The sequence below is a fragment of the Rhizocola hellebori genome, assembly GCF_016862955.1.
Taxonomy (GTDB): domain Bacteria; phylum Actinomycetota; class Actinomycetes; order Mycobacteriales; family Micromonosporaceae; genus Rhizocola; species Rhizocola hellebori.
On record NZ_BONY01000009.1, the window covers coordinates 111,928 to 207,097 of the forward strand.

General features: G+C 67.5%; 80 protein-coding genes and 1 pseudogene (1 of these 81 cut by a window edge). 39 read left to right on the plus strand and 42 right to left on the minus strand.

The genetic code is table 11. From position 1 onward, the window contains the following. Positions 1–817: the 5' portion of a hypothetical protein gene (locus Rhe02_RS09255; protein ID WP_203907693.1), read on the minus strand. Its footprint begins 77 nt before the window's first position; only the first 817 of its 894 coding nucleotides appear in the window; it begins with the start codon at positions 815–817; its stop codon lies beyond the left edge, outside the window. A gap of 156 nt (positions 818–973) precedes the next feature. Here Rhe02_RS09255 and Rhe02_RS09260 point away from each other — a divergent pair, with 156 nt between their 5' ends. The 3 genes from Rhe02_RS09260 to Rhe02_RS09270 all read left to right on the plus strand — a co-directional run bounded on the left by Rhe02_RS09260 (position 974) and on the right by Rhe02_RS09270 (position 4,761). Further along, positions 974–1,777, plus strand: a complete 804-nt coding sequence (locus Rhe02_RS09260) for a maleylpyruvate isomerase family mycothiol-dependent enzyme (protein ID WP_203907694.1) — start codon at positions 974–976, stop codon at positions 1,775–1,777. An 87-nt stretch (positions 1,778–1,864) separates the two neighbouring features. Further along, a complete protein-coding gene (locus Rhe02_RS09265; RefSeq protein ID WP_203907695.1) occupies positions 1,865–3,979 on the plus strand; it encodes an eCIS core domain-containing protein in 2,115 nt (704 codons plus the stop codon). A 95-nt stretch (positions 3,980–4,074) separates the two neighbouring features. Continuing rightward, positions 4,075–4,761 carry a hypothetical protein gene (locus tag Rhe02_RS09270; RefSeq protein WP_203907696.1) on the plus strand — a complete coding sequence of 229 codons (687 nt, stop codon included), beginning with the start codon at positions 4,075–4,077 and terminating at the stop codon, positions 4,759–4,761. Positions 4,762–4,943: 182 nt separating this feature from the next. Here the strand turns inward: Rhe02_RS09270 and Rhe02_RS09275 are convergent, their stop codons facing one another. Continuing rightward, a complete protein-coding gene (locus tag Rhe02_RS09275; RefSeq protein ID WP_203907697.1) occupies positions 4,944–5,759 on the minus strand; it encodes an MBL fold metallo-hydrolase in 816 nt (271 codons plus the stop codon). Beyond that, positions 5,759–6,328 carry a dihydrofolate reductase family protein gene (locus Rhe02_RS09280; protein ID WP_239123591.1) on the minus strand — a complete coding sequence of 190 codons (570 nt, stop codon included), beginning with the start codon at positions 6,326–6,328 and terminating at the stop codon, positions 5,759–5,761. Before Rhe02_RS09280 ends, Rhe02_RS09275 begins: the two co-directional genes overlap by 1 nt. A 91-nt stretch (positions 6,329–6,419) precedes the next feature. On the opposite strand from Rhe02_RS09280, the gene Rhe02_RS09285 reads away from it, so the two are divergent. Further along, a complete protein-coding gene (locus Rhe02_RS09285) occupies positions 6,420–6,908 on the plus strand; it encodes a winged helix-turn-helix transcriptional regulator (RefSeq protein ID WP_203907699.1) in 489 nt (162 codons plus the stop codon). Between the two features lie 3 nt (positions 6,909–6,911). On the opposite strand, the gene Rhe02_RS09290 is transcribed toward Rhe02_RS09285, so the two are convergent. Continuing rightward, the gene (locus Rhe02_RS09290) at positions 6,912–8,381 is read right to left on the minus strand and encodes a phenylacetate--CoA ligase family protein (protein ID WP_203907700.1); all 1,470 of its coding nucleotides are present in this window, start codon (positions 8,379–8,381) and stop codon (positions 6,912–6,914) included. Beyond that, entirely contained in the window at positions 8,378–9,553 is a 1,176-nt protein-coding gene (locus Rhe02_RS09295) for a RodZ family helix-turn-helix domain-containing protein (protein ID WP_308441988.1), read from the minus strand. The genes Rhe02_RS09290 and Rhe02_RS09295 overlap by 4 nt, the downstream gene beginning before the upstream one ends. Positions 9,554–9,618: 65 nt before the next feature. On the opposite strand from Rhe02_RS09295, the gene Rhe02_RS09300 reads away from it, so the two are divergent. Then, on the plus strand, positions 9,619–9,843 hold the full coding sequence (locus Rhe02_RS09300; RefSeq protein ID WP_203907701.1) for a hypothetical protein: 225 nt from the start codon (positions 9,619–9,621) through the stop codon (positions 9,841–9,843). On the opposite strand, the gene Rhe02_RS09305 is transcribed toward Rhe02_RS09300, so the two are convergent. Next, on the minus strand, positions 9,840–10,820 hold the full coding sequence (locus Rhe02_RS09305; RefSeq protein WP_203907702.1) for a 2OG-Fe(II) oxygenase: 981 nt from the start codon (positions 10,818–10,820) through the stop codon (positions 9,840–9,842). The genes Rhe02_RS09300 and Rhe02_RS09305 overlap by 4 nt on opposite strands. Positions 10,821–10,911: 91 nt before the next feature. Here Rhe02_RS09305 and Rhe02_RS09310 point away from each other — a divergent pair, with 91 nt between their 5' ends. Then, positions 10,912–13,923, plus strand: coding sequence for a hypothetical protein (locus Rhe02_RS09310; RefSeq protein ID WP_203907703.1), 3,012 nt, complete (start codon positions 10,912–10,914; stop codon positions 13,921–13,923). Here Rhe02_RS09310 and Rhe02_RS09315 read toward each other — a convergent pair. Then, the gene (locus Rhe02_RS09315) at positions 13,910–14,518 is read right to left on the minus strand and encodes a TetR/AcrR family transcriptional regulator (protein WP_203907704.1); all 609 of its coding nucleotides are present in this window, start codon (positions 14,516–14,518) and stop codon (positions 13,910–13,912) included. The two genes, Rhe02_RS09310 and Rhe02_RS09315, sit on opposite strands and share 14 nt — an antisense overlap. 57 nt (positions 14,519–14,575) lie before the next feature. Between Rhe02_RS09315 and Rhe02_RS09320 the strand changes: the two genes are divergently transcribed. Further along, positions 14,576–15,700 (plus strand): FAD-dependent oxidoreductase, encoded by a 1,125-nt coding sequence (locus Rhe02_RS09320; protein WP_203907705.1) that lies wholly within the window; start codon positions 14,576–14,578, stop codon positions 15,698–15,700. On the opposite strand, the gene Rhe02_RS09325 is transcribed toward Rhe02_RS09320, so the two are convergent. Then, positions 15,593–18,421 carry an AfsR/SARP family transcriptional regulator gene (locus Rhe02_RS09325; RefSeq protein WP_203907706.1) on the minus strand — a complete coding sequence of 943 codons (2,829 nt, stop codon included), beginning with the start codon at positions 18,419–18,421 and terminating at the stop codon, positions 15,593–15,595. The genes Rhe02_RS09320 and Rhe02_RS09325 overlap by 108 nt on opposite strands. Positions 18,422–18,607: 186 nt before the next feature. Here Rhe02_RS09325 and Rhe02_RS09330 point away from each other — a divergent pair, with 186 nt between their 5' ends. After that, positions 18,608–18,964: a hypothetical protein gene (locus Rhe02_RS09330; RefSeq protein WP_203907707.1), complete on the plus strand. Its 357-nt coding sequence runs from the start codon at positions 18,608–18,610 to the stop codon at positions 18,962–18,964. A 69-nt stretch (positions 18,965–19,033) separates the two neighbouring features. On the opposite strand, the gene Rhe02_RS09335 is transcribed toward Rhe02_RS09330, so the two are convergent. Further along, a complete protein-coding gene (locus tag Rhe02_RS09335; RefSeq protein ID WP_203907708.1) occupies positions 19,034–20,233 on the minus strand; it encodes an epoxide hydrolase family protein in 1,200 nt (399 codons plus the stop codon). 338 nt (positions 20,234–20,571) lie between these two features. On the opposite strand from Rhe02_RS09335, the gene Rhe02_RS09340 reads away from it, so the two are divergent. The 4 genes from Rhe02_RS09340 (at position 20,572) to Rhe02_RS09355 (ending at position 25,437) form a co-directional block, all read left to right on the plus strand. Beyond that, positions 20,572–21,720 carry a hypothetical protein gene (locus Rhe02_RS09340; RefSeq protein ID WP_203907709.1) on the plus strand — a complete coding sequence of 383 codons (1,149 nt, stop codon included), beginning with the start codon at positions 20,572–20,574 and terminating at the stop codon, positions 21,718–21,720. A gap of 130 nt (positions 21,721–21,850) precedes the next feature. After that, positions 21,851–22,333 carry a pyridoxamine 5'-phosphate oxidase family protein gene (locus Rhe02_RS09345; RefSeq protein WP_203907710.1) on the plus strand — a complete coding sequence of 161 codons (483 nt, stop codon included), beginning with the start codon at positions 21,851–21,853 and terminating at the stop codon, positions 22,331–22,333. Between the two features lie 148 nt (positions 22,334–22,481). After that, on the plus strand, positions 22,482–24,746 hold the full coding sequence (locus Rhe02_RS09350; protein WP_203907711.1) for an ATP-binding protein: 2,265 nt from the start codon (positions 22,482–22,484) through the stop codon (positions 24,744–24,746). 103 nt (positions 24,747–24,849) lie between these two features. Further along, positions 24,850–25,437 (plus strand): peptidoglycan-binding domain-containing protein, encoded by a 588-nt coding sequence (locus tag Rhe02_RS09355; protein ID WP_203907712.1) that lies wholly within the window; start codon positions 24,850–24,852, stop codon positions 25,435–25,437. A gap of 54 nt (positions 25,438–25,491) precedes the next feature. Here Rhe02_RS09355 and Rhe02_RS09360 read toward each other — a convergent pair whose 3' ends face one another. Beyond that, complete coding sequence (locus tag Rhe02_RS09360; RefSeq protein ID WP_203907713.1) at positions 25,492–26,796, minus strand: serine hydrolase domain-containing protein; 1,305 nt, start codon at positions 26,794–26,796, stop codon at positions 25,492–25,494. 71 nt (positions 26,797–26,867) lie between these two features. Between Rhe02_RS09360 and Rhe02_RS09365 the strand changes: the two genes are divergently transcribed. Further along, positions 26,868–28,046 carry a cytochrome P450 gene (locus tag Rhe02_RS09365; protein ID WP_203907714.1) on the plus strand — a complete coding sequence of 393 codons (1,179 nt, stop codon included), beginning with the start codon at positions 26,868–26,870 and terminating at the stop codon, positions 28,044–28,046. Between the two features lie 67 nt (positions 28,047–28,113). Further along, the gene (locus Rhe02_RS09370; RefSeq protein WP_203907715.1) at positions 28,114–28,800 is read left to right on the plus strand and encodes a TVP38/TMEM64 family protein; all 687 of its coding nucleotides are present in this window, start codon (positions 28,114–28,116) and stop codon (positions 28,798–28,800) included. Between the two features lie 79 nt (positions 28,801–28,879). Here the strand turns inward: Rhe02_RS09370 and Rhe02_RS09375 are convergent, their stop codons facing one another. After that, positions 28,880–30,631 carry a hypothetical protein gene (locus tag Rhe02_RS09375; RefSeq protein WP_203907716.1) on the minus strand — a complete coding sequence of 584 codons (1,752 nt, stop codon included), beginning with the start codon at positions 30,629–30,631 and terminating at the stop codon, positions 28,880–28,882. Between the two features lie 13 nt (positions 30,632–30,644). After that, entirely contained in the window at positions 30,645–33,938 is a 3,294-nt protein-coding gene (locus Rhe02_RS09380; RefSeq protein ID WP_203907717.1) for a hypothetical protein, read from the minus strand. A gap of 417 nt (positions 33,939–34,355) precedes the next feature. On the opposite strand from Rhe02_RS09380, the gene Rhe02_RS09385 reads away from it, so the two are divergent. Together Rhe02_RS09385 and Rhe02_RS09390 are read left to right on the plus strand one after the other, a co-directional pair. Then, positions 34,356–34,865, plus strand: coding sequence for a SigE family RNA polymerase sigma factor (locus Rhe02_RS09385; RefSeq protein WP_203907718.1), 510 nt, complete (start codon positions 34,356–34,358; stop codon positions 34,863–34,865). Beyond that, positions 34,862–35,701, plus strand: coding sequence for a hypothetical protein (locus Rhe02_RS09390; RefSeq protein WP_203907719.1), 840 nt, complete (start codon positions 34,862–34,864; stop codon positions 35,699–35,701). The genes Rhe02_RS09385 and Rhe02_RS09390 overlap by 4 nt, the downstream gene beginning before the upstream one ends. Before the next feature lie 7 nt (positions 35,702–35,708). Here Rhe02_RS09390 and Rhe02_RS09395 read toward each other — a convergent pair whose 3' ends face one another. Next, positions 35,709–36,566, minus strand: a complete 858-nt coding sequence (locus tag Rhe02_RS09395; RefSeq protein ID WP_203907720.1) for a S1 family peptidase — start codon at positions 36,564–36,566, stop codon at positions 35,709–35,711. 92 nt (positions 36,567–36,658) lie between these two features. Between Rhe02_RS09395 and Rhe02_RS09400 the strand changes: the two genes are divergently transcribed. Further along, complete coding sequence (locus Rhe02_RS09400) at positions 36,659–37,165, plus strand: hypothetical protein (RefSeq protein ID WP_203907721.1); 507 nt, start codon at positions 36,659–36,661, stop codon at positions 37,163–37,165. 14 nt (positions 37,166–37,179) lie between these two features. Here the strand turns inward: Rhe02_RS09400 and Rhe02_RS09405 are convergent, their stop codons facing one another. The 4 genes from Rhe02_RS09405 to Rhe02_RS09420 all read right to left on the minus strand — a co-directional run bounded on the left by Rhe02_RS09405 (position 37,180) and on the right by Rhe02_RS09420 (position 42,466). Further along, a complete protein-coding gene (locus tag Rhe02_RS09405; RefSeq protein WP_203907722.1) occupies positions 37,180–38,262 on the minus strand; it encodes a hypothetical protein in 1,083 nt (360 codons plus the stop codon). A gap of 89 nt (positions 38,263–38,351) precedes the next feature. Further along, positions 38,352–39,218: an oxygenase MpaB family protein gene (locus tag Rhe02_RS09410; RefSeq protein WP_203907723.1), complete on the minus strand. Its 867-nt coding sequence runs from the start codon at positions 39,216–39,218 to the stop codon at positions 38,352–38,354. 132 nt (positions 39,219–39,350) lie between these two features. Beyond that, the gene (locus Rhe02_RS09415; RefSeq protein ID WP_203907724.1) at positions 39,351–40,535 is read right to left on the minus strand and encodes an oxygenase MpaB family protein; all 1,185 of its coding nucleotides are present in this window, start codon (positions 40,533–40,535) and stop codon (positions 39,351–39,353) included. Between the two features lie 404 nt (positions 40,536–40,939). Beyond that, positions 40,940–42,466 (minus strand): MDR family MFS transporter, encoded by a 1,527-nt coding sequence (locus Rhe02_RS09420; RefSeq protein ID WP_203907725.1) that lies wholly within the window; start codon positions 42,464–42,466, stop codon positions 40,940–40,942. Between the two features lie 199 nt (positions 42,467–42,665). Between Rhe02_RS09420 and Rhe02_RS09425 the strand changes: the two genes are divergently transcribed. From Rhe02_RS09425 to Rhe02_RS09435, 3 genes are all read left to right on the plus strand, one after another. Further along, a complete protein-coding gene (locus tag Rhe02_RS09425) occupies positions 42,666–43,208 on the plus strand; it encodes a YciI family protein (RefSeq protein WP_203907726.1) in 543 nt (180 codons plus the stop codon). 83 nt (positions 43,209–43,291) lie between these two features. Next, on the plus strand, positions 43,292–43,930 hold the full coding sequence (locus tag Rhe02_RS09430; protein ID WP_203907727.1) for a hypothetical protein: 639 nt from the start codon (positions 43,292–43,294) through the stop codon (positions 43,928–43,930). A gap of 90 nt (positions 43,931–44,020) precedes the next feature. Continuing rightward, positions 44,021–44,797: a hypothetical protein gene (locus tag Rhe02_RS09435; RefSeq protein ID WP_203907728.1), complete on the plus strand. Its 777-nt coding sequence runs from the start codon at positions 44,021–44,023 to the stop codon at positions 44,795–44,797. Between the two features lie 12 nt (positions 44,798–44,809). Here Rhe02_RS09435 and Rhe02_RS09440 read toward each other — a convergent pair whose 3' ends face one another. After that, a complete protein-coding gene (locus tag Rhe02_RS09440) occupies positions 44,810–45,340 on the minus strand; it encodes a hypothetical protein (protein ID WP_203907729.1) in 531 nt (176 codons plus the stop codon). A 141-nt stretch (positions 45,341–45,481) separates the two neighbouring features. Between Rhe02_RS09440 and Rhe02_RS09445 the strand changes: the two genes are divergently transcribed. Continuing rightward, positions 45,482–46,990 carry a hypothetical protein gene (locus Rhe02_RS09445; RefSeq protein WP_203907730.1) on the plus strand — a complete coding sequence of 503 codons (1,509 nt, stop codon included), beginning with the start codon at positions 45,482–45,484 and terminating at the stop codon, positions 46,988–46,990. 101 nt (positions 46,991–47,091) lie between these two features. On the opposite strand, the gene Rhe02_RS09450 is transcribed toward Rhe02_RS09445, so the two are convergent. From Rhe02_RS09450 to Rhe02_RS09480, 7 genes are all read right to left on the minus strand, one after another. Beyond that, positions 47,092–47,472, minus strand: a complete 381-nt coding sequence (locus Rhe02_RS09450; protein ID WP_203907731.1) for a DoxX family protein — start codon at positions 47,470–47,472, stop codon at positions 47,092–47,094. Positions 47,473–47,588: 116 nt separating this feature from the next. Beyond that, positions 47,589–48,476, minus strand: coding sequence for a hypothetical protein (locus tag Rhe02_RS09455; RefSeq protein WP_203907732.1), 888 nt, complete (start codon positions 48,474–48,476; stop codon positions 47,589–47,591). 133 nt (positions 48,477–48,609) lie between these two features. Further along, on the minus strand, positions 48,610–49,239 hold the full coding sequence (locus Rhe02_RS09460; RefSeq protein WP_203907733.1) for a nucleotidyltransferase domain-containing protein: 630 nt from the start codon (positions 49,237–49,239) through the stop codon (positions 48,610–48,612). Positions 49,240–49,390: 151 nt separating this feature from the next. Continuing rightward, on the minus strand, positions 49,391–50,788 hold the full coding sequence (locus tag Rhe02_RS09465) for a DUF1906 domain-containing protein (RefSeq protein ID WP_203907734.1): 1,398 nt from the start codon (positions 50,786–50,788) through the stop codon (positions 49,391–49,393). A 9-nt stretch (positions 50,789–50,797) separates the two neighbouring features. Next, a complete protein-coding gene (locus tag Rhe02_RS09470) occupies positions 50,798–52,102 on the minus strand; it encodes a C40 family peptidase (protein WP_203907735.1) in 1,305 nt (434 codons plus the stop codon). A gap of 11 nt (positions 52,103–52,113) precedes the next feature. Further along, complete coding sequence (locus Rhe02_RS09475; RefSeq protein WP_239123592.1) at positions 52,114–55,158, minus strand: AfsR/SARP family transcriptional regulator; 3,045 nt, start codon at positions 55,156–55,158, stop codon at positions 52,114–52,116. A gap of 41 nt (positions 55,159–55,199) precedes the next feature. Next, a complete protein-coding gene (locus tag Rhe02_RS09480) occupies positions 55,200–55,838 on the minus strand; it encodes a M15 family metallopeptidase (protein ID WP_239123593.1) in 639 nt (212 codons plus the stop codon). A 125-nt stretch (positions 55,839–55,963) separates the two neighbouring features. Between Rhe02_RS09480 and Rhe02_RS09485 the strand changes: the two genes are divergently transcribed. Further along, positions 55,964–57,829: a family 20 glycosylhydrolase gene (locus Rhe02_RS09485; protein WP_203907736.1), complete on the plus strand. Its 1,866-nt coding sequence runs from the start codon at positions 55,964–55,966 to the stop codon at positions 57,827–57,829. Here Rhe02_RS09485 and Rhe02_RS50870 read toward each other — a convergent pair. Both Rhe02_RS50870 and Rhe02_RS09495 read right to left on the minus strand, forming a co-directional pair. Further along, a complete protein-coding gene (locus Rhe02_RS50870) occupies positions 57,765–57,950 on the minus strand; it encodes a helix-turn-helix domain-containing protein (protein WP_373320614.1) in 186 nt (61 codons plus the stop codon). The genes Rhe02_RS09485 and Rhe02_RS50870 overlap by 65 nt on opposite strands. Before the next feature lie 449 nt (positions 57,951–58,399). Further along, positions 58,400–59,050 carry a hypothetical protein gene (locus Rhe02_RS09495; RefSeq protein WP_203907738.1) on the minus strand — a complete coding sequence of 217 codons (651 nt, stop codon included), beginning with the start codon at positions 59,048–59,050 and terminating at the stop codon, positions 58,400–58,402. 682 nt (positions 59,051–59,732) lie between these two features. Between Rhe02_RS09495 and Rhe02_RS09500 the strand changes: the two are divergent. After that, positions 59,733–59,816 (plus strand): annotated as a pseudogene (locus Rhe02_RS09500) (transposase); the annotation flags it as partial. 114 nt (positions 59,817–59,930) lie between these two features. On the opposite strand, the gene Rhe02_RS09505 reads toward Rhe02_RS09500, so the two are convergent. Further along, positions 59,931–60,368, minus strand: coding sequence for a hypothetical protein (locus Rhe02_RS09505; protein ID WP_203907782.1), 438 nt, complete (start codon positions 60,366–60,368; stop codon positions 59,931–59,933). Between the two features lie 126 nt (positions 60,369–60,494). Here Rhe02_RS09505 and Rhe02_RS09510 point away from each other — a divergent pair, with 126 nt between their 5' ends. Genes Rhe02_RS09510 through Rhe02_RS09530 form a run of 5 tightly spaced genes read left to right on the plus strand, consistent with a single transcriptional unit; the run spans position 60,495 to position 64,248 of the window. Further along, a complete protein-coding gene (locus tag Rhe02_RS09510; protein ID WP_239123594.1) occupies positions 60,495–61,112 on the plus strand; it encodes an RNA polymerase sigma factor in 618 nt (205 codons plus the stop codon). A 13-nt stretch (positions 61,113–61,125) separates the two neighbouring features. Then, positions 61,126–61,947 carry a hypothetical protein gene (locus Rhe02_RS09515; RefSeq protein ID WP_203907739.1) on the plus strand — a complete coding sequence of 274 codons (822 nt, stop codon included), beginning with the start codon at positions 61,126–61,128 and terminating at the stop codon, positions 61,945–61,947. Next, positions 61,944–62,804 carry an ATP-binding cassette domain-containing protein gene (locus Rhe02_RS09520; protein ID WP_203907740.1) on the plus strand — a complete coding sequence of 287 codons (861 nt, stop codon included), beginning with the start codon at positions 61,944–61,946 and terminating at the stop codon, positions 62,802–62,804. Before Rhe02_RS09515 ends, Rhe02_RS09520 begins: the two co-directional genes overlap by 4 nt. Continuing rightward, entirely contained in the window at positions 62,801–63,592 is a 792-nt protein-coding gene (locus Rhe02_RS09525) for a hypothetical protein (RefSeq protein WP_203907741.1), read from the plus strand. The genes Rhe02_RS09520 and Rhe02_RS09525 overlap by 4 nt, the downstream gene beginning before the upstream one ends. An 8-nt stretch (positions 63,593–63,600) precedes the next feature. Next, positions 63,601–64,248 carry a hypothetical protein gene (locus Rhe02_RS09530; protein ID WP_203907742.1) on the plus strand — a complete coding sequence of 216 codons (648 nt, stop codon included), beginning with the start codon at positions 63,601–63,603 and terminating at the stop codon, positions 64,246–64,248. A 48-nt stretch (positions 64,249–64,296) separates the two neighbouring features. On the opposite strand, the gene Rhe02_RS09535 is transcribed toward Rhe02_RS09530, so the two are convergent. Together Rhe02_RS09535 and Rhe02_RS09540 are read right to left on the minus strand one after the other, a co-directional pair. Further along, entirely contained in the window at positions 64,297–64,710 is a 414-nt protein-coding gene (locus Rhe02_RS09535) for a hypothetical protein (RefSeq protein WP_203907743.1), read from the minus strand. A gap of 156 nt (positions 64,711–64,866) precedes the next feature. Next, entirely contained in the window at positions 64,867–66,111 is a 1,245-nt protein-coding gene (locus tag Rhe02_RS09540; RefSeq protein WP_203907744.1) for a NucA/NucB deoxyribonuclease domain-containing protein, read from the minus strand. A 195-nt stretch (positions 66,112–66,306) separates the two neighbouring features. On the opposite strand from Rhe02_RS09540, the gene Rhe02_RS09545 reads away from it, so the two are divergent. Further along, entirely contained in the window at positions 66,307–69,342 is a 3,036-nt protein-coding gene (locus tag Rhe02_RS09545; protein WP_203907745.1) for an AfsR/SARP family transcriptional regulator, read from the plus strand. 36 nt (positions 69,343–69,378) lie between these two features. Here Rhe02_RS09545 and Rhe02_RS09550 read toward each other — a convergent pair whose 3' ends face one another. Further along, the gene (locus Rhe02_RS09550; RefSeq protein WP_203907746.1) at positions 69,379–70,359 is read right to left on the minus strand and encodes an ArsR/SmtB family transcription factor; all 981 of its coding nucleotides are present in this window, start codon (positions 70,357–70,359) and stop codon (positions 69,379–69,381) included. Positions 70,360–70,634: 275 nt separating this feature from the next. On the opposite strand from Rhe02_RS09550, the gene Rhe02_RS09555 reads away from it, so the two are divergent. After that, entirely contained in the window at positions 70,635–71,012 is a 378-nt protein-coding gene (locus Rhe02_RS09555) for a hypothetical protein (protein ID WP_203907747.1), read from the plus strand. Positions 71,013–71,065: 53 nt separating this feature from the next. On the opposite strand, the gene Rhe02_RS09560 is transcribed toward Rhe02_RS09555, so the two are convergent. The 3 genes from Rhe02_RS09560 to Rhe02_RS09570 form a co-directional block, all read right to left on the minus strand. Continuing rightward, entirely contained in the window at positions 71,066–71,707 is a 642-nt protein-coding gene (locus Rhe02_RS09560) for an NAD(P)-dependent oxidoreductase (protein WP_203907748.1), read from the minus strand. A gap of 154 nt (positions 71,708–71,861) precedes the next feature. Beyond that, a complete protein-coding gene (locus Rhe02_RS09565) occupies positions 71,862–72,377 on the minus strand; it encodes a hypothetical protein (RefSeq protein WP_203907749.1) in 516 nt (171 codons plus the stop codon). Between the two features lie 218 nt (positions 72,378–72,595). Further along, entirely contained in the window at positions 72,596–75,337 is a 2,742-nt protein-coding gene (locus Rhe02_RS09570) for an ATP-binding protein (RefSeq protein WP_203907750.1), read from the minus strand. 187 nt (positions 75,338–75,524) lie between these two features. On the opposite strand from Rhe02_RS09570, the gene Rhe02_RS09575 reads away from it, so the two are divergent. Next, entirely contained in the window at positions 75,525–77,642 is a 2,118-nt protein-coding gene (locus Rhe02_RS09575) for a S8 family serine peptidase (protein ID WP_203907751.1), read from the plus strand. 75 nt (positions 77,643–77,717) lie between these two features. On the opposite strand, the gene Rhe02_RS09580 is transcribed toward Rhe02_RS09575, so the two are convergent. From Rhe02_RS09580 to Rhe02_RS09595, 4 genes are all read right to left on the minus strand, one after another. After that, a complete protein-coding gene (locus Rhe02_RS09580; protein WP_203907752.1) occupies positions 77,718–78,254 on the minus strand; it encodes a hypothetical protein in 537 nt (178 codons plus the stop codon). A gap of 19 nt (positions 78,255–78,273) precedes the next feature. Beyond that, entirely contained in the window at positions 78,274–78,687 is a 414-nt protein-coding gene (locus tag Rhe02_RS09585) for a class I SAM-dependent methyltransferase (protein ID WP_239123596.1), read from the minus strand. A gap of 175 nt (positions 78,688–78,862) precedes the next feature. Next, positions 78,863–79,990, minus strand: coding sequence for a serine hydrolase domain-containing protein (locus Rhe02_RS09590; RefSeq protein WP_203907753.1), 1,128 nt, complete (start codon positions 79,988–79,990; stop codon positions 78,863–78,865). Between the two features lie 175 nt (positions 79,991–80,165). After that, on the minus strand, positions 80,166–82,817 hold the full coding sequence (locus Rhe02_RS09595; RefSeq protein WP_203907754.1) for a LuxR C-terminal-related transcriptional regulator: 2,652 nt from the start codon (positions 82,815–82,817) through the stop codon (positions 80,166–80,168). 130 nt (positions 82,818–82,947) lie between these two features. Between Rhe02_RS09595 and Rhe02_RS09600 the strand changes: the two genes are divergently transcribed. Genes Rhe02_RS09600 through Rhe02_RS09620 form a run of 5 tightly spaced genes read left to right on the plus strand, consistent with a single transcriptional unit; the run spans position 82,948 to position 91,712 of the window. After that, on the plus strand, positions 82,948–85,071 hold the full coding sequence (locus Rhe02_RS09600; RefSeq protein WP_203907755.1) for a hypothetical protein: 2,124 nt from the start codon (positions 82,948–82,950) through the stop codon (positions 85,069–85,071). An 11-nt stretch (positions 85,072–85,082) separates the two neighbouring features. Beyond that, positions 85,083–85,580, plus strand: a complete 498-nt coding sequence (locus tag Rhe02_RS09605) for a hypothetical protein (RefSeq protein WP_203907756.1) — start codon at positions 85,083–85,085, stop codon at positions 85,578–85,580. Between the two features lie 8 nt (positions 85,581–85,588). After that, on the plus strand, positions 85,589–86,002 hold the full coding sequence (locus Rhe02_RS09610) for a hypothetical protein (RefSeq protein WP_203907757.1): 414 nt from the start codon (positions 85,589–85,591) through the stop codon (positions 86,000–86,002). Continuing rightward, positions 85,999–90,243: an FtsK/SpoIIIE domain-containing protein gene (locus Rhe02_RS09615; RefSeq protein WP_203907758.1), complete on the plus strand. Its 4,245-nt coding sequence runs from the start codon at positions 85,999–86,001 to the stop codon at positions 90,241–90,243. Before Rhe02_RS09610 ends, Rhe02_RS09615 begins: the two co-directional genes overlap by 4 nt. Then, complete coding sequence (locus Rhe02_RS09620) at positions 90,240–91,712, plus strand: hypothetical protein (protein WP_203907759.1); 1,473 nt, start codon at positions 90,240–90,242, stop codon at positions 91,710–91,712. The genes Rhe02_RS09615 and Rhe02_RS09620 overlap by 4 nt, the downstream gene beginning before the upstream one ends. A 6-nt stretch (positions 91,713–91,718) precedes the next feature. Here the strand turns inward: Rhe02_RS09620 and Rhe02_RS09625 are convergent, their stop codons facing one another. Continuing rightward, entirely contained in the window at positions 91,719–91,880 is a 162-nt protein-coding gene (locus Rhe02_RS09625; protein WP_203907760.1) for a hypothetical protein, read from the minus strand. Between the two features lie 89 nt (positions 91,881–91,969). On the opposite strand from Rhe02_RS09625, the gene Rhe02_RS09630 reads away from it, so the two are divergent. Then, entirely contained in the window at positions 91,970–92,698 is a 729-nt protein-coding gene (locus Rhe02_RS09630; RefSeq protein WP_203907761.1) for a dienelactone hydrolase family protein, read from the plus strand. 4 nt (positions 92,699–92,702) lie between these two features. On the opposite strand, the gene Rhe02_RS09635 is transcribed toward Rhe02_RS09630, so the two are convergent. Then, positions 92,703–92,891: a hypothetical protein gene (locus Rhe02_RS09635; RefSeq protein WP_203907762.1), complete on the minus strand. Its 189-nt coding sequence runs from the start codon at positions 92,889–92,891 to the stop codon at positions 92,703–92,705. Positions 92,892–92,965: 74 nt separating this feature from the next. On the opposite strand from Rhe02_RS09635, the gene Rhe02_RS09640 reads away from it, so the two are divergent. After that, positions 92,966–93,319, plus strand: a complete 354-nt coding sequence (locus Rhe02_RS09640; protein ID WP_203907763.1) for a hypothetical protein — start codon at positions 92,966–92,968, stop codon at positions 93,317–93,319. Between the two features lie 32 nt (positions 93,320–93,351). Here Rhe02_RS09640 and Rhe02_RS09645 read toward each other — a convergent pair whose 3' ends face one another. Then, positions 93,352–93,729: a VOC family protein gene (locus Rhe02_RS09645; protein ID WP_203907764.1), complete on the minus strand. Its 378-nt coding sequence runs from the start codon at positions 93,727–93,729 to the stop codon at positions 93,352–93,354. 94 nt (positions 93,730–93,823) lie between these two features. On the opposite strand from Rhe02_RS09645, the gene Rhe02_RS09650 reads away from it, so the two are divergent. Then, on the plus strand, positions 93,824–94,744 hold the full coding sequence (locus Rhe02_RS09650; protein WP_203907765.1) for a hypothetical protein: 921 nt from the start codon (positions 93,824–93,826) through the stop codon (positions 94,742–94,744). Here Rhe02_RS09650 and Rhe02_RS09655 read toward each other — a convergent pair. After that, positions 94,728–95,111 (minus strand): hypothetical protein, encoded by a 384-nt coding sequence (locus Rhe02_RS09655; protein ID WP_203907766.1) that lies wholly within the window; start codon positions 95,109–95,111, stop codon positions 94,728–94,730. The two genes, Rhe02_RS09650 and Rhe02_RS09655, sit on opposite strands and share 17 nt — an antisense overlap. Positions 95,112–95,170: the final 59 nt, after the last annotated feature.

Below are 95,170 nucleotides of genomic sequence, written 5' to 3' on the forward strand. Positions count from 1 at the left end.
CCCACGAGTGCACCAGAAGCGGCTGATCGGGTGCCACCTGCGCCCACATCGCGTTCAGGGCGCGCACCCGCGCCGCTGTCGCCTGATCGAACGAGGCGACGGCGGACAGTACCTCAAAAAAACCATGCATCGCCTCGGTGACGGCACAGCGCAGATCCAGATACTCAGGCCTGGAAGGCAATTCCCGCTTCAGGACGGCCGGGCACTTGTCCAGGGACAGCAGGTACTCACGGGGCAGCTCGACGACAAGCTCGGGATTGACCCGATGCTCCTCGGCGCACCTGTCGCAGATGACCACGTCGTAGGTCACCCGCTGGCGCAAGGCCGGGATGGAGTGGTGAAGGTGCGCATTGCGCAACGCCTCCACCAGCCTGTACCCGAAATAGGTGTCATAGGCCCGGTGCGTCGCCGCTCGATAGGCGTGCGCCTGCGCGGAGGTGCGACCGAACTGTGTCGTGACAGCGCCCTTGAGAAAATCCAGGGCCATCCGCCAGACCGGCAGCAACGCCTCCAGAGCCTGCGGCACGATCTGCTCGTTGAGCGGACCCAGATATGGAGTTTGCGCGGCGTTCCCGAGCGCGGCCGTCCAAGAACGACGGCGGGCAAGCAGCGACTCGACGCCGGGCCGCGCCAGCAGATCGTGAAAGTATCGGCGCGCCTCCACCAGCTCGTCGACCTCGACGGCCGCGATCGGGCGCACGTAGACAAGGCCGGTCGAGGTGAACCGGCCCTGGGCCTCGCGAGCCAGCCACCACCCGTATTCCGGCGGCAGAATCGGCGTCGACGGCGGCATGGGCACATCGGCATCCTTATCCACGCATCGACCCTAGCCGCTCGCACCAAAACCGACTGCCCGGTCGGCTTTGGACAGGCGATCAGCAAACCGTCTGACACGATGTCCACAAATCACCGATGAGTTTGACCGGCGCGCCGAGTCTTACCAAGCACAACGAACCTCGGAAAGGACAATCCGATGACCGAGCTGAACGCGCACCATGTCCGGCGAGCGATCGTCGAACACACCCAGCGTCTGGCGGAATCGGCCGCCGCCGCCGGACCCGACGCCGCCGTGCCGACCACCCCCGGGTGGACCATCACTGACCTGGTCGAACACTTGGGCCAGACCCAGTACTGGGTCGCGGAGATCGTCGAGCGGCGCATCACCGACCCTTCGCAGCTGCCCACCCAGATGGCCGTCCTGCCCACCGACCCCGGCGAGTGGCAGGCGTGGCTGTCGGAGTCCGCGCAGCGGGTCACGAACGCGTTATCCGATGACGCGCTCGACGCGCCGGTGTTCAACCCCGCGGCCGACGGGCGGTCCGGGACCCGATTCTGGATGCCCACCGTCCTCAACGAGACGGTCGTCCACGGCTTCGACGCGGCCATCGCGGCGGATCGGCCGGCCGACATCGACCCCGACATCGCAGCCGCGCTCATCAGCAACCACCTCGCGATGCTCACCTCCCCCACCTGGCAGATGCAGCGGCCCGAGTCCGCCCACGCCATCCGGGGCACCGGGCAGAGGCTGCAGTGGCTGGCCACCGACACCACCCACGACGCGGGCGCGTGGTTCGTGCAGCGGCAGCCCGACGGGGTGACGTGGCAGCCCGCAACCGACCAGGCCGACGTGACGGTGTCCGGCCCGGCCCAGTCGCTGTTGCTGATCCTGACCCGACGGCTGCCTCTCACCGACCACGAAGCCGTCAACGTCAGCATCGACGGCGACATCGGCCTCGCCCAGCACTGGCTCGACAACACCGCCCACGTCAGCGACTGACCAGCCTAGATCACCTGGAATCTGCTGGTCTGACGAGGTTCCGACAGTTCGCGCCTGATTGGCCGAGTCTTGGCGGAACCTTCAAAAGTGGCTGACCACGCAGAACCGGTACGGCGGTCCGCACCGGCCGCCGCCGTGACACTGTCCACACGCGACACTGGACCGCCCGCCCACGACGAAGGTGAGCCACTTCGCCACGGCTTCGACTTCGCCTCGATCCCTGTGCACGCCCCGCGGGGCGACGGCTGCGACGTCGAGCTCGACGATCGCCACGCCGCCGCGGTCGGCGAGGCGATCAGCGGCCCGGGCCGGCCGTTGGAGCCGGCTGTGCGCCGCGAGATGGAACCCATGCTGGGACACGATCTTTCCCGGTTGCGGGTGCATCAAACCGCGCCCGCCCAGCGATCCGCCAATGATTTGGGTGCCCGCGCCTATTCGGTCGGCAAGCACATCGTGTTCGGTGCGGGCGAATATGCGCCGCACACGTTGGCCGGACGCCGTCTGCTGGCACACGAGCTGTGGCACATCCATGACGGCCGGGCCGCCGGGCCGGCGCGGGTGCGGCGCCAACCTCTTGGCGGGCAGGTGCAGGCCCCCACCCCGCTTGACCAGAAGGAGATGGTGCGCGAGTCCATCACCTTCCTGCGCGGTGCCGCCGACTATTACACGTTCCGCTCCCCGCCGATGAAGCCCGGCCAGGAGCCTGCTGGCGCGCGGGTGTATCTGGAACGGCTCGGCACCCAGCTCGACGGGTACCTCAAGACCCGCGACACCGCCGCCAACCTCATCGACACCGCCCTGGCCGGCGATGCCGCACTCACCGCGCAGCTGCAGGCCGCCTACCGTGATGCCGTGACGGCGCTGCTCAACGCCGCGTCGCTGGAGAGCCGCCGCCGCAACGCGGCCACCGCCGCCGGCACCCCCACCGGCGACAGCCCGTTCGAGCTGTTCACGAAGCACCAGAAGGTGATCCACGAGTGGGCCTGGCCCCGGGCCACCCCGGACCCGCGCGCCAACGAGCTGCTGGACAAGGTCTCCCAGAACGATCGCGGCCAGATCAAGGTTGGCGACACTGTCTACACGCTGACCAATGTCGACGGCTTCTTCCACCCCAACGCCGTCGCGGTGCCACCTCCGGCCAACACCACCGTCTCGGTCGCGCCGGGCGGCACCGACCGGATCCGCGCCGGTCTGGCCCGCGTCGGCGCAATGCTCGCCACTACCGCCAACCCGCCCATGCCGATCAACACGACCACCACGGTTCGTCTTGACCTCGGCCGGTACGGCGGAGGCGATCGGGCGCTCTACCGCTTCACCTATGTCCGGCAAGGCCCCCCGCGCGGCAACGAGATCCTGGTCGAGCGCCTCGGCTCGATCGGGCCGGACCAACGCCCACCCTCGGAGCAGGCCACGCCGGAGCAGGTGTTCACCCGCGCCGGTTTTGTCCGCGCCGCAGGTGTGCCCGCCAAGAGCATGGATTGGCCCGACGCCCAGTTCGCCTTGCTGCAGTCAGCGGTGGCTCAGATCCCAGAGTCGATCCTTGGCCCACAGCGGGGCCTGATGTTCATCCGCGTGGCCGGCGTCAACCCCGGCGACCCGACGAAGGCCGCCAACTACGACCAGGAGGAGCACGCGATCAGGGTGTACGACAACGCCTTCGGCAATCTCGGCCAGACGAAGGCCACCCCGGGCGGGCGGGCATCGTCTGACTTCGATCGCCTGATCGCCCATGAGATCGGGCACGCCCTGGACTTCGAATCACAACGCCCGCTGAACAACAAGTTCAAAGCCAGCATCCGCGAACAAGACAGGTTTCACCCCACGCCCATCCCCAACCAACCGGGACGGGTCACGCTGCCGCCCGGTGAGATCGCCGCCTGGCGGGCCCTGCATGCGAAGATCGCCCGGGACGAGGCGGCGTTGTCGGCCAGCCGAAGTCTCTCCGGCAGGCGCTATGAACGCGACTCCAACAAGAAACTGGTCGAGACCAACCAGGTACCCGCCGGTGAGGTCAACGAATTCCAGGCCGCTGTGGCCGCCGACGGCCCGACCCCGATCACCAACTACGCGGGAACAACAGTCGTGGAGCATTTCGCCGAGGCGTTCGCGCTCTACATCAGCGAGCCGCAAACCTTGGCCCGGCTCCGGCCGCACGTCTACGCCTATTTTTCCAAAAAGTTCCCCGACCCGGCCCGGCCGTAGCCGGTTTGCCAGCCACCCATCGATATCGTTGATAGAGTCGTGCCAGAGAGAAGGCCGGTGGATTCTGACCGGCCCATCGGCTCAGGAGGTGCCTCGTGCCCGTCGGCGATATTCAGCCACCCGTCCTGCTGCCGCTGCTGTCGCGCGGCAAGCATCGCAATCCGCGTAAAGGCGCGTGCTTCATGGAGCTGGCCTCATTTCTGGCCGGCCAGCGCTGGAGCGATCATCCCGCCTGCACCCATCCGCTGCTGGCCGCCCTTGCCCGGCTTGTCAACGACTGCACCACCGACGCGAACAGGCAGCGACTTGCCGCGCTGATCCCGTCGGTGATCGGCCTGACCAGCGAAGACCTGCAGATGGACGCCCAGATCGCGCTGCGCTGCGGTAGTGTCGCCCTGCCCGTGGTGGCGGCCGATCGCCAGCCCGCCATGGCCGTGGCCATCCTCACCGCCCAGCGGGTGCTGGCCGACCTGGGAGCCGCACCCAGTCCAGCGCTTGCGCAGCGCAGTGCGCAGGCGCTTGCCGATGTGCCCGCTGCCGCGCATTGGGCCAAGCGGTTCATCGCCGGGCGCCTGACCACCCCGAAGGCGTTCCGGCGCAACGCCGCCCCGAGCGTCGCCAGCTGCGCGGTCATCGGCATCGCCCAGGCGTGCATACCTGACCCTGACACGATTCTTCACGATCTGCTCGCCGACGCCATCGACGACTGCCGATTGTATATCGAGCGCCACGCCGCACCGGTCAGTGCGCCACCGCATGCTTTACTTCATGACCGCAGCTGATCAGTGGTTGCGCGCCGTAGCTCCCGGCGAGTGCGGGCCCGTGCTTCCAGACCACCCACGGGCTCACGCCGCCGGGTGTGCGCAGCGTCTTGGCTTCCTGTCGCACTTCGATCGCTAACGGGGCGGCCCGTCGCGCTGGCTTCTGGGCTTGCCCAAAGTGCACATCGCGGCGGCCCGCCGCGCTAGCTTCTTTGGGCGAGGCCTTGGGCTTGCCCAGAGTGCACATCGCCTACCCATTCCCAGCCGGGCTTGGCCGATGGGCCGACCCGCGGGTCGCTGGGGTCGTGGCCGTCGCGCAAGGCGATGACGTAAGCCCGATCCAACTCGATCCGGGCGCGCACCTGATCAGCGCCGCCGACTGACCCGTGGCCGGGCACGACGACATCGACGTCGCCTGCCACGCCCTCCAGCAGCCGCAGCGCGGCGAGGTAGTCCTCGATCGGGTCGGCGGGGCCGTACAGGTCGAGCATCGGAATCAAGACATCGGAGAGCATGTCGCCGGCGACGAGCACCCGGCGTTCCTCGATGATCAGCGCCGCATGGCCCGGCGCATGCGCCTGATGCTCGAGGATGCGGACTTTCGGGCCGTCCCAAGGGATCTGCGCCGTCTCGGCGGGCAGGGCGGTGATGAGGCCGTACAGGTCCAGCGGGACCTTCTCGGCGATTTCCGTCTCGGCCAGATGTTCGGTGATGCGGGCCTTCGCCTCCGGGTCGGACAGCTCTTCGCGGACAATGGCCGCGCAGCGGGCAGTCCCATAACGGGGTGCCTCCCCGAACCTCGGGTGCCAGAGCAGGTGATCCCAATGTGGATGCGTCGAGAAGCCCGCCACCACGGTCTGCCCCAAGTCGGCCAGATCGTTGGCGAGGCAGGCCATTTCGTCTTCCTGCAACCCGGCGTCGATGAGCAACACGCCAGCCCGGCCTTGCACGACCATGGCGTTGCTCTGCAAGAACTCGCTCTCGTGGACCAGCACACCTTCTGCGACCTGCTTCAGCATTAGCCCGCCTCCTTCGTATCCCGGATGGTGTAACGGTGCATCGTGACGCCCGACGCGAACGTTCGCTGCGCGATCAGGTTGAGCTCGATCGGCCGGTCGTAGTCGTCGAACAGCGGCCTGCCGAAGCCGAGGATGGCCGGGTGGGTCCAGAGCCGCACCTCGTCAAGCAGCCCGGCCCGCAGCAGCTGCGTCGCCAGTGCCGCGCCGCCCACGCTGATGATGCCGTCGGTCCCGGCCCGCAGCGCGGCGAGCTGCTCGATCGCGTCGTCTCCGCCGATGATCCGGGTGTGGTGATCGGCGCTGAGGCGGGTACGTGAGACGAGCACCTTGGGCTTGGCGGTCCACAGCTCGCCGTACTCGCGCATGTAGTCCGGCAGCGACGCGTCTTCGCGTGCCCGTGGCCAGTACTCCTCCATGATCTCGTAGAAGACGCGGCCATGGACCATGAGCGCGAGCTCCACGGTCTGTGCGTTGGCTTCGCGATGCAGCTCCTCGTCGATGCGCAGCCATTCGCCGGCGCCGTTGTCCCCAGGAACTTGCTCGATCCGCAGGTCGAGGGACACATTCATCGAATATACGAAGCGGCCCATCCTCTTCCCATCCCCTAGTGGTTGCGTTCTGCAATCACTATAGTGAGGGCGAAGTACCTGTCAAGGAGGAATGGTGGAACCACGATCCGGGTGTCCGATCAACGCCGCCGTCGAGGTGCTCGGAGATCGCTGGTCGCTGCTGGTGCTGCGCGACGTCATCTTCGGCGACCGCCGCTATTTTCGCGTCCTGCTCACGGGGTCGATGGAAGGCATCGCTTCGAACATCCTCGCCGACCGCCTGGTGCGGCTCGTCGAAGCGGGGATCCTCACCCGCGGCACCGCAGCGCGGGGGCAGCGCGCCCGCTACAGCCTCACCGAAGCCGGCATCCAGACCCTGCCGATCATCTACGCCCTCGGCGACTGGGGCCTGCACTGGCGCTCGGGCAGCGGCGAGCTGCGAAGCCGGCAGCAGCTCATGCGCGACGAGGGTCCTGCTTTCCTCGCACAGCTCATGGACGAGCTTCGCGTCAGCCACCTCGGCGCCACACCGAAACCGCACGACGGCCCGGGCGCGTTCGAGCGCCTCAACGCCGCCTACGCCGCCGAGCGGGGGAGCTAGCCTTTACGACACCGGCCGGGTGTAGCGGTGTTTGACACCGACCGGGAAATACTGCGGATCTCCGGCCGCGCGCAGCTCGACCAGAGGCAGTTGCCGCTCCGCCGGGACATAGTGCGCGAACTCGCTGTTGAGCCGCACCAGCTCACGGCGGACCGCCTCGGCGATCAGCACCGCCCTGTCCTCGCCGGCGTCCTGGCCGGGGGCCGCCTCCACCACGATGTGCAGATAGGTGTTGCGGTCGGCGTCTTCGGGGGTCTGCAGCACAAACTTTCCCGTCACCCAGTCGCTGATCGGTGACTGCTCCAACGCGACCGTTACGTTCTCCGGGTAGATGTTCGCGCCGAAAAGCGAAACCGTGAACAGCGAACGCCCGAACACGTACACGAACGGCAGATCCGGCGTGCTGAACTGCGGCTGGAATCCGTTGCGGCCACAGAATTCCAGCATCTCGCCGCAACCGATCACCCCGCCCTCGTCGGCGATGTGGTAGCGGATGAGCGGGATTCCGTTGTCGCCCGAGAACAACAGCGTCCCGTCGAGCTGCTCGAAGAACCGGCTCGCCGGATCGTATTGAACCAGCGTCGGAAGGCGCGCGTCGCCGAACAGCTCCCGGGACAGATCTGGCCGCCCGGCAAGGAATCGGCGGATCGACACCGACAGCGGCGTCTCGTTTCCCAGTACACCGGCATCGGCAGTTCCGTAGAGAGATGCGGTGTGCCTTACCGGATCGTCAATTCCGGCCCGCTGCGCGACAAGGTCACGCCATTGTTCGCTGAAGACCTCGCCCGCGAACACCATCCGCATCGAGTATTGCGACCAGGCAAGGCCTTGGCTGATCCCGGAATCGATGACGTCCTTGACGAACGGCGGATATCCCAGCAGCACGGTCTGATCGAAATGAGGCGCCAGCTCCGGCAGCACCCGAAGGATTTCGGCCTTGTTGTTGCCAGGCGCGACAACGGTTATCGGATAACCCTTGGCCGCCAGATGGCGCACACACGCGGCGGTGAACAGGCCACCGACCCACGTGCCCAAAGGGAAACACACCACGGCGAGCGTGGAGCGGGTCGCTGCGCCGAACCCTTGGTCAAACACCTGCTCGAAACGCCGGGCGATGTCGAGCTCGTCGAGCACGGTGCGCGGCCAGATCGTCGGCGCGCCACTGGAACCCGACGACACCGCCACCATGTCGCAGCCGTCGAGCCGACCGCCGCGGCACAGCTCGGGCAGCCGATAGCGCCGGTAGTACGAGTCTTTGTCCGTCAACGGCAGCCGCCGGAAATCCTGCTCGGTCACGACCGACGCCGGGTCGATCCCGTGCTCACGCAGAAACTGGGCGTAAGCCGGAACTGTGGCAGCCGTTTGCGCGAACAGGCTCGCGGGCCATTGCGGCGCGGGCTCCGGCTCACCTGTCGCGAAACCGGTGAACTTGCGGGCGAAATCGGCCGCCCGGCCGGTATCCATCCCGCTCATTTGACCGTGCTCGACGTGACTTTGGGTTTGCCCAAGCCGAGGAAGAAGATCCCCGGGCTGTTCTGGAACCCGTCGCTGGGGTTGCGTTGCAGCGTCGACAGATCGATGGTCAGAGTGCCGGTGCGGTTGTTGCTCACCATGAAGATCGCGCCGCCGCCCTCCTTGGCCCGGTTGTCGCTCACGATGCTGCCGTAGATGCCGACGGTGAACGTGTTGCCGTCGGTGTAGATCGCGCCGCCGCTGCCCCCGCCCGGGGTGCCCGCGCGGGCCGGGTTCGCGCCGTTGCCGATGGCGGTGTTGAAGCTCATCACGCTGTTGTAGACGGCAAGCGAGGCGTGCAGTCCGCTGACCGCGCCGCCGTTGGCGCACGTGCCGCCTTGCCCCTGCGCCCCGCCGAAGGTGCTGTCCACGATGTAGTTGGGCTTGCTGTGGTATTGGATGGTGATCCGCACGGCGGCACCGCCCAGGTCCGGGCCGGTCGGGTCGCACCGGTTGCGCTGGAAACGAGAGTTGATCACCTTGAGCCGCCCGCCGCGTACCAGGATCGCTCCCCCACCGCCGCCCTCGGTCTTGTCACCTGTCGAGTTGCCGTCGACGAACGCCAGGTTCTGGACCACCAGCTGGGTGTCGGTCTGGTACAGGCAGTCGGACTTGCTGCGGCCCAGCGAGTTGTCGCAGGTGTTCATGTAGATGATGCGCCGCACCCCGCCGCCGCTGAGCGTCACCTTGCCGCCGCCGTCGAGCACGGTGCGCCCGGTGTTGTTGTGCACCTTGGCGGTGCCCGCCATGACGATCGTGACCGGGTCAGCGCCGCAGTTGAACGTGGTGATCCCGCCGGCCGCGACCGCACTGACCACGGCTGCTGAGGTGCAGCTGGCCGCCGACCCGGTGCCGATCACCCGATCTGGGCGGGAAGTGTCGACCGCCTGCCCCTCGGCCGGGACGACCGCGCGTTTGTCGGGATTGCCGTTGCGTGGCATCGCCGCAGCCACCGTGGCCGGCGACGGTGTCGCAGCCAGGCTCGTCGGGGCGGCGCTGGGCTGGCCCGGTGTCGCCGAGCCCGCCGCCGACGGGCTGCCCCGCCAGCTGGCGCTGCCCGGTTGGGCGCAACCCATCATGGCCAGGACGCCGGCAAGCGCGACAGCGATCGTCGACACGCGTATGACGGACACCCCGGCATGGTAGTCGACCCCACGCTCGCCGCACGCCACCACGCACCCCAACATGAACCAGCGACATGTTGCGCGGTTGTCTTGGCAGCTATCGCGGCGGTGGCCGCAATCATGTGGACTTCGTCGCCGAGCTGACCTTGGCCGCGACCGGCGGCGACGCCGGGATCCTGCTGACCTTCAGCGCGATCGCGGCACCGGGGCCTGGCGAGGTGGGTTACACCTTCGCGTGGGGCCATCCCGGCGACCCGTTCGGCCCGCACTCCTCGGCCCGGCTGGTGGCCGCGCCCTAGGTTGAGGGCTCGCCGTAGAGGAACGACAGCAGCACGAAGCGCCGCCCGGCGCTCATGTCGCGTACCTCGTGCAGGTGCGCGCAGGAGAAGACGAGGGCAGCGCCGGCCTGCGGCCGGTAGAGCTGGTTGGTGTACTCCGGGAACCGCAGCTGCCCGCCTTCGTAGCCGTCGTTGAGGTTGAGCGTGAGCGCGAAGACCCGGTGCGCGGTGGACGGTGTCAGGTTGTCGCGATGCGGCCGAAAAAACCCGCCGGTGGCCGCGTCATAGCAGGCGATCTTGAATCCTTCGAAGCGGGTCGCGCGGAACGCGAATGCCTTGTGCACCTCGGGCAGCACGCGACGCCCGATCACCGAGGTCAGCTCGCGCAGCAGCTGCGGGTCGCCCACCGTGTGATCACGTCGCCGTTTGTACTCGGCGTCGAGCACATCGCCGCCCGACGATCGGGCCACCCCGGTGGCGACCGCGCCGTCGTCTTCCCACACCTGGATCAACCGCTGGCAGTAGGCCTCGTCCAGGACGTGGGGAATCAACAGCACCGGCGCCTGCGCCACCACCTGCCGGGCCGCGTCGGCGTGCCCGGCCGCGTCGAGCAGGGCGACCACCTGCTGCGCGAAGTGCTCGCCACGCACGACGCCGACTATGCGCAGGTTCGGGTCGAGCACGATCGCGGTCAGCTCAGCGTCGGTCACCCCGTAGGCGGCGGTGACTGTTCCCGCGGGATCCGACCACACCGGAAAGCCGAAATCACCGGCCGGCTCGTGCGCCATGACGCACAGGCACGCCACGTCGGAGCGGCCGGTGAGCTGACCGGCGAGGTCTGCTAGTCGTGGATCGTCGCCATCCGCGTGGAACACCACCGCAGTGGGCCTGCCGCCCGCGTGGGCGTAGAAGCGGGCGGGCCCCCCGGCCGGGCCGCGCGCGACGAAGTCGGCGGCGCGTTCTCCGACGCCGAGCCGAACTTGACGGCTGACCTGCATGTGATCACCTCGGATGGGGGAACCCTACCCCGCGACCGTCCACTGTATGTAGTGCGGCCGTTATGGCGCATTTGTCGATTACAGTGCGCCTGTGAAGACTAGGTGGGCCTGGTGGGCTAGGTGGGTTGGGTGGCTGACCGTGGCCGGCGCTGGCCTGGCGGCACTGCTGGTGATGGGCGAGGCCGACTCGCTACTGATGATGCTCGGCACCGGCAACGTGTCGTACGGCATGTCGGCGCTACAGGGAATCCACGTCGGTGGCAGCACCGCCGTGGCCGCCTTCGACCTGTGGATGACTCGGCAGGGCGAGGGAACGCAGCCTGCGAGCTGGGTCGTCGCCTATCTGGTGGCCGACATCGTTTTTGCTCTGGTGTACGGACTCGCGCTTGCCGCTGTGCTGCGCCGGTTGTACAAGGGCTTCGGCGGGGTGAGGATCATCGCGGCGCTTCCTTGGGCAGCCGCCGGCCTGGACATCGCGGAGGATGTGGCCATCGGGGTAGCGATAAGGAACCCGCAACTCCGGCCGTTCATCTTCGGCTTGAGCCTGCTCAAATGGCTCGCCGTGCTGGCGGTCGTGGTGTCGCTCGCCTTCGCGCTCATCGCACGGTTCCCGAACGCGTGGTCGTGGAAAGGTTCGTGGCCCGAGGCGATCTGGCGTTTCCGTATCCAGGTGATCGTGGTGACCCTGCTCTTCGTGATCATTGCGATTCCGAGCCGCGACCGGGTCGGCACGCTGGCCCAGTTGCCGGATGTGTTGCGCGGCTTCCTGAACGACGGCCCCGATCCCTGGCCGTGGCCGGACGCCCTGGCCGGACCCTCCTGGATCGTCTACTCCGGTCTGTCGCTGCTGGCCTTGGCGGGAGCGGTGTGGGTTTCCGGGCACTGGCTGCCCTTCAAGACGCAGGCGGTGCCCGTGCCTCGCGACCCCCGCCGGTGGAGCTGGATGTGGCTCGCCATCGGCGCTCTGGCCTCAGCCATGGCAATGGGCGGGATACTGATCGCCATCAAGGCGATTCACCTCAAGCTGCCTTACGGTATGGACCCGTGGAAGGCAGCGCTACCGCTGTTCGCCGGCTGCGGGCTGCTCGTCGTGGTGCTGTTGGCGCACCTGCGGCGGGGAGCGCAACGGCCACCGGTCGATGCTCCTGATTGGACAGACAAGCATGCGGCCATTCTAAACACCTTGACCGTCGCCGTGGTCATGGCGGGCGGTCTGGGACTGGTGCGGGCGTTCATCGGGCCGTTCCTGCTGCCCGGAGAGGAGGCGGCCGAGTGGGCGATACTGCCCGACACGGCGACGCTGGCCGAAACGGCGATGCTGGCTGTAGGCGTGGCCGCGATCGCCGCAGGCCCTGTGCTGTTTGCCGTGCTTGTGGTGACGGGCCAGACCAAGCCCCGGCATATCGCCTGGCCGGCCACCGTGGCCGTGCTTGGCCTGGCTGCGGCGATCGCCGTCACCATGGGGATCGATCCCGAGGCCATGGGCGGCGCGTTGGGGGCCAACGGCGCCATCGCGGTGGCCCTCACGATCGCCTGCCTGTTCCTGGGCGGACTCGTCGCCGCCGCCTACCGGTCGTCCCCGCTGTGGCACTGGGATACCCCGAACCCGCAATCGGTCACGCAGCGCGCGACCGCCCCGAACCCGCACTCTTTCACACTGCCGTTGGCCACCCCGAGACCGCACTCGGTCCCGCTGCCCGCGGCCACCCTGGCCGTGGTCCTGTTCGCCACCCTAGGCATCGCCGACAGCGCGGGCACCTATCACGACGTGTATCTGAGCGGGCCGAAGCCGCAGACCATTCCACTGTCCAAAGAGTTCGATGACTGGCAAAAAGCCGCAATGGCGTGCCGGGCGGAGCAAAGCGTCCCGCCGGACCGATTGGCGTTTCAGCCCATGTTGTTCGTCTCGGCGGCCGGCGGCGGCATCAGGGCCGCCTATTGGACCGAACAGGTGTTGGATGCGTTGACCACGCACACCTGCGGCAACAACAACATCTTCGTCGTCAGCAGCGTCTCCGGCGGCAGCGTGGGCACTGTCCTGTGGGCCGACCCGGCCGACATCGCCAAACCAGGTCAGCAGGTCAGAGACGTGGCCGGCCGGACGGCGCTGGGCGGAGTTGGCACGGCCTGGCTCTTCCGGGACCTGCCGCGCGCATTTCTCGGTTTCGACCCGGGGTGGCCGGATCGGGCGAAGGTCATGGAGGACACCTGGCGGCGCAGGCAGCACGGGCTCGATTGGGCCTATCCGGAAAGCTCCGGTCAGCCGTGGCGGCCGATCACCGTGCTGAACGCCACCGACCTGCTGACCGGTTGCCGGGTCGCGGTGACCCGGTTGGAGCCGCCGCCCGGCCGGCCGCCGTTGCATTGCGACAGTCCCGGGGTTTCCGACGCGGTGCTGCCCGGAACCTTCTACGCCAGCCAGTTCACCGACGGGGCCGACTGCAAAGGCACGGGATTCGTCTCCGCGGCCACGGCGGCCATGCTCTCAGCGCGGTTCCCGTTCGTCACGCCGTCGGGCAACATGTACGCCTGCAACAAAAAGCCCGGCACGGAAACCACACAGGTCATCCGGATCCAGGTCGGCGACGGAGGCTACCTGGAAGGCAGCGGCATGCTCAGCGCGCTGCAGATCTATCAGGCCGTGAACCCGTTGGTGGCCAAGCACAATCGGCAGGCGATCGCCAGTACCGAAAATCAGCCATTGATCGTGCCGTTCTTTCTGGCGATCGGCAACGGATACCGCTCCGAGGCCGAGATTCCTTTGCGGCCAAGGGAACCGGAGCTGCATGCGCCGATCGCCGCGGCGCATGCCAAGGAGGCGGTGGGCAATCCGCAGCGGCTCGAGGTGCAGGCCCGAGCCGCTTTCGGCGGCGCGCTGCCCGGGACAAACGGCCCAGATCTGAAGATCTGCCGAGGCAACCGCTTCGCCGCCGCGGCGCCGACCAGCCGCCCGGAGGTGACCGCGCCGCTGGGCTGGGCGCTGTCCCAATACGCACAAACCACATTGGATGAACAGTGGCGGGATCTCAACCCGGACTTGGGCTGCCTGTATGGGCTTCTCGATGGGACGAGCCTACTGCCACAAAAATTCACGCCGGAGTGAAGCGCGCGGCCGCGAGTCCACCTTGGACGATCGCGACCGCGAGCGGTTGCACCGCCTGGGATGTCACCGCCTCGGCCGGGCCGGTGACCAATGCGAAAAGCGCTCCCCCATACATCACCAGCATCGGCGGGATCGCCGCGGGCGGGATCCCCAGCCCGAGCTCGGCGTGATGCCCGCCGGTGAAGGCCGCCATCTCGGCCATCAGCTCATCGATCGCCGCCGCGAGCGCCGGGCGGCGCAGGCTTTCCAGCCGCAGCTCGAAGATGGCCAGATAACGTGCCCGATGCGGGCCTGCCGCCAGCATCAGCGAGCCTGCGATCAAGTCGATCGTGCGCCGCACGCCGTCGCCACCCACCGGTGCCGGTGCGGTGCGCGCCGCTTCGGCCATGTCGGCCTGGTGCCGCTCGACGACCCTGCGGGCGGTGGCCACGAGCAGGGCCTCCCGGCTGCGGAAGTAATTCGACGCGGTCCCGGCTGGCAGCCCGGCCCGCCGATCGACGGCCCGATGGGTGACACCGTGGACGCCCGATTCCACAAGCAGCTCGATGCCCGCGTCGGCGAGCTGCGCCCGGCGCTGTTCGTTGGCTGGCGGCACCCGGTCATTGTATGGCACCATCCGTAGTACAACGAACGTAGTGAACGGGAGTGTCACGTGAAGATTCTGATCGCGGGCGGCGGCATCGGCGGGCTGGCCCTGGCCCGAGGACTCGCCGGATCCGGCCATCACGTGCGCGTCTTCGAACAGGCCGACAGCCTGCGCACCGGCGGCGCAGCCGTCACCATCTTCAGCAACGGCGCTGCCGCCCTCGCCGGGCTCGGCGCGCCCCTGGCCGGTTTCGGCGGACGCCTTGACCGCCTGCGGTTCGACACCGCCGACGGCCAGACGATGGTCATCGCCGACCTGACGGTTCTCGCTGCGCGTACCGGCTTTCCGGTGACCTCGGTGCCACGCGACCGTCTGATCGAACACCTGGCCAAGGGGGTGCAGGTGGAGTTCTCCCGCGAGATCACCGACGTCGAGGTGCATCCCGGCGGAGTCACCGTGCTCGACTCCACCGGCGAGCGCCACGAGGCCGACGCCGTGGTGGGTGCGGACGGACATCGCTCGGCCGTGCGCCGCGCTGTCCTCGACCCGGCGCCCGCCATCGAGAACGAATGGACCACCTGGCAAGGCCTGACACCGGTCCTGCCCACACTGGCCGATGCCACGACCGGCCTCTGCGTCGTCGGAAACTCCGGACTGGTCGGCCTTCTGCCCTCCGGCGACGGGCTTGTCATGTGGTGGTTCGACGTTCACCAGCCGCTGCAAGGCTCGCCCGCTGCCGACCTCGCGCGGCGGTTCCGCGGATACGGCCCGCTGGTCGAGCAACTGCTCACCACCATCCGCGACGAGGACCTGGAATCGTTCCGGCACGTAGCGCATCGCATACCCGAGCGATGGGGCCACGGTGGCGCGACACTGCTCGGCGACGCCGCGCACGCCTTCCCACCCACCCAAGCGCAGGGCGCCAACCAGGCGCTCGAAGACGCCTGGCTGCTCAGCCGCACGCTGCGAGCCAATCCCACCGACCTACCAGACGCGTTGCGCCGCTACGAAAAACTGCGAACCCGCAGGGTGCGCAAGGTCTCCCGGCGTGCCGTCAGCGAGCGGACCAATAAACCAATCCCTTCACCGGCACGCGGCCTGCTCGCGATGATCCCATCGAGCCTCATCGGCAAGGCTTATGTCGCCCAGCTTCGCGGCATCAGCAGCGTCCTCAACGACGAGCGGGTCTAGCCTGAGGCGGCTGCGGATGTGCTTGGCGGACTGCCGGGCGCGGTGTGCCGCTTGAAGATCGCCGGCGTCCTGGTAGGCGTCGCTCAGGTGGGCCAGCCCGATGCCTTCGTTGTGCAGGTCTCCGGCCGTTCGGAAGATGTCCAGTGACCGCCGGTAGCAGGCGATTGACCGGTGCAGGTCACCGAGGTGGTGGTGGATGTAACCCAGGCTGTCCCAGGTATGGGCCCGGCGGTAGTCGTCGTCTTCGCGCTGTTGCTGTTGGAGCGCCTGTTCGCACAGGGTCAGCGCGGTGTCGTACCGTCCGAGCAGGGCGTGGCACCAGCCGATGCCGTTGAGGGCGCAAGCTTGCGCGCTTCTGTTTCCGACCTGGGCGTAGAGGTCGAAGGCCTGCCATTGGTGTTCGAGAGCGTCGTGGTACTGCTGCTGCGTTTCCGCGATTGCGGCGAGGTTGTTGTGGATACGAGCTCGCGCCGCGAGATCGCAGGATTCGGTCAGGTCAAGCGCAGTCAGCAGCGCAGCCCGCGCGTCGTGGAGCCGCCCCAGGTAGCGGTGGGCCATGGACAGGCCCAGCATCGCGTAGACCTGCCCTGTCCTGTCGCCAAGCCGTCGTGCCGCGGCAAGGGCGACCTCATGGATAGTGGTCAGGTCGTGCCAGCGGTTACGGCGATGGGCGAAGCTGGTGAGCGCGCGGGCGAGCTGCCAGGTGTGGCGGTGGAAGCCCGCCGCATGAGAATAGTCCACTGTGGACAGCAGCACGCCGTATTCGGCGTCGAACCACTCCTGGGCCTGGGCCTGGTCACGTAGGCAACAGATGGTGACCTCCGGCACCGGTGCGCTGAGCGGGATGGTATCGCTGTGCGGCTCCAGCCGCTGCGTCGCCGAATGGGCGGTGTGAAGGTAATGGTCGAGCAGGCGGTGCAAAGCCACGTGCCGGGTGTCGCCGTCCTCGTCGAGGTGAGCCTGTTCTGCCGCGTAGGCCCGCACCAGGTCATGCATCGCGTAGCGGCCCGGCCGGTGCGCGATGAGCAGGTGGGCGTGGCACAGTGTGGCCAGCGGTGCTCGGATCAGCTCCACCGGCACCCCAGCGAGGCTGGCGGCGGCGTTTGTGGACAGATCCGAGCCCGGGTGCAGGCCGAGCAGACGGAAAAGCCTTGCCGCGTCGGGGTTCAAGGCTCGGTAGGACCAGGAGAACACGGAACGGACATCAGCGCTTGGCTCTCCGGCGTCGAATGCGTCGAGACCGCCGTCGCCCTCGCACAGCTCGGTAGCCAGGGCCGACAGGGACGTTTCAGGATGATCGGCGATGCGGGCGGTGGCAACGGCGATGGCCAGAGGAAGCCCGGCGCAGCGGGCCATGATCCGTCTGACGGCTTGGGGATCGGCGGCGGCGCGTCTGGTACCCAGCCGGTGAATCACCATCTCGCGGGCTTCGCCATCGGTCAGCACCTCCAGCGTCAGCGTGTGCGCGCCATCGCTCGCGACCAGCGGCGTGAGGCGGTGCCGGCCGGTCACGATCACCAGGCAGCCGGGCGTGCCTGGCAGCAGCGGCCGCACCTGCTCGACGTCGCGGGCGTTGTCGAGCACGATCATTACCCGTCTCCCGGCCAGAAGGCTGCGCAGGAGCCCTGACTGTGCTTGAAGGGTGGAGGGTATCCGTTCGCCGGGCACCCCGAGCGTGTCAAGGAAGCCGCGTATCGCTTCACGCGGATCAAGAGGGGATCCGCTGGGCGAGAAGCCTTGCAGGTTGACGTACAGCTGTCCGTCGGGGTAGCGATCGGCCACCCGGTGCGCCCAATGCAGGGCAAGGGCGGTCTTGCCTATCCCGGCGGCACCGCAGATGGCGACGACAAGCACGGTAGCCGCAGTGGGCAGGAGGCTGTCGAGGTGGGCCAATTCCTTTGTCCGGCCGGTGAAGCCGCCGATGGCCAGGGGCAGTTGTGCCGGTACCACCGGCGGGGCTGGCGTCGAGGCCGCGGCCAGGGCGGGATCGTGCCGCAGGACGGCGGTTTCGACATCGCGCAGGGCCTGGGTGGGCTCCACCCCGAGATCCTCGTCCAGGGTGCGCCGCAACCGCTGGTAGGCCGCGAGCGCGTCGCTTTGCCGTCCCACCCTGTACAGGGCCAGCATCAGCTGCCCGTATACCCGCTCGTTGAGTGGATGTTCGCGGGCCAGCTCCTCCAGCTCGGCGACGAGCATCGAGTGTTCGCCCAGCGCGAGCCGGGTGTCGATCAGGACGAGCTGTGCCTCGAGGAAGACCTGTTCCAGCCTTCGTGCCTGATCGTCGAACCAGCCCAGCCCGGAAACGTCAGCCAGCGGCCGGCCCCGCCACAGCGCGACCGCGTCGCGCAGATGGCTCGCACGATCATGCGGATCACCGGCCGCGTTTGCCTGCCGGATAAGGCGTTCGGCGGCCTGTACGTCGGTGGCTTCCGGGCCCAGGTTCAAGGTGTAGCCCGGCGGCCGGGACAGGATCGCATCGCGGACACCCAACATCCGCCGAATCCGCGACATGTGGCTTTGCAACGTGGCCATCGTGTGCGCCGGCGCGCTGTCGCCCCAGGCGATCTCGACCAGCCGGTCGGAGCTGACGATGGCGCCGGGCTGTAACGCCAGCGCCGCCAGCACAGCCTTGCCCCGCAGGCCGGGCACATCTCTTACCGCACCGTCGATCAGTGCATCGATCGGCCCGAGCAGCCGAACCCGCACCTGCTTCGCATCCATCGACACATCCACACCAAATAGGCGACACCGGCACCGCCGGCGCTGGCTCTGGGCAGCCATGTACCTGAACGTTGTGCGGTGGCCAAACGGTTGCAGCGCCGTGACAGGCCCGTTGCAGGTCTTGGTGCGACCGTGACACCGAAGTTCCACAACGCCTAGTCAAGGCTGAAGAAGGGGAGCAATTCCATGAAGACACGAACACTGTCCAGGGCCGCCGCTATGGGACTGGCCGCGCTCGCGACGACGGCGACCTTGGCGGCTGGGACACCGGCCGCCCAAGCCGCGCCGGCGCCGCTCGCATGCGGATTCATCCACTCGCTGACGCTGGCGGCCGGGCCGTCCCGCGTCGTCGTCGAGGGTGAACTGACCTGCGGCGGAAGGCTTTTCGTCAAGCTGTTCCGCAACGACGTCCAGGTCATCAGCGGCGGCAACGGGGTCGGCGTGGTCACGTTTACGCGCAATTGTCAGACCAGCGCCTTGAGTCACTGGAAGGCGGTCTGGAGCAACGGCACCGTGGACGAGGCCGACTTCGCCTGCTTCTGATCCGCAACGCATCGCAGTGATGCATGTTGCCGTGACCGGCATCGGTTCCTTCCACGGAACTGGTGCCGGTTAAGCAGGTCGAAGCGAGCGGACGCCGGTGCGAAGCTCTTGGGTGAACAGCGCCGGCTGCTCCCATGCCGCGAAGTGCCCGCCCTTGTCGAGCTTGTTGTAGTGGATGAGGTTGGGATAGGCCTGCTCCGCCCAGCCGCGCGGAGCTGCGTAGATCTCGTCCGGGAAGACGCTGACGGCGACCGGGACGGTGACGCCCTTGGGGGCGAAGAAGCCCAGCTTGTTTTCCCAATACAGGCGCGACGCCGAGATGGCCGTGTTGGTCAGCCAATACAGCGTGATGTTGTCGAGCACATCGTCTCGGGTCAGGCCTTCGCTCTTGCCGTCGAATACCCGCGCGATGAGCTCTTCGCTGCTGTCATCGTGATCGAGTATCCAAGCGGCCAGGCCGATCGGTGAATCGGCGATTCCGTATAGTGTTTGCGGCCGGTTGCCCATTTCTTGGGCGTAGGCAAGGCCTTTGGAGTAGAAGAAGGCGAGCCGGTCGTAAACCTGCTTCTCCTCGGCGGAAAGCCCGGCCGGCGCGGGCGCCCCGGCCAGGGCCGCTCGGTCAATTTCGGGCGGGACGGCACCGGCCATGTTGGTGTGGATGCCGAGCAGTTCCGGGGGTGCCTGGACTCCCATGAGGTCGACGATGAGCGCGCCCCAGTCGCCGCCCTGTGCCACGAACTGCTTGTACCCCAAGCGTCTCATCAGCTCGACCCAGGCACGTGCGATGTGTTCGGCGTCCCAGCCGGTGGTCGTCGCCTTGCCGGAGAACCCGTAGCCGGGCATCGACGGAATCACCAGATCGAATGCGTCCGCTGCGGTGCCGCCGTGCTCGGTGGGATTGGTCAGCGGCTCCACGATCTTCAGCTGTTCGACGATGGAGCCTGGCCAGCCGTGCGTGATGATGAGCGGCAGGGCGTCTTCGTGCTTTGACCGCACGTGTATGAAGTGAATGTCCAGCCCGTCGATCTCGGTCATGAACTGCGGCAGCGCATCGAGTCTCGCCTCGCACTTTCGCCAGTCGTATGCTGACGCCCAGTAACGTGCCAGGCTCTGCATCGTGGCGAGCCGCACGCCCTGGGACTGATCGGAGACCGGCTCCTTGTCGGGCCAGCGGGTGGCCGCGATGCGCCTGCGCAGCTCATCAAGCTCCGACTCGGGCGCCTCGTAGCTGAACGGCCGAATCGCAGCGTCTCTGCTCGTAGCAGCCATGATGACTTCTCCCCCCGTGTACGTTCATGAGATGTTCGGCAGCCTTGCTGCCTGCAGCCCGTCACGAACGGGCCTGTGGGTGTGCCGGCTCGGCGAAAGTCACGACGACGTCTGCCCCAGCCTAGTACGGCATCGGCCCTGTGGCAGCCAAAGCGGCGCCGCCGAGTCAGAAGCGTTGCCTGGCAACGATAATGATGATGAACACCGTTTGCCAGCTGAAACGTCGCGGATCTGCGCCCTCTTGATCGGAAGCTTTCGCTCCTCCCGCGAATCGCTGGTCCAAAGAGGACCCGTAGAGATAGTCAGACCTGAACGTGATGTCCTGATACATTGACGCGATGACTGGCTGTTTGCGGCGGTTGCCGCGAATCGGGGCGGCCATTGCCCTCACCGTCCTCGTCACCGGTTTCCACCCGGCAAGGCCGGCCACCGCCGCCGAGGCCCTCATCATCAACGATCTCGTCTATGTCGAGGGCCCGAACGTCAGCTCGTCGACACAAATAATTACGCTCGGTGAGGCTGCCGGAAGTGAGCAGCACCCCATTTCGATCCGCGTTCCTGAGGCGCTCTCCAGCCAATACTGGCACGGGGTCCTCGATGCGCTGTGCGCCCCAGACTTCTGGAGCACCGCGTCCGAACGGACCTGCACGCCGTCCTATCCTTCGACGCGGAGCATGACCATTGTTTACCGCTTCGGAAGCGTGGTCCCAGAACTGGCCCAGAGGCCGCCGCTGACCGTGACCGTGCGAGACACGGTGACCGGCCAGACGGCGACCGCGACAGTGCGCGTGGTGTCACGCGCCGACCTGGCCATGACCAACCTCTCCGTCCATGCGAGCAGCGACTCCGGACCGCAGCACACCATCGTCGGTCTTCGGGTGTACAACTACGGCCCCAGCCCCGCGCGCTCAGCGGTCGTGCGTGCCTCGTTCTCCGGCAGCGTCGCATTCGGCGATCTGCCCACCGGCTGCGCCGCCGCCAGCACGGTGGTTACCTGTCAGATTGATGAACTAGGTCGATTCGAAGCGGCCGATCGCGCCTTGCACCTCACCCCCGGCTCATCGGGCGACTTCTCTGTCATCTGCGAAACCTCGTTCCCGGGAACCGATCCTGTTTCGACCAACAACACCCGCCAGATCGGTCCTTTCTCCAATCCCGGTGGCCCGCCGAACCCCGGGTTGCCCAACCAGCCCGCACGACCCGGCCAGCAGGGTGCAAACTCCGGCACCACAGCCACCGATCCGGCATCGCCGGCCGCCACGGCCACGCAGACCTCAACGGCCGAGGTGAGTCTGCCGTCCGCCGACTCCGCCGCCACCTCCACTGCGTCGGCAACCCAAGCGGCGCACGCCAGCGGCCGAGCCGTTGCCTGGTCGGTCATCGTCGCTGTCGCTGTCGCGGTCGTGGCGCTCGGTGGCGGGATGGCCTTCTTCTTGGTGCGTAGACGTCGCGTCAGCCTCTCCCCGGTCGACCCCCAAGATCCGTAGCGGGATGGCATCGCCCATGCGAGCATGAACGCCGTGTCCGACCATGACATCCAGCTGTGGAACGAGGCCATGCTGGCTGTCGCCTGCCGACCCGGTAAAGGTTAAACCCATGCCGGTGTAGCGTCAGAGGATGATCGAAGACGAGGCAGCCGCCGTTATCGAGGCAATACAATACGTGACGCTGGGAACCGTTGACGCCAATGGTGATCCGTGGACGTCACCGGTCTACTTCGCGGCCGACGGCGATCGGTTCTACTGGGTGTCGGCGAGCGATGCGCTGCATTCGCGTCACCTGGTGGCCCGGCCGCGAATCTCGGTGGTGGTCTTCGACTCGACCGTCGATCCGTATCGAGGCCGAGCGGTTTACGGCATCGGGACCGCCCGCGAGCTGTCCGATGTGGACAGTCTGGAGCGCGCGATGGCCTGCTATCCCCGCAGGGACGGCCGGGGCGCCACCGAGGTCACGTTCGAGGATGTCACCGGCGAGTCGCCCTACCGAATGTACGAGGTGCGCGTGACCGAGGCCTGGGTGCTCTGCCCCCGCCAGCCTGGCCTCCCGTGTACGTTGCACGGCCGCACCGGCGACCACCGGGTCGAGGTCACCCTCTCCTAGCGGAAGCGTTCACGATTGCCGTTACATGGTGGTAGCGGGCGCTACCAAACCTGCGCCAAATCTGGCGCGCGCCGGGAACCAGGTTCGCTTGCAACACGTAGTGGATAGCAGAGAAATGTGCAGCGAATCGATCCGGAGGGATGCGCGCGTGTTCGGACGGATCATTGTCGCGCATCGACGGCGACTCAACCTGACCCAGGAGTGCCTGGCGGACAGGACTGGCCTCAACGTTCGCAGCATTCGAGACTTGGAGGCTGACCGGGTCCGGGCTCCCAGAATGAGCACCGTGGCGTTACTCGCCGAAGCCTTCGGCCTGCACGGGCCGGAACGGGAGCGTTTCTGCCTTCAGGCGACCGGTGCGGTGGCCGACAGCCCACCTGACGCGATAGTTCCCATGCAGCTTCCTTCCGACGTCGCCGGTTTCGTCGGCCGCAGCGACGAGCTTGTCCGGCTCGACGCATTACTGGCCGAAGCGGCTGAAGGAAACGGGCCTGTGGTGATCTCGGCGGTGTGCGGTGCTCCCGGCGTCGGAAAGACCGCGCTCGCAGTGCATTGGGCGCACCGGGTCGCCGCCTGCTTCCCCGATGGCCAACTGTATGTGAACCTGCGTGGCTTTGACCCGGCCGGGCATGTCGCTTCCGCAGGTGAAGCCCTTCGCGGCTTCCTCGACGGGCTCGGCATACCCGCAAAGCGTGTCCCGCCTGAGCTCGGTGCCCAGATGGCTTTGTATCGCAGCGTACTGGCCGGAAAGCGCATGTTGGTAATACTCGACAATGCCCGTGACGCCGATCAGGTGCGGCCCCTGCTGCCTGGCAGTTCGACCGTCCTCGCGGTGGTGACCAGTCGCAACCAGCTGACCGGGTTGGTTGCCGGCGATGGGGCACATCCGCTTGCGTTGACTCAGCTATCCCCCGCCGAAGCCCGCAGCCTGCTCGGCGCGCGGCTGGGCGCGGACCGCGTCGAATCCGAGTCCGAGGCGGTGACCAGAGTCGTCTCAGCCTGTGCTGGTTTGCCGCTCGCGTTGACCCTCGCCGCTGCCCGCTGCCAGCTGTCTGGTTTCGCCATAGAAACGATCGCTGACGAACTCGCCGAGGCGGGTCGGCGCCTGGATGTGCTGGACGGCGGCGACGCGGTCAGCCAGATGCGGACGGTCTTTTCGTGGTCCTACCTGGCCCTGTCGGCATCTGCGGCTGACCTGTTCCGGCTTCTGGGGCTGCATCCCGGTCCCGACTTCAGCGAAGATGCTGCGGCCAGTGCCATCGGCCAGCCGGTCATCCAGACACGTCGCCTGCTCAATGAATTGACCCGAGCAAGCCTGCTTGCCGAGCACCTGCCGAACAGGTACAGATTTCACGACCTGTTGAGGGTGTACGCGGCCGATCTGTGCCAGAGCCACGATTCCGTCCAGGCACGCGACGCGGCAATGCTGCGCATACTCGACCACTACCTGCAAAGCGCCTACGGCGTCGACCGGTTGCTCAACCCCCATCGCGATCCGATCACGCTCGGCGCACCGCTGCCGGGGGTGGTGCTCGCATCGGTGTCCGATCCAGTCGAGGCACTTGCCTGGTTCGCCACCGAACACGCCACGCTCCTGTCCAGCGTCGAACACGCCGCTCAACAGGGTTTCGACAATTACGCCTGGCAGCTGGCTTTGGCTCTCACCGACTTTCTCCAGCGCAGAGGATACTGGCAGGACTGGGTGCAGACAGGGCGTCGCGCGGTGCTGGCCGCCGGCCGGCTCGGGGATCGGGGGGTGCAGGTCCGTACCCACCGCAATCTGGGACACGCGTACCTGCAGCTGGGTCGCCTGCTCGACGCCGATGCCGAATTGCGCCGGGCAATCGACCTATGTCGCCAGCTGAACGACCACACTGGACATGCCCATGCCATGCTCAACCTCGCGGTGGTGTGGGAACGTCGTGGCCAACTGGCAGAGGGGCTCGGCGCTGCGCAACAGGCAGTCGAGCTGTATCGCGTGGCGGGCCACCAACGTGGGCAGGCCAGGGCGGTAAACGCGGTCGGCTGGTACCACGCGCTACAGGGCAACCATGAACAAGCCATCTCTGCCTGTGAACAGGCACTGATCCTGCTCGAGGAGCTGGGCGACCAGTTCGGGCAAGCGGCCACATTGGACAGTGTCGCCCTCGCCTATCACCATCTCGGTCGGCTCTCCGATTCCATCGACGCCTACCAACGCGCGCTGGGCTTCCTGCGCCACTTGGGCAACCGCTACTACGAGGCCACAGTCCTCACACACCTGGCAGAATGCCAGTGCACCAACAAGGATCGCCAAAACGCACGCGACAACTTGGCCAAGGCGCACGAAATCTTCACCGACCTCGGCTGTCCGGAAGCCGAAGCTGTAGCCACCAGCCTGTGCCAGCTCGACCACCTCGATTCTGCCGGTTAACCCCCGGTTAGCCTCCTGGGCCGCACCGGCTGGCGCCTGAGAGCCTGAAGTGGCGCCAGGATCTCCGAACGTTGCGCTTTCGGGATGTCAAACAGGAGGAGCCATGCTGAAGAGGGTTGCCACCGTTGTCGCCGGCACGATGCTGCTGCTGATCGCGGCGGGGGGAACAGCCACCGCAACCACCACGACGCCACCGACCAAGGGCGAACAGTCTCTGACGGGCGCCCCCACGGCACCACCGCCCCGAACTTTCGGCCCGCAGTCGACGGCGAACAGAATCGTCCAGGGCCTTGGTGACCCCCACGACGATCTCAACGACGAATCCACATTGTGCAACGGGTGCAGCTTTGCCAATGGTAACTACGCCGGTTTCTGGCAGGCCATCCTCTGGGCTGACGGGTACCTCTCGGCAAGCCAAGTCGACTGCGAGTTCGGCCCCATCACCGCTCGGGCCACCGCCAACTGGCAACGCGACAGGCAGCTCGACGACGACGGTGTCGTCGGCAAGGACACCCGAAGCGTCGCCCAAAACTTCCTCTACGAGAGCGGCGACCCGAATTACAACCTGTTCTACGACGGCTTCCCCAACCGGCTTTACCTGTACCGCGAGGCCGCCGCACACTACTGGATTTACTGGAACAACAACTGGAGAATGCTGCGCTACACCGACAAAAACATCGTCGGCTGCTGACCACCGGCCGGTTGCAGCGGAGCCCCGTTCGGGCTCCGCTGCAACGTCACGCGCTCACATCGCCTCTGACGATCGCGGCAAGCGGAGGTCGGTCTCGATGCCGTCCTGGGCGATGATCAGCTCGTCGCCGCCGAAGCGAATGTCGAGGTTGAGCGAGGTTGAGCGCCAGCCGCGGTCTGTCGCTTTCAGCTCAACCGTGGGCTGGCCCGGCGTTACGAGCACGAGGCCACCGTCGCCTTCCTCGATGTGGAACTGGCCATACCTGCCGGCGATCGCGGGTTGGGAGCGTTCGGGCGGTGGCGGCGCGTCGGGCCAGTCCATGGCGGCGGCCAATTTCGGCAGCAGGAACTGGTTGATGACCAGCATTCCGAAGGCGCCGTTCGTCATGATCACCACACCCGTACCCGAATTCTGGTAAAGGCGTGCCGTGCTCAGGAAGCCTTCGTTGCCGCCGTTGTGGCCGAACCAGGAGGCGTCGGGACCGAGGGTGAGCCCGAGCCCGTAGGCCGCATCGGTTGGCGAGGTCAGCATCGCTTCGGCCAGCTCCTTGGGCAGCAACGCATCCGCGTCGCCCCGCGCGCTTGCCTGGACCGCGAGCAGGAACCGGCCCAGATCGGTGGGCGTGCTCCAGAGGCCGGCCGCGGCCAGCTCCGGGTACCGATGCGCGCCACCGGGTATCGGTGACGGGCCGCCGTGGTGTCCGCTGGCGAATCCGGGGCGGTGGCCCTGGTCGAATCGTGAGCCGGTCATGCCGATCGGGTCTAGCACCAGCTCCTGCGCAAGCTCCGCGTACCCCCGGCCGGTGACGTCGTGCAGCAGCTGCTGCACGACGGTGTAGCCGCCGCCGGAATACCGGTACGCCGTGCCGGGCAGCGCCGTGACGCGTACAGGATCGCTGTTACCCCGGCCGTCGAGGATGTCGGGCAAGGACGGGAGGGTCCGGCCCACGGGATAACCGAGGAAGCCATGTGTGGTCGTGCCGGCGGTGTGGCTGAGCAGTTGGCGCAGCGTGATCACCGGCGCCCAGCCGCCATTGGCCGGTACCCGCCACGTGCGCAGCATGCCGTTGACGTCGGCGTCGAGGTCGAGGACCCCATCGGCGGCCAGCCGCAGCACACAGAACGCCGCGATCGACTTGCTGATCGAGGCGGCTTGGAACGGGGTCTGCGGCGACACGGCCTCACCGGAGCCGTAAAGCACCTCGCCGATCGCGAGGGTGTCGGCGATGCGGCCGTCTGCGATGAGCGCGACGCTGAGCGCGGGAAGATGAGTGGCGTGCATCAGAGCGGCCAGATCACCCAGCGGCTCAGTACGCGGCTGCTCCAAATCGAACTCAACGAGCACATCCGAGATCAGCATGACGGGCACGGTAACACCGTGCGGAGCAAGCCGTTGCCCCAGTGGCGATTGCCGGTGTTACCGTGGTGGCCATGCAGACGCCGGTCGTCGCGGTGCACCGTCGGCGGGTGCGCTTCGACCCCGATCCGGAGCTCGCGCGGCTGCGGGAGGTCTCGCCGGTCGTGCGCATCGAGTTGCCCCGCTACACCACCGCCGGGCCGGCCTGGGCCTGGTTGGTGACGCGTTACGAGGACGTGCGGGAGGTCCTCGCAGACGCGCAGAGGTTCAGCACCGCCCTTACCGCTGTCGGTGAACGATCGCAGGGCGACGGCTTTCTGGTCGCCTACGATCCGCCGGAGCACACCCGGTTGCGCCGCATGGTGAGCGCGCCATTCACCGGTAACCAGATCCGGCATCTGCGGCCCCGGATCGAGGTGATGGTGGCCGAATGCCTCGATGCCATCGCCGAGGCCGGGCCGCCGGTGGATCTGATGGAAACGTTCGCGCTTCCCATCCCGTCACTGGTGATCTGTGAGCTGCTGGGCGTGCCCTATCCCGACCGGGCCGGGTTTCAGCACACCAGCAAGGCCCGCATAGACCTGGCGGCCACCGCGGCCGAGCGGATGGCGGCGCGCACGCAGTCGCGGCACTACATGGCCCAGCTGGTGACCCGCCAGCGGCTCGAGCCGGGTGCGAGCCTTCTCGGCATGCTCGTTCGCGACCACGGATCCGAACTTACCGATGCCGAGCTGGTCGGAATCGGCGACCTGCTGCTTTTCGCCGGACACGAGACCACCGCCAACATGCTGGGCCTGGGCACCGCGCTGCTGCTACACCATCCCGACCAGCTCTCCGTCATGCGTGAGCGGCCGGATCAGGTAGCCGACGCTGTCGAGGAACTGCTGCGGTTCCTGTCTGTGGTGTCGGCCGGCACGGCCCGTACAGCGGTCATCGACACCACGATTGGCGGCCAGCAGATCAAGGCCGGGGAGCTGGTGGTGTGCTCGTTGCCGGCGGCCAACCGCGACCGGGCCTTCGCCGACGACGCGGATCGGCTCGATCTGACCCGCGCCGCGCGTCCGCATGTGGCGTTCGGCCATGGCATCCATCACTGCCTCGGCGCGCCGCTGGCCCGCCTGGAGATGGAGATCGCGTTCCCCGCTCTGCTGCGGCGTTTTCCCACCCTGCGTCTGGCCGTGCCCGTCGAGGAGATCCCTTTTTTGACCCATTCCGTGGTGTACGGCGTCAGATCTCTGCCCGTCGCTTGGTAGCGTTGCCCGACCACGACCCGCAGCCATAGACTTAGACGTCTACATTATTCGATTTAAAGGGCCGAGCGTGGACGGGAAACGTGGCAGACCGCGGGTCAGTTGGCAGACGATCCCGCTGGCCGTTCTGGTAGTGGTTCTGCTCAGCTATGTGGCGCTGGAGGCCTCCGGCCTGGTCAGCTTCACCGACACCGTCGAACGATTGCGAGAGTCCGGCCGCCCGACGGTGGTCGCCACGATCTTCGGTCTTCTCATCATCGACGCCGTCCTGCCTGTCCCCAGCGTTCCGCTGATGGCCCTGGCGGGAAGCGTCCTGGGGCCGGTGACGGGTAGTGTGCTGACGATCGCCGGCTCGATGGGATGCTCTGCCGTCTCCTACGCCATCGGCCGGTTCGCGAGCCCCTGGCTGCGTCGCAGGATCGTCGGTGACGAAGAGCTGCAGGAAATGCAGCAGTGGGCCGACCGCTTCGGCCGCTGGATGCTGATCCTCTCGCGATCCCTGCCCCTCATGACCGAAACCGTCGGCACCTCGGCCGGGATCGCCCAGATGCCGGTGGGCCGCTTCCTCGGGTACACGCTGCTGGGCACCGCGCCGGTGTGCCTGATCCTCGTGGTGGCCGGCACTTACGCCGAGACCGCCAAAGACATCCTCGCGATCGCCGCGCTCGGCGCCCTGATCCCAATAGTGCTGGGATACGCCGTGCGCCGCATCATACGCCGCAGGCACCGCACACCGGCGCAGCCGGAAGAAGACTGATCCCGCGATGCTTGCGGCTCGCTGCGCGAAAGGATCGCCGGGGCGCGCCATGCGTGCGCCCCGGGCGGTTCACAGGCCGTCACGGCTGCTTCGGGTTGAGGTGCAAAAGCCAATCGTAGGAACGGGTGAGCTGGGCGATGCAGTTATTGCAGCCGACCTGGCTGGTGGCCACGGTGCCGACCACGGCTCCGATGTCGCTCAGCTCAAGGGCGCTGAGTATTTCGGCATGCGGCCCCAGGTCCGCATCGCCGACCGGCCAACCGGGTCGCGACACATGGCCCAGGCGGTAGCCCTCCGGCAGCAAACGCCGGAACTCGGGCTCGAAGCCGGACAGAAACATCTGCACGATCGGGTTGGTCACATGTACCAGGCGAATTTCCTCCATGCCTGCCTTCTCGATACGCCACGCCCGTGCCAGGCTGATCGCCGAGTTGGTGTGAAACACCCCGCCTCTACGGCCGAAAAAGTCCGCGATCCGGTCTCTCACCGGGACCATCGGCCCACCGGCGTTGATTATCTGGTGCATGCTCTCCGTGAACTTGAAGGCATCGACGATTTGCTGTTCGGCGCCGCTGCGCAGGCTTTCCAAAATCTGGCGCACCTGCGGATCCGCAAGCTGCTGCAGCGCCTGGATAGCAAGCGCCTGCCGTCCGGCCCACGTCTCAGCGATCCTCGCGCCGTCGAGTAGCACGAGCTCACGCCACACAGATCCTCTGAAGGACCTGAGACTATTGCGCAACACACCGCGGTTCAAGCTGCCGACGTCCAGCGCCCAGTTCGCCAATACCTGCGCCACGATGTCGCGATGGCCGCGCGGGATGTCGTAGTCGCCGATCCTGCGGACAACATCGGTGCCCACCGCACCGGCCCCGGCGGCACGCGGATCGAAGGGATCCCCGGGGCCGTCCGGCCCGTCCGGCCCGGACGGGCCGGAGCCCGACCCGGAACCGGAGCGCGAACCAGTGCCCCGGTCCACCGGCCCGGTCAGCTTTTCCTTGTCCGCGAACACCGCGTTGGGTGGCTCGTCCCACCGGCTGCGCGGCCCCGGAATGCCGTCCGGGTAAGCAAACTCAGGTCCTGACCCCGTCGCCAGCTCTGCGGCTTCGACCAGATCGTCGAAGCCTCGTCGCACCCGCCGGGTGAGCGCTTGGGCCAGTTCTCCGCCGAATTCGACCGCGGCCTTGGCCCCGCGCTTCACCAGCGGTCCGGCACCGCCGGAGATGATCGCGCCGAGGATGTCTAGCAGGAACGGCCCGAGCACCTTGCCGACCTCGTACACGAAGGTGCCGAAATCATTTCCTTCGGCAGCGGTCATCACATCTTTGACCATGTCACCGCCGATTTGCTGGCCCAGCGCGAAGCCGAACGAGGGCTGCTTCTCCAACATGTCGAACGCGGCCCGCAGACCCGCGGTGAGCTGTGCCACCGGTGATCCGCTCAGCAGCACGGAACCCAAGTCCCACATGCCTTTCAGCTCGCCCCACAGACCCCAGCCCAAACCTCGGCCGAAATGGGCGAGCCACGGCGGGATGAGGAACCCGCCCGCGTTGAAGGCGATCAGGTTCTCCGCGCGGGCCAAGGCCTTCGAGGAGTCGGCTGGCGTCAGGCCCGGCGAGCGGCCCAGCACCAGCCGTTGCGGCGGCGGGCCTACCTGCGGGGCACCCAGCAGGAGCCCGTCGACGAGACCTGCGCCGAAGCCGAAACCCTCCACTTTGAGGTACCGCTGCACCCCGATCGCCCACACGATGGTGTCGACAAACCCGGTGCCCAACTCTTCGATGCCGCGATACCCGGCGACCATGCGGTCGCCGGTCGCGATGCCACTGGACATGACGCCAGCCCGCTCAGGCACCGTCGATGGACAGCACAGGAGCCACGCTGCCATCGACCTTGATGTAGCGGTCGACGTCGGGGTCGGCCAGATCGCCATCCTGCAGCCGCAACCCGCGGCGCAGCGACTCGATGTGGGCGGATATCGCCTCTGCCTTCGCCTTCTCCGCGTCGTAGGCGCGGTGGCGCAGCTTGAAGTCCTCCAGCAGCGGATGCGAGCCCGGCAGCCCCTCGATGAACAGCTCGCCGGTGGGAACGATGACCTCCTGGCTGACCTGATGCGCCGCCTCCAGCGCGTCCATCAGCCACTCGGTCACGCGGCTGCGGGCCGCCTCGTCCTTGGCGCGGTGCATCGCGCAGCGCGCCAACGCGATCGCCTCACTGGCCGTCGGCATGCCGCCCAGCGGATCGGGATCGCGCAGGCCGAACTCGCTGTCCAGCAGATCCTGCGCCAGGTAGGTCGACAGCGCATTGTGTTCGCGCAGCGGGAAAACGGCGAGGTTGCCGCGGTAGCCGAGCGGTCTGGTCAGGTCGGCTACCTGGTGCAGCCGGCGCTTCTCCTTCAGCTCCGGGGTGCCGAACAGCACCGCGACGGGATTTTCCACCACGTTGTCCATCAGGTCGGGCAGGCCCGCCGGGGCCGCTCGTATGCGGAGGTCGCTGCGCACCACGAAGTCGTCCAGATCGGTCAGGACCGCCTCGCCGGTCGCGCCCGGCCACTGGATTTCCATGTCGTAGAGCCGCAGATAGCGCTGATCTGGATGTTCGCAATCCCAGATCGCCTGCATGTAGTGGAAGATGTTCTCCTTCACATGCAATATCAGTCTATCTATCTGGGTACGGCGGTCGAGCCGCTTTCGCACACCGGCGACATAGGCCTCGGTGGCCCTTTCGAGCACCGTCAAGCTTTCCCGCATCGCCGAGTCGAGCTGGGCCAGGTCGGCGTCGGCCCATTCCAGCGCATGCTGGGCATTGTTCGCGTCGGCTTGGGACTCCTCTTCGGAGTCACCGAAAAGCCGGTCGGACAGCCAGCCGCCGACCGCCGGGCCGAGCGCGGCCTGGACGTCGGCCGGGGACAGTCCCGACTGCACCTGCGCCACGTCCTGCACCGCCCGCTCCAGGGCCTTGCGGGCTTCGTCGCGCAGCTGGGTGTGCGCGGTGCTCTGCCGGCGCGTCTCGGCGACGACTGCCAGCTGGGTGCGCCACTGCTGTTCAAGCACCTCCACCGACACCTCGTCTCCGGCGAAGCTGCGCGACAGATAGCGCAGCGCCGACGCGAAAGTCTTGTCCAGCAAGGCTTTGCGGATGATCCAGTCGTGCCGCAGCAACCACGCCTCGGTGATCTCGTGTGGCGCCGGCACCTCGTAGGCCACCAGGATCACCGGGACGAGATCGGCGAGACGCTCGGCGACCTCGTACCGCCGCTGCAGTTCATAGAAGAGGTAGGTGACGGTCAGTTCATTGTTCGGGTTCTCGATGTCGCGCTTCTCGGTGACTGTCCTGTCCCACGACTGCTCGGAACCGACCGTCACCTTGTTGGAGTCCCGGTATTCCTGAGCCGCCTTGCGGGTGAACTCCCTGATGTCCTTTTTGGTGCTGCTGGAGGAACTGTCCTGGCTCCCGCCGAACTCTGCGCCACCTATCTCCGCCCCGACGACCCCGACCACGTCGACCTTGGGTGAGTAGTTGGCGCTCATCGTCTGCGCCCGCTTCGCCGCGCTGACGATTTCGGCCTCCGCCCGGCCGGTCTGGCCGGACTCGCTCGACCCGCCGAGCATCCGCTCGGTCTCGCTGTTGCGGGTGTTCTTCCGGCTCGACTTGCGCTCGACGGTGTAGCTGCGCTTCTCGTTGGGCGCCAACGCTATCGCTCCGGCCAGATCGCCTGCCTGGTAGCCGGTCGGGCGCCAGCGCTGCCGGTAGGTGGCCAGGATCCCGAAGTTGTAGGCGCCCACGGCGAACACGTCGAACTGGTAGGGGGCCACCATCTGTTCTTTGAGCTCGGCGATGAGCTTCTCGGCGCGCCCGAGCCGCGAGCTGGCACCGCCGGAGTCCTTCTTCGCGTCGCGTACCACCGAGCGAGCCTCGCGCCGGAAGTAGTCCTCGTCGTCGACGAGCGAGGCTAGGGTACGCGGCGGGATATAGGAATCCGGGTAGTTCTCGAACTGCTCGATGTCGTCCAGGTGATCATTGCCGTTGATTAAGGCGCCTTGGACGGTACCGTGCATGTTGCGCACGTCGACGATGAAACCGTCGGCGACGTTGAGGAACCTGATGTACTCCTGATCGGCGAAGCTCAGGCTCGCCCAGTTCTCCCCGACCGTCGGCTCCCAGGCGGCGAGCTCCGACGGCGCGGCGAGGGTCGAGCTGGCCGCCGCGACCGACTCGCTCAACGCGTCGAGCAGATCGTGCAGCTCATCGATCTCGCTGAGATCGGCCGGGATGGCCTCCGGATCGACGACCTCCACGATCTCGGCGTAAAGCTCCCTGATCTTCTGGTCGGTGATCCCGTCGACCACCGCTGTCCAGACGTCCGACCAGGCGACCTGAAGCGTGGGGTAGTCGTAGAACGCGTCGGCGTCGGCCGGACCCGACGGCACCGCCCGCTGCAGGTTGTCCCGGATCACCTGCCGGGTCGGGCGGTCCACCGCGCCGTCGAGGTAGTCGCTGTCGAGGATCGCCGCCACCCGCTGCTGCGTGCTCGGCTCGACGACGTCGCCCACGATCGCGGTCACCGGGGCACCTGCCCCCGTACCCGTCGGCGCGTTCTCGGACGCTGCCTTCGCCTTTGCCTCGCAACGGCGAAGCGCCACGTCCACCGCCGAACCTGTCCGCATCTTGCGTATAGCCGCTCTGAACAGCGCGTCGGCGATCCTCGCCGGGACGGCCGAACCCGCCCCGCCCAAGCCGAGCTCGGCGGCGGGCACAACCATGCCGCGCCGGTTGTCGTGCAAGGACTTCAGACGCCGCAGGCCTTCGGCGCGGCTGCGTTCCAGAGCCTCCCCCGGGTCCACGCCGCGCGGCACGAACATGCCGTTGTTGTTGGCGCGGCCACGAATTGGTTTTCGGCCCAGCACGCGGCGGGCCACCGCCGCCCCTTCGGCCTTCATCTTCAGCCGCCTGGCGATCTCCGATCGGCTCGCCTCGCGCACGGCCTTGGCGATCTGCCGTTCCCTGCTTATCCGCTCCGCGACCGCATCGGCCAGCGACACCCGCGGCCGGGGTTTGGGAAGCCGGTCGATCACCGGCTTGTTGACCGCATTCGAGTCGACTTTCGCGACGCCCACCGCCGCATTCCTCATCACATCCACCAGCACAGCGTGAGCGGACACGTCACGGCGGCGTCATGGTCACGTCTTGGTGAAGAAACGGCACGTGAACCTGGCCCGGTGGAAGCGATCACGGTGCCTGCGGGCGGTCAGCGAAGCAAGCTACCGTGTGGCACCATACGCGGGTGAGCTTCTCCTCGCCTCCGCCGGCACCAAAGTCCAGCACAGGCCTCGTTGTCGGTCTTGTCGTTGGTGCTCTTGTGATTCTGATCTGTTGCCCGTGCGCCGTTTGGGTGGCATTCCGGCCAGGGGCAGCCGCAGATGTCGTCAAGACCATTGTTGGCAGGTAAATATCTCGATCAATGACCCTCCGGCGCTGCGAAATATTTCGATTCCCGACGCAACCCCTGGGGTGGGACCCCGCGTGACTATCTCGAATTGCGGGGATCGGAGGCTTGGATGGGTGATCGCAACGCGGCGTTCGCGGAGTACTTCGCGGCGAGGTCGGAGGCGATGCGCGGCACCGCGTACCTGCTGTGCGGCGACTGGCACCGCGCGGAAGATCTGGTGCAGACGGCGTTCACCAAGCTCTACCTGGTGTGGAACAGGGTGTCGCGGCACGAGGTGCTCGACGCCTATCTGCGCCAGATCCTGATCCGCACCTTTCTGGACGAGCGGCGCCGCGGCTGGTGGCGGCGCGAGCAGGTGGGCGGGCAGGAAGCCGAGCGGTCGGCACGGCCCGACTCGCCTGAGAACCGATTGGTGATGCTGCAGGCGCTGACCTCGGTTGCCCCACGTCAGCGCGTCGTTCTGGTGCTGAGGTACTGGGAGGACCTGCCGGTCGACGAGGTCGCGACACTGCTGGGGTGTGCACCAGAGACGGTGAAGAGCCAGGCGGCACGCGGGCTGGCCACGCTGCGCGGCGTGCTGTCGCCCACGCACAGCGGGATCGAGGAGGGGACACGATGAATGAAGACGCGTTTCGCGAGGCATTGCGCGGCGAGATGGCGGCCGCCACCCCGCCACCACCGATGAGCACAGCCGTGGCGCTGGGCGCCGCCAAGCGGGCACGCATGCGCCGCCGCGCGGTTTGGGCCTGCGTCGGATCTGCGGCCGCGGTGTTAGCGGTCGCCGGCCTTACCACCATCGGCCCGCTGGGCGCCGGCGGCTTCAGCCCGGCAGGTCCTGGGCTGCCGGTCCTGCCGTACCCATCGACAAAAGAGGCGTGGCCCACCGGACCGGATGGCCAGCCCCAGGAGGACCGGACAGCTCGGGCCGGTGTCCGGAATGACCAGGCGATCAAGCTGCTCACCGAGATCGTCTCCGTGGTGCCAGCCGGATACACCGCACCGGAAGACCCCGCGAACCCGCCCGCCGACCGGCAACCGCTGCGGTCCTACCAGGCATCATTCGAGGAGAAGGTGAACGGTGTCGAGGTGTGGGGGTACATGTCCTCGGCAGCCGTCGCGCAAGGCGACCAGGTGGGGCGCTTGCTCGTAGAGGTCCACACCGTCGGCAATCAGCTACCGGCCGAACCCTGCGCGCTGGCCCAGCAGTTCTGGGGTATGCAGGGCGAATGCCAGACGGTGACCGTGCAAGCGGCACAGGTCGGTGTGATTGTCCGGCCCACCAATGACGACCGCTTCGACCAGTGGGCGGCCTACCGGCACCCCGACGGCGTCGTGGTCTTCGTCGCGCAGAGCGCGCAGAACCCGACTGAAGGCGGGCTCGCGCTGCCCACCCTGCCGTTCACCGTGCAGCAGCTGGCGACCCTCGCCGTCGACGAACGGTTCCATCTGCAGTGAGGGTTTGTCAGGCCGCTCCGAGGATCAGCCCGTACTGGTCGAGGATCTCACCCAGCGGGTTGTAATAGCCGCGCCGGTCCGGGCCGCATTCGCCACCGCCACCGGACAAGACGCCCAATGCCCAGGCTCGAAGCTCCCCGCCGATGAGTTCGCTCATCAGCGGCGAGCCGGAATCACCAGGAACCGAGCACACGTCCGTCTGGATCATTCCACTCACGACCAGCCCGCCATAGTTCACGCTGACGTCGACGGCGAGCACTGTGCCGCAGGTGTACCCGGAATTGTTGCCCTTCTTGCATACGCTCTGCCCGACGGAGGCGGTGCCGACTCCCTCCAGCGCGATAACGCCCATGTCGGTGGCGACCCCGTCGCGGGCATGGAACGTCACCCCCTTGATGGTGATCACTCCGTAGTCACCGTCGCCGTCGAAGACCGACGAGTACGTCCGGCCGAGATAGTCGCCTTTTCGGTCCCAGTACACGGTGTTGGCGGTGCAATGCCCAGCGGTCACGACGTAGCTGGCCGTCGCCGTCGCGTTGTGAGCTATGAATCCGGTGGTGCAGTACTTGCCGGTGGCGCTGCGCATCCCATAACCGCCGTAAAGCAGCGCATACGGCACGGCCGGCGCCGCCTGCTCGACGCGGATCCGGGCTGAGCTGAGCCTCAGCTTGGACGGATCCGCAACCTGCACAACCACTTGCCCTGTCTTGGCGTCGACCCACGCCGCGCTGCCCGGCCCGGCCGCCACCACCATTTGATCCCGCAGGGATTCCAGATCGGCCGCAGGTGCGGCCTGCGCCGGCTGCGTGCCGCCAATCGCCAGGAACGCCGTAAGCAACACCACGGCAGCCTTCCAACGCGTCATCGTCCACTCCAGAGGGTGCCCCGCGATCGATAGATGGCACTCAAGGTATCAGGCGAGGCGCCTGCTGCGGCCCGATGTGGCATGCTGTTCGCGTGATGATCAAGCTTTACCGGCGTGACGCCGATGGGGTGCTGCACTATCACGAGTCCTGGACGGACAGTGAGGAGAACCTTGTCGTCGAGCATTGGGGACGCGTTGGCGAGCGCGGTGAATCGGTCCAGTTCGAGATTCCCGAGGGCGTCAGCGAGGACGAGGCCGTCGAGGACATGCTGGCGCAGGCGCGCAAAGACGGCTTCGCGGAGCTGAGCCGGCGAGACCATCGGCTCATCGAGGTGCAATACGACCTGGAGGACAGCTGGGGAACAATGGACGACCTGGCTGTGCGCAACAAGGTTGATGCGCTGCTCAACGAGGAGCTGGGCTGGCACGGCCTCGGCGAGTGGGCGGGCTCCAGCATGGGCTCGGGCCAGATGGAGATCGCCTATGTCGTGGTCGACGCCGACGAGGCGATCCGGGTGGTCACCTCCGCGCTGCAGGCTTCAGACCTGCCAATGTATTCGCGCATCAACGTTCAGGCGGACGAACCCGACACCGACTGAGCAGCCGGCGAGGATCAGTACCGCTTGCTCGGGATGACAGTGCCGTCGTCGAAGCGGTTGTTGGTCCACGCGTTGCCGGACACCGCGGGGTCGTAGTCGCCAATCGGGCCATAGAGGGCGCAGGCGCTCCCTTTGGCTTTGCCCTTCTGGAACACGTTGTTGTCGAAGACGATGTTCGAGGTCTGGCCGGAGTGGGGCTTGCCCTTGGTCGAGCCGCCATACGCGCAATACGCGGCATAAGCCGTGGCAAGAAACAGATTGTGGCGGATCGCATTGTTGCGGATCGGGGTGAAGTCTCCGTAGCCGGTGAGCGTGGCTGAGCAGGAGCCCTCGGGGTCGGGCTGCACCGGCGCATCGCACACCATAGTGTTGTGGGTGATGGTGGTGCGTTCGCCCATGCGCACTGCCGAGGCGTGCCAGTCGTCCTTGATCTTCTGGCCGTGAATCCAGGAGTCGACGATGGTGCAGTTCAGGTGGCAATACACGCCGCGGTTGCCGCCGATCACCTCGGTGCGGCGCAGGGTGAAGTTGCTCTGGCCGACGCCGGTCGTCTGCCGGATGCCCTCGGGTGAGGCGTTGACGGTCGAGTCGGTCACGGTAAATGAGGCGTTCGAGATCTCGGCGTAAACCGTGCCGTCAATGTGGCTTTTCTCGATGACCACGTTCGCCGCACGGATCTGCAGGTCACACTTGACGAGTTTGGCGCTGATGACGGTGCCGTCCCGGCTGATCGTGCACGGCCCGTCGTATTTGACCAGGTTCACTCCAGCCGGTACGCCGGTGGTGTTCGGTCCGGGCCAGCAGCCGCCGAACGGATCGCGGCCGTCGGCGACGTTGGTGCCCGACGAGCAGCCCAGTGCGGCGCTGGGGCTCGGCGACACCGACGGCACAGGGGTGTTCGATGCCGTCGGGCTCGCCGCGGTGCCGGAAGGCGCGGCGGTCGGCGACACGGCCGACGCTGTGTCACCGGCCGGGCCCGTCAGCCGGATCACGACGTAGACCGAGGCCGCGGCGATGACCGCGGCGAGCACGCCGCCCGTCACCACGAGGCGGGTGCGGCGCCGGCCGCGGTGTGGCTGACTCGAATCTGGAAACACCGCTCGATGTTAGAACAGCACCGCACTGTCCGGCGCGCTTCAGATTCCAATACGGACAGTGGAATGTGGACCACACACGGCGAGGTAACCTAGGCTCTTCCCGCCGAGTTGTCCACACCGAGGTCGGAGGGGCGATAGCCCTGCGGATATCCCGGGTACGTGCGGTTGCCCGGGTCGCGGGCCAGCCGGCTCGTCATCCGCGCCGGCATGCGGGCGACCACCCGGGCCCGCAAGCGCAGCGCGCCCTGCGCCACCCGCGTCACCCAGGCCGGTGCCGCGTCGAAGCCGAAAGCGGTGCGCATCGCATCGTCAAGCAGCGCACGCACGCCCAGACGGGCCGCGGGCCGCAGCGGGCGCGGGTACCAACTGCACAGGAGCTCGAGGGTGTATTTGCCGATCTCGCGGTTGGTATCGGCGTAGCTGAAGTGCTTGGCCTCGTACGCCACCTTGAAGGCCCGGAACTCGTCGAAGCCGGCGGGAATGTCGCGGATTCCCATCCGCCGGCCGACCTCGCAGTAGAAATGGAAGGCCGCCAGGCGCTCGTGGCCGGACAGTGGCCGCCAGCCGAACCGGTCGAGCCAGTCGATCGGCTCATAGATGAAGGTGGACAAGACATAACGCATGTCGTCGGCGGCGATCGGGTAGCGGCCGTGTGCCCGGTTGATGACTCGCAACGCCTCCTTGCCGCGCTCGGAGTCGTAACCGCTGGAGGCGAGTTCGGCCATCAGCAGGGCCGTGTCGTCGTAACGTTTCTGCGGGCGTTCGCGAAACTCGCCGGTCGCCGACAGCAGCGCCGAGATGCTCGGCACGCAGTAGGTGCGAAACAGCGCCAGCTCAAGCGCACGCGTGTAGTCCCAAGGGAACTCGTGCCCGGCCGAGATCCGGTAGATCTCCTCATGATCGGCCACCGGGTCCAGGGCCTGAATCCTGTCGAGCCAGTACCGGCGCGCCTTCATGATATCGCCCCTCTCTCGGCACCGTCGGCGGCGAGATCCTCACCGCCGCGCTGCACCATCATGCCCGCGGCGCGCATAGCCGGTCCAGCACCACCTCGGTCGCCGACCGCGACGGAGGTGGTGCTGCTCGGCTCAGGGCCGGTTTCCGGTGGGGATGACGATGGGCGTGGTGGTCGTTGAGCCGCCCCTGTTGAGGAACAGCATCGCCAAGGCCCGGATGAACTGGTCGAGCATGTAGAACTGCAGTGGCGCAACGGGGATGAGGCCTTCCCGGAACGCGATGTAGGCGGGCCACGCGGTGCGGATGAGGGCCGCGGCAACGTAGTCGCGTGGCAGCCTGAGCCAGTCGCCGATCTCGTTGCTGAGCACGTACCGGACGAATTCGTTGAGGAAGCCGCGGGTCACTCCCAGGTCGACCTGCGCTGTGAGCCCGAGCAAATCCTCTGCCAGCTCTCGTCCTTCTGGTGTCACGGTGAGGATCGGTGTGAGCACCTGGGCCGATTGTGCGTAGGCGGCGGCCCACGTCTGCGGGATGAATTCGTCGCGCACTCCGAGCAGGTGGATGGCGACCTGCCAGCTGTGCAGGAAGGCGTCCTCCTGCGCCGCCGTCATCGGCACGCGCCACTCTTTGAGCTTCTTGTGGACGAAGGTGCCGAGGCTGTGGAAGGTGACCAGGATGTCGCCGTTGCTGATCGGGATCCTCCCCGGCTCTTGCGCGCCCGCCCGCCATTGCGGCGACTGTGGGAGCAGATGCCTTACCGCGGCGTGCACCAGACGGGTCTTGTTGGCGGTGACCACGAACTGGCCGCTGGGCTCGAACGCGTTCAGGTCGCTGAGGTCGTAGCCGAAGGTGAACGTTTTGGCCGCGCGGTCCTGCATGTTTGCGCCGCCCGCTGACCAGTACACCGACCTGGCCTCGCGTGGGATCACTGTGCTCATGATGCCACTGCCCAGGCCGTAGAGCATGAAAAGGTAAGTGTCCTTGCGCCGGTTGAAGTCGGCGGCGAGGCGGAGCTTGGTGCGATCGGCCCACGACGGCAACGTGTTGTGCTGCTGCAGGTGTGCCTGGAGCTCGGTGGGCAGGCCGCTGGGCAGCGGATCGCCGTTGCTCACCCATGACCGCATCGCGGTGTTGACCGCCGGGATCTGGCCGGTGGTGAGCAGGCCGGCGAGCAGCCCGTCCACTTCGTTGTCCCAGGCCCACCACGGGTCGGCGCCCAGGGCTGGCGTTGCCGTGGCCACGCCAGCGCCTGCCGCGCTGACCAAGCCGAGTGCGGCACCGAGCGACAGCACGTGCCGTCTGCTGAGATGACTCATTAACTTACCCGCTTCCTTGGAGGCATGGCGCTGCTCATGCAAGGCCTAAATCACTGACAGACTGGGCTTACAAGAGGGACGGTGCGACGCTTTCACGACTCTCGATGTGCGATTACCGGTTAACATAGCGAAGCCATCGGCTTGTCGGCAAGGCGTCTGCGCTGTCAATCTCGGCCGGCCCCCGGGGGCTAGGCCTCACCACGCCATGAACTCGTGGGGGTACGGGCGCGCAAAATCGCCGCCGGCTGGATGGACAAGCCGGCGGCGAGTTTGCCGATTACACAGGCTGGCACAGCCTTTTGACGCTCATCGAGGTCCTGCATCGCCACGGTCTGGCGGCCTCGCATTTGGACAGAGCGCGGCGAAGTCCAGACAGACCCCCTCGCCCCGCGCCTCCAGCAGATTCAGTGGCTGTGCCCGACGCTGTCGGGTTGGCTGTCCGCCCTGGCCGGGAGGAGCAGCGCGGTGATGATCACGGCGATGGACAACACCACACCGATGATGAACGCCAGCCGCATGCCGTCGAGATTGGCGACCGTGGCCGCGACACCTTCGGCCTTAAGCGAATCGGCTCGCGCGCTCATCACGGTGACCACGAGCGCTGTGCCGAAGGCCGCTGCCACCTGCTGCAGCGTGCCCAGGATCGAGCTGCCGTGGGCATACAGGTGCGGCGGAACCGCGCCGAGCCCCAGGGTGAAGACCGGGGTGAAGGTCGCGGCGAGACCCAGCATCATCAGCGTGTGCACCAGGAGGACCTGCCAGTACGGCATGGTCATCGAGACCTGGGTGAAGCCGGCTAGCGCGACAGCGATCGCGATCGCGCCGGGGATGATCAGAACCCGTCCGCCGAACCTGTCGAACAGACGGCCCACGGTCGGCCCGAGCAGACCCATCGCGAGGCCGCCCGGCATCACCAGCAGCCCGGTCTGCAGGGCGCTGAGCCCACGGATGTTCTGCAGGTAGAGCGGCAGCAGGATCATCGAGCCGAGCATCGCCATGAAGGCGACCGACATCAGGATCAGCGCGATCGTGTAGGTGCGGTGCTTGAGGGTGCGCAGGTCCATGAGCGGCACGCCATGCTTCTGCAGCCACAGCTGGCGGCCGACGAAAACGGCGATAGCGGCCAGCCCGGCCACGACGATCGCGGTGGCCAGCCCCATGCTGCCGCCCTGGAACCGGCTCAGACCGTAGACCAGGCCACCGAAGCCGAAGGCGGCCAAGGCCACGCTGAACCAGTCGATGGTGCTGACCTCCGGCTCGCCGACGTTCTCCAGCTGCTTCATGCCACCCCAGGTGATCAGAGCGGCGATGGGAAGCACCACAGCGAACAGCAGACGCCAGGACCCGAAGTTGAGGATCACCCCAGAGATCGCCGGGCCCATCGCGGGTGCGACCGAAATGGCCAAGGTGACGTTGCCCATCACCCTTCCCCGGTCATGCTCGGGCACCACATGCATCAACGTGGTCATCAGAAGCGGAAACATCACCGCCGTGCCCGACGCCTGAATGATGCGGGCGCCAAGGAGCACTTCAAAGCTCGGCGCGACGATGGCCAATGTGGTGCCGAGCAGGAACAAACCCATCGCGGTGGCGTAAGCGCCGCGAGTGGACACCCGCTGCAGGAACCAGCCCGTAATCGGGATCACCGCCGCCATGGTCAGCATGAAGGCGGTGGAAAGCCATTGCGCCGTCTGTTCGGTGATGTTCAGCGCGCCCATCAGGCTCGGGATCGCGTTAATCATGATCGTCTCATTGAGAATGACCACAAACGTGGCCAGCACAAGCAGCCGGATCACGGGCGGGGTGCGACCTGAGGTCGCGGTCACGGCCTCGGCGGGTGAGTCAAGCTGCTGGCTGAGCACAGTACCTCGATCATGGTTGGAGGAAAGAAAGTGGTCATGGTCGGCGGTCTTAGTAGCAATAGCGGTCATGCCAATACTGACCATCGCCACCGACAAAACTCATCGCAGCGATCCACATTGCAGCAATTTCTGCCAGGTATCACCCCGTTTTCGCCCAGCCCGGCGACGCCTACACCCCCTTCTGACCTGCAAGTTGTCAATCAGGGAGAGCCTCAGTCCAATAGGGGGTGGCGAACATCACGGTTTGAGCGGCACGAGAAGATTGGGCATGGAGTTCTTCTGTTACCACCGCGACCGGACTGGCTCCGCGGCCCTGCGCGGTGAACTGTTGGAGGCGCACTGGTCCTACATGGACCGGTACGAAGTCGAGCTGATCGCCCGCGGGCCGACGTTCACCGACGATGACACGCCGACCGGAAGCGTGCACATCGTCGACCTTCCCGATCCCGCTGCCGCCCGCGCCTTCGCGTTCGATGAACCCAACTACCAGGCCGGGGTGTACCGCGACGTAATGCTGCGCCGGTGGCACAACACGTTGGGCCGCACCATGTGGGAGTTCCCCGGAGGCCGGCCAGATGGCGGCCTGTACCTGGTCCTCGGTCTGGGCAGCGGGAAAGCCGAGGATCACCTCACCGCGGATCGGGAGGCACTGATCGCGTATGGTCCGCTGCTGTCAGACGACGGCGCGGCCTGGCTCGGCACCGCCGCGCTCGTCCAGGCGCCTGACGCGGCAAAGGCACGGGCGATCCTGCCCCCGAGCGGGTACGCCGAAATCGAGGTGCACAACTGGGAAATGGGCGGCCGGCGCTGACCTCGGCCTCCCCCATTGACGGCTTAATCTATGGACGTTAATCTCTGCGCATTGATCTCCGCCTATCACTGTGGAGGAATGCCATGCCCCGGCTTGCCCGTAGCGTCCTGAGGTGTGCTGTCGCCGTCGCCCTCACCACCGGCGCCACCGCACTCGCGTTCCCCACCGCGGCGCACGCCAGCCCGCCGACCATCCCCTGCACCGGCGCCAACCGTGGCCAGATAGTGACCGAGGTCGACTCCGCACAGGTGGACCCGGTGCTGACCCAGTTCAAGGCGATCAACATCGACCCCGGGACCACCGGCGAGATCACCGAGACGCTCAGCGTCATGGAGACCGTGACCACCACCGTGGGCGCCTCGGCGGAGATCAGCAGCTCGGCGGGCGCGCTGCTGGCCAAGGTCTCGGTGAAGATCGGCTTCACGGTGCAGCATGTCACCTCGAACACCAGCACCGAGACCACCACCATGCGGTGGACCTTCAGCCAGCCCGGCTACTACGGCCTCTACAAGGGGACCCGGAAGGTATCGGGCCGGTTCCAGAATTGGCAGTGCATCACCAAGTCGTCCACGAGCACCGGCGGCTTCTGGGGAATCTCCGTGCCCATCAACGGGACGCCTTACACCACCTTCGACAGCATCGAGGTCGGCACCATCCGCTGCGGTGAGCCCGCCCCGCCCGGCTCCCTGCGCCTGGTCGCCCACCAACAGCTCGGCTGCTGAGTACGCCGCCGACCGAGCACCGCCCTTACCGGCTCTCCTCGGAAGACGCGCGGGGCACCTGAAGTGGCAAGGAGCGGGTACAAAGAGCGCATGATATTGCCAGAGCCGCGCAGATCGCGGTTGCTCGTCGTGGCCGGAGTCGCGCTGTGCATCGCCGGGACGGCGATACAGGTGGTGGCCTACCGAACACGCAGCCTGCTGCTGTCAAACCTCTCCCTGGCATGGCTGCTGCTCGTCCTCGCCACCGGCATTGCGCTGGGCGTGTTGGCTCTCAAGCATTTCATCGCCTCGGAGAGGCGGCCGACGCGATTTGTGGCAGATGGCACCGGCTTCTGGGCGTCCACTGTATTTCCTCCGGGCTTCATAGTTTTTCTGCTGTTGCTGCTGGCCGCCAACAACTACGCCCAGGTCATCAACAAATGGAACGACGCAGACCGCACCTTCGCCATCGTCGGCACGGCCTTGGGCGTTCTCATGACTCCGGTCCTCGCCATGTTGGTCACCCACGCCTGGCGAGCCACCACACTCAAACTGACCCCCGATGGCGTTACCGTTTACACGCCCCTGCTGCGCAGGACGATCCCCTGGGAGGCGCTCGCCGCGGGCGGGCCACCACGTCCGCTGACGACGGCAAACCGGCTCCAGCTCATAACGACCCGCCCTGAACTGGTGAGCCAGCGAGGCTGGCCGGTCATGAGCGGGACAAGGCAGGTGCCGGCCATCCCGCTGCAACTCAACGTGCATCCGTGGTTCGTGGCTGACGCGATCCGTTGGTACGCAGAGCATCCGGAGGACCGTCCGGCGATCGGCCAGCCCGCTGAGCATGATCGGCTGCTGGCGGCGATCGTTGCCCGGCCTGCTGCGTAACACCCTGCGCGCTTAGTAAGGCAGGGCGATACCCCGGTGGCGGGCGAAGCTGCGGTGGGCCTTGACGATCGCATCGAGCCAGCGGGCGAGCATCTCGTCGGCCCGGTACACCCGTGCCATCCGAACCTCGAAGGACTCGGTGTCGTGATGGTTGACGCTATCGACGTCGGGCTGCGCGGCGAGCTCCTCCACCAGCAGGTCGGGGTCGGACTCTTGATGTGACTGGTAGGGCTGGACAAGGTACCCGACCGCATCGCCGAAGCTCAGCGTCCAGTTAAGGCCGTCGCCGGTGCCGAGCGACAATTCGACGCATAGTTGGGCCCTGGTAAGGGCGAGCGTATGACCCGGCCACGCCTCCTCGACCGACGTCAGGACCGGCGGAATCGCGTCGAGGACGACCGCGACCGTCGCACAGGCCGCGAGCTGGCCGCCGCTGTACACCACGTTGCGCAGGTCGCCGTACCCGTCTAAGGGAATGATGCCAGGGGCCGCGTAGGCCGGCAGCCCGGCTGCGTGCTTGGTTCCGTCGGAAGGGGATCTCATTGCGATCAATATAGAGGATGACGGCGTGTTCAAAGTGGAGGTTCATCTTCCATGCCGTAGACAATCCCCGATCCCAAGGTCGATTGACGACTGGGGCCAAGCCGAGACATCGCCGTGATCAAGATCGGCGAGCCTGTTGCCATGACGACGGGGAGACGCGCCGATGCCCTCGGCCCGTGCCTAGCCTGGATTTCGCATCCGCTCAGTGTGGCCGGGCTGGCGCTGCTGCTGATCAACGACCATTTGCTCAAGGACGCCTGGCCGGGCGTCATCACCGGAAAGCTCAGCGACATCGCCGGGATGCTGATGTTTCCACCGGTTCTGGCGGTGATGCTGGCGATATTGCTACCGGCCGTCTCGGGCCGGTTCCTCGCCGGTTTCGCTGTCATTGCCACGGGTGTGTGCTTCGCCGTCCTAAAGGTCAGTCCTGTGGTGGCCGAGCTCGCGTCGCGGGCCTGGTCCGTGCCGAATGGGCCGTCGGCCGTGCTCGCGGACAGCACCGACCTCGTCGCGTTGCCAGTGCTTGCGCTGACATGGGCGGTGTGGCGGCGCTGCCGCAAAAAGGCGGCGACGGACCGGTTTGCGCGCCAGGTCCGAGCCTTGGTGCTGGTGCCGGCCGGGCTACTGGCCACGGTCGCCACGTCAGCCGCGTCCTATGACACCGTGACGTGGGTCGGTGAGATCGACGGACAGATGGCCTACGGCTACGGGATAGTCAATCGCGACAGCACCGACGCGATCCACAGCATCGGCGTCAGCGCGGACGGCGGCCACACGTTCACTCCTTTGCCCACCAAGGAGCAGCCGGTGCGGCACACCAAGGCGTGCACCGGCTCGATCTGCTACCAGGTCGTGCCTGGCGAGCTGCACGTGCAGGAAAGCCGCGACGGCGGCGTCACCTGGAGCACCGCCTGGCAGATCGCGGGCTGGCAATACCGGGCGCTCGCCGCCGACCATCTCGACCTCAACGACCCGAAAAATGCCCTCGCTTCCCAATGCATCGCCATTTTTGAAGGCTCAGACGGGTACGTGGTGATGGTGGCCAACGCCCGCGACGGCCTGCTGCGCCGGGACGCGTCCGGCCACTGGGAACGTCTCGGTGTGCCGGGATCGACAATGGTGCCGCTGCGCGCCGAGCCGGACTTCACCGGGCACCGTGTCTTGGCCGCCACGCTCGGCGTGGTCGCCGTCGGTCTGGCCGGCCTAGGTCTGCTGGTCGCCTCGCGCCGACATGTCGTGCCGCCGCGGCGCGCCCGAGCTTTCGCCTTTTTGGTGCCTGCCGCGTTCGTGTTCGATGTGTGTATCTTCCTGCCCGATCGCCTGACTCCCGTGCTGTGGCTGCTGTGGGGATTGGTGAACGCGGCTGCCCTGCTCGCGTGCGGCGCGGTTGCTCTCGTCCTGCCGCTGCGCCAGACGGCGGCGCTCGTCCCGGTCGCGGCCGCCACCGCATGGATTGCCCAGATCGTCTACAGGGTCGAGCCGGCGTCGGACGCCGACCTGTTCTTCTTCCGCGCCGGCAGTGGCCTGGCCGAGACGGCACAGTCGGCGGTCTCGCTGGTGCCGGTGGCGATCGGCATGGCTGCCGCGGCGGTGGCGGCATTCATGGCGAGCCGGATCCGCAGCACCGCCGACCACCAGCCCGCACCGTAGAACGTCCAAACTGGACGGCGACCCGGCGTGGGTGGCCGGGCCTGGCGTCCTCGTGGCCAGCGCTTCCGCGCCGGCCACGAGGACGCGAAATGCGGGTTGGCCTAGCGGATGGGCTTGTGACGGGAGGCGACCCTTAGCGCCCACCAGATGAGCGGCGCTTGCAGGGGTAGCCGGCCGTAGGCGATCGCCCGCTGGACCGGCGGGCGATGGCGCCAATCCATTGCCATCTTCACGTTGGCCGGGAAGACGGCCGCGAACAGCCCGGCCGCGGCGAGGCTGCCGACGCGGCGGGAACGTGGGTGCGCGACCGCAGCCGCGACGGTCAGCTCGGCCAACCCGCTGGCGTAGGTCCACAATCTCGGCGATCCGGGCAGACGGCGCGGCACGATCGCGTCGTAGGGTCGCGGCGCGGCGAAGTGCGTTAGAGCGGCTCCAGCCAGCAAGGCTGCCAGCGCCAAGGCGGACCGATCGGGCTCAGGCATGTCCCCCAGTATCCTCGGCCGCCAGTGGCTCAGCCGCGCGAGCCCGACGCCGGGCCGGATGGCTTTTGGGACTGCTCCATCCAGCCCGGCGCGGTCTTCGTACCCAGAAAAATCTGTCAGGCGGCTGCGGCCGAGAGGTCGACGGCCAAGGCCGAGTTGTCGCATGCCCCTATCGAGGCACACAGCGAGTCGATAAGGGAACCGACGAAGGCCGCCGCGCCCGCCGCGAAGAACACGGTCACCGCCATCCTCGCCACCGCGGAGACCGTCAGCCCGCCAGCCGTGGCCAATGCGGCGACGGAGCTCGAGGTCTCGAGCACGGCAACCGCGCCGGCCGCGCCAGCGGGTCCGGCCGCTATACAGGCGGCCGCAACGGCCACGAACGCCGCCGCTGCGCAACCGACCACGAAGCCCTTGCACAGCGCGCAACTCAGCCATCCGCCCATGGCTTCCGCCTCCGCGCCGGTCGGGAAATGCACCGTCTTGAGCCAGGTCATGAACTGTGCGCAGCAGTCCGGAGCATTGCCGATCTGCTGACGCAGATTGAGCATGGCTGAGCGCGGGAACCCGGCCGCGTACATGAGGGTCATCGGGTCGGCGTTCCATGCGGGGTAAAGCGAAGGAGCACTGGATACCAGCGAGATGATCTGCCGCGTGATCGATCCGGTGTCCTCCATCTCGCGAAGCAGCGGGATCGCCACCGGCGCAACGCCACCGGTGATTTGCGCGACGTTCCCGGCATCGACCGTGATGGCGAGCTGACCCTCACCCATGTACAGACACTGCTGTTTGTCGTTGATCAGCAACGCCCACTGACCGGGACCCGGACCTGCTCCGATGTCCCTGATGGTCAACGAGCCCAGGTCGCCGGCCGAGACGACATAGGCCGATCCCTGCGGACCGAGCCGTTCGCCGAAAGCGCGCGGTCCCACCGCATTCGGGTTTCCTCCCCAAATCGCGCCCTTTTCGCCGGTCGGCGTCGTCAGACTGTTGATGTGCCACATGGCATTCTCCCCTTCGTGTGGTGACTGAGGTCGCGCCGCGCAGGTGCGTGCCTCCTTGCGCGTGCGAGGTTGAGTCACTAGGACAGAGAGGGGATCGAGAGCGCTGAATACGTCAGAGGGCCGACAGTCGCATCTACGACTCCTGCGTAGACGTCGGCAGGTTCGCCAGCCACGGGTGTCCTGGGTGGATTTGCTCCAGCGTTGTGCGCAGCCATGCCAGCCGATCCGGCGCCAGCAGCGGCACCGTCGCGTGCAGGTCTGCCCGGTCCTTGGGCTCGTTGCGCCAAGCCTTGAGCAGCAGGGTGATTTCGGGTCGCTGATAAGAGATGCCGCCCTGCTCGTACACCACTTCGCTCATCGGCAATCGCACGGTGTTGTGGCGTGCGCAGATCCAGGTGTCACCCTCGTGGGGGTTGAGGCCGACGTCGAATAACCATGGGCTGGCGCCGTCCTGGCGAATCCATAGCTGCCGGCAACCGTCGAGCAGCTCCTGCGGTGTCCGCAACGGCCGCAGCGTGCCGCCGGCGTTGGACCAGACGCAGTGCGTCGGCAGGAGGTGCTCCAGCACCGCGGGCAGATCACTGCGCAGGAAAGCGATGTCGATGTCCTCGTGAACGCGAGACTGGCCGGTGAACGCGTCGATCGACCAGCCGCCGAAAATCCACCACCTCACCGGTATCCCCGCGAGCAACTCGGCCGCCTGTGGCGGCGTAAACGTCGCCCACGGCCCGTACCACCGGTAGAACTCGGCATCCTCGTCCACACCGCAAGACTACTCAGGTATTGGTCCCGGCAAATGCCCGGCCCCGGACCATCGCCTCAGCAGCCGAGCCCGACGCTGATCTGCTCCCCGCCGCGACCCGAGGCCGTAGCGAGGCGCACGGGCGAACCCCGTCGGGTTCGCCCGTGCCGCTTCAGCTGACCGTTGCCGGTTGAGCCGACAGCAGGTACTGCGTCCAGCCCGCGGCGTCGACCACGCTCGCGCCGCTGATGTCGCTGCCGCTGCCGTTGTAGGGGCTGGCGTCAACGTATTGGTGCATGGACCCTTCCGGCCGGTGTCCGAAGTAGACACCGCCGCCCGGCGAGAGCAGGTTGTCGAAGACCTGCCAGGTGGACGACCTCAGCTCGTAGCGGTCCCAGTTACCAGCCCCGTTTATCTTGTACGACAACAGGAGCCCGCCTGTGGTGGTGCCCAGGATCCAGCCCGGCCCGGTGGCGGTAAGGGTTTTGAGGGTGAAGCCGGAGTCGATGACCGTGTTGCTGGTGATGTTCGACGCGGCGGGTTTGGCCGCCGTTATCGTGTAACGGCGCAAGGTGTTGCCCGCTATCCCGAACAAGCTGCCATGACCGTCAAAAGCGAGCAGGTCGTGCGTCCAGCCGCCGCCCAGAAGCACCGGCGCGTTGAACACCAGCGACTCGTTGTTGGTAATGACGTCCACCCGATACAGCTGACCACCGGGGTTGGTGACCAGGATGGTATTGAAGTTGAGCGTGGCCATCGCCTTGGGGACGAAACCCAGCGTCGCCGTGGAGACCACGGCACCGTGGGTGCGGGTTCCGGTGGAGGCGTCGACGGCGGTGTAGGTGAGCCGGCCGTCGGCCAGCGCCCCGTAGATGCTGGCCGTGCCGCGGGGCTGCCCGCCCCACTGGCCGAAGTCGGCGGCGTGCGCCTCGTTGCGGTCGCAGTCCGCCCCATCGACGGTGATGCCGTTCTGCACCTGGCGGAGCTCCGCTCGCGAGTCCCAGTTGCCGCCCGACCAGGCGTAGGTCTGCCAGCCCCAGGTGACCTTTCCGGCGTCGAAGAGCCGGTCGATGACGTTGAAGCCGCCGTAGGCGCCGGTGCGGCTGCGGCCGATCACCGAGGCGATCCCGTCGAAGTAGGCGTTGATGGTGCCCTGCTGCGCCGCGCTGGCATCCCAGTCGACGCTGAAGTAGATCGGCCGGCTGGACGGCATGCCGCAGACGATCGCCTGACGGTTGGCCTCGGTGGCGTTCTCCACGCCGGCCGAGTAGCCGCCCAGGGCCTCGCTCGCCTCGTACTCCCAGTTGGTGACGATGTCGAGCCCGGCCGCTCGCAGGGCGTCCGCCTCGGATCGGGTGAGGTTCTTGCCGGTGGTGCTCCAGCTGACGTAGCGGCAGACGAACGAGTAACCGGCGGCCGCGATCGCGCTTGGTCTCGGGCGGCCCCAGGAGTAGTCGATGCCGCGCCGCACGGCGGCCAGAGCCGGTGTGGCGAAAGACATTGCGGTCGCGCTACCCAGCACGGCGGCTCCGGCCGCGCCCAGGAGGGTCCTTCGGGAGATGCTTGTCATCACAGGTCCCTACAGCGGCTGGACGGATAGCAGGTACTGGGTCCAACCGGCCTCGTCGACCAGGCCTTCGCCGGTGAGGTCGGAACCGTTGCCGTCCAGCGGGTTGTCGTCGATGTAGCGGTGCATCGAGCCTTCGGGGCGGTGTCCAAAGTAGACCGGGCCGCGCGCCATCAGGTTGTCGAAGACCTGCCAGGTCGAGCCCCTCAGTTCGTAGCGGTCCCAGTCGCCCGCGCCCCTGATCCGGTAGGACAACAGCAGCCCGCTGCTGGTGGTGCCCAGGATCCAGCCGGTGCCGGTGGTGGTGAGGGTTTTGAGGGTGAAGCCGTTGTCGATGACGGTGTTGCTGGTGATATTGGAGGCTGCGGGTTTGGTAGCGGTGATGGTGTAGCGGCGCAAGGTGCCGTCCGCGATACCGAACAGGCTGCCGTGCCCGTCATAGGCAAGCAGATCGTGTGTCCAGCCACCACCCAGAAGCACCGGCGCGTTGAACACCAGCGACTCGTTGTTGGTGATGACGTCCACCCGGAACAGCTGACCGCCGGGGTTGGTGACCAGCAGGGTGTTGAAGTTGAGTGTTGCCATCGCCTTAGGGACGAAGCCCAGCGTGGAGGTGGAGACGACCGCGCCGTGGGTACGGTCACCGGTGGCCACGTTCACCGCGGTGTAGGTCATACGGCCATCGGTCAGGAAGCCATAGATGCTGGCCGTTCCCGAGACGTCGTCGACGACCTTCTTGTACCGGAACGCCCTGTACTGTGACGTCGGGTGCCCGGAGAGGGTGGATTGGCTGAACGTCGCGCCGGTTACCTTGACCATCGGCGTGCCGCCGAAGCTGTAGTACCAGAACCGGGTCTTCGCCGAGTCCTCCCAGCCGCCGAAGAGGATGGCGTGGAACGGATATCCGGGATCGTTGTCGACGGTGTCGTCGAGCAGGTCGCCGGGCTTGAGGTCGCTTCGGCTGATGGCCACCGTGTAGGCGGAGTCGTCAAGGCCTTGCGTGTTCGGGTCGGAAGCCAGGTGCCAGGCCATGCCCACGAAGCCGGAGCAGTCGCGGCGGTACTGGCGGGTGTGCCCACCGTCCCAGGTGAAGGCGGTCATGCTGTAGGTCATGTCAGAGTCGTGACGCCGGCTGTACCAGTTGGTGGCGCGGGTGAGGATCTCGCTGCGGGTGATGTTGCCGCCGATGGAGGAGGCGGCGTAGGCGGGTGCGGGGACGGCGATGGTGGTTGCCGTAGCGGCCACGAGCCCTAGGGTGGCGGCGCTCAGCGCAGCCGCGGTGACCGCGATAATGCGGGACGCAATGGTGTTTGACATGCCGACAACGGTCAGCGCGGCTGCTTCAAATTCTCTTCAATGCATCTACAGAATTCTTTGTACTCGCGAGCGCCGTGATCGTGGAAGACGCGGCAGGCCTCGGCCAGGGTCTCGTCTGCGGCCGCGACATCGCCCCGTGCGCGGTACACCAGGCAAAGGTCATGTCGGGTGCGTGCCCGCCACAGCGGCGCATCTATGGTGTCCCAGACGGAAACCGCGGCGTCCAGACAGCTTTCGGCCAGGTCGAGCCGGCCCGCGGCAAGGTGCAGCTGGCCCAGGACGCGCAGGGTGTTCGCCTGCCCCCAGCGGTCGTTGACCTTGCGGGCGGCCCACAACGCCCACTCCAGCCGGGGCAGGGCGCCCGGCGCGTCGCCAAGACGCATCTGCGCCTTGGCTTGCGCGCGCACCGCGTACGACTGCATCAACTCGTCGCCGAGCCGCTCGAAGATGGCGGCCGCCTCGCCGCACATGCGCATCGCCTCCGCGTGCTCGCCGATGGCCCGGTGGTAGAGGCCCATGGTGCGCAACGTGTAGGCGGCGCCGCGCTCGCTGCCCACCGCGCGGTAGGCGCGCAGGGAGATGTCCAGATCGGACTGCGTGCCGTCGAAGTCGCCCTGTTCCAGCCGGACCGAGCCGCGCAGCCGGTAGACGTAACCGATGCCCCGCTGGTCGTCGAGCGCTTGCAGCAGCGTCGCCGCCTGGTCGAGGAAATGCAGCGCCTCGGCCAGACGGCCCGGCTCCCGGCAGGCCGCGCCCAGCCCGGCCAGCGCCGCGGCCTGGCCCCGCACATCGTGGATGAGCCGGAAGCGGCTCAGCGCCTCGCTGAAGTGACGCCGGGCGTCGCCGTACAGGTCTTGCGCGTAGCGAAGCTGGGCCAGCTGCGCGAGCATCCCTGCCTCGGCCTGAGCGTCACCGGCCCGCCGCGAGGCCTCAAGCGCCGCACCGACGATGCGGGCTCGGAAGTCGAACCGGTTGGCGCCCTCCATCTCCATCGCCGCGCGGCTGGCGACGAATTCGCACACCAGCTCGTGCATGCCAAGCGCGGCAGCCCTTTCGATTCCGGAGGCCATCGCCGCCTCCTCGCCCTGCATCCACTCCGAGGCCCGATCGAGAATCCGGCTGGAAACCTCCACCGGCTCGCTTTCGTGCTGCGGGGCCGAAACTGCCTCCTGCCGCCAAACGATGTCGGCCGGCGGGAAGTGTTCCGCGATCCGCTCCAACACCCTCAGCCAGCCGCCGACCACCCGGGCGACCGCGGCGTGCAGCTCCTCGATCGGCTCCTCCGCCTCGGCGGCCTCCCGCGCGTAGAGCCGGACGAGGTCGTGCAGGCGGTAACGCAACACCCCCAGCTGGTCCGGGCCGGCGAAGGTGACCAGCTGAGAGTCGACGAGCAGCTCAAGGCGGCGCTCGGCACCGGCGCCGTCCCCGTCGAGCAGCCAGCCCACGACTTCCGGGGAGAAGTCCGGGATACTGATGAAAGCCATGCGGCGCAAAGCAACCTTGGCTTCGTCGGCCAGCGCCCGATAGCTCAGGCCGATGCTGGTGCGCACCGCCAGGTCACCGGCGCACAGCTCGTCGAGGCGCTGGCGTTCGTCGGTGAGCCGCCCGGCGAGCACCTCCAGTGGCAGCTGGCGACGGGTCGCCAGCCGCGCGCCCACGACGCGGATCGCCAGCGGCAGGTTCTCACAGACCGACAGGATGCGTTGGGCCGCTTCGGGTTCCGCGGCAACTCGGTCGTCCCCGGCGATGCTGGAAAGCAATCCGAGGGCTTCCCCGTCGGCGAGCATCTCCAGCTCGATGAGGCAAGCGCCGGAAAGGCCGGGCAGCCGGTCGCGCGAGGTGATCAGCACGCCGCAGCCCTGCCCGCCGGGCAGCAGCGGCCGCACCTGCCGCTCATCGGCCGCGTCGTCGAGCAGCACGAGCACGCGGCGGTTGGCCACGAAGCTGCGAAACAGCTCGGTGCGTTCCCGTGCGCTGTCGGGCACCTGCACCGGGTCGACGCCCAGCGCCCGCAGGAATCCGCCCAGCACCTCGCCCGGGGTGGCCGGCATGTCGCTCATTCCGCGAAGCTCGGCGAAGAGCAGACCGTCGGGAAAGGACTTGGCGATGCGGTGCGCGGCGAAGGTGGCCAGGGCGCTCTTTCCGCTGCCACCCTGCCCGGCCACAATGTGTACCCCGGGACAGGGCCTTTGCAGATCGAAGACCAGGCGCTCCAGCGGGTCGGCGCGCCCGGTGAAGTCCGCCGGCGCGGGCGGGATCTGCGCCGGAACCACCGTCGGCGAAGCGGTCTGGGCGGCGGGCAGCGAGGAATCCTCAGGCATGTCACCGCGCAGGATCGCGGCGTGCAGCGCGGCCAGCTCGGGCCCCGGCTCCACACCCAGCTCCTCGACGAGCACGTCACGGCCTTCGCGGTAGCAGGCCAGCGCATCGCCCTGCCGCCCGAGGCGGTACAGGGTCGTCATCAGCTGCCCGCGCAGCCGCTCGTTGGCCGGATGCCGCGAGACCAGACCGGTCAGCTCGGCCATGTGGTCGAGGCGGCCCAGTCTCAGCTGCGCCTCAAAACGCTCCTCCAGCGCTGCCAGCCGCAGCTGGTCAAGACGCCGGGCCTCGGCTGCGAGCGGTGAACTCTCCACTCCGGACAGTGCCGGACCGCGCCACAGCGACAGCGCCTCGCGCAACAGGGCCGCGGTCTGATCGTCGTCGCCCGCATTGGCCGCGGCGCGGGCCTGCTGCACCAGACCGGCGAAGGTGTTGGTGTCCAGATCCGACGATCGAAGCCGCAGCAGATAGCCGGGCGGACGGGTGGTGATGAGGTCGCGGAAACCATATCTGGCAAACGATTTGCGCAGGGAAGAAACGTAGGTCTGGACCAGCGCACGGGCGCTTTCCGGCGGGTTGTCCGGCCAGACCACGTCGACGAGACGGCTGGCGGACACGACATGATCGTGATCGAGCAGCAGCGCCGCCAGCAGGGCGCGTGGTTTGGTACCACCCAAGGGTATGGCACCGTCAAGGCAGCTAGCCTCGACCGGCCCCAGGAGCCGGAACTCCAGCATGGTGACATCTTGCCGCATCAATGCGGCGCACAGGGGGCAACTCAGACCTCGGCGGGACCGTAACAGGCATGGCCGGCGCCGCTGACATAGGCCCAGTAACGGTCCCCATAGGACCAGTGCCACCACTCGCTGGGGTAGTTGACCAGGCCCGCGGCGCTGAGCGCGGCTCCGAGCAGGCGGCGGTTCTGGATGGCCCGCGCATCGATCTCGGTCGAGTCGGTGTGGCAGGCGGTGGTGTCGGTGTCGTTGACCTCTGTGCCCATGGCGAGCTCGGCACCGTACACAGTGCACAGTGTCACGTCCACCGCCGCCCCCGCGACGTGCGGGGCCACCTCGGGCGGAGAGATGTACCTGGCCGCGCGGCGACGAAGATCCGCCTCGGCCGCGGCGGGATCCTTCACCCGCAGACGGTGCACAAAGGCGTCGAAGTACTGCTTCTGCAGCTCCGCCGGCCGGTATCCCTCGACGATGAGGAACCGCAGGCCGGCCGGAAGCAGGGTCTGCGCGGTCACCAGCCGATCGACCATTCCCACCCGCAACCTGGCAAAACAGCCCTGCGGATCGGCCAGCCGGCCATCAACCCGCAACGCTGCGATCTTACGCACGTCGATTAGGGGCTCACCACACTCGACCACAGGTATCCCCACCACCTCGGGGTCGGACAACACCACCATGTCCATCGCGCGAGCCTCGGCGGCGGCGCTCTAATTTTCCTCCAAAGCCGTCTACAGATGTCACATCGAAATCATTGACGACTATGGGCCAGATTTGTTAGGAACCTTAACTATACGTCCTAGGAGGGCACATGCGACGAACACTGGCTGCTCTGTTGCTCACGGCCACCTTGGTAGCGATCAAACCGGCCGCCGTCGAAGCGGCTGTGCTGGGAGATGTCGTTCCCGCCCCGGTCACGGTGCAGCCCGCCGCCGGCGTCAGCTACACCTTTGCCGCCAACGCCGCGATCTATGCCGGCGCCGGAGCGGCCGAGGAGGCCACCTACCTGGCCGGCCTCCTGCACCTGCCGATCGCCTCCTCCCCCGCGAGCATCTCCCTGCTCCTGAACGGGGCCGTCGGCGGCGAGGGCTATCAGCTGGACGTGACCACCGCCGGGATCACCATCGCCGCGCAGACCAGGGCGGGCCTCTTCCACGGCATCCAGACTCTGCGCCAGCTGCTCCCACCCACCATCGAGAACGGCACCAGCCAACCCGCCCAATGGACCGTCGCCGGCGGCCGGATCGTGGACTACCCGCGATTTGCCTATCGCGGCGTGATGCTCGATGTGGCAAGGCATTTCCAGCCCGTGGCGAATGTCAAACGCTATCTGGACCAGGTCGCGCTCTACAAAATCAACACCTTCCACTTCCACCTGTCCGACGATCAGGGCTGGCGCATTGTTGTCGATGGCTGGCCAAGACTGGCGACGGTCGGCGGCAGCACCCAGGTCGGTGGCGGCGCCGGCGGCTATTACACCAAGGCGCAGTACCAGGACATCGTGGCCTATGCGGCCCAGCGCCACATCACCGTCGTCCCGGAGATAGACATGCCGGGCCACACCAACGCCGCCCTGGCCTCATACGCCGAGCTCAACTGCAACGGTGTCGCGCCGCCGCTCTACACCGGGACCGGGGTCGGCTTCAGCAACCTTTGCACGTCAAAGGAAGTCGTCTACACCTTCGTGCAGAACGTGCTCGCCGAGCTGGCGGCGATCACCCCCGGGCCCTACCTGCATCTGGGTGGCGACGAGGCGGACACCCTGACCGCCGCGCAGTACGCGACCTTCATGAACAGGGTGCAGCCGATGGTTCCCGCGCTCGGCAAGACCGTGATCGGCTGGCACCAGATCGCCCCCGTGCAGCATTCACCCAACCGCATCATGCAGTACTGGGGAACGACGACCTCCGATTCGGCGGTGACCAACGCGGTCGGCCGCGGCGCGCGGGTGATCCTCTCCCCCGCCAACAAGGCTTACCTGGACATGAAATACACCTCCTCCACACCGATCGGGCAGAGCTGGGCGGGCCTCATCGAAGTCCAGACCGCCTACGAATGGAACCCCGGCGCCTACCTCAGCGGCGTCGCCGCCACGGCCGTGCTCGGGGTGGAAGCGCCCCTGTGGACCGAAACCATAGTGACCGCCGACCACATCGAGTTCATGGCCTTTCCCCGGCTCCCGGCCCTCGCCGAGCTCGCCTGGTCCCCCTGGTCCACCCATAGCTGGACCAGCTTCCGCCAGCGCCTCGGCCAGCAAGGCCCGCGCTGGACTCTGATGGGCATCGACTACTATCGCTCGCCTCAGGTGCCGTGGGCTCCGCTGCCCGGTCCCGGGGGGCGCTTCGAAGCCGAGAACGCGACCATCAGCCAGGGCGTGGCGGAGTCCAACCACGCAGGCTTCAGCGGCACCGGATTCGTCAACTACAACAACGTCTCCGGCAGCTACGTGGAGTGGGCACTGCCGTCGGCCGCCAGCTCGATCACCATCCGCTACGCCAACGGCACCACCACCAACCGGCCGATGAACGTCAACGGCGCCCTGGTCGACTTCCCGGGCACCGGCTCCTGGACCACATGGGCGACCAGAACCGTCGCCGTGAGCGGATCAATCATCAGAGCCACCGCCACCACCAGCGCCGGCGGACCAAACGTGGACTACCTCGAAGTGAACAGCTGACTCGGCTTTGCGACCTGCTTTGTTTCCCGAGCCCGCCAACACCTTCGGCGTTGAACCGGTGAATCCACATCCGCACCGTCCGCGGATCGCAACCCAGAAAAATGCGCAAGGAACTAAGCATAGGTGGCGTGGCGGGACGACGAGTCCTGGAGATCGGCTGCGGCGGTAGTCAAACGTGGGCCGCTGGCTTGTTGTCCGTGGAGGAAACAGAATTGCCCTGCTCATGGAGATCCCATGAGCAGGGCCGTTTATTTGCCATCGCCGTAGCAGGCGGTCGACAGAATCAGGAACCTTGTTGAGCCGAGCATCTCTGGAGTAGCAAATGTGCGCTATGAGCTTCCAGGTTCTCGGCTAACGGCGGGTGTCACCGAAGAAATCGGCGGATGCGCCGGATCCGAGGATCCGATGTTTGCCAGAATCACGCCGACAACGCACAACAGAAGAACCATTGCGATCACAGCAGCGATGACAACTAAAACCTTCTTGGTGGTGCTCCAAGGCTTTCGTTCGGTGTTAGGCGTCAAGACGTCGCCACTCCAATCGATGCTTGTTGACTGTAGCTACCAGGGTCTAGCCGTCGTGATTTTCCAGGAAATAGATCTGGCCCTGAGCGCCGTACGCCCACCTTTCCCAGAAGGTGCGGTTGTGAGCACATGAGCCCCACAGAGGAATCCAGGCGTCGCAAAGATTCGCGATGGTCTTCACGTCCCAACCACTCCAGCCAGCGCCATAGACCTGGTTGATCTGGCAACTGATAAATTCGTACGTGGGGTAGCCTCCGTCGATGCCGAAGCAGTTGGCCACCGTGTAGTTAATCCAAGTGCCGTCGCTGCACCAGGTTACCTCCGTCCTGGACCAGAGTCCCCCGCCTCCAGCCCATCCTTGATCCGTGGTATGGCCCCAGCAGCTCAAGATGGTGATGGACGAGGTTCCCTTCGGGTTGCGTACAGGCGGCACTACCTTGGCATCACGGCTGTCGATGAATTGGGGGGCGACGACGCGCAATTCTGCGTGCGGAACATTCTTGTTCAGACCACGAGCCACGATCTCCTCAGGTAGCAGCGCGCGAAACGAGTGAACGGTGCCGTCAGGTTTGGTAACGGTGACGTGAAGCGGATCGTCGGATCGCGCGTGAGCAGACGCTGGCTGGACAGAAATTGCCAGCAAGCCGAAAAGGACGGTAGAAACCAGCGTTCCTGCGAACGCTCGATTGGTTCTCATACATTGACCTTTCTCTGAGGGTACAGCGGTCAACATCGATCGCTAAAGCGACGAGCGCACCACATCGCAAGTGGGGCGAACCCAGCAGAGACTCATCGGGTTTGGGGCTACAGAAATCTGGGCAGACGGACTCTCGCGACTGATCACTAACCCGAACACCCTAAGCAAAGGCCGCTTCAATGCAGTGGCAGACATCCTGACATCGCCTCTCCCCCGTATTCCTCTGCCGGAACATCCCGCGTCCGACTCATCGGAACGCTCCGAGATGGACAGCGTACGAGGCTTGCACGACCTCCATTGCCCCGATTTTGCGCTCTGTTGGCGAGCGAGGACAGCCAATGATTACGATACGTCACTGAAAGAAGTGATCGACTACAATGTATACCAGGTCGGCCAATGCATGTGTATGCAAGCTATTACGCTTATCTCACATAGCGTGAACCATAACGATTAGATAACGCCTGGAGGACATCGGTCAGCACATTAATGATCAACCCTAATCAGGGTGGGCATTCTCTGCGCCACAGCGCTTTACCGCGCTTCGTCAGCGACCAGACCCGGACCCGGAGTTTTCAGGTTGTTTCATTTTGTCCGGTGGCCCCTGATGAGCTGTCGGCGGTGCGGCAGCGTCATGAAGTCTTTGCCACGGACATGTTCGCTTCTTTGCCCATGCACTGGGCAAGTCGGCAATTGCCAGATCGGGGTCAGTGTCCACGCAGTCTCCGACACCGCCTCGTGCCCTTTGGATTGGCGGCTGTTCGTCCCGACCTGTTCATCACCACACTGCGACTCGACCCAAAAGCGGCTGCACCGGCCTGACCCTCTACCAAATCATCCGCGAACTCCAACAAACTCCTCGCGACCTGAACCGGGCACCCGCTCATTTGCCACCTTCACGCAGCGGGCTGATGGTCAGCTGGCGGCAGTGGGCGGCGAGGACGGCGACTGCGCGCGGCGAGGCGATCAGACCGGTCTTGCGTTGATAGCTGAGATCGGCGTGGAGTTCGTCGCCGACCACCAGCCGTTGCAGCTGCGGGCTGGGGGTGCCCGGTGCCTCGAAGAAGTTCTCGTGGAGCAGGCCGCGGGCGGTCGCGATCGTGAAGCCGGTGACGCCGGCCTCGGTCAGCGCCCGCGCCAGGTCCGGGCTGGCTACCAGCTCGTCGAGGCGGCCGGCCAGCGCGTCAGGTAGCCAGCTGAGCTCCACCACCAGCGCGCCCTCCGCGTCGGTCTCGGACCAGTCCCACGCGGGATCGGGCTCCAGCGCGAAGCGCTGGCTGGGCGGAAAGCTCAGCCAGTCGGATGCGATCGGTTCGCCCACACCCGAGGACTCTAGCCCCGGGCGCGATTCGAACCGGGTTTGGTGAACCGTTTGCCCCGCCCTCTACGACAGAGAGGGCGTGGATGGCAGTGACCTCAATCGGCGGGCCTCGTGGGTTGCCTGCTCATGGCGGGTTTTTCGCTGTATCTTCTTGACGATGCCGCAAGCCTGCCGATCCGCGCCGTGGGTACCGACAGGTCGCCCGTGTTGACGCGAGCGCCGGATCCGCGGGAGGACGCTGAGCTTCTCGCGGCGATCATCGACGGCGACCGGGAGGCGTTCGCCGAGCTGTATCGGCGGCACCTGCCGTGGCTGCTGGTGCGCCTCGGGCGCAGGTGCTCGTCACCGGAGCTCGTCGATGAGGTGGTGCAGGACACGTTCGTGGCTGTCTGGCGGTCGGCCAGGCGCTGGGACCGTCGGGGCGAGGTGGCCGCGTGGATCTGGGGCATCAGTATCCGCCGTCTGGTCGACGCGCTGCGCCGTGGCTGGCCGCCGGCCGGTGAGCTGACGGAGTTCGCCGGGGTCGAGACGTCGGCCGAGGAGCACGTGCTGCTCGGCGTCCAGTACGGCGACGTCGGGGCGGCATTGGCCAGCCTGTCACCGGAGCTACGCGCGGTGGTGCAGGCGACTGTCCTAGATGGACTGACAACACGGGAAGCCGCCCAGTTGCTCGGTATCCCGCCCGGCACGGTCAAGACACGGATGATGCGCGCCCGCGCCACGCTGCGGGAGCGGCTCGCATGACGGGGAGGTTGGGATGACCGCTTGGCATCTGGATCCGGAGGCGATCCGCCTGTACGCGCAAGGCGCCGCCCCGCCGCAGCTGGCCGCGTCCGCCGAGGCGCATCTGATGAAGTGCGCCGCCTGCCGGGACGGGATCTCCGCACATGTCGATACCCGCCGGGTGGAGGCGATCTGGCAGGAAGTGGCCGACCGGGTCGACGCCCCCCGCCGCAGCTGGCCCGAACGGATGCTGGTCCGGCTCGGCGTCGGCGAGGCGACGGCGCGTCTGGTAGCCGCGACGCCGACGCTGCGGGGGCCATGGTTGCTGGCCGTCGCGGGGGTACTCGCGCTCGCGGCTTGGGCGGCCCAGTTCGATGAGCGCTTCCTGCAGATGTTTCTCGTGGTCGCCCCGCTCGGGCCATTGGCGGGGGTGGCGGTGGCCTTCGCGGGCGGGCTCGACCCGACCCGGGAGATCGGGCTCGCCGCGCCCTACTCGGGGCTGCGATTGCTGCTGATCCGTACGGCCGCGGTGCTGGCGGTCACGGTGCCGATCGTGGCGGTGGCCGGGCTCGCGCTGCCTGGCTCGAATTGGCTGGCCGCCGCCTGGTTGCTGCCCACCGCCGGGCTCACCTGCGCCGCGCTGGCCCTGACCGCCCGGGTGACGCCGGTCGTCGCGGTCGGCGTGGTGGCCATGTCGTGGGTGCTGGTGACCGCCCCGACCGCCCTCGCCGGTCACCTCCACCTCGCCGTGGGCATCGGCGCCCAGCTCTTCTGGCTCGCCGTAGCCATCGGCGGCAGCCTATGGCTCGCCATCACTCGTCACACCGTCACGATCAAGCTGGGGAGAAGCGCATGAGCACCGTACGCGTCCATGGCGCGTCCAAGTCCTTCGGTCGCACGAAGGCGCTGGACAACGTCGACCTCGAAGCGGGGCCGGGGGTGACCGGGCTGCTCGGGCCGAACGGGGCGGGAAAGACGACGCTGCTGCGGATTATCGCCACCGTCCTGGCGCCGGACCGGGGCCAGGTGACCCTGCTGGGTCGCGACCCGTCGCGCCCCGACGAGCGCACGGCGATCCGAGAGCGGCTGGGTTACCTGCCGCAGGATGCCGGCTTCCATCGAGGGTTCACGGTCTTCGAGTTCATTGACTATGTGGCGATTCTGAAGCAGATGACCGAGCGGCGGGCCCGGCACGACGAAGTCCGCCGGGTCGTCGCGCTGACCGGGCTGGAATCGGTCAGCGCCAAGCGAATCCGGGCCCTCTCCGGCGGAATGCGGCGGCGGGTCGGGTTGGCTCAGGCCATGCTGGGCGATCCTGCTCTGCTCGTCCTGGACGAGCCGACGGTCGGCCTCGATCCCGAGCAGCGGCTGCGGTTCCGGGAGATGATCTCCCACGCGGGCGAGGGGCGCACGGTGGTCATGTCCAGTCACCAGACCGAGGACATCACCGCTCTGTGTTCCAGAATCGCCGTGATCCACCAGGGCCAGGCGCGGTTCACCGGTACCCCGGCCGAGCTGACCGCGCAGGCCGCGGGTCGCGTGTGGACAGACACGCAGCGCTCGCCCGCCGCATTGGCGGCCTGGCGCACCGGCGAGGGCGCCTATCGCAACGTCGGCGACCCGCCCGCCGGCGCCGAGCTGATCCCACCCACGCTGGAGGACGCTTACCTCCTGCTCATGGGCGAACCCGAGCTGGAGGTCTCCCACTCATGAGCGCTGTGGACTCCGCTGTGCGCCGCTTGACGCCGCTGATCGGCCGGGAGGCGCTTCGCCTCGCCCGGCATCCCTTGCTGTGGCTGGTACCCGTCATAGTCATCGTGACCACCGCCCTTGACTCGGCCAGCAACGGGCGGACCGCTGGTTACTGGTATGGCACCATCTTCGTGGCCGTCGCGTTCTTTTCGCCCCTCATCGTGCTTTTCACGGCGAACCTGGTCGCCAGCAGCGCCCGCCGCGGCCGGGCCGAGGAGACGCTGAATGTCACGCCGACCACTGACACCCGCCGGGCCTGGGCGATGAGTCTGGGTATAGCGCTTCCGCTGGCCGCCACCGGCGCCATCGCGGCGGGCGCCATGGCTCTGGTCGACAGCCTCAACGACATCCCGCCCGCGCAGCTGCAGACCGCTGGAGAGCTCGCCCAGCTTCCGTTCATCCTTGCCGGCGCCGGGCTGCTCGGCGTCCTCGCCGCGCGCTGGCTGCCCTTCGCAGGCGGCGTGCTGATCACCTTCATCATGTCGACCCTGGGCGCTCTCGTCGCGTTCCGCCGCTTCGACTCCGGCACCTGGTGGATGTGGTGGTCGACCAGCGCCACCCTCGAGGATGTGGAGGCGCCCGCGGTGCCGGGCGAGCCATGGCTGCATGCCGCTTACCTGGCCGGGCTGTGCGCATGCGCCATCATCGCCGCCGTCTATCGCGATCGGACACAGTGGAAACGACTGGCCCTGATCGGCGGGCCGGTGCTGGTCGCCACCCTCGCGCTCGGCTGGCTCCAACTGCGATGAAACCGTTCGTGGCTTGGGAACTCGTCCGCCGCGGACACCTGGTGCGCAGCCTGCGCCTGGCCCCGTTGGTGACCACCGTCGCCGCCGTCGCCGCGTTCCTGTTGGCACGCCGCGGCGACACGCACGACGCCATCGGAGACCTTCGCGTTCTGGGCTTGTTGTTAGCTCTGGGTACCGGATACGCGCTCGACGACGGCGCGGCGATCACGCTCCAGGCCAGCCCATACAGCCTGGCCCGCCGGCACTGGCTGCGCCTGGGCTGCGCCCTGGCCGTTGTCATTCCACTGTGGACAGCCATCCTCGCCCACTTCCTCCCCTCGGCGCCGGCCGAGAATCGCTGGCGGCTCGGCCTCGGCCTCACCGTCGAGCTCGCCGCCGCACTCGCCGTAATCTGGGCGGTGGCCGCGTGGGGCCGTCGCTACGGATTCGACCACCCGGGCATCATCACCACTCCCACCCTGCTGGCCTTCCTGTTGCTGACGGTGTCGATTCCCGAGGCGCCCATGCTGGTCGGCTTCGGTCCACAATGGACAGAGGCTCACCTGCGATGGTCGGGCATCCTGGTCGCCGCGACCTGCCTGCTGGTGGCCGCGATGCGCGACCCGGCAGCGCGCTGGCGCGCTACCGGGCCCCCACCCAGACAAGCAGGTGGGTGAGGTGGGCGCGGATGGTGGGGACTCTGAAGCCGAGACCGGTCAGCGCGTTCATTTCGGCGGGGTTGTTGCCAAGGTGGCTGCCGGGCGGCCGGCGAATCCAGCCGGATCCTGCGGCAGCCGATCCTTGACTGTGACCACATTGGAGGCTTCGGCCTGCCCCAGAACACGCCGCAGGGCGTGCTGCCAGGTGGCGATCACCTGTCGCTGGTCGCCGACAATGGCCGCAACGACCGCGACTACCAGATCTTCGTCGATTCGCTGCCGTGACGGGGCGAAACACCGGCCGACCGTGGCGCGAGAGGGCCACTCATTCGGCGGCCGGCCGGCCTTCCGCCAGGCATCACGCACCCGCTGCGTGATTTGTGAGATGGACGGATTGCCGTACCAGAGTTTCAGCGATCGTAGCGCGGAGATGAACTCCTCCAACGAGTTTGCCCGTGCTGGTGCTGGCGCCGATTCCATTGTTCAACCCCCCTGTGGCCAAGCTGTCTTCACATCGCTTAGCAAGACGCTCGCCGATGCCTCGGCGGAGGGAGACAGATTTCTGACCCCCGCGCGAACAGCCGGTGGTGGCAGGTTGCCTGCACCACCGGCTGTCCCGGCCATGTTCAGCGATAGCTACGGCGCGTTGCCCACCTGGAATTTGTCACCGTCCAGGATTCGCTCGTCGCTGTAGAACGCACCGAGCAGCCCGCCGGCCGACGAGTTCTGGGCGGCCGGAATGAAGCAGCGGCTCCACCCGTTCGGGCCGGTCTGCGGCGGATCGGGCATCTGGCACCCGGCGATGCTGCGGGCTTGGATTGCGCCGCTCGTGTAGGCACCCTCGCGGGTGCTGCGGAAGGGATATTCGTCGCACTGATATCCGGCCGGGCGGGGCAGCACGGTCGAAGGCGGGCAGGCCATTGAGCCGTTCCTGTCCACCAAGAGCGGATCGTCAAGCTTCGTCAGGTAGGTACCCGAGGCGATCCGGCCCGGCAGGCCGGATAGCTGCGCCTGGGTAAAGTGCCAGACGAACCACGGATTCCTGGCGTAGGAGAACCACGCGTAGCCGGGGATGTTGCCGAAAACGCAGCCGGGGAGACGGTTGCCGATGACATTGTCGCAGCGGTAAGCGGCCAGGCCGAGTGACGTCAGCAACGGCCGGGTCCACTTGGATGAGCCGATGGTCAGCGCCCAGTAGCCACCTAGGCCCCTGTGGATCGAGCCGGGAGTAACGCCCGCCTGGAAGCTGCCGGTGCCGCGCCAGGTGTCGATCCCGGTTTGCACGATGCTTCCCGACCCGTTGCAGACGACGCAGCCGACGAGATTGCCGGTGACGATCTCAGGGAACCCGGTCCCGGTGTGGCTCCATACCCACATGCCGATGGTCGAGTACCAGGTCGCCCCCGACGCGCTCATCTCCAGGATCGCGTGCATGTTCGCTGTTCCGACGACTATGCCGGTGGGGATCTCCACCACCACGATGTCGAATTGCTGATGGCTGCAGGCATCGCGCCGACCCGACGCCCACCAGCCCGTGTTGGGTGGCGCTGTCTGTTCGCATCGAGGTGTTATCACCTGGACAGCTTTTTGCTGCTCGATCGTCAACGGCTCCGGTGTCCGGTCGAGCTCGATGCTCGTACACGTCGACGTCTGTGTCACGCCGCTTGCCCGCGCCTGCTGGACCGCGGCCGCGCAGTCGGCAGGGCTTTGCGAGCCCGTCGGCTGCAGCCCTTCCAGATGCTGCCACCTAGGCGGAGTCAGTGTGCTTACCGGCGCGATCTGCGAGTCCGTTGATGCTGGCTGGCTGGCGCCGGCCGCGGCCACCGGTGACATGGCGGCCATCAGTGCGGCGAGCATCAGTAGAGCGAACTTCCCTTTCATTCTTCCTCCGGATCGTCATGGGACTTGTGGATCCGAAGTTAGGTTTGGCTCCTTATGGTTTGGTTACCCGAAACCTTCCGCCGCAGCCCATCCACCCCAAGCGCCCTGTGTCGGATAGACGTCCGTGATTGGTTTGCCGTTTCCCCGGATACCCGGGCAGGATGGGATCGGTCGGGGGAACTGGGGAGAAAAGCGATGACCGAGTTTCGTTTGCTGGGATCGGTCGAGGTGATACACGCCGATTCCGTGCTGGCGCTGGGCGGGCCGCGGCACCGCAGGTTGCTTGCCACGCTGTTGCTGCAAGCAGGTCGAGTGGTGCCGTCGGGCACGCTGATCGAGGCGTTGTGGGAGGATGCCCCGCCGCGCAAGGCGCGGGCGGTGCTGCAGGTGCGAATCTCGGAGCTGCGCGCAGCGCTGCGGGCCACGGGGTCGCAGCTGCTCGCCCGCGAGGGCGGCTACGAGCTGCGGGTGGACTCCGAAGATGTCGACGCGTGGCGTTTCGAGCGGCTCGCGTCGGCAGGTGCGGCAGCGCTGGCGGCGGGCGATGCCGTGGCCGCCCGGGCCGAACTGGAAGCGGCGCTTGCCCTGTGGCGGGGACCGATGCTGGCGGAGTTCGCCGGCGAGCCGTTCGCCCGGTCTGACACGGCAAGGCTGGAAGAGCTGCGGTGGCAGGCGATCCACCACCGGATCGCCGCCGACCTCGACCTGGGCCACCATGCCGAGATCATCGCCGAGCTGGAGAAACTGGTGGTCGAGCAACCACTGCGGGAACAGTTCCGTGGGCAGCTGATGCTTGCCCTCTACCGCAGTGGGCGCCAGGGTGAAGCGCTTGAGGCCTTTCAGGCCGCGCGTAACCACCTCGCCGACCAGCTGGGCGTCGACCCGGGTGCCGAGCTGCAGGCGCTGCACCACGCGATGCTGACGGCGGACCCCGGGCTGAACCCACCTATCAGGAGCCACGTTCCAGCCCAGCTTCCGGCCGATGTCACGGCGTTCACCGGGCGGGCTAAAGAACTGTCGTGGTTGGACAGTCTTGTCGCCGGATCGCCTTCCACGGTGGTGATTTCGGCGGTGTCGGGGACGGCCGGCGTGGGAAAGACCGCACTGGCTTTGCGCTGGGCGCACCGGATCCGCCACCGGTTCCCCGACGGCCAGCTCTATGCGGACCTGCGCGGCTATGATCCAGACCTGCCGGTGCCGCCGGGCGAGGCGCTGGCCCGGTTCCTGCGCGCGCTGGGCATACCCGAGCGGGCGATCCCCGTCGACGTGCAGGAGCGGGCCGCGCTTTACCGCACGGCGCTTGACGGGCGCAGGATGCTGGTCGTGCTTGACAACGCCTCATCGGCCAGCCAGATCCACGAGCTTCTTCCCGGTACCAAATCATGCATGGCCTTGATAACGAGCCGCGATTCGCTGTCGGGGCTGGTGGCTCGCCACGGCGCGCACCGGCTCGACCTCGGCTTGCTGACCGCGCAGGACGCGGTCGTCCTGTTGCGCCGCCTGATCGGCGCACGGGTCGATGCTGAACCTCAAGCCGCGCAAGAGCTGGCAAACCTGAGCGCCAGGCTGCCGTTGGCATTGCGCATCACCGCCGAGCTCGCCGCCGAACGGGCCGGCAGCAGCCTCGCCGACATCGCGGCCGAACTCAACGACCACCAGCGAAGGTGGGAGTTGCTGGATGCTGGCGGCGACGACCGAACAGCGCTGCGGGCGGTGTTTTCCTGGTCCTATCAACGGCTGCCCGCTCCGGCCGCGCGGCTGTTTTCGTTGTTGGGGCTGCATCCAGGCGCGGAATTCAGCATCGATGCGGTGGCCGCCCTTGCCGGAATACCGGCCGGCGCTGTCCGCCCGGTGCTCGAAACGCTTGCCCGCGCCCATCTTGTTGAGCGCACCGGCCCAGACCGATTCGGCATGCACGATCTGCTGCGCGGTTATGCCCGCCACCTTTTCGACGCCGAGGCCGGCGAACCCGAGCTGCACTTGCCGCTGGATCGCCTCTTCGCCCACTACCTGGGCATGACCGCGACAGGTGACCAGGCGTGGCTCGACGCCGAATGCGCCAACCTCATCGCGGTGGTCGCCTGCGCGGCAGCCCACGGCTGGCAGGACTACGCCACCCGGATGGCTGTCGACCTGTGGCCGCATCTGGACGCCGCCGGCCATTATGCGCAGGCCCTTGCCATCCACGAGCACGCGCTGCGGGCCGCACGGCAGCAGGGCGATGCGGCGAGTGAGCACCAGATCCTGTGCAACCTCGGCCACGTTCACATGCGACTGGGCCGCTACCCGCAGGCCGAGGCCCACCTCCAGCGGGCGGCCAAGGTGGGGCGCGCGCTCGGGGCCAACGGCGACGCGGTCCAGGCGGCGGTGATGGCGTTGTGGGGGCTGACCCGCATGTGGCAAGGCCACTATGCCGAGGCCGAGCAGCGCCTGCGGCGTGGGCACACGCTGAGCCGCGCGGCGGGCGATCGGGCGATGGAAGCCAAAGCGCTGGCCGGTCTCGGTCATGTCTACATGCGACAGTGCCGTTACGAGGCGGCAGCCGACAAGCTGCGGCAGGCGCAGGCGATGCACCGCGAGTGCGGCGACAGCCTCTCCGAGGCTCGGGCACTGGGCAACCTCGCCCAGATCTGTCTGCGCCAGCACCGTCTCGACAGCGCGGCCGAGCATCTGGAGCGGGCACTGGACCTGTTCCGGAAGGCGGGGCATCGCCGCGACGAAGCCGCGGCGATCAACGCGCTCGGTGAGATCTATCTGCGCCAAGGGCAGCACGACCGGGCGCTCCAACACCACCGCCAAGCGCTTGCCACCTATCGAGAGCTCGGTGACCGCGGCAACGAGGGCATTGCGCTGCATGGCATCGGTGATGCGCACCTGCGCCGCGGCGAGCACGAGGCGGCGGGCTTGGCGCTGCGGCAGGCGCTGGCCGTCTTTCACCAGGTGGGTGACCGCCCACGGGAAGTCCTGGCGCGCAACACCCTCGGCGAGACGCTGCGGGACATCGGCGACCTCCACGCCGCGCGCGCCCAGCACACCCTTGCCCTGAGCCAGGCGAACGACGTCGGCGACCTGTTCGAGCAAGGCCGTGCCCACGCCGGCCTGGCCGACATCGGCCGGCGGTGGCAAGACACCGAGTCCGCCCGGCACCACTACCAGCAGGCACTAGCGCGCTACAGCGAGCTTGGCCTGCCCGAGGCCGACGAGCTCCGCGATCAGCTTGCCAAGCTTTGACGCATGCCGTCTGGAACAGAATGGCACCTACAGCCGTCATCGCGGCCCTTCCAGAAGCGCGACACCCAAACCAGCTATCTCGTGTACCACCCGTGCGCCCACGCGATGACTGGTGATCAGGCCGGAGTCTCGCAGCACAGACAGGTGCTCGCTGGCGTTGGCGGGCGATATGCCCAGCCGGCGGGCGAGATCCATGGTGCCCGTGCCCGAGCCCACCGTCGCGAGGATGGCGGCACGCGTGCTGCCGATCAGAGCCGCCAGATTCCGATGAGGAACGGTGTTCGGCAATAGCAGTGGCCCCTGCTCCCTGGTGCACGGGTAAATCAGCACCGGCGGCAGCTCCGCGTCGAACAGCGTAATCGGATGGCGCACACAGAAGTAGGACGGCACCAGGGTAAGCCCCCGGCCCTCAAGGTGAATCACCTGATGGGGATGGTTGGGTATCCGCAGTTCGCCGTCGGAGTACGCCATCAAGGGCTGCAGGCTTTCCAGCAACGTCCGCACGCCCCCGCCGAGGATCGCCTCACCCCGTATACGCCGATCGCGATCGGTGGCCGTATTCAGGACGGGCAGGTATGGCACTATCGCCATGTCGTAATATGCCTGCATCGTTTTGGTCAGCACCCCGAGTGTTACCGGATCTCCGCTGTGCAGCAGGCGTGCGTCGCTCACCGTCCGCGTGGGAAGGCGCATCCGGCCCAGGTCGCTGCGCAGCCTCTTGATCGGCGTGGAGCGGATGGTCTCGAGGCCGTGTGCCAGCCCGTGTTCGGCCGCCGCAGGGTTGAGGAAATCGGGAAAGTAGCCCATCGTCGGAATGAGATCGCTGAGCAGCCGGCCGCCCGGTCCGAGTCCTACCCGAAGGGCGGCGGCCGTGCGCCGTCGCCAGTCGCGAAAGAGCAGATCACCCGGCTGCCCGCGCAGCATGTGGATGCTCAACACCAAATCCCACAAGGGATCCGGTGTCGTTCGCACCTTCAGCCGAGCTAGGTCCTCGCTGGTGAAGACAATACGCAGCATCGCCACCCCCGTCGTGGCTACGGCTCTCGTTACAGCCGCCGATTCTATGCGCCCGCCCGGCCCGCCGTCAGATCGGTCACCATCAACCAGGCGCCGATCGCCGGACCTGCGCGCCGAGCCGCTGGTGGCAGGTCTGGAAGCAACAGCTGGGCCATCAGGCATTTCGGTTGAGGCCGAAGCCTCGGATGTGTTGATCTGTGGCTGGCCGCAGCGTTGGTGGGTTAATCGCCAAACGGCTGATTTTCACGGCCGCGACCGGCGGCGAGAGTAGAGACATGACACATCTACATACATGGATCAAACGCGTCGCGGTGGTGGCAGCGTTCTCCATAGCCGCACTGGGCGGAACTGTGGTGGTCAGCGCGCCCGCAGAGGCGATACCGCCATTGTGCGAGACCGAGTGGTGGTGGTACGTCGACGGCGGGAACAACATCTTCGCCCACAACTTCAAGATCTGTGAGGTTCCTCCCTACGAGCGCCCACAGGCGGTCAACATCCAGGTTCACGACAACTTCAACAACTGGACGACCGTAGCGAGCGGCTGGGGTGACGCCGCGTTCTACTGCGTGACAGTGTCGGCGTCCAACCAGTTCCGCGTGGCCGGTCCCGGAATCCCGGCACAGGGACCGTTCTGGAACCGCTGCACGGTCTGACCCGCTCCTTGCCTGCGCGGCCAGCCGATTTCGGGCCGGCCGCGCAGGGTGGATCAGCGCATCACGACAACGCAGGCGTGCGGGTGCTCTGCCCGCTCTGCCTCGTCGAGCACGGCAATCGCGTAGTCCTCCATGGAAATCAACGTCGAGGCAGCTTCTCGATCGCCGATGGTGTCCACTGCCAATTGATACTTCCCGCTTCGCTGACCCGGCGCGATGCCACCCGGGGGCGGACTCACATACGTCCAATGAAGATCGTCGAGGGTGCGGTAGTAGGTCAGCGCTTCCCGCTGGCCGACAATCTCCGGCGCCGCATTGGCCGGCAGGTTGGGCCGGTCGGCGTACTGGCCTCCCGCGCCATCGCGCACGCTGCCGAAACCGCCGACAACGATCAGCCTCGGCGGATCGTCAAACGCGCGCAGAGCCGACACCACCGATCGGGCCGCACGGGCGTAGAAGCCCGCATCGTCAAGTTTGGCGGCATGTCCCGCCGCGTTCACCACCACATCCGCACCGGCCACCGCGGCCTTCACCGCCGCCGAGTCGAACACGTCCGCCTCGACCAGCCGATCTGCCGTGCCGTCGAGGCCGGATCGGTTCCGGACCACCATGGTGACCTCATGCCCGCGGCCAAGCGCCTCCTTGACGATCCGGCTGCCTATCCGCCCCGCCGCACCGATCACCGCCAACCGCACGAACGCGACGCTAACACGGCCGCGCACCACCAGATGTCCGGCCTAAAAGGAGACCGGGGAGCGCCAGGTCTCTTGATACCTGCCGCTCCCCGGATGCGCCGTGAAACTGAGGCCGAGCGCCTAGGCGGCACCGATTGTCACCGGCCGCTGGCCATCAGTGGCTGATGGACAGCAACACGACCGAGATGAGCGAGTCGACCACCGTGCCGTCGCCGGCAAGACAGCGCTCGAGGTCCCTTCCGTCGGCGAGGTACACCTGCGTGACCGACGACCCGGTGAACAAGCCCGCCGTGACGGTACCGACGAATGTCACCTTGTAGATCCCGTGTTCCAAAGTGGGCGTTCGAGTGACGCCAATGGTGCTGGTTTGACCGGTGTTCCAGGTGATGGTCTGCGAGGTGGGGCCGGAGAGCAGCGCTTGCGGGCACGAGTCCGAACGCGTGAAGAGCCGGACCAGTTCGCCGGAGACCACGTCAGGTGCGCTCGGCGAGTAGCAGTAGCGGTAGTTGGTTTTCTTGTCGATCGTGACCGACTGTGGTGCCAGGGCCACCGATGGCGTGAAGAAGAGCTTGTCCACGCTAAACGGAGAACAGACCAAGTCGAGGCCGCCGCCGGTGGCGTGCGCGGGCGTTTGGACGACTGCTCCCAAGGCGAGGACCAGGAGCGCCACGGCACTGGCGCGAAGTGTACGGATCAATTTGCCCCCATCGTCAAATGCACATCATCGGATGCGCGATTGCCTTTGCACGCTATGCGACCCTCCCACGCCATCACTCACAGTTATCGACAGTCATCGTCAGCCGAACGGCCCGGACTGATTCACCGATCGGAGCCGATGTCTACGGCTACCACGGCAAACGCGCCAGCAACCCCACTCTAAACAAGCTTTCAAGCCGCAAGGCTGTTCAGGTGGCCACGGATGGTGAGGGCATTTGCCTCCGGCTCGTCGGTGTGGTCGGTGCCAAGGCTGGTGAGGATGTCCAAGGCGCGTTGCCAGTGCCAGCGGGCGAGGTCGTGTTGATTGAGGGTGCGGTGGGCGTGGGCGAGGCCGTCGTGGGCACGGGCTTGATCGGTGGGTTGGGCCAGGCTGGTCGCATGCTCCAGCGCTCGCTGATGGTCAATCAGGGCGAGGCCGGCTTGGCCGCAGGCGTGGTGCAGGCGGCCCAAGCCTTGCAGGGCCTCAAATTGCCAGTTGCGGTGACCGAACTCCTGGGCGAGTTCCAGCACCTGCTGGTAGAAGCTGCCAGCGTCGCTATGGCGGCCTTGCCCAAGACGGACGTGGCCAAGACCGTTCAGCGCGTACAGTTCGCCGACACGGTCGCCGATCGCCTGGGCGATCTGCAACGCTCTGCCGTAACAGTCGCCGGCCTGCTCGTGCCGGCCGAGCAACAGGTGCGCGAAGCCGCGACCACTCAATGCGATCAGCTCGCCCGCGCGGTTGCCAATAGCCTGGGCGATCTGCAACGCCTGCCCATTGTTGTCCTCGGCCTGCTGGTAGCGGCCCAGGAGCCGGTCGATGTGGCCGAGACTGTTGAGCGCATTCAGTTCGCCGACGCGGTCGCCGATAGCTCTGGCAACCTGCAAGGCCCGCCTGAAGTAGTCACCAGACTGCTCCCGCCGGCCCAGCGACAGGTGCACGAAGCCGAGACCGCTCAACGCGTAGCGTTCACCGGCACGGTCGCCAATGACCAGGGCGACCTGCAACGCCCGCCCGTAGTGGTCGCCGGACTGCTCATGGCGGCCCAGCGTCCAGTGGACCTGGCCCAGACCGTTGAGCGCGTTCAGTTCGCCGGCGCGCTCGCCCAGGGCCAGGGCGATCTGCAGCGCCCGCCCGAAGTGGTCGCCCGCCTGCTCATGACGGCCCCACATGCGGTGGATGTGGCCCAGACCGTTGAGCGCGTTCATCTCCGCTGGGCTGTTGCCAAGGTGGCGGGCGAGATGCAGGGCGTGCTGATGCAGCGTTTGCGCATCCTGGAAACGGCTGACGGCGCGCAGGTGCCGGTCCAGGACGGTGGATAGCTGCCAGGTGTGTTCGTGCCAGCCATGGATGGCGGCGTGTTGGGCCGTGGCGAGCAGGTTCGTCAGTTCGGTGTCCAGCCATTGTTCGGCCCGGTCGCGGTCGGACAGGTCGGGTGTGACGCCGGCGGGCAAGTCCGGACGACGATGCTGCTGCTCGTGCGGGTAGGCCACCTCCATGGCGGTCGCGGCGGTGGCCAGATAGAAGTCGAACAGCCGAGACAGGGTGCTGTGGCGGTGTTGTGGGCGATCCTGATCGATGGCCCGGTCCGTGGCGTAAACGCGCACCAGGTCATGGATGCTGTAGCGGCCCGGCGTGGCTTGCTGCAGCAGGTTGTCGCCGCACAGGTGGCGCAGCTCGGCTCGGGTGGTGGGCAGGTCGGTGTGGGCCATGGCGGCGGCCGCGTACACGTCGAAATCCTGGCCGGGATGCAGCGCCACCAGTCGCAGCAGGCGTTGTCTGTCAGCGGGCAGGTGCTGGTAGGACAGATCGAGGGCGAGCTGCACACCACCGTCGAGCTGGCGGTGGTGATGGCGTTCGTCGAGCCGGTCGGCGTGATCGGTCAACGTCCATCCGGGTCTGTTGCGGATGTGCCCAGCCACCAGGCCGAGCGCCAGCGGCAAGTAGCCACAGCGGGCGGCGATGCGGGCCGTCGCGTGTGGATCCCCGCCGACGGCGACCTCCGGTACGGCTCGGGAGAGGAAGTCGATGGCCTCCTCCGCGGTGAACACCTCCACCGTGAGGCGGATCGCCGGCTGCAGATCGTCTAGATGGCGCCGGCTGGTGACCAGTGTCAGAGATCCCGCACCGGCGACAAGCGGCCGGACCTGTTCGGTGTCAGCGGCATTGTCCAGGACCACCAGGGCACGGGCGCCCGCCAGACAGCGGCGGTAGACCCCGGCGCGGGAGGCCAGATCGTGAGGGATCTGCTGACCGGGTACCCCAAGCAGGCGCAGGAAGCCATCCAGCACGGCAGCGGGATCGGCTGGTGGTTGCGCCGGGTCGGGGTGAAACCCCCGCAGGTCGACGAACAGCACCCTGTCGAACGGCTTCTCGCCCGCCATGACGTGACCGGCGTGAACGGCCAGCTGGGTCTTGCCGACCCCGGCCATCCCCTCGATCGTGGAGATCACCACCGCGACGCCATCGCGGTGGGCGTCATGCAGCGCCAGCCGCAATTGGTCCAGTTCGCCGGTACGGCCGATGAAGGTGGCCAAGTCTTGCGGCAGGGCGTCTTGGACCCGGATCTGTGCCGCGGCTTGGGTTTGCCCGCTGATGACCCGCAGTGCTTGACGCCACTGCGTTGCGTAGCCGAGATCGGAATGCAGTGTCTGTACGACCGCGATCAGCAGATCGCTGTCGATGCGGCGCCGGCCGGTCTTGAAACAGTCGGCCACGGTGTTCTTTCTGGCCAGTTCGCTGGCAGGCCGCCCCGATGCGCGCCATGTGGTGTTGATCCGATCCGTGATGCGCTCGTATGACGGATTACCAGCCCACACCTTCAGCAGTCGCAGCTGCACCACAAGGTCGTCGAGTGTGGCGGCCTGCCCCGGATCGGGCGGCGCGGTGAAGGCCTCGGCCGGCGGGTTGGCCGGGTTGGGCGAGAGCGACATGACCCAGAATCCCATGGCCCGCTGTCGATGCCCGGATCAGGGTGGCCTTTGGCAGGTGGCGTTGGTGGGTGTCGCCACATCCGGATTCATCCGGGATAGAAGCACCCGGCCCCGCAGACGCCGGACAGTCGAATCGCCATCCGGCCACGACCTGCCGGGGCTCATCCCTCAAGAAGAAAGGGCTCAGATGACTAGTCCATCCAACGGCCGACGGGGGCCATACCTCGCGACGATGGCGGCCGTTGCCGTCGTCACCGCCATCTCTTTCGGCACTGCGACCGACGCGCGTGCCGACACCGGACAGATCCGGGCCGCCGGAACAGCGGACGTGGTCGCGGACAGCTACCTGGTCGCCTTCAAGGACACGGTGGCCAAGGAACGGGTGTCGGCAAAGGCTAGCGAGCTGGCGGCTCGATTCCATGGCCGGACCGGCCACCTCTTCCACACCGCGGTCCGCGGCTTCGCGGTCAGCATGTCGCAGCGAGACGCCAAACGCCTCGCGGCCGATCCGTCGGTGGCCTACGTCCAGCAGAACGGGATCTATCGCGTTGCCGACACCCAGTCACCGGCCCCGTCGTGGGGCCTGGACCGCATCGATCAGCGAAACCTGCCGCTCAACAACGCGTACACCCATCCGACGTTCGCGTCGGGCGTGAAGGCGTATGTCATCGACACTGGTATCCGGTTGACCCACACCGATTTCGGTGGACGGGCCGTTTCCGGCGTGGACGAAATCGACGGTGGCACAGCCGATGACGCCAACGGCCACGGCACTCATGTCGCCGCGACCATAGGCGGCAGCACGTTCGGCGTGGCCAAGGGGGTGACCCTGGTTGCGGTGCGGGTGCTCGACGCCTCGGGCAGCGGCACCACCGCCGATGTCATCGCGGGTATCGATTGGGTGACCGAGGATCACCAGCCCGGTGAGCTGGCGGTGGCGAACATGAGTCTGGGCGGCGCGGCGGACAGCCTGCTCGACGCCGCGGTGAAGCGATCGATCGACGACGGTATCGTGTACGGCGTTGCCGCCGGCAACAACAATCGCGATGCCTGCCAAGGGTCCCCGGCCCGGGTTCCCGCCGCTATCACGGTGGGCGCGACGACGATCGGCGACGCCCGGGCATCGTTTTCCAACTTCGGCAGCTGCGTGGACATCTTCGCGCCGGGAGCAGGAATTACCTCGGCGTGGAACGGCAGCGACAGCGACGCCAGGACGATAAGCGGCACGTCGATGGCGACGCCGCACGTGGTCGGCGCCGCGGCCATCGCACTGGCACAGAACCCGTCGCTCGAACCCTTCAACGTGCGTGATTTTCTGGTCGAGCTGGCCACCGGCGGCGTCGTGACGGACAGGGGTTCTGGCTCGCCGGACAAACTCCTGTTCTGCTGCCCGGTTTCGGTGACATCGACCACGGTGACGCCGAATGCGGATGGGCGTTTGACGATGTTCGCCGCCGACAGCGGGCACTCCGTCTGGACCCGCACACAGTTGGCCCCCGGTTCGGGCACCTGGTCGAATTGGACGCGGTTTGCCACTGCCTTGTCCACGATCGTGGCAAAGACCAACGGCAACGGGCTGATCGAGGTGTTCGGCGCCGATGAAACCGGCCGGGTATGGCACCGCTGGCAGGCGGCGCCCAACAGCGCGAGCTGGTCGACGTGGGAGGTGTTCGCCACCGCTCTGTCCGATGCTCCCTCCGCGATGGCCGTGGCCGCGGCCGCCAACGGCGGGTTGACATTCTTTGCGCTGGACGACATCGGACGGATCTGGGGGCGTGTGCAATACATCGGCTCCAACGGCAGCAACGGCGGCGGCAGCTGGTCGCCGTGGGGGCAGCTGGACGGCACACTGTCCGCGATCACCGCGCAGACAAACGGCAACGGGCTGATAGAACTGTTCGGCGTCGCCCCCGACGGCCTGGTCTACCACCGCTGGGAGCTTGTCCACAACACCGGCAGCTGGGCGCCGTGGGAGTACTTCGGCGCTTCGCTACCACTGCCGTCGACGATCAGCGCAACGGTGGTGCCGAACGGACCCGTCGTGGTGTTCGGCACCGACAGCAGCGCACGGATCTGGGGCCGTCTGGCCTACATCGGGCCCAACGGCAGCAACGGCGGCGGGAGCTGGTCGCCGTGGGGGCAGCTGGACGGCGCGTTGACCGGCATCACCGCGATCACCGGCCCGGACAGGCGTAACGAGCTGTTCGGCGTCGACGGCTGGGGCAAGCTGTTCCACCGCAAGGAACTTGCCCCCATTTCCGGCAGCTGGTCGCCGTGGGAGTCGGTGACCCGGCCCAACGGGTGACCTGAGGTAGCACCCCACCGGGCAAGGTGCCCTTGACCTGTAAGGATCCGACACAGGCAGGGGCACCTTGTTTCGCTACGCCACCACAAGATCCTTGGGATCTGCCGGGACATCGGCGCGGGAGCGGGGCCGGCGCCAGGCCAGAACGAAGACAGTCAGCAACGTCAGCACTTGCGGAAAAAACTTGGTGTTGTCGTAGGCCGGCCACACCCGGACATATTCCATGCCTTCCCCGCCAGTCAACGCGATCGGGTACCACAGCGGCGACCACGCCCACATCGAGGACTCGAACGTTCGCAGGGTCAAGGCGAACGCCCCGGTGGCCGCCGACAGCACCACATAGGCCAGCACCGTCACCACGGGCACGGCAACCACGCCAGGCGCACGCGCTGTCAGAACGCCGGATACCGCGACCAATGCGAGCATGCCCGCCAGCCACACCCCGATCGCGGCGACCGCCGGCGCCAACACCTCGCCCAGCAACATCCCCGGCCCGGGAACCCCAGCCGATCCGGACGCCCCCGCCGCCATACATCCGGCCACTACCACGGCCGGCAGCCGCCAGTTTCGCGCGAGCCTGCGGCTGAGCAAAAAGGCCAATGGTGTCAACACCACAGCGGGTATCACCGTGTCAACAAGCGTGATCCATCCCGTCCACCACCGGTCCAGTGGGTTTGAGCGCCGCCGCGATGTTGCGGTAGGCGGCCTCCTGGTCGGTGACCCAATGCAGCGCGTTGAACGAGACCACGAGGTCGAACTCGGGCCCGAACCCCATGGTGGAGACATCCCCGACCTGGAATGCCACATTCGTGAGCCGGTCGTCGGAGGTGCGGGCCACCTCGATCATTCGTGGCGAGGGGTCTACGCCGAGGACAGATCCGTTCGGCAGGCGGGACGCGATCAGTCTTGTCACGTACCCGTCGCCACAGCCCACATCGAGCACGCGCTCGGTTCCCGCCACAGTGACAGACTCGAGCGAAGCCGTGGCCATCGCCCGCTGCAGCTCACTGATGTGCGCGTAACCAGCGCCGTCCCAGTCGGCCATGGTTTCAGCATGCAGGAAACCACCAGGACAATCCCGCGGTTTCCGTTGGCGCGGCGGCGTAAGTTTCGTGGGGTGGCCGGACACTACCTGGGGTGAGAGAGTGCGTCCAGCTGGGCAAGCCGAAGGCATGTCGGCCCGCCGACGCGGTGAACCTCGGCGCCCGGCGCGAGCCCTGTCACCTGGCCTCTGCTTGAGGCAGGGCTTGGAACTCGTCAAGCAGAGGCTGCATCCGTTCGCCCATCTCGACTTGGGACAGCAGGACGCCCACGGTGCCGTCGCGGTCGATGAAAAAGTTTGTGCCCAGCCCGCCGGACCACCCGTAGCGGCCTGTCTGAGTGTCGACACCGACGCCGAAGCCCCAGCCGGTGCTGTCCCAAAAGCCCGGGAAGAAGCTCTCCGGCGTCTTGGCGATGGCCGGCACCTGATCGCTGGTCATCAGAGCCAGGTGCTCCTGGGACACGATCTGGCGGCCCTCGAACCGTCCCCCGTCGGCCAGCATCCGGGCGAAGCGGGTGTAGTCGCGCAGTGTCGAGACCAGCTCGCCGTGGCTCACGTCGAAGGGCGGCTGCCCGGCGTAGAAACCGCCGCCGGCCGGTTCGAGCTCCACCAAACCGGAGTCGGTGTGCTGGTAGCCGGCCGGCAGCCGGGCGACGTCGCCTGCCGGAACCCACAGCCCGGTGTCGCGCAGATCGAGGGGTTCGAGCAGGTCCTCGGCCAGGTGATCCTGCAACGGCCGGCCGGCCAGGCGAGCGATCAGGATTCCGAGGATGGAAAAGGAGTGGTGGTAACGCCAGCCCTCGCCCGGCTGGAAAGCCAGCGGCAGCCCCGCCAGCCGGCTGAGCCACTCGTCGGCCCCGAACCCGACCGGTTCCACTCCTGCGTCGACCTCGCTGTCGGCCATCGCCTGCTGCAGCGGACCGTCTGTCAGCTCCATGCCGTAGCCCGAGGTACAGGTCAGCAGATGCCGCAGCGTGATCGCCCGCACGGCCGGTGAGGTGTCGGCCAGATCGGCGGCCGGATGGTTAAGCACTCGTCGATCCGCCAGCTCGGGCAGCCACCGCTGCACCGGATCGTCGAGTCTCAGATATCCAGCCTCGACCAGGCGCAGGGCCGCGACCGCGGTAACGGCCTTGGTCATCGACTGGATACGCATGATCGCGTCAGTGCGCACAGGCGCACCGCCAACGGCCATCGCGCCGGCGGCCGCCATCTCTGGCTCGGCTGCGCCGAGGCTCGCCACGACACCCGGGACGGTGCCACTTGCGACGTGCCGCTCGAGCAGATCCTGCAACGCACTGGTCATACCCGACATTCTCGCAGCCACTCATGCGGTCGTTCAGCCCGCCTTGGCGTTGCGCCTCCGTGGCACCTCCAGCTCTGCCACACCTTCCTGACACAGAGACGGAGGTGCCACGCAAGCAGTAGGCGCCGGGCGCACACACCGCAAGCTGCACGAGGCACCGCGCAAGTAGTTGGCGCTAGCCGCGTTCGGACAGCAGGCGGGTCAGCTCCTCGCGGCTGCCTATACCCAGCTTGGTGTAAGCGTTGTGCAGGTGGCTTTCCACTGTGCGCACCGAGAGCACCAGCCGAGCGGCGATGGCGGCGTTGGACATTCCGCTCAGGGCGAGGTCGACGGTCTCCCTTTCCCGCTGGGTCAGCTCTGGGATCGCGCCGACCGCCAGCGCGGAAAGGGCCGGGCTGTGCTTGAGGGCACAGGCTTCCAGCCGGGCCTGGGTGCGCAGCGATGCGACGATCGCGTTGCCTTTGCTGCCAAGGCGTTCGTAGAGGGCGGCTGCGGCTGCCGAAGCTTCGGCTGCCAGCAATGTCGCGCCGAGCCGGTCGAACTGCTCGACCGCGCTTTCCAGCCCGGCAGCGTCGGCATTGGCCAATGCCTGCGCGTGGCAGGCGTATGCGTCGTGCATCGGGGAGGGGCACATGGCCGCCAGCTCGGTGAGGCGTTCGTGGGCCTGGCCGCCCAAGCGGGTGACGGCGTGCCATGCCAACGCTTCGTAGGCGCCGTCGCCCAGCTCGGCGGCCTCCTGCGCCACGGTGTGCGCGACCCGGCGGGCCTCGGGCAGGTCGCCTTGGGCTGCGGCCAGCCAGGTGCGGCCGAGCCCGGTGGCGACCACGAAGGCGTCCTCGCAGTGGGTGGCCTGTGCGTCGGCCAGTGCCTGTCGCGCGCCGGAGACGTCGCCCCGGATGGCCTGCGCGACCGCCAGCCAGCCCAGCGCTTCTATCCGGCCGCACGGGCCCAGCAGGGTGCCGTGCTGGCCGAGCAGCAGCGCCGCTTCCCGGCATGAGCGGGCCGCGGTGGCCAGGCGGCCGGTGGCCACCGCTGCGCGTCCGGCCGCCAGCGCCCATTGGCCGCGAAGCCCGTCGGCGCAGCCGTTGAGGGCTTCGCGGTAGCCGGACGTGGCCAGCTCCTGGGCCTTGGCCAGCTCACCGTGCAGCATGTAGGCCTCGGACAGGGCGACCTTGGTGGTGGCGATCAGGTAGGGGTACTCACGGGAGGCGTGCTCCAGCGGCGCCACCGCGGCTTCGCCCGCCATGATGGCTGCCTCGGTGTTGCCCAGCGCGGTCAGCGTGCTGACCAGCCCCGGCATCTGGTGCAGCTCGAGGCGCTCGGTGCCCCCGTCGCCGAGGACGAGCGCGCCGAATTCCAAGGCCTGCATGGCGTGGCCGCTGCAGATGGCTATCCCGGCGCGCAGCAATCCGAGCTCTGCTGTCCAATGTGGATCGCCGATCGTTTGGCAGGCCTCTTCTATCACTTGGTACGCGGCACGAGTGCGCCCGAGCCCGAAGAACAGGTTCCCCGCGCGGTTGCGGGCGGCGATCCCCCGCTGGGCGTCGTCGCCGGCCTGGCTCTGCAGCGCCGCGAAAGCCTCCTCGGCCCGGTGCCCGTCGCCCTTCCACGCATACGCCTCGGCGATCGCGTGGCCAGCCTCGAACCCGCCGCCCGCCTGCTGCGCCGCCCGGCCCAGCCGCAGCACCAGATCGTGGTCGAAGGCGGCCGAAGCCTCCCGGATGCCCTCCAGCTGGATGCCCGCGTCCACATCGAGCACCCCGTCGGCTTGGGCCAGCGCGAGCCGCAGCACGTCGCCGCGGCGGCGCAGGCCGGTGGCGACCATTGCCTCGGCCAGCTCCCGGCGCAGCCGCAGTAGGCGTAGCTGGCCCGGCTCGCCGCGCAGCAACTCACCGTAGAGCGGGTGGGCCAGCCGCAGGTAGGCTCGCCGCTCCGCGGTCACCAGGCTCACCAGCCCCTGCGCTTCGGCCCGTTCAACTGCTTGCGCTCCAAGCACTGCGACCACCAGGCCCAGCTCGACCGGCTCGCCACTGCCGACCAGGGCCACCACCTCGCGCTCCGCGGCGGAAAGCCCCCGCAGCCGTTCCCGCAGGATGTCGGCCAGCGGGGTGGGCAGCTGCGGCAGCCGGCTGAGCGACCACACACCACCCTCGCAGGCCAGCGCGCCCTGTGCCTGCCCGGCGCGCACCAGCTCGCGCAGATACAACGGGTTGCCGCCACTCGCCTCGGCCAGGCGCAGGGCGCTTCGGCTTTCGATCGCACCGCCGAGCGCCTTCTCCAGCAGGGTCGTGACCTCCTCGCTCAGCAAGGCGGCCAGCTCGATCCACTCCAGAGAACCCTGTCGCCACAACAGGTGCAGCGCATCGGGCAGCTGCTCGCCGGTGCGTACGGCCAGCAACAGCACGGCTTGGCGCTGCATGGCCAGGTGATGGATGAGCGCCACCGAGCCCTGGTCGGCGAAGTTCACGTCGTCCACGAGCAGCACCAGCCGCCGCTTGCCGGCCTGGGCACAGAGGCGATCGGCCGTGGCCAGCAGCAGATCGAGCCGGTCCGAACCCAGCAGGTCGCGTGGCGTGGACCGGTCTCGGGGCAGCAAGGTGCTGAACATCCCGAACGGGAGGTCTTGGGTGGCCGCGGTCGCGGCGAGCGACACCGCGTGGCTGCGGGCGGCTTCCGCAGTTGAACGCGCCTCGGCCAGTAGCCGGGTCTTGCCCAGGCCGGCTGCTCCACTGACGACCAAACCGGCGGATGACGCCGTGCCAGCCAGCAGCCCGCGCAGTTGCTCCAGCTGTGCTTCCCGCCCCACAAACGGCCACGTCCCGGTCACCCGGAAAGGATAGGGGCGGCATTGATCAGCAGCAATGGTGAGCACATCGAGGTCTCAGTGGCCCGGCGCGGTCGATTTCAGTAGCCGGCTACGGAGGCCCCCGGCCAGGTCGGCCTTGGACGATGGGCGCATGGGTTTCCTCGGCCTGACGCCGCTGGCGGTGGACGTGCTGGCGCTGCGCATCGCGCAGGCCGCCGACGCGCTGGAGGAGGCCGCCGCCGACGCCGCGGCCGCGTCCGCCCTGGCCGAACTCGACGACGAGAACCTGCCCACCGAGTCACGCACGATGGCATCGGATCTGCGCGGCGCGGCGACGACGCTGACCGGCCGGGCCGGTTACCTGAGCGGGTATGTGTTGCCCGCCATCGAGGTGGCCCAGGCGCTCACCCCCGGTCCGGCGCTTGTGCAGCAGCAGCCGCACAGGCCTGTGCCCGGAGAGCACTTCATGGACCAGATCGTGTGGTTTGTCGCCTCGGACTGGGAATCGAACCGCGGCGTGCGTGGCACCGAGTTCAAGGGCTCGGCGGGCCTGGACGTGTTCGGATTCGCCGCCGAAGCGGGCTGGCAGATTGACGTGCGGGTGCAACCCGGCGGCGGGCCGGTCGAGGTGCGCATGGCCAACAGCGCCACCCTTTCGCTGAGCAACGGCAGCCCGAGCCTGGACAGCCTGGTGAAGGCTCAAGCGCGCTGGCAGTACCCGATCACGTGGGCGCTGCCCGGCCTGGGCCGGCTGCTGCCCAACACCGGCACCTACGCGCAGACCTTCTGGTTTCCCAGCGAGGACGCGGCAAAGGCGTTCTTTCAGCGTTACGTGGACGAGGTTGCGGTGTACGGGGTGGACCTGGCCAACAACGCCAACGTCGGCCTGGCGATGGGAACCTTCGCTCAGCTCTACACCAATATTTACGGAACCGGGCCTATTGGGTACACAGTCGATTTTGGACAGCAGCTGTCGTTTGTCGCTGGACTCGGCCTGCGGGCGCCGGTCGACCGGCTCCTTGGCGGCGGCTCGCTCGACCCGGCGACCGGGAAGTTCCTCAACGATCTCGCGCTGGCTTTCGACGGTGAGGCCTCGGCGCAGCTGACGTATGGGTTCTCCATCGATCGTTACACCACTGCCGGGTACCAAGTGCCGGGTATGGAATTTGCCCAGCCACCGGGTTGGGCCACCACCGCGTGGCTTCGTGCGCAAGGCGACGCGCAGGTGCGCCTCAGCGGCCGGGTGCTGCTGTTCGGGGAGGCGATCGGGGCTCAGATCGAGGCCGATGTGCGGGCGGGCGTCGTCTTCGACCGCTGGGGCGAAGCACGCCAGGTGGTGCTGCGCGCCACCGTGGCCGGGTATCAGTTCCCTGACTCGGGGACGCTGTGCATTCCGCTGGGCGACGGCACCTGGCTGAAGGTGACCCAGGATTCGTGGAGCCTGATCCCCGGCAACGAAGCGACCCTCATGATCGGCGACGACGATGCCTTGGTACGGGTAATCGAGTTCGAACGCACGATAAACCTGGACAGCCCGCGAGCGATGGCTCAAGCCCAGATGCAGCACCAGATCGACGCCTCGGGGCTGGACCGGCTCAACATCGCCGTCGCGCAGGACCCCAGCCTGGGCGACGACGTGGACCGGGCGCTGCAAGAGCTGAAAACGCTTACCGGCGTGGATGTTCCGGCGGAGCAATGGCAGGCCATCCTCGAGCAGACCATGCGCCCGGCCGACCCGTGGAACCCACCGTCCGCACAGATCACCGGTTTGGTCGCGGGCACTCCGCTGGCCGAGGTGCCCGAAGGGGTGCTGCGCACCTGGGCCGAGGTCTACCTGCACCCGATCGCTCAGCAGACCGGCAATTCCCGCTGGTTCTTCGGATGGAGCGACGGGCTCACCCCCTGGGACATCAGCTGGGCCGCCGAGCATCGGATCGCCGACATGAACGACGAGCAGGTTCAGGACTACCTGACCACCACCAGCGGCATCGAGCCGGAAGGCTGGGAGATCACCACCTACGAAGGCACCCAACGGCTGCAAGCGGCGGAGCTTTCCGGCGACGTCGACCCCGCGCTGCTGGCGCAGGCCGCGGCCGGCTACTTCAACGGCAGCGTGGAGGCACAGCGCCTCGACTACCACCAGATCGGTCAATGGCAGTTCACCGATGCCAAGTACCAGGAACTGATCGCCCTTTTCCCGGATCAGCTGCCCCAAGCCGTGCAGCGTCTTGAGGACGAAAACCAGATCCAGACCACCCCCACTCCAACCCCATAGGGAGGACCATCATGTCAGTGCTCGGCGCAGATATCGAGCAACTAGAAGGTCTCGCGGTCGCCTGCGACGCCACCGGAACGCATTGCCTGGACATGGCAGCCAACGTGTCCCGGCATACCGATGCCGCCATCGGCGATCTGGTGAGCCGCTTGGCCACGCTGGTGAGCATGGTCACCGGCGAGACCGAAGCCATGTCCACCAAGGTGCGCGACATGTCGACCCAAGCGGTGGACGCCTCGTGGACGGGCACCAACCGGGAGACCTTCCTCGGCGCGGCGAGCAACTTCCAGACCGCGATGCAAACCGCGCAGAGCGACACCGACGGCTACTACGACCAGATCAAGGCCTACATCGATGTCGACTTCAGGACCAAGGTGGAGGAGTTCGTCACCACGCTGACCTCGAGCATGCAAAGCGCGCAGGGCAGCTGCAGCTCGATGACCACGGCGGTGCGCAGCCAAGCGTCCGCGGTGGACAGCACCATGAACACCGGCCTGTCGGTGGGCTAGGCGCGCACATGCCGACCGAAGCCGAGTTTCTCGTGGCGCGCGACGCCTTCCGCGCCGCTGCGGAGACGGCGCGCCGGCCGGTGACACCGATGCTGGCCGCGTTCGGCCCGCAGGTGCTTGTGGGCGGGCTGCTCACCGCCGAAACCAGCGAGCTGCTCAGCGGCCACAGCGGGCAGATGCGCAGCCTGGCCGACCGCTGGGATCGGCTCGCCGACGAATGCGCTTGGCGGGCAAGGGTTTGCGCGGCCGCCTACGCCGCCCGCGCCGCCTACGCGGCCGCTTTCGGCGCCTACGAAAGCGACCACGACAGCTGGGAGGCCGACCGCGACCGGGCCGCTGCCAACGAAGAAGCCTTCACCCGTTCCGAGCCGCATCCGCCGCAGCGCCCGCCGTCGCCACCGCCGTGGGTGCGGTGGCCATGATTCCGCTGGTGTTGCGATGGCGGGCGGTGGAGGCCGAGGTGCGGCTGGCGATCCTCGACGAGGCGGCCACTCTGGACGACCTGGTGGTCGCCGCCATCGGCCGGCCCTCACCCGGGCCGGTGACCATCGACGGCCGCGCCCTGCTGCCCCGTACCCCGCTGGCCCTGGCCGGTGTCGGCTGCGGCTGCACCATCACCCTCGACCCACCTGCCACCGACCCAGTGCCCGCCACCGTCACCGGCGGCCCGGTGGGCCTCACGGCCACCAGCCCTGCGGCTGGCCCAGCGGCCGCGTTGCCGCCCGTCGCCGGAGCAACGGCCGTGGGCCTGGCGACCGGCGGCCAAGGGCCGCGAATGCAGGAACGCCGGCAGGCCGGTGTGGCGCGGCTGGAGCTTCGGCAGGTGGCGGGTTATGGCGCTGGGACACGGATCGGGCTGGAACCGGGGCGGCATCTGGTGCGCAGGGCCGGCAGCGCGGGACAGCCCGGCGCGGTGGCGGCGGTGCTCGAGGTCACGGCCAACGGCACAGTGACGGTGGCGCCGCTGAACCCGGCGGTCAGGATCGACGGAATCGCTTGTGCGCCAGGCGATCCGCTGCCGCGCGGGGCAGCGCTGGAGCTGGCCGGCGCGGACGCCTTCACGGTCGTGACGCCGACGCCTGTCGCGGGGCGAAGGTTGCCGGATGTGACCGGGGTGCGCACCCTCAACCGCCCACCCCGCCTCGCCCCGCCGCCCTGCCCCGAGCCGGTATCGATGCCGCAGGAGCCACAGCGGCCCGGCAAGAGACGCCCGCTGCCATGGCTGTCGATCGTCATCCCGCTGCCGATCGCGGTGATCATGGCCTTCCTCCTCAAGCAGCCCTACTTCCTGATCTTCGGGTTGATGAGCCCGCTGATGCTCGTCGCCCGGTTCGCCGAAGAGCGGCGCACCCGGCGCAAGGACGAGCGCCAGCACACCGCGCAGCTGGCCCGGCTGCTGGGCGAGCTGCGCGAAGCGGTGAGGGCGCAGCAATTCCGGTGGCGCGACAACCAGCGCGCCGTGCATGCCGACCTGGCGGAGCTGGTGCGGCGGGCCGAGGAGCACGATTCCCGGTTGTGGGAACGCCGTCCCGGCGACCACGACTTCCTGCGGGTACGCCTGGGTCAGGCCGCCCAGCCGTGGCAGGCCGACGTGCTACGGGCCGGTCAGGCCGTCGATGGGGCCGAGGCGGCGCTCGACCAGCTGTCCACAGTGGACGCAGCACCGCTGGTGGCGGATCTGACCGAAGGCGGTCTCGGCTTCTGCGGGGAACGTGAGGCCGTGCTGCCTCTGGTGCGAGCCGCTCTGATCGACCTGTTGGTGCAGCACGGCCCGGCCGATCTGCGGCTGGTGGTGCTGACCGAGCCGGATCGGCTGGCCGACTGGGACTGGGTCAAGTGGCTGCCGCACGCCGGAGTCGACGGCAGTACCCAGCTGGCCTGCGAGGAAACACGGGCGCGGGCGATCCTGCCGACGGCAGCGTTGACGAAGGACGCCCGGCTGCCGATCAGCCTCATCGTGGTGGACTCAGACTCCTATCTGGACAAGCGCACCTCGCCGGTGCGGCCATTGCTGGCCCGCGCGGCCGAACATGTGCGCGCCGTGGTCATCACCGAGAACCTCACCGCCCTTCCGGCCGTGTGCACCAGCATGGTCGAGGTGGGCGCGGGACAGTCCGCCTACCACGAACCGGGCCGGCGGCTCACCCTCGAGCAGGTCGCCTACGCAGGGCTCCCGCTGCCCGCGACCGTTGTCTGCGCACGCGCCCTGGCCGGCCTGGACGACCCCGACCGCCCCTCGGGATCCAGCGGGCTGCCCACCGCGCTGGGGTTGCTCACCCTCCTGGAAGGCGGCACGAGCGTGGCGAAACGCTGGCGGGCCGCCGTCCCCGCGGCGAGCCTGAGCGTGCCGCTGGGTGTGAGCGAGCTGGGGAACTTCAAAGTGGACATCGTCGCCGACGGCCCGCACGCTCTCATCGCCGGCACCACCGGGTCGGGCAAGAGCGAGTTGTTGCGCACCATGGTGGCGGCGCTGGCCGCGACGGCCAGCCCGGCCCACCTGAACTTCGTGCTGATCGACTACAAGGGCGGCGGCGCGTTCGACGTCTGCGCCGATCTGCCGCACACCGTGGGGGTGGTGACCGACCTCGACGAGCATCTGGGCGAAAGGGCGCTGCGATGCCTCAAAGCCGAGGTGCGCCAACGTGAGCGCCTGCTGCGCGATGCGGGCGCAGCCAAGCTGGAGGAGTTCCGCGGCGACAGGCCGCTGCCCCGGCTGATCGTGATCATCGATGAGTTCGCCACCCTGGCCGCCGAGCTGCCCGACTTCCTGCAATCGCTGGTGGACATCGCCCAGCGCGGCCGAAGTCTCGGCGTGCACCTGGTGCTGGCCACGCAGCGCCCGGCCGGCGTGCTGGACAACAAGATTCGCGCGAACACCAACCTGCGCATCGCCCTGCGGGTGCAAGAAGACGCCGACTCGACCGACGTGATCGGCGCACGCGACGCCGCCCGGCTTCCCCGCGGCCTGCCCGGCCGGGGATACGCCCGGCTCGGCGCGGGCGAGCTCACCCTCTTCCAGAGCGCGATCGTCAGTGCCCAGCTGCCACGCGGCGACCGCCGCCCGGTACAGGTGTTGCCGTTCACCGCCACCGGTGACGCCCGGCCCACGGCGATGCCCGGCCCGGCCGAGGGCACCGATCTGCAGATCCTGGTGACCGCGTGCCGACAGGCTTTCACCGAGCTGGGCCTGCCTGAGCCGCGCGTGCCGTGGCCGCCTCCGTTGCCGCAACACCTTGCAGCAGAACAGCTTCATCTGGGTACCGGTGCCATCCCGCTCGGCCTGGCCGACCTGCCCGATCAGCAGCGCCAGGACTGCTACGGATGGGATCCGGCCAAGGAAGGCAACCTGGCCTGCTACGGCATCGTGGGCGCCGGAACGTCCACCACCCTGGCCACGGTGGCTCTGGCCGCAGCCACCATCCATCCGCCCCGCGATTTCCACCTCTACGTGCTCGACTGCGACAGCGGCACGCTGAGCCCGCTGGCCGCGCTGCCGCACACCGGCGCCTACATCCGCCTCGACGAGGAGGAACGGCTGCGGCGGCTGGTAAGGCATCTGCAAACACAGCTGGAGCACCGCCGCGAGCTTTCCCGCCGAGGCGATCGGGCCGCGCAACCGTTGCTGTGCCTGCTTATCGACAACTTCGGCGCGCTGCGGCAGGCCGCCGAGGACAATGTGGAGCTCAACGCGTGCTTCGGTGATCTCACGCAGATCATTCGCGACGGCAGCGGGCTCGGTGTGGTGGTGGCGCTGAGCGCCAAGCAGGAACGTGCCCTGCCCGGCTCGCTGGCCGCAGTCATCCCCAAGCGGCTGGTGATGCGCCTGGGCGACACGCTGGCCTACGCCGCCTTCGGTTTGCGCCCGCGCGACGTACCGGAGATGGTCACCGGCCGCGCGATCGACCTGGCGACCGGGGCCGAGGTACAGGTGGCTCGTCACGGCGGCGGCGACCTCACCGCCGCCGTGACGCGAATCGCCGCCGCGGCAGCGCCCGGCGGGGCACCCGAGCGCATTCTTGCCCTGCCGAACCAGATACAGCTGGCGGGAATAGGCGATGCCACCCAGTCGGCCAACGGCACTTGGCGCGTGCCGCTCGGCCTGGAGGCCGGCTCGCTGCGGCCCGCCGTGCTCACCTTGCACGCGGGCGAGGCAGCCACGGTGGTCGGCCCGTCGCGCAGCGGCCGCAGCACGGTGCTGTGCACCATAGCCCGCTCTGTGCACGCCGCTGACCCGCGGCTGGCGTTGCATGCGCTGGCGGTGCGGCCCTCCCCCTTGCGGGAGCTCGAATTCCTGGCCGATCTGGCGACCTCGCCCGCTGAGGCCGAGGCGTGGGCCGAACGGGTGCTCAAGGACGACAACGCCCGGTGGGCTTTCATCGACGACGCGGAACGGCTGGCGGGCAAGGCTTTCGAGGCCCTGGCCAAGCATCGCGACGACCGGCTGACCGTTGTGGTGGCGGGCCGGCCGGACGATCTGCGCGGGTTCGGCCACTGGGCCAAGGATCTGCAACGCAGCCGGGCCGGAATGGCGCTGCGCCCGGCCGCCGGGGACGCCGAGGTGTTCAAGGTGGGCTTCCCGGTGCGCATCCCGCGCTTTCCGCCCGGGCGCGGGTTTCTGGTCAGCGATGGCGAACTGGCGACGGTACAGGTGGCGATGGCATGAGACAACAACACGGAGCCGGACTGGTGCTCCGCGACCGGTGCATCGACCTGACGGTCTTCCAAGCCACCGGCGAGGTGGGAATCGTGGCGTGGGCCCGGCAGCGCCTGCCGCGAGGCGTGATGGTCGATGGCCTGGTCCGGGAGGTGAACTGCCTGGCGCGTGCGCTTTCCGGCCTTGCCGCACGGTTCGGGCTGGCGCAGATGCCGGTGCGCCTTGGATTCTTCCCCGCCGGCGCACAGGTGCGCACGGTCGATATCGCTGACATTGAGTCCATAGTGGACACTGCTTCTTTCTGGTACCGGCATTGGCCGGCCGACACCGTGCAGAGCCGCTCACTTCGCGTGCTGGTCTGCCCTCGCCCGGCGCTGACCGCGCTTCACACGGCGGCCGCCGAAGCCGGGCTCGCCAACGTCGACATCGAGCTGCTGCCCGATGCTTGCCTTCGCGCCCTGGCGCATCAAGGCGATGGCGAAGGAAGACTCGACCTGCCCGGCGTTTTCACCAGTGCCTGGCGCAACGGCTACATCGTCCATGCCGACTCCACCCCACCGCAGCGACCACGCGAGCCGCGACTGCTGCACAGCCCACTCGCCCAACCGGCCACGCCACCGGCGGGCCTGCTGCACCATGTCCAGCCGGGTCTGCCCGCGACCGCGGCATCGCTTGCCGCGCAAGGCCTGGCGATGGCCGCCGCGAGCGGCACCGCCCTGGACACTTTGCTGGTGGCGGCCCGCCGGGAGCCTTCGGGCACAGCCGCCGCCTTCGACGGCTCCCGGTGGTCGGTGCACGCCATCGGGCAGGCGCCACCGGCACCGCCGCCGGTGTACGACCCGGTGCCGTTGCGCCAGCTGCGATCCGCGCGCCGCCGACCCGGCGCGCATCGAGCCGCCACCCGGCCTCGCCTGGCCGCGACCGCCACCGCGGTCGTCGCCGTCTCTCTGCTCGCGCCAGCTTTACCCGAGCCGGCTGGGCATCCGGTGACCGACATTCCCTCGTGGCAGGCTGCGGCCTCGCCCGCCATGCCATCGACCCCGCCGCCATCCGCTGCGCCAACGCTTTCCCCCACCCCGGCTGCCACGGCCGCGCCTCCGCCGGCCCAGGTTTCTGCGCCAGTGGTGACCACGCCGCCGGCCCCGTCACCGGCCGGTCCCAAGCCCTCGCCCAGCCCGACTCCCCCGCCCGTGCCCTCGCCCACGCTGACCGTCATCGGGGCCTGCCATCAAGGCCCGCTGCCGCAGTGGGCTTTCACCGTCGACGGCTCCGGCTACTTCAGCGGATTCACCGCCTACCCGTTCCACGAAAGCTGCCGGGGCCGCAAGGTGGCGGTGCGAGTGGTGATGCGGGCCGGTCAGGTCGGCGCGACAAGCGGCGACACGGTCAAAAGCGAGCTCTTCGTGTCGATCGGCGGTTTCGAATGGGCCCGGCTATGGCCCCGCGACATCCGCACCGTCGAGCTGACTATCACCTGACGTGCTTCAACGATGTTCAAACCTTATGTAGTCCTGCCCAAAGGACACGGCTTGGATCTCCTCGACCTGCGGATCCCGGTCCACCATCTCCACCATCTGAGAGGGTTCGATCCGCTCGGGAAGGTGCCGCCACTTTTCCGTGGGTTTGCGCTCATCACGCTGGTCCATCCGTCAATGGTAACGCCGGTCCAGCCGACATGACCGTCCGGTTTGGACGTCGGTCAAAATGCGTTTGACCTTGCGGGTACGGTCAGCCTATGTGTCTCGACGCTGACGTCCACGCCGCGGGTGATGCGGATCCGATCATCGAGCTGACCTCTGCCGACGGAGCCGGCTTCGGTGCTTACCTGGCCAGGGCCGCCGAGCCGTCCGGCGTGCGGCTGGTGCTCCTTCCCGATGTCGGTGGGATGCGGTCGCCATTTCGTGACCTGGCCCGCCGCTTCGCCCGTACCGGAGCCGACGTGCTGGTCATCGACTACTACGGCCGGACACTGGGGACCGCGGCGCGCGGCGAGGAGTACGACGCGCGCGTCAGCGAAAGTTTCGATCGTGAGCTGGTGCTGGCCGACCTGACGGCGGCCATCGCCCACCTGCGCGGGCTCGGCGACGGCCCGATCTACGCGGCGGGCTTCTGCATCGGCGGATCCAATGCCCTCTATGCCGGTACAGCCGATCTCGGCCTCGCCGGTGTGATCGGCATCTGTCCTTACGTCGGCCAGATGGGTGTGTCGGCGCCGCTTCCCGAGGACTTCGGGTCCGCTATCCGCGTGCCCGTGCTCGGCCTGTTCGGCGGCGCCGACACCGAGGTGCCCAGCAGCGTGCACGAGAACCTCGCCCGGGATCTGGCTACGGCCAACCTGCCGCATGACATCGTGGTCTATCCGGGCCAGCCCCACGGTTTCATCGAATGGGACCACTTCGGCCGAGAAGGCCACGCCGAAGCCGCCGCCGACGCGTGGGAGCGCATCGCCGCGTTCCTGAGGTAGCCGGTCACAGGCTGGCGCTTCCGTTCCTGTTGCCCTGCTGGTTGATTCCCGACTCTTGGGTAAAAGGCGCACCCTGCTGGGTGGGCTCAAACCGGGCACGTTCGCCGCTGGTGCGACGATCGCGCAACACGACGTAGACAACACACGCGATGATCGCCGCGACGGCGGCAATCACGAGTATCAACACACCCATGGGTCGATGATAGCCAGCGGGCCGTCGAAAAGTGTGCCGGTGGCGGCCGTCTACATCCAGTTCGGAGGATCGCCTTGAATGATGCTGAACAGCACTTCTGGCTTGCCCTGGAGTACCGAATCTGCCATGAACTCGCGGGTTTCGATGACCGGCACCTGCGGTTCATGTGGTGTGACGGCCTGATTCCGGAGATCTACGACCTGCAAGGCGACCCGCCAGGCGTTCACGGACGCGCCTACTGCGGCCCAAGTGGACAGGAACATTGGCAGTTCACCCTCTTGATCGGAGACGGCGTCAATACCGCCGAGGACATCGACTGGCTGTCGCTACTGCCACCCGCCGAAGTGACCGGATGGCTCTCTCCGCACATAAGGGACCGGAGATTGGTGATAGAGCCGTCCGCCGCCTATCCCGATTCCCAGCCATAGGTGAACATCGGCGCTTGCGGTGATCGCTGGTCCTAGTGCGGGACCGCGGCGCAGAATTCGTTGCCTTCGGGGTCGGCCAGGAGCCGCCAGATGCCATCCCCGGATATCACGGTGGCGCCAAGCTGCACGAGCTCGTCGAGGTGAGCCTGGTCTCGGAGCCGGACATCGACGTGCATGCGGTTCTTCACGGTCTTGGGTTCGGGAACCTCTTGGAGGAAGAAGACCTGCGACCCGTCCGGGGAGTCGATGGCCACCATCGGATCGGTTTGCGGTGTCCGGCCCATAGCGGCAAGCTTGGCAACCTCGGCCTCGTCGTACGGCCGGATCCGCCAGCCAAGCGCGGCTTGCCAGAATTGCGCGAGCTCCGCTGCATGACGACAGTCCAGCACGATTCCCTCGATCCCACTCATCCGTCGAACATTACCGATGGCTCCCGGGCCCCGCGACCGGGTTTACGCTATCCGTCTGCGCACCGCCCTCGGAGTCCGATAGACAATGGCGGACGTGACAGAACTCGATGCGACGGCCGTGGTCCATCAGCTCTTGGCGGCGGCCGGCAGTCGGCTGTACGACTCTTGGCTCACCGAATTCGAGCGGCTCAATGACATCGGTTGCGATCTGCTCTTCGCCCTACGCGATCGCCCGGGTGACACTCCGATCGGCGCTCGGACGGCCCATCCCAGAGACATCGCGGAGGACCTGTGGCACGCATTCGTCCACGCGGCACGGCGATGGCCAGATCGTTTCCTTGAGCATGTCTTGTCAGATCCGGCCCTCCACGAGGACATCGAGATTCTCGACGCTCTCGGCGAGGTCGACCGGCCGGCAGCGCGAGCGCTTCTCGTCGCCGCGGTCAACCAGCGCCGCGCCGGCCACGCGTTCGGCCGCCGGTATGCCATCGGATCGCTGATCCGGCTGTCCGACCCACAGGTACCGGGCCTGCTGGCCAGACTGGTGAAAGACCGCGACTCATCCGTGCGCTTCGCGGCCGTCACAGCTGCCATCGAGCACGGCGACGCCCGTTGCATGCCCGCCTTGCAGCACGTCTCCGAAGCGGCGAAGACCCCTTGGGGGACAAGGCAGTTCGCCCTCGACGCGATCGAAGCGATCGCCTCACGGGAAGGCCTGGCCGACCTGATCCCGCCATCCGGCCAACGCCGCCTCGTCGAGCTGCGACCACCGGCGACCCGAACAGCGGCCGTCACCGTGCTGGAGGTCTTCATTCACCACATAGGAGCCCGCGTCACCACGGGTGAGGCAATGGCCCGGCTACAGGTGGGGCGCCGCATCCATCACACAAAGGCACCGTGCGACGGCGTGGTGGCATCAATCGGCGTCTCACCCGGCTGGGAACCGCCGCCGATCATGTTCCGTATCAGCACGGCACATCCGCCGTTGGCGCCACGGTTCAGCTCTGCGGCTTGAGTTCGCGAATCAGGTCGGTGCCTTCGGCGTTCCACAGCTCGATCGAATACCGCACGTCCAGGCCGGCGAATACCACGGCGAGTTCGTCAAGCCGGGACGGATCCACCACACCGTTGAATATCACCTCGCCGGGCAACTGTTGCAGCTCAATGCATGCCCACTCGCACTCGACCTCGTAGTCCGTCCATGAACTTGCCCGCGCTCGCCAACCCGCGGCTACGAACGACTCAGCCAGCTGCCTAGCCGGTGGACAGTCATACAACGAGCCATACACGTTGTTGTCGAGCGCCGCCAGCTGGTCGACAAGACGCGGCCCCGACGTGCCTCCAGACGTGATGTCCATCGCCCAACCCTCCTGCGAGATCATCGGCATAAGCGGACTCAATTGTCTCCACCGTCGCCGCGCAGGACAACGAGTCAATCCCA

Excerpts from the sequence above, each read along its gene's own strand:
- Rhe02_RS09305 (WP_203907702.1), bottom strand. The coding sequence starts at position 10,820 with ATGCAGGTCAGCCGTCAAGTTCGGCTCGGCGTCGGAGAACGCGCCGCC.
- Rhe02_RS09450 (WP_203907731.1), bottom strand. The coding sequence starts at position 47,472 with ATGCCTGAGCCCGATCGGTCCGCCTTGGCGCTGGCAGCCTTGCTGGCT.
- Rhe02_RS09485 (WP_203907736.1), top strand. The coding sequence starts at position 55,964 with ATGCGACGAACACTGGCTGCTCTGTTGCTCACGGCCACCTTGGTAGCG.
- Rhe02_RS09275 (WP_203907697.1), bottom strand. The coding sequence starts at position 5,759 with ATGCTGAAGCAGGTCGCAGAAGGTGTGCTGGTCCACGAGAGCGAGTTC.
- Rhe02_RS09510 (WP_239123594.1), top strand. The coding sequence starts at position 60,495 with ATGGCGGGTTTTTCGCTGTATCTTCTTGACGATGCCGCAAGCCTGCCG.
- Rhe02_RS09570 (WP_203907750.1), bottom strand. The coding sequence starts at position 75,337 with ATGTCGCTCTCGCCCAACCCGGCCAACCCGCCGGCCGAGGCCTTCACC.
- Rhe02_RS09390 (WP_203907719.1), top strand. The coding sequence starts at position 34,862 with ATGAATGAAGACGCGTTTCGCGAGGCATTGCGCGGCGAGATGGCGGCC.
- Rhe02_RS09360 (WP_203907713.1), bottom strand. The coding sequence starts at position 26,796 with ATGCTGATCTCGGATGTGCTCGTTGAGTTCGATTTGGAGCAGCCGCGT.
- Rhe02_RS09375 (WP_203907716.1), bottom strand. The coding sequence starts at position 30,631 with ATGTCCAGTGGCATCGCGACCGGCGACCGCATGGTCGCCGGGTATCGC.
- Rhe02_RS09470 (WP_203907735.1), bottom strand. The coding sequence starts at position 52,102 with ATGTCAAACACCATTGCGTCCCGCATTATCGCGGTCACCGCGGCTGCG.
- Rhe02_RS09300 (WP_203907701.1), top strand. The coding sequence starts at position 9,619 with ATGTTGCGCGGTTGTCTTGGCAGCTATCGCGGCGGTGGCCGCAATCAT.
- Rhe02_RS09430 (WP_203907727.1), top strand. The coding sequence starts at position 43,292 with ATGCCCCGGCTTGCCCGTAGCGTCCTGAGGTGTGCTGTCGCCGTCGCC.
- Rhe02_RS09540 (WP_203907744.1), bottom strand. The coding sequence starts at position 66,111 with ATGAAAGGGAAGTTCGCTCTACTGATGCTCGCCGCACTGATGGCCGCC.
- Rhe02_RS09475 (WP_239123592.1), bottom strand. The coding sequence starts at position 55,158 with ATGCTGGAGTTCCGGCTCCTGGGGCCGGTCGAGGCTAGCTGCCTTGAC.
- Rhe02_RS09655 (WP_203907766.1), bottom strand. The coding sequence starts at position 95,111 with ATGATCTCGCAGGAGGGTTGGGCGATGGACATCACGTCTGGAGGCACG.
- Rhe02_RS09590 (WP_203907753.1), bottom strand. The coding sequence starts at position 79,990 with ATGACCAGTGCGTTGCAGGATCTGCTCGAGCGGCACGTCGCAAGTGGC.
- Rhe02_RS09325 (WP_203907706.1), bottom strand. The coding sequence starts at position 18,421 with ATGGATGCGAAGCAGGTGCGGGTTCGGCTGCTCGGGCCGATCGATGCA.
- Rhe02_RS09620 (WP_203907759.1), top strand. The coding sequence starts at position 90,240 with ATGAGACAACAACACGGAGCCGGACTGGTGCTCCGCGACCGGTGCATC.
- Rhe02_RS09365 (WP_203907714.1), top strand. The coding sequence starts at position 26,868 with ATGCAGACGCCGGTCGTCGCGGTGCACCGTCGGCGGGTGCGCTTCGAC.
- Rhe02_RS09480 (WP_239123593.1), bottom strand. The coding sequence starts at position 55,838 with ATGGACATGGTGGTGTTGTCCGACCCCGAGGTGGTGGGGATACCTGTG.
- Rhe02_RS09585 (WP_239123596.1), bottom strand. The coding sequence starts at position 78,687 with ATGGCCGACTGGGACGGCGCTGGTTACGCGCACATCAGTGAGCTGCAG.
- Rhe02_RS09285 (WP_203907699.1), top strand. The coding sequence starts at position 6,420 with ATGGTGGAACCACGATCCGGGTGTCCGATCAACGCCGCCGTCGAGGTG.
- Rhe02_RS50870 (WP_373320614.1), bottom strand. The coding sequence starts at position 57,950 with ATGCTTAGTTCCTTGCGCATTTTTCTGGGTTGCGATCCGCGGACGGTG.
- Rhe02_RS09645 (WP_203907764.1), bottom strand. The coding sequence starts at position 93,729 with ATGAGTGGGATCGAGGGAATCGTGCTGGACTGTCGTCATGCAGCGGAG.
- Rhe02_RS09615 (WP_203907758.1), top strand. The coding sequence starts at position 85,999 with ATGATTCCGCTGGTGTTGCGATGGCGGGCGGTGGAGGCCGAGGTGCGG.
- Rhe02_RS09465 (WP_203907734.1), bottom strand. The coding sequence starts at position 50,788 with ATGACAAGCATCTCCCGAAGGACCCTCCTGGGCGCGGCCGGAGCCGCC.
- Rhe02_RS09345 (WP_203907710.1), top strand. The coding sequence starts at position 21,851 with ATGATCGAAGACGAGGCAGCCGCCGTTATCGAGGCAATACAATACGTG.
- Rhe02_RS09410 (WP_203907723.1), bottom strand. The coding sequence starts at position 39,218 with ATGAAGGCGCGCCGGTACTGGCTCGACAGGATTCAGGCCCTGGACCCG.
- Rhe02_RS09280 (WP_239123591.1), bottom strand. The coding sequence starts at position 6,328 with ATGAATGTGTCCCTCGACCTGCGGATCGAGCAAGTTCCTGGGGACAAC.
- Rhe02_RS09395 (WP_203907720.1), bottom strand. The coding sequence starts at position 36,566 with ATGACGCGTTGGAAGGCTGCCGTGGTGTTGCTTACGGCGTTCCTGGCG.
- Rhe02_RS09435 (WP_203907728.1), top strand. The coding sequence starts at position 44,021 with ATGATATTGCCAGAGCCGCGCAGATCGCGGTTGCTCGTCGTGGCCGGA.
- Rhe02_RS09445 (WP_203907730.1), top strand. The coding sequence starts at position 45,482 with ATGACGACGGGGAGACGCGCCGATGCCCTCGGCCCGTGCCTAGCCTGG.
- Rhe02_RS09625 (WP_203907760.1), bottom strand. The coding sequence starts at position 91,880 with ATGGACCAGCGTGATGAGCGCAAACCCACGGAAAAGTGGCGGCACCTT.
- Rhe02_RS09330 (WP_203907707.1), top strand. The coding sequence starts at position 18,608 with ATGAAGACACGAACACTGTCCAGGGCCGCCGCTATGGGACTGGCCGCG.
- Rhe02_RS09555 (WP_203907747.1), top strand. The coding sequence starts at position 70,635 with ATGACACATCTACATACATGGATCAAACGCGTCGCGGTGGTGGCAGCG.
- Rhe02_RS09635 (WP_203907762.1), bottom strand. The coding sequence starts at position 92,891 with ATGGGTGTGTTGATACTCGTGATTGCCGCCGTCGCGGCGATCATCGCG.
- Rhe02_RS09290 (WP_203907700.1), bottom strand. The coding sequence starts at position 8,381 with ATGAGCGGGATGGATACCGGCCGGGCGGCCGATTTCGCCCGCAAGTTC.
- Rhe02_RS09545 (WP_203907745.1), top strand. The coding sequence starts at position 66,307 with ATGACCGAGTTTCGTTTGCTGGGATCGGTCGAGGTGATACACGCCGAT.
- Rhe02_RS09515 (WP_203907739.1), top strand. The coding sequence starts at position 61,126 with ATGACCGCTTGGCATCTGGATCCGGAGGCGATCCGCCTGTACGCGCAA.
- Rhe02_RS09535 (WP_203907743.1), bottom strand. The coding sequence starts at position 64,710 with ATGGAATCGGCGCCAGCACCAGCACGGGCAAACTCGTTGGAGGAGTTC.
- Rhe02_RS09575 (WP_203907751.1), top strand. The coding sequence starts at position 75,525 with ATGACTAGTCCATCCAACGGCCGACGGGGGCCATACCTCGCGACGATG.
- Rhe02_RS09550 (WP_203907746.1), bottom strand. The coding sequence starts at position 70,359 with ATGCTGCGTATTGTCTTCACCAGCGAGGACCTAGCTCGGCTGAAGGTG.
- Rhe02_RS09525 (WP_203907741.1), top strand. The coding sequence starts at position 62,801 with ATGAGCGCTGTGGACTCCGCTGTGCGCCGCTTGACGCCGCTGATCGGC.
- Rhe02_RS09455 (WP_203907732.1), bottom strand. The coding sequence starts at position 48,476 with ATGTGGCACATCAACAGTCTGACGACGCCGACCGGCGAAAAGGGCGCG.
- Rhe02_RS09600 (WP_203907755.1), top strand. The coding sequence starts at position 82,948 with ATGGGTTTCCTCGGCCTGACGCCGCTGGCGGTGGACGTGCTGGCGCTG.
- Rhe02_RS09610 (WP_203907757.1), top strand. The coding sequence starts at position 85,589 with ATGCCGACCGAAGCCGAGTTTCTCGTGGCGCGCGACGCCTTCCGCGCC.
- Rhe02_RS09355 (WP_203907712.1), top strand. The coding sequence starts at position 24,850 with ATGCTGAAGAGGGTTGCCACCGTTGTCGCCGGCACGATGCTGCTGCTG.
- Rhe02_RS09630 (WP_203907761.1), top strand. The coding sequence starts at position 91,970 with ATGTGTCTCGACGCTGACGTCCACGCCGCGGGTGATGCGGATCCGATC.
- Rhe02_RS09420 (WP_203907725.1), bottom strand. The coding sequence starts at position 42,466 with ATGACCGCTATTGCTACTAAGACCGCCGACCATGACCACTTTCTTTCC.
- Rhe02_RS09260 (WP_203907694.1), top strand. The coding sequence starts at position 974 with ATGACCGAGCTGAACGCGCACCATGTCCGGCGAGCGATCGTCGAACAC.
- Rhe02_RS09440 (WP_203907729.1), bottom strand. The coding sequence starts at position 45,340 with ATGAGATCCCCTTCCGACGGAACCAAGCACGCAGCCGGGCTGCCGGCC.
- Rhe02_RS09425 (WP_203907726.1), top strand. The coding sequence starts at position 42,666 with ATGGAGTTCTTCTGTTACCACCGCGACCGGACTGGCTCCGCGGCCCTG.
- Rhe02_RS09605 (WP_203907756.1), top strand. The coding sequence starts at position 85,083 with ATGTCAGTGCTCGGCGCAGATATCGAGCAACTAGAAGGTCTCGCGGTC.
- Rhe02_RS09385 (WP_203907718.1), top strand. The coding sequence starts at position 34,356 with ATGGGTGATCGCAACGCGGCGTTCGCGGAGTACTTCGCGGCGAGGTCG.
- Rhe02_RS09340 (WP_203907709.1), top strand. The coding sequence starts at position 20,572 with ATGACTGGCTGTTTGCGGCGGTTGCCGCGAATCGGGGCGGCCATTGCC.
- Rhe02_RS09495 (WP_203907738.1), bottom strand. The coding sequence starts at position 59,050 with ATGAGAACCAATCGAGCGTTCGCAGGAACGCTGGTTTCTACCGTCCTT.
- Rhe02_RS09415 (WP_203907724.1), bottom strand. The coding sequence starts at position 40,535 with ATGAGTCATCTCAGCAGACGGCACGTGCTGTCGCTCGGTGCCGCACTC.
- Rhe02_RS09335 (WP_203907708.1), bottom strand. The coding sequence starts at position 20,233 with ATGGCTGCTACGAGCAGAGACGCTGCGATTCGGCCGTTCAGCTACGAG.
- Rhe02_RS09520 (WP_203907740.1), top strand. The coding sequence starts at position 61,944 with ATGAGCACCGTACGCGTCCATGGCGCGTCCAAGTCCTTCGGTCGCACG.